This window comes from Comamonas fluminis (assembly GCF_019186805.1).
Taxonomy (GTDB): domain Bacteria; phylum Pseudomonadota; class Gammaproteobacteria; order Burkholderiales; family Burkholderiaceae_C; genus Comamonas; species Comamonas fluminis.
On the sequence record NZ_CP066783.1, the window covers coordinates 775,349 to 885,967 of the forward strand.

Annotated in this window: 115 protein-coding genes, 2 tRNA genes and 3 pseudogenes (1 of these 120 running past the window's edge); 84 read left to right on the forward strand and 36 right to left on the reverse strand. The window is 60.1% G+C overall.

The annotated features are described in order from the left end of the window. Positions 1-790, forward strand: partial view of a glutamate synthase subunit beta gene (locus JDW18_RS03830; protein ID WP_218242422.1) — the 3' portion only. Its footprint begins 686 nt before the window's first position; the window shows 790 of its 1,476 coding nt (coding positions 687-1,476); the start codon falls outside the window, past its left edge; it ends in the stop codon at positions 788-790. Between the two features lie 139 nt (positions 791-929). On the opposite strand, the gene JDW18_RS03835 is transcribed toward JDW18_RS03830, so the two are convergent. After that, the gene (locus JDW18_RS03835; RefSeq protein ID WP_218242423.1) at positions 930-1,370 is read right to left on the reverse strand and encodes a DUF3293 domain-containing protein; all 441 of its coding nucleotides are present in this window, start codon (positions 1,368-1,370) and stop codon (positions 930-932) included. Between the two features lie 177 nt (positions 1,371-1,547). On the opposite strand from JDW18_RS03835, the gene JDW18_RS03840 reads away from it, so the two are divergent. From JDW18_RS03840 to JDW18_RS03920, 17 genes are all read left to right on the forward strand, one after another. Beyond that, positions 1,548-2,357, forward strand: coding sequence for an amino acid ABC transporter substrate-binding protein (locus tag JDW18_RS03840; RefSeq protein WP_218242424.1), 810 nt, complete (start codon positions 1,548-1,550; stop codon positions 2,355-2,357). A 198-nt stretch (positions 2,358-2,555) separates the two neighbouring features. Continuing rightward, positions 2,556-3,209 carry an amino acid ABC transporter permease gene (locus JDW18_RS03845; RefSeq protein WP_218242425.1) on the forward strand — a complete coding sequence of 218 codons (654 nt, stop codon included), beginning with the start codon at positions 2,556-2,558 and terminating at the stop codon, positions 3,207-3,209. Between the two features lie 117 nt (positions 3,210-3,326). Beyond that, entirely contained in the window at positions 3,327-4,079 is a 753-nt protein-coding gene (locus tag JDW18_RS03850) for an amino acid ABC transporter ATP-binding protein (RefSeq protein WP_218242426.1), read from the forward strand. A gap of 226 nt (positions 4,080-4,305) precedes the next feature. Next, on the forward strand, positions 4,306-5,130 hold the full coding sequence (locus JDW18_RS03855) for an ABC transporter ATP-binding protein (RefSeq protein WP_218242427.1): 825 nt from the start codon (positions 4,306-4,308) through the stop codon (positions 5,128-5,130). After that, positions 5,127-5,909, forward strand: coding sequence for a lipid asymmetry maintenance ABC transporter permease subunit MlaE (gene mlaE / locus JDW18_RS03860; protein ID WP_218242428.1), 783 nt, complete (start codon positions 5,127-5,129; stop codon positions 5,907-5,909). Before JDW18_RS03855 ends, mlaE begins: the two co-directional genes overlap by 4 nt. Before the next feature lie 30 nt (positions 5,910-5,939). Next, complete coding sequence (gene mlaD, locus JDW18_RS03865; RefSeq protein ID WP_218242429.1) at positions 5,940-6,443, forward strand: outer membrane lipid asymmetry maintenance protein MlaD; 504 nt, start codon at positions 5,940-5,942, stop codon at positions 6,441-6,443. Beyond that, the gene (locus JDW18_RS03870; protein WP_218242430.1) at positions 6,443-7,216 is read left to right on the forward strand and encodes an MlaA family lipoprotein; all 774 of its coding nucleotides are present in this window, start codon (positions 6,443-6,445) and stop codon (positions 7,214-7,216) included. Before mlaD ends, JDW18_RS03870 begins: the two co-directional genes overlap by 1 nt. Positions 7,217-7,305: 89 nt before the next feature. Further along, positions 7,306-7,941, forward strand: coding sequence for an MlaC/ttg2D family ABC transporter substrate-binding protein (locus JDW18_RS03875; RefSeq protein ID WP_218242431.1), 636 nt, complete (start codon positions 7,306-7,308; stop codon positions 7,939-7,941). A gap of 46 nt (positions 7,942-7,987) precedes the next feature. Next, complete coding sequence (locus JDW18_RS03880; protein ID WP_218242432.1) at positions 7,988-8,311, forward strand: STAS domain-containing protein; 324 nt, start codon at positions 7,988-7,990, stop codon at positions 8,309-8,311. An 80-nt stretch (positions 8,312-8,391) separates the two neighbouring features. Next, on the forward strand, positions 8,392-9,318 hold the full coding sequence (locus JDW18_RS03885; RefSeq protein WP_218242433.1) for an ABC transporter ATP-binding protein: 927 nt from the start codon (positions 8,392-8,394) through the stop codon (positions 9,316-9,318). Then, entirely contained in the window at positions 9,315-10,070 is a 756-nt protein-coding gene (locus tag JDW18_RS03890) for an ABC transporter permease (RefSeq protein WP_218242434.1), read from the forward strand. Before JDW18_RS03885 ends, JDW18_RS03890 begins: the two co-directional genes overlap by 4 nt. 74 nt (positions 10,071-10,144) lie before the next feature. Further along, positions 10,145-10,387 (forward strand): BolA family protein, encoded by a 243-nt coding sequence (locus JDW18_RS03895; protein WP_218242435.1) that lies wholly within the window; start codon positions 10,145-10,147, stop codon positions 10,385-10,387. A 105-nt stretch (positions 10,388-10,492) separates the two neighbouring features. Beyond that, entirely contained in the window at positions 10,493-11,764 is a 1,272-nt protein-coding gene (gene murA / locus JDW18_RS03900) for a UDP-N-acetylglucosamine 1-carboxyvinyltransferase (protein ID WP_218242436.1), read from the forward strand. After that, the gene (hisG, locus tag JDW18_RS03905; RefSeq protein ID WP_218242437.1) at positions 11,761-12,426 is read left to right on the forward strand and encodes an ATP phosphoribosyltransferase; all 666 of its coding nucleotides are present in this window, start codon (positions 11,761-11,763) and stop codon (positions 12,424-12,426) included. The genes murA and hisG overlap by 4 nt, the downstream gene beginning before the upstream one ends. A 29-nt stretch (positions 12,427-12,455) precedes the next feature. Then, the gene (gene hisD, locus JDW18_RS03910; protein WP_218242438.1) at positions 12,456-13,775 is read left to right on the forward strand and encodes a histidinol dehydrogenase; all 1,320 of its coding nucleotides are present in this window, start codon (positions 12,456-12,458) and stop codon (positions 13,773-13,775) included. A 403-nt stretch (positions 13,776-14,178) separates the two neighbouring features. After that, on the forward strand, positions 14,179-16,629 hold the full coding sequence (locus JDW18_RS03915) for a membrane-bound PQQ-dependent dehydrogenase, glucose/quinate/shikimate family (RefSeq protein ID WP_218242439.1): 2,451 nt from the start codon (positions 14,179-14,181) through the stop codon (positions 16,627-16,629). A gap of 224 nt (positions 16,630-16,853) precedes the next feature. Beyond that, complete coding sequence (locus JDW18_RS03920; RefSeq protein ID WP_218242440.1) at positions 16,854-17,762, forward strand: hypothetical protein; 909 nt, start codon at positions 16,854-16,856, stop codon at positions 17,760-17,762. 49 nt (positions 17,763-17,811) lie between these two features. On the opposite strand, the gene JDW18_RS03925 is transcribed toward JDW18_RS03920, so the two are convergent. Beyond that, positions 17,812-18,141 carry a DUF2917 domain-containing protein gene (locus tag JDW18_RS03925; protein WP_218242441.1) on the reverse strand — a complete coding sequence of 110 codons (330 nt, stop codon included), beginning with the start codon at positions 18,139-18,141 and terminating at the stop codon, positions 17,812-17,814. A 153-nt stretch (positions 18,142-18,294) separates the two neighbouring features. On the opposite strand from JDW18_RS03925, the gene JDW18_RS03930 reads away from it, so the two are divergent. From JDW18_RS03930 to tatC, 17 genes are all read left to right on the forward strand, one after another. Beyond that, positions 18,295-19,728 (forward strand): aminotransferase-like domain-containing protein, encoded by a 1,434-nt coding sequence (locus tag JDW18_RS03930; protein ID WP_218242442.1) that lies wholly within the window; start codon positions 18,295-18,297, stop codon positions 19,726-19,728. A 52-nt stretch (positions 19,729-19,780) separates the two neighbouring features. Next, positions 19,781-20,056 (forward strand): hypothetical protein, encoded by a 276-nt coding sequence (locus tag JDW18_RS03935; protein ID WP_218242443.1) that lies wholly within the window; start codon positions 19,781-19,783, stop codon positions 20,054-20,056. Next, entirely contained in the window at positions 20,053-20,502 is a 450-nt protein-coding gene (locus JDW18_RS03940) for a PIN domain-containing protein (protein ID WP_246610269.1), read from the forward strand. The genes JDW18_RS03935 and JDW18_RS03940 overlap by 4 nt, the downstream gene beginning before the upstream one ends. Positions 20,503-20,565: 63 nt before the next feature. Then, positions 20,566-21,684, forward strand: coding sequence for a histidinol-phosphate transaminase (gene hisC / locus JDW18_RS03945; RefSeq protein ID WP_218242444.1), 1,119 nt, complete (start codon positions 20,566-20,568; stop codon positions 21,682-21,684). Next, entirely contained in the window at positions 21,681-22,304 is a 624-nt protein-coding gene (gene hisB / locus JDW18_RS03950) for an imidazoleglycerol-phosphate dehydratase HisB (RefSeq protein ID WP_218242445.1), read from the forward strand. The genes hisC and hisB overlap by 4 nt, the downstream gene beginning before the upstream one ends. A gap of 57 nt (positions 22,305-22,361) precedes the next feature. Further along, positions 22,362-23,030 (forward strand): imidazole glycerol phosphate synthase subunit HisH, encoded by a 669-nt coding sequence (hisH, locus tag JDW18_RS03955; RefSeq protein WP_218242446.1) that lies wholly within the window; start codon positions 22,362-22,364, stop codon positions 23,028-23,030. Positions 23,031-23,087: 57 nt separating this feature from the next. Next, positions 23,088-23,831: a 1-(5-phosphoribosyl)-5-[(5-phosphoribosylamino)methylideneamino]imidazole-4-carboxamide isomerase gene (hisA, locus tag JDW18_RS03960; RefSeq protein WP_218242447.1), complete on the forward strand. Its 744-nt coding sequence runs from the start codon at positions 23,088-23,090 to the stop codon at positions 23,829-23,831. Beyond that, positions 23,824-24,693: a D-hexose-6-phosphate mutarotase gene (locus tag JDW18_RS03965; protein ID WP_218242448.1), complete on the forward strand. Its 870-nt coding sequence runs from the start codon at positions 23,824-23,826 to the stop codon at positions 24,691-24,693. Before hisA ends, JDW18_RS03965 begins: the two co-directional genes overlap by 8 nt. A gap of 39 nt (positions 24,694-24,732) precedes the next feature. Continuing rightward, a complete protein-coding gene (gene hisF, locus JDW18_RS03970; protein WP_218242449.1) occupies positions 24,733-25,533 on the forward strand; it encodes an imidazole glycerol phosphate synthase subunit HisF in 801 nt (266 codons plus the stop codon). Positions 25,534-25,643: 110 nt separating this feature from the next. Further along, on the forward strand, positions 25,644-26,033 hold the full coding sequence (gene hisI / locus JDW18_RS03975) for a phosphoribosyl-AMP cyclohydrolase (protein WP_218242450.1): 390 nt from the start codon (positions 25,644-25,646) through the stop codon (positions 26,031-26,033). 4 nt (positions 26,034-26,037) lie between these two features. Then, a complete protein-coding gene (locus tag JDW18_RS03980) occupies positions 26,038-26,433 on the forward strand; it encodes a phosphoribosyl-ATP diphosphatase (RefSeq protein WP_218242451.1) in 396 nt (131 codons plus the stop codon). Positions 26,434-26,451: 18 nt separating this feature from the next. Continuing rightward, positions 26,452-26,850: a DUF4870 family protein gene (locus JDW18_RS03985; RefSeq protein WP_218242452.1), complete on the forward strand. Its 399-nt coding sequence runs from the start codon at positions 26,452-26,454 to the stop codon at positions 26,848-26,850. A gap of 174 nt (positions 26,851-27,024) precedes the next feature. Then, positions 27,025-28,074 carry a patatin-like phospholipase family protein gene (locus JDW18_RS03990; protein WP_218242453.1) on the forward strand — a complete coding sequence of 350 codons (1,050 nt, stop codon included), beginning with the start codon at positions 27,025-27,027 and terminating at the stop codon, positions 28,072-28,074. Positions 28,075-28,226: 152 nt separating this feature from the next. Next, a complete protein-coding gene (locus JDW18_RS03995) occupies positions 28,227-28,595 on the forward strand; it encodes a histidine triad nucleotide-binding protein (protein ID WP_218242454.1) in 369 nt (122 codons plus the stop codon). A gap of 123 nt (positions 28,596-28,718) precedes the next feature. Next, entirely contained in the window at positions 28,719-28,955 is a 237-nt protein-coding gene (gene tatA / locus JDW18_RS04000; protein ID WP_218242455.1) for a Sec-independent protein translocase subunit TatA, read from the forward strand. Positions 28,956-28,977: 22 nt separating this feature from the next. Continuing rightward, complete coding sequence (gene tatB, locus JDW18_RS04005) at positions 28,978-29,508, forward strand: Sec-independent protein translocase protein TatB (protein ID WP_218242456.1); 531 nt, start codon at positions 28,978-28,980, stop codon at positions 29,506-29,508. A gap of 144 nt (positions 29,509-29,652) precedes the next feature. Next, entirely contained in the window at positions 29,653-30,462 is an 810-nt protein-coding gene (gene tatC / locus JDW18_RS04010) for a twin-arginine translocase subunit TatC (RefSeq protein WP_218242457.1), read from the forward strand. A 171-nt stretch (positions 30,463-30,633) separates the two neighbouring features. Here tatC and JDW18_RS04015 read toward each other — a convergent pair whose 3' ends face one another. Beyond that, on the reverse strand, positions 30,634-31,794 hold the full coding sequence (locus JDW18_RS04015; RefSeq protein ID WP_218242458.1) for a S1C family serine protease: 1,161 nt from the start codon (positions 31,792-31,794) through the stop codon (positions 30,634-30,636). A 363-nt stretch (positions 31,795-32,157) separates the two neighbouring features. Between JDW18_RS04015 and JDW18_RS04020 the strand changes: the two genes are divergently transcribed. From JDW18_RS04020 to pdxA, 3 genes are all read left to right on the forward strand, one after another. Beyond that, complete coding sequence (locus JDW18_RS04020; protein WP_218242459.1) at positions 32,158-33,486, forward strand: MFS transporter; 1,329 nt, start codon at positions 32,158-32,160, stop codon at positions 33,484-33,486. A gap of 97 nt (positions 33,487-33,583) precedes the next feature. Next, positions 33,584-34,336 (forward strand): Nif3-like dinuclear metal center hexameric protein, encoded by a 753-nt coding sequence (locus JDW18_RS04025; RefSeq protein ID WP_218242460.1) that lies wholly within the window; start codon positions 33,584-33,586, stop codon positions 34,334-34,336. A gap of 58 nt (positions 34,337-34,394) precedes the next feature. Continuing rightward, complete coding sequence (gene pdxA / locus JDW18_RS04030; protein WP_218242461.1) at positions 34,395-35,489, forward strand: 4-hydroxythreonine-4-phosphate dehydrogenase PdxA; 1,095 nt, start codon at positions 34,395-34,397, stop codon at positions 35,487-35,489. 172 nt (positions 35,490-35,661) lie between these two features. Here the strand turns inward: pdxA and mscL are convergent, their stop codons facing one another. Continuing rightward, positions 35,662-36,096 (reverse strand): large conductance mechanosensitive channel protein MscL, encoded by a 435-nt coding sequence (gene mscL, locus JDW18_RS04035; RefSeq protein WP_218242462.1) that lies wholly within the window; start codon positions 36,094-36,096, stop codon positions 35,662-35,664. Positions 36,097-36,245: 149 nt separating this feature from the next. On the opposite strand from mscL, the gene petA reads away from it, so the two are divergent. The 6 genes from petA (at position 36,246) to JDW18_RS04065 (ending at position 40,543) form a co-directional block, all read left to right on the forward strand. Next, the gene (petA, locus tag JDW18_RS04040) at positions 36,246-36,848 is read left to right on the forward strand and encodes a ubiquinol-cytochrome c reductase iron-sulfur subunit (RefSeq protein WP_218242463.1); all 603 of its coding nucleotides are present in this window, start codon (positions 36,246-36,248) and stop codon (positions 36,846-36,848) included. Positions 36,849-36,862: 14 nt separating this feature from the next. Next, positions 36,863-38,278, forward strand: coding sequence for a cytochrome b (locus JDW18_RS04045; RefSeq protein ID WP_218242464.1), 1,416 nt, complete (start codon positions 36,863-36,865; stop codon positions 38,276-38,278). Positions 38,279-38,295: 17 nt separating this feature from the next. Then, positions 38,296-39,051 carry a cytochrome c1 gene (locus tag JDW18_RS04050; RefSeq protein WP_218242465.1) on the forward strand — a complete coding sequence of 252 codons (756 nt, stop codon included), beginning with the start codon at positions 38,296-38,298 and terminating at the stop codon, positions 39,049-39,051. A 99-nt stretch (positions 39,052-39,150) separates the two neighbouring features. Further along, the gene (locus JDW18_RS04055) at positions 39,151-39,762 is read left to right on the forward strand and encodes a glutathione S-transferase N-terminal domain-containing protein (RefSeq protein ID WP_218242466.1); all 612 of its coding nucleotides are present in this window, start codon (positions 39,151-39,153) and stop codon (positions 39,760-39,762) included. 99 nt (positions 39,763-39,861) lie between these two features. Further along, the gene (locus tag JDW18_RS04060) at positions 39,862-40,380 is read left to right on the forward strand and encodes a ClpXP protease specificity-enhancing factor (RefSeq protein WP_218242467.1); all 519 of its coding nucleotides are present in this window, start codon (positions 39,862-39,864) and stop codon (positions 40,378-40,380) included. An 87-nt stretch (positions 40,381-40,467) separates the two neighbouring features. Next, positions 40,468-40,543, forward strand: a tRNA-Thr gene (locus JDW18_RS04065). A 79-nt stretch (positions 40,544-40,622) separates the two neighbouring features. Here JDW18_RS04065 and JDW18_RS04070 read toward each other — a convergent pair. Beyond that, positions 40,623-40,928: a hypothetical protein gene (locus JDW18_RS04070; protein WP_218242468.1), complete on the reverse strand. Its 306-nt coding sequence runs from the start codon at positions 40,926-40,928 to the stop codon at positions 40,623-40,625. Positions 40,929-41,230: 302 nt separating this feature from the next. On the opposite strand from JDW18_RS04070, the gene secA reads away from it, so the two are divergent. From secA to JDW18_RS04090, 4 genes are all read left to right on the forward strand, one after another. Then, a complete protein-coding gene (gene secA / locus JDW18_RS04075; RefSeq protein ID WP_218242469.1) occupies positions 41,231-43,990 on the forward strand; it encodes a preprotein translocase subunit SecA in 2,760 nt (919 codons plus the stop codon). A 373-nt stretch (positions 43,991-44,363) separates the two neighbouring features. After that, complete coding sequence (argJ, locus tag JDW18_RS04080; RefSeq protein WP_218242470.1) at positions 44,364-45,593, forward strand: bifunctional glutamate N-acetyltransferase/amino-acid acetyltransferase ArgJ; 1,230 nt, start codon at positions 44,364-44,366, stop codon at positions 45,591-45,593. A gap of 266 nt (positions 45,594-45,859) precedes the next feature. Beyond that, on the forward strand, positions 45,860-46,795 hold the full coding sequence (locus tag JDW18_RS04085) for an ATP-binding protein (RefSeq protein ID WP_218242471.1): 936 nt from the start codon (positions 45,860-45,862) through the stop codon (positions 46,793-46,795). Between the two features lie 16 nt (positions 46,796-46,811). Beyond that, entirely contained in the window at positions 46,812-47,279 is a 468-nt protein-coding gene (locus JDW18_RS04090; protein ID WP_218242472.1) for an NUDIX domain-containing protein, read from the forward strand. 123 nt (positions 47,280-47,402) lie between these two features. On the opposite strand, the gene JDW18_RS04095 is transcribed toward JDW18_RS04090, so the two are convergent. The 6 genes from JDW18_RS04095 to pilB form a co-directional block, all read right to left on the reverse strand. Further along, the gene (locus JDW18_RS04095; RefSeq protein WP_218242473.1) at positions 47,403-47,612 is read right to left on the reverse strand and encodes a DNA gyrase inhibitor YacG; all 210 of its coding nucleotides are present in this window, start codon (positions 47,610-47,612) and stop codon (positions 47,403-47,405) included. Between the two features lie 68 nt (positions 47,613-47,680). Continuing rightward, on the reverse strand, positions 47,681-48,436 hold the full coding sequence (zapD, locus tag JDW18_RS04100; protein WP_218242474.1) for a cell division protein ZapD: 756 nt from the start codon (positions 48,434-48,436) through the stop codon (positions 47,681-47,683). Positions 48,437-48,521: 85 nt separating this feature from the next. Next, positions 48,522-49,145, reverse strand: a complete 624-nt coding sequence (gene coaE / locus JDW18_RS04105) for a dephospho-CoA kinase (RefSeq protein WP_218242475.1) — start codon at positions 49,143-49,145, stop codon at positions 48,522-48,524. A 9-nt stretch (positions 49,146-49,154) separates the two neighbouring features. Beyond that, positions 49,155-50,024 carry a prepilin peptidase gene (locus tag JDW18_RS04110; protein ID WP_218242476.1) on the reverse strand — a complete coding sequence of 290 codons (870 nt, stop codon included), beginning with the start codon at positions 50,022-50,024 and terminating at the stop codon, positions 49,155-49,157. After that, on the reverse strand, positions 50,024-51,241 hold the full coding sequence (locus tag JDW18_RS04115) for a type II secretion system F family protein (protein ID WP_218242477.1): 1,218 nt from the start codon (positions 51,239-51,241) through the stop codon (positions 50,024-50,026). Before JDW18_RS04115 ends, JDW18_RS04110 begins: the two co-directional genes overlap by 1 nt. A 25-nt stretch (positions 51,242-51,266) precedes the next feature. Then, positions 51,267-53,009 carry a type IV-A pilus assembly ATPase PilB gene (pilB, locus tag JDW18_RS04120; RefSeq protein ID WP_218242478.1) on the reverse strand — a complete coding sequence of 581 codons (1,743 nt, stop codon included), beginning with the start codon at positions 53,007-53,009 and terminating at the stop codon, positions 51,267-51,269. 252 nt (positions 53,010-53,261) lie between these two features. On the opposite strand from pilB, the gene JDW18_RS04125 reads away from it, so the two are divergent. The 8 genes from JDW18_RS04125 to JDW18_RS04160 all read left to right on the forward strand — a co-directional run bounded on the left by JDW18_RS04125 (position 53,262) and on the right by JDW18_RS04160 (position 64,865). After that, positions 53,262-54,353, forward strand: coding sequence for a site-specific integrase (locus JDW18_RS04125; protein ID WP_013721479.1), 1,092 nt, complete (start codon positions 53,262-53,264; stop codon positions 54,351-54,353). A gap of 167 nt (positions 54,354-54,520) precedes the next feature. Next, positions 54,521-55,504 carry an IS5 family transposase gene (locus JDW18_RS04130; RefSeq protein ID WP_218242479.1) on the forward strand — a complete coding sequence of 328 codons (984 nt, stop codon included), beginning with the start codon at positions 54,521-54,523 and terminating at the stop codon, positions 55,502-55,504. A 346-nt stretch (positions 55,505-55,850) separates the two neighbouring features. Then, positions 55,851-56,342 carry a helix-turn-helix domain-containing protein gene (locus tag JDW18_RS04135; RefSeq protein WP_013721480.1) on the forward strand — a complete coding sequence of 164 codons (492 nt, stop codon included), beginning with the start codon at positions 55,851-55,853 and terminating at the stop codon, positions 56,340-56,342. Beyond that, complete coding sequence (locus JDW18_RS04140; protein WP_013721481.1) at positions 56,339-56,995, forward strand: nucleotidyl transferase AbiEii/AbiGii toxin family protein; 657 nt, start codon at positions 56,339-56,341, stop codon at positions 56,993-56,995. Before JDW18_RS04135 ends, JDW18_RS04140 begins: the two co-directional genes overlap by 4 nt. 143 nt (positions 56,996-57,138) lie before the next feature. After that, a complete protein-coding gene (locus tag JDW18_RS04145) occupies positions 57,139-57,837 on the forward strand; it encodes a helix-turn-helix transcriptional regulator (RefSeq protein WP_218242480.1) in 699 nt (232 codons plus the stop codon). Then, positions 57,834-58,367 carry a DUF6036 family nucleotidyltransferase gene (locus JDW18_RS04150; protein WP_059401739.1) on the forward strand — a complete coding sequence of 178 codons (534 nt, stop codon included), beginning with the start codon at positions 57,834-57,836 and terminating at the stop codon, positions 58,365-58,367. Before JDW18_RS04145 ends, JDW18_RS04150 begins: the two co-directional genes overlap by 4 nt. A gap of 83 nt (positions 58,368-58,450) precedes the next feature. Further along, positions 58,451-63,313, forward strand: a complete 4,863-nt coding sequence (locus JDW18_RS04155; RefSeq protein ID WP_218242481.1) for an AAA domain-containing protein — start codon at positions 58,451-58,453, stop codon at positions 63,311-63,313. Next, positions 63,306-64,865 carry a hypothetical protein gene (locus tag JDW18_RS04160; protein ID WP_059401741.1) on the forward strand — a complete coding sequence of 520 codons (1,560 nt, stop codon included), beginning with the start codon at positions 63,306-63,308 and terminating at the stop codon, positions 64,863-64,865. Before JDW18_RS04155 ends, JDW18_RS04160 begins: the two co-directional genes overlap by 8 nt. A gap of 57 nt (positions 64,866-64,922) precedes the next feature. On the opposite strand, the gene JDW18_RS04165 is transcribed toward JDW18_RS04160, so the two are convergent. The 3 genes from JDW18_RS04165 to JDW18_RS04175 are packed head-to-tail and all read right to left on the reverse strand — an operon-like array spanning position 64,923 to position 66,735. Beyond that, on the reverse strand, positions 64,923-65,462 hold the full coding sequence (locus JDW18_RS04165; RefSeq protein WP_059401742.1) for a hypothetical protein: 540 nt from the start codon (positions 65,460-65,462) through the stop codon (positions 64,923-64,925). Further along, positions 65,459-65,749 carry a hypothetical protein gene (locus JDW18_RS04170; RefSeq protein ID WP_059401743.1) on the reverse strand — a complete coding sequence of 97 codons (291 nt, stop codon included), beginning with the start codon at positions 65,747-65,749 and terminating at the stop codon, positions 65,459-65,461. The genes JDW18_RS04165 and JDW18_RS04170 overlap by 4 nt, the downstream gene beginning before the upstream one ends. Beyond that, a complete protein-coding gene (locus JDW18_RS04175) occupies positions 65,746-66,735 on the reverse strand; it encodes a hypothetical protein (protein WP_059401744.1) in 990 nt (329 codons plus the stop codon). Before JDW18_RS04175 ends, JDW18_RS04170 begins: the two co-directional genes overlap by 4 nt. A gap of 99 nt (positions 66,736-66,834) precedes the next feature. On the opposite strand from JDW18_RS04175, the gene JDW18_RS22525 reads away from it, so the two are divergent. The 3 genes from JDW18_RS22525 (at position 66,835) to JDW18_RS04190 (ending at position 68,636) form a co-directional block, all read left to right on the forward strand. Next, positions 66,835-67,233: a hypothetical protein gene (locus tag JDW18_RS22525; RefSeq protein WP_246610271.1), complete on the forward strand. Its 399-nt coding sequence runs from the start codon at positions 66,835-66,837 to the stop codon at positions 67,231-67,233. Beyond that, a complete protein-coding gene (locus JDW18_RS04185; protein WP_218242482.1) occupies positions 67,230-67,940 on the forward strand; it encodes a metallophosphoesterase family protein in 711 nt (236 codons plus the stop codon). The genes JDW18_RS22525 and JDW18_RS04185 overlap by 4 nt, the downstream gene beginning before the upstream one ends. Before the next feature lie 138 nt (positions 67,941-68,078). Beyond that, positions 68,079-68,636 carry an HAD domain-containing protein gene (locus tag JDW18_RS04190; protein ID WP_218242483.1) on the forward strand — a complete coding sequence of 186 codons (558 nt, stop codon included), beginning with the start codon at positions 68,079-68,081 and terminating at the stop codon, positions 68,634-68,636. 25 nt (positions 68,637-68,661) lie between these two features. Here the strand turns inward: JDW18_RS04190 and JDW18_RS04195 are convergent, their stop codons facing one another. Continuing rightward, positions 68,662-69,969 (reverse strand): HipA domain-containing protein, encoded by a 1,308-nt coding sequence (locus tag JDW18_RS04195; protein WP_218242484.1) that lies wholly within the window; start codon positions 69,967-69,969, stop codon positions 68,662-68,664. Then, a complete protein-coding gene (locus tag JDW18_RS04200; RefSeq protein WP_218242485.1) occupies positions 69,966-70,238 on the reverse strand; it encodes a helix-turn-helix domain-containing protein in 273 nt (90 codons plus the stop codon). The genes JDW18_RS04195 and JDW18_RS04200 overlap by 4 nt, the downstream gene beginning before the upstream one ends. 871 nt (positions 70,239-71,109) lie before the next feature. On the opposite strand from JDW18_RS04200, the gene mads1 reads away from it, so the two are divergent. The 13 genes from mads1 to JDW18_RS04265 all read left to right on the forward strand — a co-directional run bounded on the left by mads1 (position 71,110) and on the right by JDW18_RS04265 (position 82,910). Then, positions 71,110-71,325, forward strand: a complete 216-nt coding sequence (mads1, locus tag JDW18_RS04205) for a methylation-associated defense system helix-turn-helix domain-containing protein MAD1 (protein ID WP_054254674.1) — start codon at positions 71,110-71,112, stop codon at positions 71,323-71,325. Positions 71,326-71,353: 28 nt separating this feature from the next. Beyond that, positions 71,354-73,438, forward strand: coding sequence for a protein adenylyltransferase SelO family protein (locus JDW18_RS04210; protein ID WP_218242486.1), 2,085 nt, complete (start codon positions 71,354-71,356; stop codon positions 73,436-73,438). A 567-nt stretch (positions 73,439-74,005) separates the two neighbouring features. After that, positions 74,006-74,446 carry a peptide-methionine (R)-S-oxide reductase MsrB gene (gene msrB, locus JDW18_RS04215; RefSeq protein ID WP_034054008.1) on the forward strand — a complete coding sequence of 147 codons (441 nt, stop codon included), beginning with the start codon at positions 74,006-74,008 and terminating at the stop codon, positions 74,444-74,446. Beyond that, positions 74,443-75,663: a bifunctional alpha/beta hydrolase/OsmC family protein gene (locus JDW18_RS04220; protein ID WP_008647313.1), complete on the forward strand. Its 1,221-nt coding sequence runs from the start codon at positions 74,443-74,445 to the stop codon at positions 75,661-75,663. The genes msrB (JDW18_RS04215) and JDW18_RS04220 overlap by 4 nt, the downstream gene beginning before the upstream one ends. A 32-nt stretch (positions 75,664-75,695) precedes the next feature. After that, positions 75,696-75,977, forward strand: a complete 282-nt coding sequence (locus JDW18_RS04225) for a DUF427 domain-containing protein (RefSeq protein ID WP_034053981.1) — start codon at positions 75,696-75,698, stop codon at positions 75,975-75,977. Then, positions 75,974-77,383 carry a mercuric reductase gene (locus JDW18_RS04230; protein ID WP_008647310.1) on the forward strand — a complete coding sequence of 470 codons (1,410 nt, stop codon included), beginning with the start codon at positions 75,974-75,976 and terminating at the stop codon, positions 77,381-77,383. Before JDW18_RS04225 ends, JDW18_RS04230 begins: the two co-directional genes overlap by 4 nt. A gap of 17 nt (positions 77,384-77,400) precedes the next feature. Then, positions 77,401-78,009 (forward strand): sulfite oxidase-like oxidoreductase, encoded by a 609-nt coding sequence (locus tag JDW18_RS04235; protein ID WP_008647302.1) that lies wholly within the window; start codon positions 77,401-77,403, stop codon positions 78,007-78,009. Further along, the gene (locus JDW18_RS04240; RefSeq protein WP_042797684.1) at positions 78,002-78,763 is read left to right on the forward strand and encodes an FAD-binding oxidoreductase; all 762 of its coding nucleotides are present in this window, start codon (positions 78,002-78,004) and stop codon (positions 78,761-78,763) included. The genes JDW18_RS04235 and JDW18_RS04240 overlap by 8 nt, the downstream gene beginning before the upstream one ends. Positions 78,764-78,784: 21 nt before the next feature. Further along, on the forward strand, positions 78,785-79,978 hold the full coding sequence (egtB, locus tag JDW18_RS04245; protein WP_218242487.1) for an ergothioneine biosynthesis protein EgtB: 1,194 nt from the start codon (positions 78,785-78,787) through the stop codon (positions 79,976-79,978). After that, the gene (gene egtD / locus JDW18_RS04250) at positions 79,975-80,952 is read left to right on the forward strand and encodes an L-histidine N(alpha)-methyltransferase (RefSeq protein ID WP_034053995.1); all 978 of its coding nucleotides are present in this window, start codon (positions 79,975-79,977) and stop codon (positions 80,950-80,952) included. The genes egtB and egtD overlap by 4 nt, the downstream gene beginning before the upstream one ends. Before the next feature lie 13 nt (positions 80,953-80,965). Further along, positions 80,966-81,412, forward strand: a complete 447-nt coding sequence (locus JDW18_RS04255; RefSeq protein ID WP_218242488.1) for a hypothetical protein — start codon at positions 80,966-80,968, stop codon at positions 81,410-81,412. Positions 81,413-81,435: 23 nt separating this feature from the next. Beyond that, entirely contained in the window at positions 81,436-81,972 is a 537-nt protein-coding gene (locus JDW18_RS04260) for an MOSC domain-containing protein (RefSeq protein WP_034054001.1), read from the forward strand. A 5-nt stretch (positions 81,973-81,977) separates the two neighbouring features. Beyond that, entirely contained in the window at positions 81,978-82,910 is a 933-nt protein-coding gene (locus JDW18_RS04265) for a CorA family divalent cation transporter (protein WP_042797683.1), read from the forward strand. Between the two features lie 156 nt (positions 82,911-83,066). Here the strand turns inward: JDW18_RS04265 and JDW18_RS04270 are convergent. Both JDW18_RS04270 and JDW18_RS04275 read right to left on the reverse strand, forming a co-directional pair. Next, positions 83,067-83,351: pseudogene (locus JDW18_RS04270) on the reverse strand (ATP-binding protein); the annotation flags it as partial. 76 nt (positions 83,352-83,427) lie between these two features. After that, complete coding sequence (locus JDW18_RS04275) at positions 83,428-84,642, reverse strand: hypothetical protein (RefSeq protein WP_218242489.1); 1,215 nt, start codon at positions 84,640-84,642, stop codon at positions 83,428-83,430. 128 nt (positions 84,643-84,770) lie between these two features. On the opposite strand from JDW18_RS04275, the gene JDW18_RS04280 reads away from it, so the two are divergent. Next, complete coding sequence (locus JDW18_RS04280; RefSeq protein WP_218242490.1) at positions 84,771-85,766, forward strand: hypothetical protein; 996 nt, start codon at positions 84,771-84,773, stop codon at positions 85,764-85,766. A 112-nt stretch (positions 85,767-85,878) separates the two neighbouring features. Here JDW18_RS04280 and tnpA read toward each other — a convergent pair whose 3' ends face one another. Together tnpA and JDW18_RS04290 are read right to left on the reverse strand one after the other, a co-directional pair. After that, positions 85,879-86,274 carry an IS66-like element accessory protein TnpA gene (gene tnpA / locus JDW18_RS04285; protein ID WP_006217728.1) on the reverse strand — a complete coding sequence of 132 codons (396 nt, stop codon included), beginning with the start codon at positions 86,272-86,274 and terminating at the stop codon, positions 85,879-85,881. A 54-nt stretch (positions 86,275-86,328) separates the two neighbouring features. Further along, positions 86,329-86,739, reverse strand: coding sequence for a hypothetical protein (locus JDW18_RS04290; protein ID WP_218242491.1), 411 nt, complete (start codon positions 86,737-86,739; stop codon positions 86,329-86,331). 187 nt (positions 86,740-86,926) lie between these two features. Here JDW18_RS04290 and JDW18_RS04295 point away from each other — a divergent pair, with 187 nt between their 5' ends. Beyond that, positions 86,927-87,460 (forward strand): MFS transporter, encoded by a 534-nt coding sequence (locus JDW18_RS04295; protein WP_246610273.1) that lies wholly within the window; start codon positions 86,927-86,929, stop codon positions 87,458-87,460. Between the two features lie 24 nt (positions 87,461-87,484). On the opposite strand, the gene JDW18_RS04300 is transcribed toward JDW18_RS04295, so the two are convergent. The 7 genes from JDW18_RS04300 to JDW18_RS04330 form a co-directional block, all read right to left on the reverse strand. Further along, on the reverse strand, positions 87,485-88,024 hold the full coding sequence (locus tag JDW18_RS04300) for a hypothetical protein (protein WP_224767369.1): 540 nt from the start codon (positions 88,022-88,024) through the stop codon (positions 87,485-87,487). Then, positions 88,021-88,581 (reverse strand): hypothetical protein, encoded by a 561-nt coding sequence (locus JDW18_RS04305; RefSeq protein ID WP_224767370.1) that lies wholly within the window; start codon positions 88,579-88,581, stop codon positions 88,021-88,023. The genes JDW18_RS04300 and JDW18_RS04305 overlap by 4 nt, the downstream gene beginning before the upstream one ends. 103 nt (positions 88,582-88,684) lie before the next feature. Further along, the gene (locus tag JDW18_RS04310) at positions 88,685-89,653 is read right to left on the reverse strand and encodes a magnesium and cobalt transport protein CorA (RefSeq protein ID WP_218242493.1); all 969 of its coding nucleotides are present in this window, start codon (positions 89,651-89,653) and stop codon (positions 88,685-88,687) included. After that, complete coding sequence (locus JDW18_RS04315) at positions 89,650-90,354, reverse strand: glutathione S-transferase N-terminal domain-containing protein (RefSeq protein ID WP_049246564.1); 705 nt, start codon at positions 90,352-90,354, stop codon at positions 89,650-89,652. The genes JDW18_RS04310 and JDW18_RS04315 overlap by 4 nt, the downstream gene beginning before the upstream one ends. A gap of 136 nt (positions 90,355-90,490) precedes the next feature. Next, positions 90,491-91,030, reverse strand: a complete 540-nt coding sequence (gene msrA, locus JDW18_RS04320; RefSeq protein WP_049246563.1) for a peptide-methionine (S)-S-oxide reductase MsrA — start codon at positions 91,028-91,030, stop codon at positions 90,491-90,493. Position 91,031: 1 nt separating this feature from the next. Beyond that, positions 91,032-91,475 (reverse strand): peptide-methionine (R)-S-oxide reductase MsrB, encoded by a 444-nt coding sequence (msrB, locus tag JDW18_RS04325; protein WP_037520575.1) that lies wholly within the window; start codon positions 91,473-91,475, stop codon positions 91,032-91,034. A 150-nt stretch (positions 91,476-91,625) separates the two neighbouring features. Beyond that, entirely contained in the window at positions 91,626-92,501 is an 876-nt protein-coding gene (locus JDW18_RS04330; RefSeq protein WP_049246562.1) for a LysR family transcriptional regulator, read from the reverse strand. Between the two features lie 501 nt (positions 92,502-93,002). Here JDW18_RS04330 and JDW18_RS22530 point away from each other — a divergent pair. Beyond that, a pseudogene (locus JDW18_RS22530) lies at positions 93,003-93,143 on the forward strand (integrase); the annotation flags it as partial. A 15-nt stretch (positions 93,144-93,158) separates the two neighbouring features. On the opposite strand, the pseudogene JDW18_RS04335 reads toward JDW18_RS22530, so the two are convergent. Both JDW18_RS04335 and JDW18_RS04340 read right to left on the reverse strand, forming a co-directional pair. Beyond that, positions 93,159-93,653: pseudogene (locus JDW18_RS04335) on the reverse strand (tyrosine-type recombinase/integrase); the annotation flags it as partial. 554 nt (positions 93,654-94,207) lie between these two features. Continuing rightward, a complete protein-coding gene (locus tag JDW18_RS04340; RefSeq protein WP_197970338.1) occupies positions 94,208-96,067 on the reverse strand; it encodes a glutamine--tRNA ligase/YqeY domain fusion protein in 1,860 nt (619 codons plus the stop codon). 141 nt (positions 96,068-96,208) lie between these two features. Here JDW18_RS04340 and JDW18_RS04345 point away from each other — a divergent pair, with 141 nt between their 5' ends. The 3 genes from JDW18_RS04345 to JDW18_RS04355 are packed head-to-tail and all read left to right on the forward strand — an operon-like array spanning position 96,209 to position 98,159. Beyond that, on the forward strand, positions 96,209-96,988 hold the full coding sequence (locus tag JDW18_RS04345; protein ID WP_069106706.1) for an AraC family transcriptional regulator: 780 nt from the start codon (positions 96,209-96,211) through the stop codon (positions 96,986-96,988). Positions 96,989-97,038: 50 nt separating this feature from the next. Next, positions 97,039-98,001 carry an HsdM family class I SAM-dependent methyltransferase gene (locus JDW18_RS04350; RefSeq protein ID WP_218242494.1) on the forward strand — a complete coding sequence of 321 codons (963 nt, stop codon included), beginning with the start codon at positions 97,039-97,041 and terminating at the stop codon, positions 97,999-98,001. Further along, a complete protein-coding gene (locus JDW18_RS04355) occupies positions 97,998-98,159 on the forward strand; it encodes a hypothetical protein (protein ID WP_218242495.1) in 162 nt (53 codons plus the stop codon). The genes JDW18_RS04350 and JDW18_RS04355 overlap by 4 nt, the downstream gene beginning before the upstream one ends. 133 nt (positions 98,160-98,292) lie before the next feature. Here the strand turns inward: JDW18_RS04355 and JDW18_RS04360 are convergent, their stop codons facing one another. The 5 genes from JDW18_RS04360 to JDW18_RS04380 all read right to left on the reverse strand — a co-directional run bounded on the left by JDW18_RS04360 (position 98,293) and on the right by JDW18_RS04380 (position 102,404). Continuing rightward, positions 98,293-99,342, reverse strand: coding sequence for a site-specific integrase (locus JDW18_RS04360; RefSeq protein ID WP_218242496.1), 1,050 nt, complete (start codon positions 99,340-99,342; stop codon positions 98,293-98,295). After that, complete coding sequence (locus JDW18_RS04365; RefSeq protein ID WP_074930052.1) at positions 99,339-100,265, reverse strand: replication protein RepA; 927 nt, start codon at positions 100,263-100,265, stop codon at positions 99,339-99,341. The genes JDW18_RS04360 and JDW18_RS04365 overlap by 4 nt, the downstream gene beginning before the upstream one ends. After that, a complete protein-coding gene (locus tag JDW18_RS04370; protein WP_199445233.1) occupies positions 100,262-100,723 on the reverse strand; it encodes a hypothetical protein in 462 nt (153 codons plus the stop codon). The genes JDW18_RS04365 and JDW18_RS04370 overlap by 4 nt, the downstream gene beginning before the upstream one ends. A 636-nt stretch (positions 100,724-101,359) precedes the next feature. Further along, a tRNA-Pro gene (locus JDW18_RS04375) sits at positions 101,360-101,436 on the reverse strand. A gap of 38 nt (positions 101,437-101,474) precedes the next feature. Then, entirely contained in the window at positions 101,475-102,404 is a 930-nt protein-coding gene (locus JDW18_RS04380; RefSeq protein ID WP_218242497.1) for a polyprenyl synthetase family protein, read from the reverse strand. A gap of 231 nt (positions 102,405-102,635) precedes the next feature. Here JDW18_RS04380 and rplU point away from each other — a divergent pair, with 231 nt between their 5' ends. From rplU to proB, 4 genes are all read left to right on the forward strand, one after another. Next, positions 102,636-102,947 carry a 50S ribosomal protein L21 gene (rplU, locus tag JDW18_RS04385; RefSeq protein WP_003058536.1) on the forward strand — a complete coding sequence of 104 codons (312 nt, stop codon included), beginning with the start codon at positions 102,636-102,638 and terminating at the stop codon, positions 102,945-102,947. Positions 102,948-102,963: 16 nt separating this feature from the next. Then, positions 102,964-103,221 (forward strand): 50S ribosomal protein L27, encoded by a 258-nt coding sequence (gene rpmA / locus JDW18_RS04390; RefSeq protein ID WP_218242498.1) that lies wholly within the window; start codon positions 102,964-102,966, stop codon positions 103,219-103,221. Positions 103,222-103,376: 155 nt separating this feature from the next. Then, entirely contained in the window at positions 103,377-104,492 is a 1,116-nt protein-coding gene (gene cgtA, locus JDW18_RS04395) for an Obg family GTPase CgtA (RefSeq protein ID WP_218242499.1), read from the forward strand. A 109-nt stretch (positions 104,493-104,601) separates the two neighbouring features. Continuing rightward, entirely contained in the window at positions 104,602-105,741 is a 1,140-nt protein-coding gene (gene proB / locus JDW18_RS04400; RefSeq protein WP_218242500.1) for a glutamate 5-kinase, read from the forward strand. 51 nt (positions 105,742-105,792) lie between these two features. On the opposite strand, the gene JDW18_RS04405 is transcribed toward proB, so the two are convergent. Next, positions 105,793-106,494 (reverse strand): RNA pyrophosphohydrolase, encoded by a 702-nt coding sequence (locus JDW18_RS04405; RefSeq protein WP_218242501.1) that lies wholly within the window; start codon positions 106,492-106,494, stop codon positions 105,793-105,795. Between the two features lie 94 nt (positions 106,495-106,588). Here JDW18_RS04405 and JDW18_RS04410 point away from each other — a divergent pair, with 94 nt between their 5' ends. Both JDW18_RS04410 and JDW18_RS04415 read left to right on the forward strand, forming a co-directional pair. Then, positions 106,589-108,331, forward strand: a complete 1,743-nt coding sequence (locus tag JDW18_RS04410) for a proline--tRNA ligase (protein ID WP_218242502.1) — start codon at positions 106,589-106,591, stop codon at positions 108,329-108,331. 11 nt (positions 108,332-108,342) lie between these two features. Beyond that, positions 108,343-108,990, forward strand: a complete 648-nt coding sequence (locus JDW18_RS04415) for a lytic transglycosylase domain-containing protein (protein ID WP_218242503.1) — start codon at positions 108,343-108,345, stop codon at positions 108,988-108,990. Between the two features lie 179 nt (positions 108,991-109,169). On the opposite strand, the gene paeA is transcribed toward JDW18_RS04415, so the two are convergent. Further along, the gene (gene paeA, locus JDW18_RS04420) at positions 109,170-110,564 is read right to left on the reverse strand and encodes a polyamine export protein PaeA (RefSeq protein ID WP_246610275.1); all 1,395 of its coding nucleotides are present in this window, start codon (positions 110,562-110,564) and stop codon (positions 109,170-109,172) included. Positions 110,565-110,619: the final 55 nt, after the last annotated feature.

A 110,619-nucleotide genomic window follows, 5' to 3' on the forward strand; every position in this document is an offset into this window, starting at 1 on the left:
CAACTGGGCCAAGGAAACCATTTCGCCCGAGCAGCTCAAGGCCGAATTTGATGCCGTGCTGCTGACCGGCGGGTCCGAGCACTCGCGCGATCTGCCCGTGCCCGGTCGTGAGCTCGATGGCGTGCACTACGCCATGGAGTTCCTGCCCCAGCAAAACAAGATCAACGCCGGCGACAAGCTCAAAGGCCAGATCCGCGCCGATGGCAAGCATGTCATCGTCATCGGTGGCGGCGATACCGGCTCCGACTGCGTGGGCACCTCCAACCGCCACGGCGCCAAGAGCGTGACCCAGTTTGAAGTCATGCCCATGCCGCCCGAGCAGGAGAACAAGCCGCTGGTCTGGCCTTACTGGCCGATCAAGCTGCGCACTTCGTCCAGCCACGATGAAGGCGTGGTCCGCGAGTTCGCCATCTCCACCAAGGAATTCACCGGCGACAAGGGCAAGGTCAAGAGCCTGACCACGGTGCAGGTCGAGTTCAAGGACGGCAAGCTGACTGAAGTGCCTGGCACCGAAAAAGTCTGGCCCGCCGACCTGGTGCTGCTGGCCATGGGCTTTGTGCACCCCGTCGCCACCGTGCTGGATGCCTTTGGTGTGGACAAGGACGCACGCGGCAATGCCAAGGCAACGACCGAGTTCCACGGCGGCTACGCCACCAATGTGGACAAAGTCTTTGCCGCAGGCGACATCCGCCGTGGTCAATCCTTGGTCGTCTGGGCTATCCGTGAAGGCCGTCAGGCAGCACGTGCTGTGGATGAGTTCCTGATGGGCGAGAGCGAGCTGCCTCGTTAATCACGGGCGCGCGTCAAGCAAAAAGGCATTCTCAGGAATGCCTTTTTTCATAGCATCTAGCGCTTGTATTGACTGGTTTCAAATGCTGTTTGATAGATATTTTGAGAAATAGCTTGCGCAAGCAGCTATCAAAATGAAATCAACGCAGCCATAACAGCTGGGGTGTGGCATCAGCACCCATCCACAGCACAGCGTTCTGCTCCCACTGTTGACCCCATTGCAAAGCGGCAGTTGCATTCATATTCCAGATCAGCACACTGTCTTCGCCGGGCCACTGGCCGTTCGGGTCCTCGCCGCTGCCGTTGCTGTACAGCAGCCCTTCGCGGCTCAGGCTTTGGCGCAGTGCGCTCATGCGGGCTGAGTTTTCTGCGGCGCTCAGCAACTGCCCCCAGGGGTTGCAGGCGGTGAGAAAGCAGGCCCCTTGCGGCGCCCTGTCTTTCAGCTGCAGGGCCAGCCAGTCGCTGTACTGGCCCACTCTCAAAGTCTGGGTGGTGCCATGATTCGCCTGCACCAGGTAATGCGCGGCGCGGTAGGCGTCTTGCAGTGCCAGGGGCAGCAAGGTGGTCTGTGGTGCACTCATGGGCGGATTTTTGAAGCGTATGCATGGTTTTGCGGCCAGCGGGTGACGTGGTGGCCCGTCTGCGCGACAATAGCGGATTCGGCGCTGGCGGCAGCCCGGCTCCGAGGCTGCTGTGGTGGCCTCGGGCGGGAGACAAAGCCTCCTGCCTCCGCTTTTTCCACTTCAAACTTTGACGCCATGAAAAAACGTACCCTGCTGGCCTCGGTGGCCCTGACTGCAATTTTGGCTGCCTGCGGCAAGAACGAGCCTGCTGCCACGCCCGCTGCAGCTCCCGCACCGGCTCCTGTGGCTGCTGCTACCAAGCTGGTGGTGGGTCTGGACGACAACTTCCCGCCCATGGGTTTCCGTGACGAGAAGAACGAGCTGGTCGGTTTTGACATCGACATGGCCCGTGAAGTGGCCAAGCGCGCCAACATCGAAGTGGAATTCAAGCCTATCGACTGGAACGCCAAGGAAGCCGAGCTGCTGGGCAAGCGCGTGGACGCACTGTGGAACGGCCTGACCATTCTGGAAGAGCGCAAGGAAAAGATTCTGTTCTCCGACCCCTACATGGTGAACAAGCAGATCATCATCGTGAAGGCTGGCTCGGACATCAAGTCCAAGGCTGACATGGCTGGCAAGATCGTTGGCGCCCAGGAAGGCTCCAGCGCCGTGACCGCCATGGCCAAGGACAAGGAACTGTCGGACAAGTTCAAGGAAACTAAGCTGTTCGGTGACAACATCGCCGCCATGATGGACCTGGAAGCTGGCCGTCTGGACGTGGTGGTGGTGGACGAAGTGGTGGGTCGCTACTACGTCACCAAGAAGCCTGACAACTACACCGTGCTGGCCGATGACTTCGGCACTGAAGACTACGGCGTGGGCTTCCGCAAGGACGACGAAGCCACTCGCAACAAGGTCAACGACGTGCTGACCGAGATGAAGAAGGATGGCAAGGCTGCTGAAATCGCTCAGAAGTGGTTTGGCGCTGACGTTATCAAGCATTAATTTGACTACCCCCTGTGGCGCTGGGCCTAAGCGGCCCCGCGCCTTCCCCCTGAAAGGGGGAAGGCGCCTGCGCTGCGGGGCGGCCCTTGCTGGGTGCCCTGGGTTGGGGCAAGTCAGTTGAGGGATGGGCGGTGCTTGCACCGCCTTGTTTTTTGTTTCGCCGTGGTGGCCCTGTGTCATTCCCGGTGCAGGCCTACCATGGACTATGTAATTTCGCTTTTGGGGCCCATGTCGGCTGGTGCCCTTGTCACTCTCAAGCTGTTCTTCATCACGCTGGCGTTGTCCATACCTCTGGGTCTGGCGCTGGCGCTGATGCGCATCTCCAGCATCAAGCCATTGAGCAGCGCCGTGGGCGCCTATATCTGGCTGATGCGCGGCACGCCGCTGATGTTGCAGCTGCTGTTTGTCTATTTCGCGCTGCCCTTTGTGCCCTACATCGGTGTGCGCCTGCCCGACTTTCCTGCTGCCGTGGTGGCCTTTGCGCTGAACTACGCGGCTTACTTTGCAGAAATTTTCCGTGCTGGCATCAAGTCTGTGGACCGTGGCCAGTACGAAGGCGCCAAGGTGCTGGGCATGACTTATGCACAGACCATGCGCCGCATCGTGCTGCCCCAGATGTGGGCGCGCATTCTGCCGCCTGTCAGCAACGAGACCATTACGCTGGTCAAGGACACCTCGCTGATCTATGTGCTGGCCCTCAACGACTTGCTGCGCGTGGCGCGTGGTGTGGTGCAGCGTGACTTCAGCTTCACGCCCTTTATCGTGGCTGCGGCCTTCTATCTGATCATGACCCTGGTGCTGACCTGGGGCTTCCAGTATCTCGAAAAGCGCTATGCAAAGTATGAAGCGTGACCCCTTGTACGGCTGCGCCGCGAGGCGGCTCTTGCTTGGCGTCTCGCAGATGGAGTTGAGTCAGTTTTGGGCGCTGTGCGCTGTGGAGAGTTTGTAATGGTGTCAGCATCTGACGTAATGATTTCTGCGAAAGGCATCCACAAGGCCTTTGGCGGCAACGAAGTGCTGCGTGGTGTATCGCTGGATTTGATGCGCGGCGAAGTGGTGGCCGTGATTGGCCCTTCTGGCTCGGGTAAGAGCACGTTTTTGCGCTGCCTGAACCACCTGGAAACCATCGACCGCGGCACCATCACCGTCGAAGGCGAGGTGCTGGCCAAGTCCGAAGGGGAGGCCAGGGCTCAGTACGTCAGCGACGCCGAAATTCGCAAGATCGGCCGCAAGATGGGCATGGTGTTTCAGTCCTTCAATCTGTTTCCCCATCTGACGGTGCTGGAAAACATCATTGAAGCGCCCATCATCGTCAAGGGCATGAAGCGCGAAGACATCATTCCCAAGGCCGAAGCCCTGCTGGGCAAGGTGGGTCTGGCGGCCAAGCGCGATGCTTACCCCAACCACCTCTCTGGCGGTCAGAAGCAGCGCGTGGCCATTGCCCGTGCCCTGGCCATGGAGCCGGACATCCTGCTGTTCGACGAACCCACCTCGGCGCTGGACCCTGAACTCACCGGCGAAGTGCTGCGCACCATGCGCGAGCTGGCCGAAGAGCATATGACCATGCTGGTGGTGACCCACGAAATGGGCTTTGCCCGCGAAGTGGCCAACCGCGTGATCTTCATGGACGGCGGTCACATCGTGGAACAAGGGCCCGCCGAGACCTTTTTTGCGGCGCCGCAACAGGATCGCACCAAGGCGTTTTTGCACAACATGCTGTAAGCAGGCGGTGAGTGTCACCGCTTGTAATTTCGGGTGAAAGTGCCTGAACGCGCAATCAGTCATGCGGTTCTAGCTCCTGATTCAGGAGTGATTTTTGCAGGCTTTGATGGCATAATTCAAAGAAACATTCATGAATGTATGTTTCTTTACGTGCTTGTCCCTGCAAATTAGGTGGTGACTCGGCACAATACGCGTTCAATCTCTACTTCGCCTCATCCTCCACCGCATGTCTTCCAACGCTTCCTTTGTGGAATTGCGCAACGTCACCTTTGGCTATGGTGACCGCGTCATCCTGCGCGACCTGTCTTTGCAGGTGCCACGCGGCAAGGTCACGGCTCTGATGGGGGCTTCCGGTGGCGGCAAAACCACAGTGCTGCGCCTGATCGGCGGCCAGAATCGTGCCCAGAAGGGTGAAGTGCTGTTTGATGGTCAGGACGTCACGCAGATGGACACGCAGCAGCTTTATGCCGCGCGTCGCCGCATGGGCATGCTGTTTCAGTTCGGTGCCTTGTTCACCGACATGAGCGTGCTCGACAACGTGGCCTTCCCATTGCGTGAGCACACCGACCTGCCCGAAGCGCTGATTCGCGACATCGTGCTCATGAAGTTGCATGCCGTGGGCCTGCGCGGTGCGCGCAAGCTCATGCCCAGCGAAATCTCGGGCGGCATGGCGCGGCGTGTGGCACTGGCCCGCGCCATTGCGCTGGACCCTGAACTCATCATGTATGACGAGCCCTTTGCCGGTCTGGACCCGATTTCTCTGGGTACGGCCGCGCAGCTGATTCGCCAGCTCAACGACGCCATGGGCCTGACTTCCATTCTGGTGTCGCACGATGTGGAAGAGACCTTCAACGTGGCCGATCATGTGGTGATTCTGGGCAACGGCGGCGTGGCTGCGCAGGGAACGCCTGATGAAGTGCGTGCCAATGCGGATCCGCTGGTGCAGCAGTTCATTCACGCCCGCGCTACCGGCCCCGTGCCATTTCACTATCCAGGCGTCAGTGCCGAAGAGGACTTCGGTGTTTCGGCCGAAAGCCGGAGGCGCGCATGAACGCTTTGCATCCCGCGCGCATAGGTGCTGCCGTGCGCAAGCAATTGAGCAATATGGGCATGGGTGCCCGCCTGCTGTGGCAGCTTATCTGCCTGATGGGGCCCGCACTCAGGCGCCCCCGCCTGATTGGCGACCAGATTCACTTTCTGGGCAACTATTCCCTGGCCATCATTGGCGTCTCTGGCCTGTTTGTGGGCTTTGTGCTGGGTCTGCAGGGCTATTACATCCTGCAGCGCTACGGCTCGGCCGAGGCACTGGGCATGATGGTGGCGCTGAGCCTGCTGCGCGAACTGGGCCCTGTGGTCACGGCGCTGCTGTTTGCCGGTCGTGCTGGCACGGCGTTGACCGCTGAAATCGGCCTGATGAAGGCGGGTGAACAGCTGTCTGCTATGGAAATGATGGCAGTTGACCCTGTCAAGCGCATTCTGGCGCCGCGCTTCTGGGCAGGCCTGATCACCATGCCTTTGCTGGCGGCAGTCTTCAGTGCCGTCGGCATCATGGGCGGCTGGCTGGTCGGTGTGGTGATGATTGGTGTGGACAGCGGCGCCTTCTGGGGTCAGATGCAGTCCGGTGTGGACTGGTGGGCTGATCTGGGCAACGGCGTCATGAAGAGCTTTGTTTTCGGTCTGGCCGTGACTTTCGTGGCCCTGCTGGAAGGCTATACGGCCAAGCCCACGCCAGAAGGTGTTTCCCGGGCCACCACACGTACCGTGGTGGTGGCATCGCTCACGGTGCTGGGGCTCGACTTTCTGATGACGGCCACCATGTTCAGCATTTGAGGCTGGCAGCAGATAAAAGGTAAAAAAATCATGCAACAGAACAAAAGTGATGTGTGGGTTGGCATGTTCGTGCTGATCGGTGTGCTGGCTCTGGTGTTTCTGGCCCTGCAGTCGGCCAATTTGCTGAGCCTGAACTTTGAAAAGACCTATGCGGTCACCGCCCGCTTTGACAATATCGGCGGGCTCAAGCCCAAGGCCGCCGTCAAGAGCGCCGGTGTGGTGGTGGGCCGTGTGGAGAACATTACCTTCAACGACCAGACCTTCCAGGCCGATGTGCTGCTGAAGATGCAAAACCGCTATGCCTTCCCCAAGGACAGCTCGCTGAAAATTCTCACAAGCGGTCTGCTGGGCGACCAGTACATTGGCATTGAGCCCGGTGCCAGCGAAGAAAACCTCAAGGCTGGTGACCGTCTCACTTCGACCCAGTCGGCAGTGGTGCTGGAAAACCTGATTGGTCAGTTCCTCTATGGCCGCGCCGAACAAGGCGGTGGTGACTCTGCGGATTCTGCGAACAATGCCGGAGCGAATAAATGATGAAAAATCAGCAAAATCAAGCTCAACCCGTTAAACGTATTGCGCTGGCAGCTACTGTTTCCGTAGCAGCTTTGCTCACGGGCTGTGCCACGACAACGGGCCCCGCCAACCCGGCTGACCCGTTGGAATCCATGAACCGCAGCATCTACTCCTTCAATGACAAGGTGGATACAGCGGTGCTCAAGCCCGTTGCCACGGCCTACCAGACGGTGACTCCGCGCCTGGCCCGTTCCGGCGTGACCAACTTCTTTGACAACCTGGGCGATGCCTGGTCGTTTGTGAACAATGTGCTGCAGGGGCAGGGCGAGGGCGCCTACAACTCCATGGTGCGTTTCAGCGTCAACACCGTCTTTGGTATTGGCGGTCTGTTCGACGTGGCCAGCGAGGCCGGCATTCAGCGCGCCAAGCAGGACTTCGGTCAGACGCTGGGCCGCTGGGGCGTGCCTACGGGCCCTTACCTGGTGTTGCCGTTCTTTGGCCCTTCCACTGTGCGTGACACGGCGGGCATGGTGGTCGATGCCTACGGCTACCCCGCTAACTCTGTGGATGATGTGCGCTGGCGCAACAGCCTCTACGGGCTACGCGTAGTGAACCGCCGTGCCGACCTGCTCAAGGCCGGCGACATGCTGGACTCCGTAGCGCTGGACAAGTACAGCCTGATGCGCGATGTATATCTGCGCTCACGCATCGGCGGCGCCGCGTCTGGCGGCGATGGTCGTCTCGAAAACTATGATGACGACAACGCTGGCAAGCTGCCACCAGAAGGCCAGTAAGCGTTGACTGGCGGCATAAGCAGCTGGTTACAAAGATGATGTACAGGCCGCGCCAGTGCGATGACACTAGCGGGCCAGGAGAAAATGCAATGAAACTGTCTCGTCGTATGCTGGGCATGACCGCTGGTGCCATGCTGGTTCTGAATCTGGGTCTGCCTGCGCAGGCTGCCGATGAAACGCCTGATCTGCTGGTCAAGCGCGTTTCTGCCGATGTGCTGGAAACCATCAAGAAAGATGCGTCCCTGCGCAATGGCGACTCGACCAAGATCAACGCACTGGTCAATGACAAAGTCATGCCTTATGTGGACTTCCGCCGCATGACTTCGGCTGCCGTGGGCCCCGCATGGCGCCAGGCCACGCCCGACCAGCGTCAGCGTCTGCAGGATGAATTCAAGGCGCTGCTGATTCGTACCTACTCGGGTGCACTGTCCCAGGTGGGCGATCAGACCATTACCGTCAAGCCCCTGCGCATGGCCGCTGGTGACACCGACGTGCTGGTGCGCACCCAGGTCAATGGCCGTGGCGACCCTGTGCAGCTGGACTTCCGTCTGGAAAAGCAGGCCACAGGCTGGAAGATCTACAACCTGAACGTGCTGGGCGTGTGGCTGGTGGAAACCTACCGCAATCAGTTTGCGCAGGAAATCAATGCCAACGGCATCGACAGCCTGATCAAGACCCTGGCTTCGCGCAGCTCCATGCCCGCCAATGTGAGCAAGGCTCAGTAACAGGCGGATGGGCGCCACCGGCGCCTGTTAGCCTGCACATGCAGACATGGCAAACAACTCTTCCCAAACGCTGCAGCTGCCTCGGGAGCTGACCTACCGCCAGGCGCGTGAATGCCTGCTGAGCCTGCGCCCGCAGGTCACGGCATTTGCTGCGCCTCAGGTGCCTGTGGACGCCAGCGCGGTCAAGGTGTTCGACTCCTCGGCGCTGGCCGTGCTGCTGGCCTGCCGCCGTGCGGCGCTGGAAGCGGGCAAGCAACTGGTGGTCAGCGGGCTGCCCAAGGGCCTCAAGTCCATGGCCGTGCTCTATGGGGTTGATGGCCTGCTGCTGCCCCCGGCAGAGGCCGATGCCACAGCGGCGCAGCAGCGCTGATTGGCAGCCTGTTACCCGGAAACCGCCCGGATTCCCCGCGGCGGCACAAACGGCGGCGAAGTCCTAGAATCATGGGCTCCATGTCCGCAGTCTCATTCCAATCCGTCTCCAAGTCCTACCAAACCCCCAAGGGGGAATTCCAGGCGCTCAAATCGGTGAGCCTGGATATTGAGGAAGGCGAATTCTTCGGTCTGCTTGGCCCTAACGGCGCAGGCAAGACCACGCTCATCAGCATTCTGGCGGGCCTGTCCAGGGCGACCGGCGGGCGCGTGCTGGTGCAGGGCAGCGATGTGCAGGCGAATTACGCCGATGCACGCCGCAAGCTCGGCATCGTGCCGCAGGAGTTGGTGTTCGACCCCTTCTTCACCGTGCGCGAGGCGCTCAAGTTCCAGTCCGGCTATTTCGGCGTCAAGAACAATGACGACTGGATTGACGAGCTGCTGCACAGTCTGGGCCTGACCGACAAGGCGCACAACAATATGCGCCAGCTCTCGGGCGGCATGAAGCGACGCGTGCTGGTGGCGCAGGCGCTGGTGCACAAGCCGCCCATCATCGTGCTGGACGAGCCCACGGCCGGTGTGGACGTGGAGCTGCGCCAGATGCTGTGGCACTTCATTGCCAAGCTTAACAAGCAGGGCCACACGGTGCTGCTGACGACGCACTATCTGGAAGAGGCCGAGGCGCTGTGCAGCCGCGTGGCCATGCTCAAGCACGGCGAGATCATCAAGCTCTCGACCATGAGCGATCTGCTCAAGTCTGCCTCCAGCAATGTGCTGCAGTTCAAAACAGATAGCGCACTGCCCAAGCCCCTGGCTGACCGTGCCCGCATTACAGGCCGGATTGTGCAGATTCCTGCCGCCAATGCTGCGGATGTGGAGCAACTGCTGGCCGCGCTGCGCGAGGGCGGCGTAACGCCCGAAGATGTGGAAATTCGCCGTGCGGATCTGGAAGACGTGTTTATCCACGTCATGAATCAAGAAGGCCAGCAGGCCGGAGGTGCGGCATGAACGGCTGGCAAACCCTGCTCAAGAAGGAAGTGCTGCGCTTCTGGAAGGTGAGCTTTCAGACCATCGCCGCGCCTGTGCTGACGGCAGTGCTGTATCTGCTGGTCTTTGGCCATGTGCTGGAAGGCCGCGTCAAGGTCTATGACACCATTCCCTACACCGCGTTTCTGATTCCCGGTCTGGTGATGATGAGCATGCTGCAAAACGCCTTTGCCAACAGCTCGTCCAGCCTGGTGCAAAGCAAGATCATGGGCAACATGATTTTTGTGCTGCTCACGCCGCTGTCGCACTGGGCCTGGTTCAGTGCCTATGTGGGGGCCGCCATTTTGCGTGGCCTGCTGGTGGGGCTGGGCGTTTTTATCGTCACGCTGTTCTTTGCCATTCCCGACTTTTCCGCGCCGCTGTGGATTCTGGTCTTTGGCTTTCTGGGCTGCGCGCTGATGGGCACGCTGGGCCTGATCGCTGGTCTGTGGGCTGAGAAGTTCGACCAGATGGCTGCGTTCCAGAACTTTTTGATCATGCCGCTGACGTTCTTGTCCGGCGTGTTCTATTCCGTGCATTCGCTGCCCAGTTTTTGGCAAACCGTCAGCCATATCAACCCGTTCTTCTACATGATTGACGGCTTTCGCTATGGCTTCTTTGGCCAAAGCGATGTCTCTCCGTGGCTGAGCTTTGCCATTGTGGGTGCAGCCTGGCTGGCTGTGAGCGCGCTGGCGGTGCACCTGCTGCGCATCGGCTACAAGATTCGTAACTGATTTTTAGGATTCAGGCGCCACAGCTTGCGAGACAATGACCGGTTTCGTGCGCTGTGCGCCAAAAGGCTTTTTTCATGACTGCAGACCAACTCAAAGACCTGATCGCCGCCGGCCTGCCCTGCGAACATATTGCGCTGGAGGGCGATGGCCGACATTGGTTTGCCACCATCGTCTCCGCCCAGTTTGAAGGCCAGCGTTTGCTGGGTCGTCAGCGTCTGGTCTATGGAACGCTGGGCAACCGCATGGCCACCGATGAGGTGCATGCGCTGTCCATGAAGACCTATACGCCTGCTGAGTGGACGGCCGCTCAGGCCTGAGCTTCGCAATAACAGCCAGAAACCCCCTGATTTGATAGCTCGCAGCGCTTTATAGATAAGCGATTGACGGTATTTTTATCCCTTATTGATTCAAGGCCTGACGCCATGGACAAACTCAAGATTCGCGGTGGTCGTTCGCTGCAAGGCGAAGTCATCATCTCCGGAGCCAAGAACGCCGCTCTGCCCGAAATGTGCGCCGCGCTGCTCACCAACGAGCCCGTGCATCTGCACAACGTGCCCCGTCTGCATGACGTGGCCACCATGCGCAAGCTGCTGGCCAATATGGGTGTGCAGACCGAAACCCACGGCGAGCGCGGCGGCATGAGCTTTGTCGCCCCCGACAGCCTGACGCCCGAAGCCCCTTACGAGCTGGTCAAGACCATGCGCGCCTCCGTGCTTGCCCTGGGCCCGCTGCTGGCCCGCTTTGGCAAGGCCAAGGTGTCGCTGCCTGGCGGCTGCGCGATTGGCTCGCGCCCGGTGGACCAGCACATCAAGGGCCTGCAGGCCATGGGTGCCATCATCACCGTGGAAAACGGCTATATGCACGCCAGCCTGCCCGAGGGCTGGACCAAGCTCAAGGGTGCGCGCATCACCACCGATATGGTGACCGTGACCGGTACCGAGAACTTCCTGATGGCCGCCGCCCTGGCCGACGGTGAGACCGTGCTGGAAAACGCCGCCATGGAGCCCGAAATCCCTGATCTGGCCGAAATGCTGATCAAGATGGGTGCCAAGATCACCGGCCACGGCACCAGCCGCATCGTGATTCAGGGCGTGGACAAGCTGCACGGCTGCACCCACGACGTGGTGGCCGACCGCATTGAAGCCGGCACCTTCCTGTGCGCCGTGGCGGCCACGGGTGGCGCAGCCCTGCTGCACCACGCCCGTGCCGAGCACCTGGGTGCCGTGATCGACAAGCTCAAAGACGCTGGCGTGACGGTGGAATCCGTGGCGCAGGGCCTGAAGGTGTCGTCCAACGGCAAGCTCAAGGCCCAGAGCTTCCGCACCACCGAATACCCGGGCTTTCCCACCGACATGCAGGCCCAGTTCATGGCCCTGAACCTGGTGGCCGAAGGCAATAGCGTGGTGACCGAGACGATTTTTGAAAACCGTTTTATGCACGTCAACGAGATGGTGCGCCTGGGCGCAGCCATCACCACCGATGGCCGCGTGGCACACATCGAAGGCGGCAAGCGCCTGTCGGGCGCCACCGTGATGGCCACCGACCTGCGTGCCTCCGCCAGCCTGGTGATCGCCGGCCTGGTGGCTGAAGGCGAGACCGTGGTGGACCGCATTTACCACCTGGACCGTGGCTACGACCGCATGGAAGACAAGCTGCGCGCCCTGGGTGCCGATATCGAGAGAATTTCGCAATGACCACCGTCACCACCCCTGTGACCATCGCCCTGTCCAAGGGCCGCATCTTTGAAGAAACCGTGCCCCTGCTGGCTGCTGCCGGCATTGAGGTGACGGAAGACGTGGAAAAGTCGCGCAAGCTGATTTTTGACACCAACCAGCCCAACGTACGCGTGGTGCTGGTGCGCGCCTCTGACGTGCCGGTGTACGTGCAGTACGGCGGTGCCGACCTGGGCGTGTCGGGCCTGGATTCGCTGATCGAACATGGCGGCCAGGGCCTGTACCAGCCGCTGGATCTGCAGATTGCCAAGTGCCGCGTCAGCGTGGCCGTGCGCAATGGCTTTGACTATGCCCACGCCGTCAAGCAAGGCGCGCGCCTGCGCATTGCCACCAAGTACCCCGAAATTGCCCGCCACTTCTTTGCCAAGAAGGGCGTGCACGTGGACATGGTCAAGCTGTACGGCTCCATGGAGCTGGCACCGCTGACCGGCATGGCCGATGCCATCGTCGACCTGGTGTCCACCGGCAACACGCTCAAGGCCAATGATCTGGTCGAGGTCGAGCCCATCATGGACATCAGCTCGCGTCTGGTGGTCAATCAGGCCTCGCTCAAGCTCAAGCAAGCGCCGCTGCGCCACATCATCGATTCGTTTGCGGCCGCTGTGGCCGCAAAGAACAACTGAGTTTCTTTTCTAGCCCACTGGTAAATACTATGGAATTCGTAGCTGCTCCCGCCCGTCTATCAACCGCTGATGCCACTTTTGAGCATGATTTTGCTCAGCGTCTGCATTGGTCGGCGGACACGGATGCGGCCATCGAACAGCGCGTGGCCGACATCCTGGCCGATGTGCAAAAGCGTGGCGACGCCGCCGTGCTGGAGTACACGGCCCGCTTTGATGGCCTGCAAGCGGAATCCATGGCGGCGCTGGAGCTGACCCAGGCCGAGCTGAAAGCCGCCTTCGACAGCCTGCCCACGGCCGAGCGCGAAGCGTTGGAATCCGCCGCCCGTCGCGTACGCAGCTACCACGAGGCGCAAAAGAAGGCCAACGGCGAAAGCTGGAGCTACCGCGACGAAGACGGCACCTTGCTGGGCCAAAAGGTCACGCCGCTAGACCGCGTGGGCATCTATGTGCCCGGCGGCAAGGCGGCGTACCCCAGCAGTGTGCTGATGAACGCCATCCCCGCCCAGGTGGCCGGTGTGGGCGACATCATCATGGTCGTTCCAACCCCGCAAGGCGCCAAGAACCCGCTGGTGCTGGCCGCCGCCTATGTGGCCGGTGTGCACCGCGCTTTCACTATTGGTGGCGCGCAAGCCGTGGCTGCGCTGGCCTACGGCACGGCCACCATCCCCAAGGTGGATAAGATCACCGGCCCCGGCAACGCCTACGTGGCCAGCGCCAAAAAGCGCGTGTTCGGCATGGTGGGCATCGACATGATTGCCGGCCCGTCTGAAATTCTGGTGCTGGCCGACGGTACCACGCCCCCTGAATGGGTGGCGATGGATTTGTTCAGTCAGGCTGAGCACGACGAACTGGCCCAGTCCATCTTGCTGTGCCCGGACGCTGCCTACATCGACGCGGTTCAGGCCGAGATCAACCGCCTGCTGCCCGAAATGCCCCGCAAGGCCATCATCGCCAAGAGCCTCTCTGACCGTGGCGCACTGATCCTGACCAAGGACATGGAAGAGGCCTGCGCCATCAGCAACCGCATTGCGCCCGAGCACTTGGAAGTCTCCAGCCGCGATCCGCACAAGTGGGAACCCCTGCTCAAGCACGCCGGCGCTATCTTCCTGGGTGCCTATACGTCGGAGAGCCTGGGCGACTACTGCGCCGGCCCCAACCACGTGCTGCCCACCAGCGGCACGGCGCGCTTCAGCTCGCCGCTGGGCGTGTACGACTTCCAGAAGCGCAGCTCCATCATCGAAGTCAGCGAAGCCGGTGCGCAGATCCTGGGCAAGACGGCGGCCGTGTTGGCTTACGGCGAAGGCTTGCAGGGCCACGCCCGAGCAGCGGAGATGCGTTTGAAGTCTTGATGCGCGAGGGGCAGTGCGGGCCGCAAGCCTGCTAGCCAACTTGCCAGCCAGCCATGGCTGAAGATGCTGACCGGGGCAATGCCCCGGTTTTTTTATGCCTGCGCCTATCTGGCTGTTTGCGGGTTCTTGAAGCTTGGGCTCAGTTGCTGCTTGTTGCAGGCTTTAGCAGGCTCTTGTTGTTTTATGCCCGGCCCCTGTGTTGAGAGGGTTTATGGGGTAAACCCTTAATAAAAACTTAATCAAGTTTAAAATTTTTGGTTCCTTAGTGCATGGATTTTAAAAGGTAAACCATGGGTATATTTTTCGCCCGTGCATATGAATGACTGTGGGATGAATGGATTATCTATTCAAGTCATCTATATGACCTATGCACTTTTTTCATCAACCAACGAAATATATAACAATGACTGACGCTGAGCATCCTCAAAAGGGATCTGTTTCAATCAGAAATACCGTTCGGATCGTCTTCTCTCTGCTGGTTTTACTGGTTTCCCTGGGCTTGATCTATGGGGGCTTTCAACTGGCAGGATTAGGTGGATCTAAATATTATTTGATCGCTGGCCTGGCTTATCTGGTATTGGCCGGGCTATTTGTGGCACGCAAGCGTATTGCGCTGCCATTTTCGGTTGTCATATTCGTGGCAACCTTGATCTGGGCTTTGTGTGACGTTGTCCATTTCAGCTATTGGGAATTGCTGCCCCGTCTGGTGGTGCCTGCCCTGATTCTGATGGTAGGTCTGTGGGTGGGCGCTGCAATGCCCGGCACTGCAGCGGCTCCGCGCCGTGCTGCCAATGGCTTTGGTGGCGCCATCTTCCTGGCACTGCTGGCCACGCTGGTGGCGGCTTTCTTTCCCCACGGCACCACGTTGAACCCCGTGGCCGCAGCCAAGGACATCAAGGATGCCGTGGCTTCGTCCAACGACGAAAAAGCACCTGAAAACTGGGAGTTCTATGGCCGCAGCGCCTCGGGCACCCGGTTTGCGCCTTACTCGGACATCACGCCTGAGAATGTGAAGGACCTGCAAGTCGCCTGGACTTATCACACCGGCCGCCGCACGACCGGCAGCGCTTTTGGTGTGGATGAGAACACGCCCCTGCAGATCGGCAATGTGCTCTACACCTGCACGCCTGAGAACGTGGTCGCCGCCGTGGATGGCGACTCGGGCAAGGAGCTGTGGAAGTTTGACCCCCATGCCAAGAGCGAAGAGCACGTGACTTGCCGTGGCGTGGGCTACCACGATATGGACAAGGACAACAGCCTGAGCGCTGTGACCAAGGCCGCTTACGCCACCGTGCAGCAATGCCGCCAGCGTATTCTGGTCTCGACCATCGACGCCCGCATGTTTGCTCTGGACGCCCATACCGGCGTGCCTTGCGAAGACTTTGGCGAGCATGGCTTTATTGACCTGAAAAAGGGCATGGGCCCCACCGAGGTCAGCAAGCGTTACCACCCCACCGCTGTGCCTGTGGTGATGAACCACCTGGCTGTGGTGGGCGGCTGGGTGCGCGACATCGTGGCTGGCGAGCCTTCGGGCGCCGTGCGCGCCTTTGACGTGCTGACCGGCAAGATCGCCTGGGCCTGGGACATTGGCGCACCCGAAGGTGCCGACGTGTCTGCCCCCGACCACCAGTTCACGCTGGAAACGCCCAATGTCTGGACGGTGCCTACCTTTGACAAAGACCTGAACCTGGTCTACCTGCCCACCGGCAATGGCCCCCCTGACTACTGGGCCGGCGACCGCAGCAAGATCAAGGAAAAGTACGGCTCTGCCATCGTGGCCGTGGACGCCTCGACCGGTAAGGAAAAGTGGACGTTCCAGACCGTGCACCACGACGTGTGGGACTTTGACGTTCCCTCGCAGCCTGTGCTGTACAGCATGAAGAACGACAAGGGTGAAAAGACCCCTGTGCTGATCCAGACCACCAAGACCGGCCACATCTTTGTGCTGGACCGCCGTGATGGCACGCCTTTCACCAAGGTGGAAGAGCGCCCTGTGGTGACGTCGCCCGCTGCCGAAGGCGAGCATCTGTCGCCCACACAGCCTTACTCGGTGGGCATGCCTACCATTGGTGTCGAGCCTCTGAGCGAAAGCGCCATGTGGGGTGTTTCCATGTTTGACCAGCTGTACTGCCGTATCAAGTTCAAGGACTCGGTGTACGTTGGCCCCTTCACACCTCCTACCGAAAAGCCTTACATCGAATGGCCTAGCCTGCTGGGCGGCATGAACTGGGGTGGTATCTCGATCGACGAGAACACCGGCATGATGTTCGTCAATGACATGCGCATGCCGCTGCGCATGTCGCTGGTGACGCAGGAAAACGCCAAGAAGTTCAAGGTCACCACCGATGAAGTCCCTGGCTTCATGGGCACCATCCGTCCTCAAATCGCCGGTATCTACGGCGGCGTGAAGATCGACATCATGCAATCGCCCCTGGGTGTGCCTTGCAACACGCCTCCCTTTGGCAGCATGAGCGGTATTGACCTGAATACCCAAAAGCTGGTCTGGCAAGTGCCTCTGGGCACCGTGCAGGACACCGGCCCCATGGGTACCAAGACCCATATGCAAATCCCTCTGGGCATGCCTACGCTGGGTGGTCCTACCTCCACCGCTTCGGGCCTGGTGTTCTTCGCTGGTACTCAGGATTACTACCTGCGCGCCATGGATTCGAAGACCGGCAAGGAAGTGTGGAAGGCCCGTATGCCTGTGGGCGCTGTGGCCGCTCCGCTGATCTACAAGTCGCCCAAGACGGGCAAGCAGTACGTGGTGATCTCGGCCGGCGGCGCAAGCCACTCGCCTGACCTGGGTGACTACGTGATTGCCTACGCGCTGCCTGATAGCGCAGACAAGAAGTAATTCATCCACAGATGAAAGGTGCTGGGCTGGCGTGTAAACGCTGGCTCTGGCCCGCATCACCCCAAGCCGCACATTCTCTGCGCGGCTTTTTTTTATGGGCGCAGAGACTGCGAATTTCAGCTGCAGTTTGCGCTTGTATGAATTGCTCTCAAGATGTTTTAGTGCTCGTGCTTTGGGGCAAATTTCGCCACACTGGCGGCCACCAACAATAGAAGGAGCGGTCTATGCATCAATCGGTGGCGAGCTGGCGCATGCGCTGGTGGCAGTCAATCTGGGGCGCTTTGCTGGTGGCCGTGCTGGCGGGCTGCAGCACGCAAGCACCCTCCAGCAAAACAGAGGTCATGAGCGAAGTGGCGCCCGCACCACCTGCGCCCGCGCCAATGGCTTCAGTCACGGCGGATGCCAGGATGGCGGCTCCACGGGCTGCCAAGGCCGAATCGACACTGGGCACCCAATGGGGCGAGGGGCGCGAGTCCGTCACCAAGGTGGTTCAGGCGTCGCGCCTGACGCCCGATACCCCGCGTGCCGTGGGGCAGCTGCGTTATTCGGACGAAGAAAGCATTCGCCGTGTGCTGGGCAAGTATGCTGAGCGCCAGCTCAACGTTCTGTTGGCCGATGGCGATGTGGAGCTGGCCATTGGCGCGGGGGAGGGCAGTCCTGTTTACCGCGTTTACGCCACACGTGGCGCGAAGGACTATCACGTGGCAGGCCGCAAGGGTGACCGCTATGAGCTGATTTATATCAACCGCAGCAACCGCTACTACGAAGTGGTGGCGACGGTGGATGGTCTGGATGTGCTCAGTGGCAAGCCCGGAAGCATCGAGAGCGATGGCTATCTGCTGCGTCCTGGCGAGCGGCTGGTGATTGATGGCTTTCGCAAGAACGACCGTGAAGTGGCGGCTTTTCGCTTCTCTGGCAAAGACCGGGCCTATGCCAACAACACACCGGCGGGCGATGCGCGCAATGTGGGGGTGATTGGCACGGCCTTGTTTGAAGTGCGCCTGAACGAGCGCGACCCCGATCTGCCCCGCCGCCGTGCGCCGGAGGTGGAGCTGCGCGACCCGCGCGCTTTCCCGGCAGATGGTGACAGATACGCACCGCCGCCTGTGCCTTCGCCGCGCTACAGCCGCTGAAGGCTATCCACAAAGCAGTGAATGCAGGCCCGGTTTATCCGGGCCTTTTTCATGCACGCCGCAGGGCGGCTGGCGCCACGAAGGTTGGGGTGAGCTTCGTGGTCGAAATATCTGCCCAGCGCAGCTGTGCTGTTTGGGTATCTGCAGCGCCCACATGCAGTCTTGCAGGCCCGCAGAACTGCATGCGCTGTGAGGGCTGCAGAATGATGTCGTCCGGCAGGCCTTCCTGGGTCAGCCAGACGCGGCCGGTTTGCACGGCCAGCTCCAGTGTCTGGCCCTTGCGAAGATTCAGGGTGTGTATGGCTGCACCGGGTTGCAGTGCCAGCCTTTGCCAGCGGGTCTGGGGTGAGGGTGGGGGAGTGGTCTGCAGTGATTTCATGACCCTTACTGTGCGCAAGCGCGAGTCATCCGGCCAGCTACAGAGGAAGGCCATCTGAAGCAGCACAGAGCGGGCGGGCAGTCTGTCTGTGCTGTACGGGTTGGGCGCAATCTGTACTGATGCTTTTGATGGCATGCAGTACAGAATGGCGGGATGGAATTTGCTGAATCGACCCCGCTGTATCTGCAGATTGCTGGGCAAATGAGCCTGGCAATACGGCAGGGAACGCTGGCACGCGGGGAAAAATTGCCGTCGGTGCGCGAAACCGCTCGTCAGTACGGCGTAGCCCAGACCACGGTGGTGCAGGCCTATCACTGGCTGGAGGATGCCCGGCTGATTACTGCCAGGCCGCGCTCGGGCTTTTATGTCGCCAGCCGACTGGTAGAGCTGCCCGAGCCGCAGATCTCCCGGCCCATGAAGCGCCCCCGTGCGGTGTCGCTGGACTGGCTGGGCCAGCGTGTCATGGGGCGAAAGCAGATGGAGGGCATGGTTTCCTTCAGCAGCGGAACGCCGGGGCTGGATTTGCTCAATGCAGATCGTGTTCGCCGTGCGGTTGCGCGCTCTGTACAGCAGCACCGGCAACTGCTGTGCACCTATCCCGGCTCAGACGGTCATGAAGATGCGCGCAAAGCGCTGGCTCGCTATGCCGTGGGGCTGGGCTGCAGTCTGGACCCGGAGCGCATCATCATCACCGGCGGCTGTATGGATAGCGTGGCCCTGTGCCTGCGCACCGTGACCCTGCCCGGAGATGTGGTGGCGCTGGAGTCCCCCACGCATTTTTCATTTCTGGAGGTCCTGCAGGCGCTGCAGCTGCGTGCGCTGGAAATTCCCACGCACCCGCGCCATGGCCTGTCTCTGGATGCCCTGCAGCTGGCGCTGAACACCCAGCCTATCAAGGCCTTGTTGCTGGTGCCCACGCTCAGCAACCCGCTGGGCTGCTGCATGCCCCAGACCGAACGCAAGCGCCTGGTGCAGATGGCGCAGCAGCACAACCTGCCGGTGATTGAAGACGCGATCTATGCCGATCTGGCAGAGGGCGATGCCATGCGCCGCACGCTCAAGTCCTATGACAGCTCTGGCCAGGTGATGCTTTGCCATTCATTTTCCAAAACGCTGGCGCCGGGGCTGCGCCTGGGCTGGCTGGAGGCCGGGCGCTGGACGGATGCGCTGCGGCAGATCAAGGAGATGCAGGCCGGTGGCCAGTCTGCCGTGCTGGAACTGGCGCTGGCCGACCTGATCACGCAGGCGGGGCATGCCGCTGCCATGCGCCAGTTGAGGGCGGGTATTGCGGTGCGGGTAGAGCAGGCGCGGCAGGTCATCGCCCGGTCTTTTCCGCAGGGCACGCGTGTCAGCGATCCGCCGGGCGGCCTGCTGCTGTGGCTGGAACTGCCAGCCAGACTTGATGCCATGGCCTTGCATGAGGCCTGCCTGCAGGAGCAGATATTGATAGCGCCTGGCACCGTGTTTGCCACGGCTGGACGCTTTCGGCATGGGGTGCGCATCGGTCTGGGTGGTGACTGGACGCAGGCGCACTGGCATGCTTTGCAGCGGGTGGGCGAGATGGCCTGCCAGATGCTTTCCTCGTGAGAGTTAGGCACACGAATTTCGTGTGACACTAATTTCGTGTACTATGCGAAGCATGAAGAACGTCACCATCACCGTGGAAGACAGCGTGCTTGAATGGGCACGCGTGGAAGCCGCCCGTCGCGGTACCAGTGTTTCGCGCATGCTGGGTGACTTCATGGCGGAAATGCAGCGCCGCGAAGACTCGTACGAGCGCGCCTATCTGGCCTGGCGCACCGATGAGCGCAGCTGGCAGGGCAGTGCCGCAGAAAATTCAAAAACCATAGCGCGCAGCGCAAACCCCAGGCGCGCTGGGCTGCCAAAAGACTCCAAGACAGGAGCCGCAGCATGAGCGTGATGACAACCGTGTTTGTCGATACCTCGGTGCTGATCGCCGCAGAAGACGTGGCAAGCCGCGAGCTCTACGCTGCCACCCTGGCCTGGCTGGATGTGCTGTGGCGCGACCGCACGGGCCGCACCGGTAATCAGGCCCTGGTCGAGTTTTATGACCAGGTGACCACCGCCGCCACGCCCATGCCGCAAGGCGATGCGCGTGCCGCCATCCGCCGCTACCAGACCTGGACGCCGTGGAAGACGGACGCTGCCACGCTGGAAACCGCCTGGGCCGTGCAAGCCCGCCACGCGCTGGATTTTGGCGACTGCTTGGCCGTGGCCTGCGCCCAGCACAGCGGCTGCAGCCATATGCTGAGCCTGCATCTGCCCCACGGGGCCGAGTTTGGCGGCGTGACGGTGCTGCACCCCTTGCAAGAGGCGGCGCCCCAAGATCAAACGCTGTGAGTGCCCGAGGTAAATACACCATCAAAGGCCAACTCCAGCGCGGTGAGTGAAAGAGTGAAACCCATGACTGTTCAAGACATCCAGACCCAAGCCCTGCAACGCATTCGCGCCGATGTGCGCGCCATGCAGGGCTACCACGTGCAGGCCTCGCAAGGCCTGCTCAAGATGGACACGATGGAGAACCCGTACCGCCTGAGCGCCGATCTGCAAAAGCAACTGGGCGAGCGACTGGGCGCACTCGAAATCAACCGCTACCCCGGCGAGCGCCTGGAAGTGCTGAAAAAAATGCTGGCCGACTACGCTGGCGCCCCCGCAGGCAGCGCCGTGCTGCTGGGCAATGGCTCGGACGAAATCATCACCTTGCTGGCGCTGGCCACCGCGCAGCCGACCGAAGGCGCACGCGCCAAGATGCTGGCGCCCATGCCCGGCTTTGTGATGTACCCGCTGAGCGCCAAGCTGCAGGGGCTGGATTTTGTGGGTGTCAACCTGACCGCCGACTTTGACCTGGACGTGCCCGCCATGCAGGCCGCGATAGCGGAGCACAAGCCCGCCATCACCTACATTGCCTACCCCAACAACCCCACGGCCACGCTGTGGGCTGAAGACAAGGTGCAAGCCGTCATCGACGCCGTCGCGCACATTGGCGGCCTGGTGGTGATGGATGAGGCCTACCAGCCCTTCGCCAGCCGCAGCTGGGTCACCCGCATGAAGGCCGAGCCAGCGCGCAATGCCCATGTGCTGCTGATGCGCACGCTGAGCAAATTTGGCCTCGCCGGTGCGCGTCTGGGCTATCTGATTGGCCCCGGTTCAATAGTCAACGAGCTGGACAAGGTGCGCCCGCCCTACAACATCAGCGTGCTGAACTGCGAAACCGCCATTTTTGCGCTGGAGCACGAATCGCTCTACGCCGAGCAGGCCGCCGCCATCCGCGCCGAACGCCAGCCGCTGATGGATGCGCTGGCTGCCATTAACGGCGTGGAAAAAATCTGGCCCTCCGAAGCCAATATGGTGCTGCTGCGCGTGGCAGACGCGGGCAAAGCCCAAGCCGAGATGAAAGCGCGCGGCGTGCTGGTCAAAAACGTATCGGCCATGCACCCGCTGCTCAATAACTGCCTGCGCCTGACCGTAGGTACCCGCGAAGAAAACGCCCAGATGCTGGCGGCCCTCAAGGAGTCTTTATGAACAATTTGGTGACCACGGCGGCTGCGCCTCTGGCTCGTACTGCAGAAGTAACCCGCAACACGGCGGAAACCCGCGTGGCCGTGCGCATCAACCTTGATGGCACGGGCAAAGCCAGCCTCAATTCCGGCATCGGTTTTCTGGACCACATGCTGGACCAGATCGCCCGTCACGGCCTGATCGACATGGACATCGAATGCGCAGGCGACCTGCACATCGACGGCCACCACACGGTGGAAGACATTGGCATCACCCTGGGCCAGGCCTTTGCCAAGGCCATTGGCGACAAAAAAGGCATCCGCCGGTACGGCCACGCCTATGTGCCGCTGGACGAGGCGCTCTCCCGCGTGGTCATCGACTTCTCGGGCCGCCCCAGCCTGCACATGGACGTGAAGTTCACCGCTGGCAGCATTGGCCAGCTGGATACGCAACTGGTGTACGAGTTCTTCCAGGGCTTTGTGAACCACGCGGGCGTGACCTTGCACATCGACAACCTCAAAGGCTTCAACGCCCACCACCAGTGCGAAACCATCTTCAAGGCCTTCGCCCGTGCTGTGCGTTTTGCGCTGGAGCATGATGAGCGCATGGCGGGCGTCATCCCTTCGACCAAGGGTGCGCTTTAAGCTCCCCACTTCTGGTCTTTTATGCCTCTAACCCAACTTCGATAAGCGGTAGCTGCTATGAGTTTGAAGAACAACACCGTGGCCGTGGTCGATTACGGCATGGGCAATTTGCGCTCGGTCTCGCAGGCCGTGCGCACGGCCGCTGCGGATACGGGCTGGGATGTGATCGTCACGGCAGACCCTGAGGTGGTGCTTGCCGCCAACCGCGTGGTTTTGCCCGGCCAGGGCGCCATGCCCGACTGCATGCGCGAGCTGCGCGAATCCGGCCTGCAAGAGGCGGTGCTGCATGCTGCTGCCAACAAGCCGCTGTTTGGCGTGTGCGTGGGCATGCAGATGTTGCTGGACCACAGCGACGAAGGCGATGTGCCGGGCCTGGGCCTGATTCCCGGCGATGTGCGCAAGTTCGATCTGGCAGGCAAGACGCAGGCGGATGGCAGCCGCTTCAAAGTGCCGCAGATGGGCTGGAACCGTGTGCACCAGACACAGCATGGCGGCAAGCCCCATGCGCTGTGGGCGGGCATTCCCGACGGCAGCTTCTACTACTTTGTGCACAGCTTTTATGCGCTGGTGCAACAAAGCGCGCATTGCGCCGCCGAGACGGATTACGGCGGCCGCTTTGCATGTGCGGTTGCACGCGATAATATTTTTGCCACCCAGTTCCACCCCGAGAAAAGCTCGGACCAGGGGCTGGCGCTGTTCCGTAACTTCCTCGGCTGGAAGCCCTGAAGTTCCTTTTGTGTAATGGCCATTTCTGACGGCCACTTTTGCTAGCAGATCACCATCATGTTGCTCATCCCCGCTATCGACCTCAAGGACGGCCACTGCGTACGCCTCATTCAGGGTGATATGGACCAGTCCACGACTTTCGGTGAAGACCCCGCGGCCATGGCCGCCAAGTGGCTGGACGCCGGTGCGCGCCGCCTGCACCTGGTGGACTTGAACGGCGCGTTCGCGGGCCAGCCCAAGAACCTGGGCGCCATCAAAAGCATCCTCAAGGAAGTCGATGGCGAGATCCCCGTGCAGCTGGGCGGCGGCATCCGTGATCTGGACACCATCGAGCGCTATATCGATCTGGGCATCGAATACCTGATCATCGGCACCGCTGCCGTGAAGAACCCCGGCTTTCTGCAAGACGCCTGCAGCGCCTTCCCCGGCCACATCATCGTGGGCCTGGACGCCAAGGACGGCAAGGTTGCCATCGACGGCTGGAGCAAGCTGACCGGCCAGGACGTGATCGAAACCGCCAAGCGCTTTGAAGACTGGGGCGTGGAATCCATCATCTACACCGACATTGGCCGCGACGGCATGCTGACTGGCATCAATGTGGATGCCACCGTCAAGCTGGCCCAGTCGCTGAAGATTCCTGTCATCGCATCGGGCGGTCTGGCTGGCATGGCCGACATCGAAGCCCTGTGCAAGGTGCAGGACGAAGGCGTGCAAGGTGTGATCTGCGGTCGCGCCATCTATACCGGCGATCTGGACTTCGCTGCGGGCCAGGAACGTGCGGACGAACTGACCGGTGAATGATTCGACATTTCAAGCCCAAGCCATTGACTGGCAAGGGCTGCCTGCTATCGCTTTAAAGCTGAAGCAAGGTGATGGTCAGGGCGACTCAGCCCTGATCTGCCTGCAAGGCGCGCAGGTGCTGTCCTGGGTCAGCCAGGGGCAGGAGCGATTGTTCCTCAGCCCGCTGGCTGCGCATGATGGCAAGACCGCCATTCGCGGCGGCATTCCGGTCTGCTTTCCCCAGTTCAACCAACGCGGCCCGCTGGTCAAGCACGGCTTTGCGCGTGTCATGCCCTGGGTGGCTGATGCGCCCCAGGCGCTGGGCAGCGACGGCGTGCAACTCACGCTGCGCCTGCAAGATACCGAGGCCACGCGCGCCGTCTGGCCCCACGCCTTTGAAGCTGTGCTGACAGTGCAACTCACGCCCGGACAGCTGAGCGTGCAGCTGGATGTGCACAACCGTGGCACACAAGACCTGCCGTTCACCGCCGCACTGCACAGCTATCTGCGTGTGCCCGATGTGCAGCAGGCACAGCTGCAAGGTCTGCAGGATTTGACGTACTGGGACGCGGTGGCCGACACCCATCCTCAGCAGCAAGGCGCAGTGCGCTTTGGTGTGGAAACCGACCGCGTCTATCCACGCGCTGCGCAGCCGCTGCAACTGCTGTGCGGCAAGCAGCCCTGGCTGCAGATTGCACAAGACGCGGCGTGGACCGAGTCGGTGGTCTGGAACCCCGGCCCCGCTTTGTGCGCCACGCTCAATGACATGGCTGCTGACAGCTGGCAGCACATGCTGTGTGTGGAAGCTGCGGCCATTGATGCCCCGGTCACCGTGGCGCCCGGCCAGCACTGGCTGGCGGCCCAGCATCTGACGGCGCGTTGATCTGCGCAGTCCTGTTTTTCATCGTTCAGAGAGTTCCTCATGCTTGCCAAACGCATCATTCCCTGCCTTGACGTGACCGGTGGCCGCGTGGTCAAGGGCGTCAACTTTCTGGAGCTGCGCGATGCGGGCGACCCGGTGGAAATTGCCGCGCGCTACAACGCGCAGGGTGCGGACGAGCTGACTTTTCTGGACATCACCGCCACCAGCGATGGCCGTGATCTGATCCTGCCCATCATCGAAGCCGTGGCCTCGCAGGTCTTTATCCCGCTGACGGTGGGTGGTGGTGTGCGCACGGTGGACGATGTGCGCCGTTTGCTCAACGCAGGGGCTGACAAGACCAGTTTCAACTCCGCTGCGATCTCCAACCCCGACACCATCAACGCCTGCAGCGACAAGTACGGCGCGCAGTGCATTGTTGTCGCCATCGACGCCAAGCGCCGCACGCCTGAAGACGAGCAGCGCATCGGCCCCGGCGGCACGCCCATGGGCCCAGGCTGGGATGTGTACAGCCACGGTGGCCGCAAGAATGTGGGGCTGGATGTGGTGCGCTGGGCTGCCGAAATGGCGCAGCGCGGCGCGGGCGAGATTTTGCTGACCAGCATGGACAAGGATGGCACCAAGAGCGGCTTCGACCTGAAGCTGACCCGTGCCGTGGCCGATGCCGTGGGTGTGCCCGTCATTGCCTCGGGCGGCGTGGGCAATCTGGACGATCTGGCCGATGGCGTGACCATTGGCGGTGCGGACGCGGTGCTGGCCGCCAGCATCTTCCACTACGGTGAGTACACGGTGCAGCAGGCCAAGGAATGCATGCGCGCACGCGGTATTCCTGTGCGTCTTTAAATCATTATTTTGAGAGCTGCTTGCGCAGGTTAGACGTAGCTTTCAATATGTTTTGTGTCTGAAACTGGCGGCTGGCCTGCGCTGGCAGCTATACAAAACAAAGGTCTGCCATGAGCTGGCTCGATCAAGTCAAATGGGATGCGCAGGGCCTGGTGCCCGTGATTGCGCAGGAGCAAAGCAGCGGCGATGTGGTCATGTTCGCCTGGATGAACCGCGAGGCGCTGGAAAAAACCGCTGAGCTGAGTCGCGCCGTGTACTTCAGCCGCTCGCGCAACAAGCTGTGGTTCAAGGGCGAGGAATCCGGCCATGTGCAGACCGTGCACGAGATTCGCATCGACTGCGACAACGACGTGGTTTTGCTCAAAATTACGCAAGAGGGGCATGATCCCGGCATTGCCTGCCACACCGGGCGCCACTCGTGCTTTTACAGCGTTTTCAAGGACGGACAGTGGATTGCTGTCGATCCGGTCTTGAAAGATCCTGCTTCCATCTATAAATAAAGCCATGTCTGAACAAAACACTGCGTCGGTTGAAGGCGCACTGGCCCGTCTGGCCGCCGTGATCGAAAGCCGCAAGGTCATCAACGGTGGCGACCCCGAAAAAAGCTATGTCGCCCGTCTGCTGCACAAAGGCCCCGATGCCTTTCTGAAGAAGATTGGTGAGGAAGCCACCGAGGTGGTGATGGCGGCCAAGGACGTTGATTACGGCGGCGATAAGGGAAAAATCCTTTATGAAGTGGCGGACTTGTGGTTTCACTCCATGATCGCGCTGTCGCACTATGGGCTGACACCTGCAGAAGTCGTGGCCGAGCTGGAGCGCCGTGAAGGCACCAGCGGCCTGGAAGAAAAAGCCTTGCGCAAAGCCAAGGAACGCGCAGCCCAGGAAGGGGCTGGCCAATAGAGAGAAAGGAACCCCCGCATGAATGATGACCGCAACATCATCGATGTTCACAGCAGCAGCTCTGCCGAGATTCAAGGCCTCAAGGCCTGGGGCTGGGTCAGCTATCTGCTGCACCTGATCGTGGCGGTGGCGGCCGTGCTGCCGGGTGCGCAGGTCAGCGTGTTTCTGCTGATCATTGCCGTCATCATTGACGTGGTCAAACGCGACGATGCACGCGGCACCTGGCAGGAGAGCCATTTCTCCTGGCGTCTGCGCAGCGTGCTGTGGGCCATCGTGCTCTACGCCGTCACCTTCCCGTTCTTCCTGCTGGGCCTGCTGATCTTCAACCCTGCCTGGGTGCTGATCTCCATCTGGTTCCTCTACCGCATCGTGCGCGGCATGGTGGCGATGAACAAGGATCAGGCCATTCAGTCCTGAGGGTCGAAAAAACATTGAAAGCCTCTGCACTAACCTGCAGGGGCTTTTTTGTTTCCAACTCATGCTGCAGTGCAGCAGAACAACGCTGACAGCGCCATGCGCCATTCGTGGCTGGGCGAAAGTCGGGCAAGCGGCTAACCTGTGCCGTTATCTCTACGAATCACAGGATGGCGCATGGCTTCAGCAACACCGCACACAATCAATCTAGCCTTGCAGGGCGGGGGATCGCATGGCGCCCTGACCTGGGGTGTGCTGGATGCGCTGCTGGAAGACGATGGTCTGATCTTTGAAGGCATCAGCGGCACCAGCGCCGGGGCCATGAATGCCGTGGTGCTGGCCCATGGCTTTGCGCAGGCCGCAGCGCAGGAGAAAAACGCCGAAGATGCCCGCCATCTGGGCCGCGAACTGGCCCGCAAGGCCCTGCGCGAGCTGTGGGAAGGCGTGGGAACCATGGGCAGCGTGGGCAGCCTGCTCTGGGGCGTGCCGCTGGCCGGTGCGGCAAGTCTGCCCATCATGGGCGTGCTCAACCAGTTTCTGTCGCCCTACCAGACCAATCCGCTCAATATCAACCCGCTGCGCCAGTTGCTAACGCGGGTGGTGGACTTTGACACGTTGGTGCATCCGGAAAATGCGGCAGTGGTGCCCAAGCTCTTTGTTTGTGCCACCAATGTGCGCACTGGGCGCGGCAAGATTTTTACCGGGGAGCAGGTGACGGCAGACGCCATCATGGCCTCGGCCTGCCTGCCGCAGATGTTCAAGGCCGTGGAAATTGAGGGCGAGCATTACTGGGATGGCGGCTTCTCGGGCAACCCTGCGCTGTACCCGCTGCTGTACGAAACCAAAAGCCGCGACATTCTGCTGGTGCAGATCAACCCCAAGGAATCCGACAACCTGCCCGATAACGCCAGCGAAATCATGGACCGCATGAACGAGGTGACCTTCAACGCAGGCCTGCTGGCCGAGCTGCGCGCCATTGAGTTCGTGGTGCGGCTGCTGGAGCAAAAGCGTCTGGATGCCGGGCGCTACAAACATGTGCTGATGCACCGCATTGATGGTGGCGAAGTGCTCAAGCCCTTTGGCGCCTCCAGCAAGGCCCGGGCCGATATGACGCTGGTGCGCGACCTGTTCGAGCTCGGGCGCGAGCGTGCTCAGCAGTGGCTCAAGCAAAACCGCCAGCACCTGGGTGTCAAACAGACCTTGCGATTCAACGAGAATATGGCCTAAGCCCCTGAGGCGCTGCACGCCTTCCCCAAGGGGGCGACGATGGCCTTTGCTGGGGCAGCCCTTGCTGGGGTAGCCCTAGCTGGCCGTCTCTGGCTTGGATCACGCCAAGCTCACAAGGGTGAGTGGCGCAACCATTGAATTGATAAGCACCCATGCACAACCACGATTACGACGCCAACTGCCTTTTTTGCCGCATTGCCAAGGGTGAGATTCCTTCCCGCAAGGTCTATGAAGACGAGGAAGTCTTTGCCTTTCATGACATCAACCCCGCGGCCCCTGTGCACTTTCTGATGGTTCCCAAGAAGCACATTGCCTCCATGGCACAGGTGCAGGCCGAAGATGCCCCCCTGCTGGGCCGCATGATGGCGCTGGCACCCCGCCTGGCGCTGGAGCAGGGCTGCAACCCTTATCCAGATGGCGGTTTCCGTATCGTGGTGAACACCGGCGCTGAAGGTGGCCAGGAAGTGCATCACCTGCACCTTCATGTCATGGGCGGCCCTCGTCCCTGGCTCAAAGGCTGAGCAAGCACGGGCCTGACCGACGATATGCAGCGATAGATAGCGGTAGTGCAGGCTTTTTGGGTCATTGCTGCGTATCTGTCACAAGCCCCGTCTAAAATGGTTTGCAATTTCTAGGAGATTCTCATGGGCTCGTTTTCTATTTGGCACTGGGCAATCGTGCTGCTCATCGTGGTTCTGGTGTTCGGCACCAAGAAGCTCAAGAACATCGGCTCTGACCTGGGCGGTGCCGTCAAGGGCTTCAAGGACGGCATGAAGGACGGCGCGACAGACGCCGAATCCGGCGCTGCTGCTGGCCAGGTGGCCAACCAGCAGGTGGCTGACAAGGCCACTATCGACGTGGAAGCCAAGCAAAAGAGCTGATAGCGGCAGGACTGATATTTAGATGTTTGATATTGGTCTGTCCAAAATGGCGCTGATCGGCGCGGTGGCCCTGGTGGTCATCGGCCCCGAGAAGCTGCCACGCGTAGCCAGAATGGTTGGCACCCTGCTTGGCAGGGCGCAGCGCTATGTGGCCGACGTCAAGTCGGAAGTCAACCGCTCCATGGAGCTCGATGAGCTGCGCAAGATGAAGGACACGGTCGAGACTGCGGCCCGGGACGTGCAGTCCAGTGTTCGCAATCAGGCTACGGACCTTGAAAAGGACTGGAACGATGCGACCAAGGACTTGCGCGACGATGCGCAGATGACCTCTGCCTCGTCCTTTGAGTCCTATGGCTCGGATGGTGGCTACGGCAGCTATGGCGAGTCTGACACGCACAGCGCCGTGGTGCCCAGCTACAGCCATCCTCGCAAGAACTGGCGCCTCAAGCGCGGTGCCGTGCCCCAGTGGTACAAAGCCCGTGCCGGTGTTCGCACCAAGGTTCAGTCCGGCGCGGCACGCGTGGCGCGTTTTCGGCCCAAGAAGTTCCATTGAGCATGCGTGACCTCGGCATGCAGGCCCTGAGGGTGCTCGCTGAGGTCGCTGGTGTTTGTCCGGCAGTTTGCCGTTTGCCCGTGTCTGCGGGCGTTGTTGTTTCAAGCGTGCGAAGCCTTTACGGCTTCAACGCGGTTTTGCACCATGTCCGAACCCTCTAAAGAAGACGAACTGGCCGGCTCCGAGCAGCCATTTGTGCAGCACCTGATGGAGCTGCGCGATCGCCTGCTGTACTGCACCTACGGCATTGGCGTGGCGCTGGCCATTCTGTTTTTCTGGCCCGGCCCGGATGGCCTGATCGATTTCATCGCTCACCCCATCAAGGAACATATGCCGCCCGGCGCCAAGCTGATTGCGGTGGGCGTGTTCTCGCCGTTCTTTGTGCCGCTCAAGGTGCTGATGATGGTGGCCGTGCTGCTGGCGCTGCCCTGGCTGATGTACCAGATCTGGGCTTTTGTAGCCCCGGGCCTGTACAGCCACGAGAAGAAGTTTGCGCTGCCGCTGATTCTGTTCGGCAGCCTGCTGGCCTATGCCGGTATTGCCTTTGTACAGTTCTTTGTGCTGGGCAATATGTTCAAGTTCATCCAGCACTTCACGCCCGCCAGCGTGGCGGCAACGCCGGATATTGCCTCCTATGTAGAAGCCATTCTGTCGCTGTACATCGCCTTTGCTGCAGCCTTCCAGGTGCCCATCGTGGTCATGCTGCTGGTGCGCTTTGGACTGGTGGAGATCGACAAGCTCAAGTCCTTCCGCGGCTACTTTGTGGTGCTGGCCTTTGTGATTGCAGCGGTCATCACGCCGCCGGATGTGATCTCTCAGCTGGCGCTGGCCATTCCCATGTGTCTGCTGTATGAGATTGGCATCATTGGTGCTCGCTGGTTCAACAAGGCGTCCCGCCCCGAAGGCGAGGCCGCCGAGGGCACCGAAGTGGACAAGCCCGCAGACCAAAGCTGATATCAGCCAGTCATTGAATACAAAAGCCCTTGAAGTGATTCAAGGGCTTTTGTTTTTATGAATGTGATAGCTGGCAGCGCTTTATCTATCAGGGCTTGAGGCTGATTTTGCACATAAAAAAGCCAGCGCAGAACGCTGGCTTGGTCATGGCAAGGGCGGCTGCCCGTCAGATTAGCGGCGGCGGTTGCCGTTTTGCTGCAAGGTGCTGGCCGCAGGGCGAATGCCGGGGGTCACGTCCAGCATGACCTCGCTGTCGCCACGGCGCACATCAAACTTGGAAGCTTCGCCGGGCTTGAGGGCTGCCACGGCAGTCAGCAGTTGCGAGACATTCTGGATAGCGGTTTCACCCACCTTCACGATCACGTCGCCAGGGCGCATGCCCGCCTGGGCCGCAGGGCCAGCTTGCAGCACGCCAGTGATGATGACGCCTGCATCGGCCTTCACGCCAAAGGTTTCGGCCAGCTCGGGCGAGAGTTCATTGGGCTCCACACCAATCCAGCCGCGTGTGACCTTGCCGTCTTTCACAATGCCGTCCAGCACCATCTTGGCGGTGGAGACGGGAATGGCAAAACCAATGCCCATGCTGCCGCCAGAGCGTGAATAGATGGCAGTGTTGATGCCCAGCAGGCTGCCATTGGCATCCACCAGCGCGCCGCCGGAGTTGCCGGGGTTGATGGCCGCATCGGTCTGGATGAAGTTCTCGAAGGTGTTGATGCCCAGCTGGCTGCGACCCAGCGCGCTGATGATGCCGCTGGTGACCGTCTGGCCCACGCCGAAGGGGTTGCCAATGGCCAGCACGCGGTCGCCCACGGCGACCTGGTCGGAATTGCCCAGCACGATGACGGGCAGCTTGTCCAGTTCAATTTTGAGAATGGCCAGATCGGTCTCGGGATCGGTGCCGATGACCTTGGCCTTGGCCTGACGGCTGTCCGTCAGTGTGACCTCGATATCGTCTGCGCCCTCGACCACATGGTTGTTGGTCAGGATGTAGCCATCTTGACTGATGATGACGCCGCTACCCAAACCAGATTGCTCCTGCGTTCCCTGATCGCCAAAGAAGAACTGGAACCAGGGGTCGTTGGCGCGTGGATGGCGCACCGCCTTGCTGGTGTTGATGCTGACCACAGCGGGCGCGGCCTTGCGGGCGGCAGGCGCAAAGCTGCCGGGCGCGACTTCTCCTGCCGGAGTGGGCGGCGCCTGCAGCAGCGAGACGCCAGCACCGCTGCGAACATTTCCGCGCTGAAGCCAAGTGGGCTGTAGGGTAGCCACTACAAAATAGATAGCCACCAGCACGGTGACGACCTGCGAAAACAGCAACCAGGTGCGTTTCATGTAATGCGTATAGGAAGTAAGGGGAACAAGCCCACATTGTGAAGCATGGCCCGCGCCGCTGTGGGTGCGAACATTTGCTTGCAGGGATTTGCATAACGCAAAGCTTTGTCGCCTGCACGCGCATTGGCTATAGGACTGCAGCCATCTAAAGTTTTCCGCAAGCGGCAAGTATGGGTGTAAACCCTAGAATGATTTTTCGACTGCGCTTACGTCGCCGTTTGCTGAAGTGATTGCCCACAAGGTGTTCATGTTCGGCCTGGCTTGGCTTTGTACCTGAAGCTGCCTCAATCGGTCTGTCACTGCACGTTGACCCGTGACAGCGGCCTTATCCGCGCTGTCTTGCTGTTCGATCTAGGAAACATCATGACTACGCCTGACCACGCTGCACCGGCTACCGCGCCGGCTGCTGCGACAAATCGTCCCCTGAACCGGGAGGACTACAAGACCCTGGGCCTATCGGCTCTGGGCGGAACGCTGGAGTTTTATGACTTCGTGGTGTTCGTCTTTTTTGCCAATGTCATTGGCCAGCTGTTCTTTCCGGCCGAGATGCCTGAATGGATGCGCCAGCTGCAGACGCTGGGCATCTTTGCGGCCGGCTATCTGGCCCGCCCCATTGGCGGCATCTTGATTGCCCACTTCGGCGACATTCTGGGTCGCAAGAAGATGTTCACCCTGTCGGTGTTCCTGATGGCCGTGCCTACGCTGGTCATTGGCCTGTTGCCCACCTATGCCTCGATTGGTATTGCCGCCCCTATCTTGCTGCTGCTGATGCGCGTGCTGCAAGGCGCTGCCATTGGCGGTGAAATGCCCGGCGCCTGGGTGTTTGTGGCCGAGCACGCCCCTGAAAAGCGCTATGGCTTTGCGATTGGTGCGCTGACTTCCGGCATCACCGGCGGTATTTTCCTGGGCTCCATCATTGGCGTGTGGCTCAACAGCAGCTATAGCAAGAGCGAAATCAGCGACTGGGCATGGCGCATCCCCTTCATCCTGGGTGGCGTGTTTGGTCTGGTGTCGGTGTATCTGCGCAGGTTTCTGCATGAAACCCCCATCTTCCAGGAACTGCAGGCCCGCAAGGCTGCCGACCGCGAGTTGCCCATCAAGACTATCTTGCGTGACCACCGCGAAGCCAGCGTGATCGTGGCGCTGATGACCTGGATTCTGTCCACCGCCGTGGTGGTGGTGGTGGTGCTGATGACCCCCGGCTATCTGCAAAAAGTTTTCCACATCGTTGCAGCTGATGCTCTCAAGGCCAATGCAGTAGCCACGGTGACGCTGACCATTGGCTGCGTGTTCTGGGGTTGGCTATCCGATAAATTCGGCACCAAACTTGCCATGATCCTCGGCTGGGGCGGTATGGCAGTGACGGCGTATATGTTCTATCTGAACCTGCCCGGCACCAACGCATCGCTGATCTGCACCTATGCCACCGTGGGCTTCTTCGTCGGCTCGATCTCGCTGCTACCCGTGGTGGGCGTGCGCGCCTTCCCGCCTGAAGTGCGCTTTACCGGCCTGTCCTTCTCGTACAACATGGCCTACGCCGTATTTGGCGGCCTTACCCCCATCATCATCTCGGTCTGGCAGCAGGCAGACGTGATGGCGCCTGCCCACTATGTGGCCGCCATGGGTGTGCTGGGTGTGGTGATGGCTTTCTGGCCTCTGGCCTGCAAGGGGTGGCAGGCCAAGAAGGCTTGAGCCTGACTTGAGTCCCATTCAAAAGAGCAGTTTCGGCTGCTCTTTTTTGTTGTGCAGTGCCGTGATGGCTTTTGTGGGCTTGGGCACAATGCGGGGCATGAGCATTGAGCGAAACAACCTCCTTTCCGTCTTCAACGGGCTGCTGCAGCCCGAACGATTCAAGGACTACGGCCCCAATGGCCTGCAAGTGGAAGGCAAAAGCGAGATACGCCGCATCGTCAGCGGCGTCACGGCCAGCCGTGCACTGATTGAGGCTGCGATTGATGCCCGGGCTGACGCCATCTTTGTGCATCACGGCCTGTTCTGGCGCGGTATGGATGGGCGCATTACCGGCTGGCTCAAGGAACGCATACGCTTGCTGCTGGCACATGACATCAATCTGTTTGCCTACCATCTGCCGCTGGATGCCCATGCTGAACTGGGCAACAACGCGCAACTGGGCTTCAAGCTGGGTGTGAAGGGGCAGGCTGCGTTTGGCGATCAGAACCTGGGCTGGCTGGCCGACGCCGACTTTGCCAGTGCCGATGCCCTCAACAGCCATGTGCAGACTGTTCTGGGTCGCAGCACTACTTTGGTCAATGCCGATGCGGCACGCCCTGTTCGTAAGCTGGCCTGGTGCACAGGCGGTGCGCAAGGCTTTTTCGAGGCTGCGATTGCTGCCGGGGCGGATGCTTTCATCACTGGCGAGATCTCCGAGCCTCAGGCCCATCTGGCCCGTGAAACCGGCGTGAGCTTTATCGCCGCTGGCCATCATGCAACCGAGCGCTATGGTGCCCCTGCGGTGACCGACTATGTGGCGCGCGAGTGCGGCATAGAGCACCAGTGGATTGAGATCGATAATCCAGCCTGATTTAAATTTGATAGCTGCTAGCGCATGACTGTATTGCGCTAGAGGCTTATTTCTTGATATGTCTGCAACTGAAAACCAAGCCCGCCCGCCTGCTGCTGGACTGCCTAGCTCTGGACTGCCGATCGCCATCACCCAGGGAGATTGCGCAGGCATAGGCCCTGAAATCATTGCCAAGGCTTTTCGCTCTGCTCCGCAGGCGCTGCGTGGCTGCTTTGTTGTGGGCGAGTTGCAGACATTGCGCCGTGCAACCGCGCTGGCCGCCAGAGTGGCCGAAGGTGAGCAGGGTATTGCCCAGCCGATTGCAGTGATTTCCAGTCCTGATGAGGCATGGGCGGTGCCCGAAGGCGCGATTGCCTTGCTGGAGCTGCCGGGGCTGCCCGGCCCTCAGCCCTACGGTCAAATTTCAGCCGCAGCGGGGGACGCCGCAGCCCAATGTGTGGTCTGGGCTGCACAGGCGGCGCTGCGCCAGGAAATTGCGGCGCTGGTCACCGCACCGCTGCACAAGGAAGCCTTGCACCTGGCGGGTGTCAGCTTCCCTGGTCATACCGAGCTGCTGCAGGCCGAAGCAGCCCGACATGCCGGCGTCTCCATCGCGCAAATGCCGGTGCGCATGATGCTGGCCAATGACGAGTTGCGCACCGTGCTGGTCAGTATCCATGTGTCTTTGCGTGATGCGATTGCTGCCGTGACCCAGCCGCAGATTCTGCAAACCCTGCGCATCACGCATGAGGCGCTGAGCAAAAGCCTGGGCCGTGCCCCGCGCATTGCGGTGGCTGGCCTGAACCCGCACGCAGGCGAGGGCGGTATCTTCGGGCGTGAGGAAATCGAGATCATTGCCCCGGCGATTGCCGCTGCACAGGCGCAAGGCATCGATGCCTGCGGGCCTTTTGCGCCCGATACCGTGTTCATGCGTGCTCGTAATACAAGAGCGCACCCAGGGGAATTTGACGCAGTGTTGGCGATGTACCACGACCAAGGGTTGATCCCTGTCAAATATTTGGGTGTTGAGAATGGCGTCAATGTGACGCTGGGCCTGCCCCTGGTGCGCACCAGTCCGGACCACGGAACGGCCTTCGATATCGCCGGGCAGGGCATCGCTGATGAGGCCAGTCTGCTGCAGGCCGTGCACATGGCGCGCAGTTTGGCGCGCTGATTTGCGCAGGTATTTCTGCGTAAATTTGTCAGTAATGGAGCCTTAATGCGACAGGCATCGAATCAGGCCAATGGGTTTGATTCAGGCATCGCAGTGGGTCGCGTCACTCTCTCGATCCCCATGAAAAAAGCCTGCCGGGGTGGCAGGCTTTCAGGCTTTTGAGCATCTGGGCTCAGGCTTTGCGGTTCAGACTGTCGCGGATTTCGCGCAGCAGCTGAATGTCTTCAGGCGTAGCGGGCGCTTCTTCTGGAGCGGCCGGTGCTTCACGCTTGAGGCGGTTGATCTGCTTGACCATCATGAAGATGATGAAGGCCAGAATCAGGAAGTTCACAGCCACGGTGATGAAGCTGCCGTAGGCAAAAACAGGAACGCCGGCCTTCTTCAAGGCATCCAGAGTACGCGGTATTCCGTCGGGGATGGTGCCCAGCACCACGAACAGGTTGGAGAAGTCCAGCTTGCCGAAAATCAGGCCCACCAAAGGCATGATCAGATCGCTGACCACAGAGTCAACAATCTTGCCAAACGCGCCACCAATGATCACGCCCACCGCGAGATCCATCACGTTTCCCTTGATTGCGAATTCGCGGAATTCTTGCATCATGCCCATAAGCAGTTCCAGTCACTGAGAGTTTGAGATAGCGCAGTATTGCGTGACTTTGGCGCTTGTCAACGTCAGACAGAGGCTGGAATAACCATAACCCCGCCGCTAGAATTTGCAGTTGACCCCAAATCAAGCGATGTACTTCGAGGAAATCCATGAGTGACTCTCCAGTCGACTCCAGCAAGCGCACGTGGATCATCACGTCTGCCTGTGCTGGTGCCGTGGGCGGTGTGGCAACGGCCGTCCCTTTTGTGAGCTCCTTTCAGCCTTCTGAAAAAGCCAAAGCGGCAGGTGCTGCAGTCGAGGTGGATATTTCCAGCCTCAAGGACGGTGAGAAACTCACCGTGGAATGGCGCGGCAAGCCTGTGTGGATCATCAAACGCACTGCCGAGCAACTCAAGGATCTGCCTGGACTGGACGGTGAACTCGCCGACCCCAAGTCCCTGCGCCATCCCGACGAGTTCACGCCGGCCTACGCCCAGAACGAGGGACGCTCCATCAAGCCGGAAATCCTTGTGGTCGTCGGCATCTGCACCCACCTGGGCTGCTCGCCAACCGACAAGTTCCACTCCGGTCCGCAGCCATCGCTGCCCAACGACTGGAAGGGCGGTTTCCTGTGCCCTTGCCACGGCTCGACCTTTGACATGGCAGGCCGCGTATTCAAGAACAAGCCTGCGCCGGATAACCTTCAGGTGCCTCCGCACATGTATCTGTCTGACACCAGGATTCTGATTGGTGAAGACAAGAAGACCGCCTGAGGGAGACGATAACAATGGCCCACGAATTCAAGCAAATTGACCCGAACTCCACCACTGGAGCGAAGGCCATGAACTGGATGGAGAACCGTTTTCCGACAGCGTTTGACGCCTACCGCGTCCACATGTCGGAGTACTACGCTCCCAAGAATTTCAACTTCTGGTACATCTTCGGCTCGCTGGCGCTGCTGGTGCTGGTGATCCAGATCGTCACCGGCATCTTCCTGGTGATGCACTACAAGCCTGATGCAGACAAGGCGTTTGCCTCGGTTGAATACATCATGCGTGATGTGCCCTGGGGATGGCTGATCCGCTACATGCACTCCACAGGTGCCTCTGCGTTCTTCGTTGTCGTCTATCTGCACATGTTCCGCGGCCTGCTTTACGGTTCCTACCGCAAGCCACGTGAGCTGGTCTGGATCTTTGGTTGCGCCATCTTCCTGGTGCTGATGGCCGAAGCCTTCATGGGCTATCTGCTGCCATGGGGCCAGATGTCGTACTGGGGCGCGCAGGTGATCGTGAACCTGTTTGCAGCGATTCCTTTCGTCGGTCCTGACCTGGCGCTGCTGATTCGCGGCGACTATGTGGTGGGTGATGCGACACTGAACCGCTTCTTCAGCTTCCACGTGATTGCCGTGCCTCTGGTGCTGCTGGGTCTGGTGGTTGCGCACTTGCTGGCGCTGCACGATGTGGGCTCCAACAACCCCGATGGCATTGAAATCAAGGGTCCGAACGCGCCAAAGGATGCCAAGGGCAATCCGCTCGATGGCATTCCGTTCCATCCCTACTACACGGTGCACGACATCTTCGGCGTGACAGTGTTCCTGTTCCTGTTCTCGGCGGTGGTGTTCTTTGCGCCTGAGTTCGGCGGCTACTTCTTGGAGTACAACAACTTCATCCCGGCCGATCCGCTCAAGACGCCCAACCACATCGCTCCCGTCTGGTACTTCACGCCCTTCTATTCGATGCTGCGTGCCATCACTGGCGAGATGATGTATGTGCTGATTGCCTGCGTGGTGCTCGGTGCTGGCTACGGCATTCTGAAGTCGCGCCTGCCTGGTATTGCCAAGGGCGCAGTGGCGGTGGTGGCACTGGCCGCGATTGCCATGATGCTGTCCATCGACGCCAAGTTCTGGGGTGTGGTGGTCATGGGTGGTGCGGTCATCATCCTGTTTGCCCTGCCATGGCTCGATTGCAGCCCGGTCAAGTCGATTCGCTACCGTCCAAGCTGGCACAAGTATGTGTATGCCGTGTTCGTGGTGAACTTTGTCATCCTGGGTTATCTGGGTGTGCAGCCTCCATCGCCCATTGGTGAGAAGGTGTCGCAGGTCGGAACGCTGTTCTACTTCGGCTTCTTCCTGCTCATGCCCTGGTGGAGCCGCTTGGGTGAAACCAAGCCTGTGCCAGAGCGCGTGACCTTCAAGCCTCACTGAACCGGGAGATAACAAGAATGAAGAAACTGATTCTGACCCTGGTTGCAGCCCTGGGTATCGTAGGCGGTGCGCATGCGTCCGAAGGTGGTATGCACTGGGACAAGGCGCCGGTCAACACCAGCGACACCGCATCCCTGCAAAACGGCGCAAAGATCTTTGTCAACTACTGCCTGAGCTGTCACTCTGCTGCTTTCATGCGCTTCAACCGCCTGAAAGACATTGGCCTGACAGACCAGGACATCAAGGACAATCTGCTCTTCACCACCGACAAGGTGGGCGAAACCATGAAGGCAGCCATCAACCCGAAGGAAGCCAAGGAATGGTTTGGTGCCAATCCTCCGGATCTGACCGTGATAGCACGCTCGCGTGCGGGCTCGGGCGGCAGCGGTGCGGATTACCTCTATACCTTCTTGCGTACTTTCTACCGGGATGACACAAAAGCCACAGGCTGGAATAATCTGGCCTTTCCCAGCGTAGGCATGCCGCATGCGCTGTGGGAGCTGCAAGGCGAGCGCCGTGCCATCTTTGAAGAACACGACGATCACGGCACTAAGACCCAGGTCTTCAAGGGTTGGGAGCAGATCTCTCCTGGCAAGATGACCGCAGTGCAGTACGATCAGGCGGTTGGCGATCTGGTGAATTACCTGCAGTGGATGGGAGAGCCTGCCCAAAATACCCGTACCCGGGTTGGCGTGGGCGTGCTGATTTTCCTGGCTTTCTTCATCTTTGTAGCCTGGCGCCTGAACGCTGCGTTCTGGAAAGACGTCAAGTAAGCTTGTTGCTGTGCAGATGCTGTCTGCAGCCAAACCGTGTTAGTGCAGAGTGGGGCGCCGTGGGCGACCCACTCTTTTTGATTTTTAGGAGCCTCCACCATGATGGTGCTTTATTCGGGAACGACCTGCCCCTTCTCACACCGCTGCCGCTTTGTGCTGTTTGAAAAAGGCATGGATTTCGAAATCCGCGATGTGGACTTGTTCAGCAAGCCCGAAGAAATCAGCGTGATGAATCCCTATGGTCAGGTGCCTATCCTGGTTGAGCGTGATCTGATCCTGTATGAGTCGAACATCATCAATGAGTACATCGATGAGCGTTTCCCTCACCCCCAGCTTATGCCCGGCGATCCCGTGGATCGTGCACGCGTGCGCCTGTTCCTGCTGAACTTCGAGAAGGAACTGTTCGTGCACGTGAGCGCTCTGGAAGAGCGCAACGTCAAGGGCAACGAAAAGGCTCTGGAAAAGGCTCGCGCCCATATCCGTGACCGCCTGACCCAGATGGCCCCCATCTTCCTGAAGAACAAGTACATCATGGGCGAGAACTTCTCCATGCTGGACGTGGCCATCGCTCCCCTGCTGTGGCGCCTGGACTACTACGGCATCGAGCTGTCCAAGAACGCTGCACCTCTGCTCAAGTACGCAGAACGCATCTTCTCGCGTCCTGCATACATTGAAGCGCTGACACCTTCCGAAAAGGTCATGCGCAAGTAATTGCACATGAGCGCCTAGCGGGCATGCTGAAGGGGACTACCTTCACTGCCCGCTTTTTTGTCTTTGCAAATCTCCGGATTTGATTGGTCAGGAAACGATATGACTGCCCCTGAAGCAACATCGACCCGTCCCTATATGCTGCGCGCTCTGATGGAGTGGTGCACCGATAACGGCTTTACTCCCCATATTGCCGTGCGCGTGGATCGAAACACCCAGGTGCCCATGGAATTTGTGCGTGATGGCCAGATCGTGCTCAACATCAGCTACGACGCAACAAGCGGCCTGCTGATCGGCAACGACTATGTGCAGTTCACGGCTCGCTTTGGCGGCAAGCCCCGCGAAATCATGGTGCCTGTCGCCAATGTCATGGCCATCTACGCCCGTGAGACGGGCCAGGGCATGGCCTTCCCGCCTGAGGATGAGGATCTGGACGAAGGCATTGAAGAGGAATCGGGAGACTCCGCAGCCCAGGCAGATGCAGAAGCCAGCGATGCAGATGAGCCCGCAGACCGTGTGGTGCAACTGGTCACCGCCAAGGCCGATGATGGCGCGGATGACGACAAGCCTCGTACACCGCCGCCTGCTGGCGGGCGCCCGGCGCTCAAGCGGGTCAAGTGAGGGGTGATGCTCCAAAACGCAGGAATCTGCAAAGAAATTGCAGCTTTCGATTTTGAGAGCAAATTTCTCCGTTAGAATTCAGACTTCGCCGGTTTAGCTCAGTTGGTAGAGCACCCGCCTTGTAAGCGGTAGGTCGTCAGTTCGAATCCGACAACCGGCACCAAACAAATAGGTCTCCTCGGAGGCCTTTTTTGTTTTCTGCCTCAGCAAATGCAGATCGCCAGAGCAGTGTCAGGCCAAGCTCAGGCCTGTACTTTGAGGCGAATGCTCGCCACATTCCAGCCCTTGCTGCGCAAATGCGCCGCCATGGCCGGCAGCAGCTGGCGCACTTTGGCGGCGGCGGCATTGTTTTTGACCAACAGACACCAGCAATCGCCTTCAATGGGGCCCGCTTGCACACTGGCGCGCAGCATGGGCGGTATCAGTACCTGCACGGTCTTGAGGCGCTGGCTCGAATCCTGGGTCAACGCAGCCAGCTTGGCCAGCGTGGGGGATGTTTCCACCGCGGTGATGGCTGTAATGGAGTGATTGCGTCGAACAAAGCTCATGGACTGTGGTTGCGTTGGGAGGGCAGAGCCAAGCTTATCCCAGTCAGGATGGCCTGCTCACCTACAGTGCAAGAGAGGTCACTCTGTCCAGACGCAAGAACAGCGAAAAACCTGAGAGTGCTTGCGCGGTTAGAATCATTTTTTGGTCCGTGTTTCAGTTTTTGGCAACTCAGACTGGCTTTGCTGTGCAGAGCTGCTCTTGATTGCCGCTGGGACGGCCCCATTTGAATACCAACAATCAAGGGATTCTGGGCATCGTGCTCTGCGCCTGTGGCGCATGAGGGCAGGGTGCCTTTGTACGCATGGCCACCAATTTCCTCACCAAACTGTTCGGCAGCCGCAATGATCGGTTGCTCAAGCAATACCGCAAGACAGTCGCTCGCATCAATGCGATGGAGCCTGAGTACGAAAAGCTCAGCGATGAGGCATTACGCGCCAAGACACAGGAATTCAAGGACCGCGTCGCCAAGGGCGAGTCGCTGAACGCCTTGCTGCCCGAGGCTTTTGCCGTAGTGCGCGAAGGCTCCAAGCGCGTCATGAAGATGCGTCACTTCGATGTGCAGATGCTGGGCGCGATGGCCCTGCATGACGGCAAGATTGCCGAAATGCGCACCGGTGAAGGCAAGACGCTGACTGCTACGCTGCCGGTGTACCTGAACGCACTGTCTGGCGACGGCGTGCATGTGGTGACCGTGAACGATTACCTAGCCAGCCGCGATGCCAAGACCATGGCGCGCCTGTACAACTTCCTGGGCCTGACAGTCGGTATCAACCTGCCCAACCTCTCGCGTGAGGAAAAGCAGGCTGCCTACAACTCCGACATCACCTACGGTACGAACAACGAGTACGGCTTCGACTATCTGCGTGACAACATGGTCTACGAGCCTGTGGACCGCGTGCAGCGTGTGCTGAACTACGCCATCGTTGACGAGGTGGACTCCATCCTGATCGACGAGGCCCGCACGCCGCTGATTATTTCCGGTCCGGCCGAAGATCACACGGCTACCTATGTGGCCATGAACCAGATCGTGCCGAACCTGGTGCGTCAGGAAGGGGAAGCTGACCCCCGCACAGGCGAAGGCGTGACCAGGCCCGGTGACTTCACGGTGGATGAAAAGTCGCATCAGGTTTATCTGACCGATCAAGGCTATGAGGCTGCAGAGCGCCTGCTGGCCCATGCGGGTCTGATTACCGAAGGCTCCTCGCTGTATGACCCCTCGAACATTTCGCTGGTGCACCATCTGTACGCCGCGCTGCGTGCCAATCAGCTGTATTTCCGCGACCAGCACTATGTGGTTCAGGAAGGTGAAATCGTTATCGTTGACGAGTTCACAGGCCGCCTGATGGCGGGCCGCCGCTGGAGCGATGGTCTGCACCAGGCTGTGGAAGCCAAGGAAGGCGTGCAGATTCAGGCCGAGAACCAGACCATGGCCTCGATCACCTTCCAGAACTACTTCCGTCTGTACCGCAAGCTGTCGGGTATGACGGGTACAGCGGATACCGAAGCCTACGAATTCCAGGAAATCTACGGTCTGGAAACCGTGGTTGTTCCACCCAACAAGCCCAGCAAGCGCCAGGACCAGCTGGACCGTGTGTACAAGACCACCAAGGAAAAGTACGACGCGGCCATCAAGGACATCCGCGAATGCTACGAGCGCGGCCAGCCCGTGCTGGTGGGTACAACGTCCATCGAAAACTCGGAAATCATCGATGAGCTGCTGACCCGCGAAGCGTTGCCGCACCAGGTGCTGAACGCCAAGCAGCATGACCGCGAGGCGGACATCATTGCCCAGGCGGGCAGCGAAGGCATGATCACCATCGCCACCAATATGGCTGGCCGTGGTACCGACATCGTGCTGGGCGGCAATATCGACAAGGAAATCTCTGCCATTGAGGCAGACGAGGCCCTGAGTCCCGAGCAACGTCAGCAAAAGATTGAGGAGCTGCGCGCCGACTGGCGTGTGGCGCACGACAAGATCGTTGCACTGGGTGGCCTGCGCATTATTGCGACAGAGCGCCATGAGTCGCGCCGTATCGACAACCAGCTGCGTGGTCGTTCGGGCCGTCAGGGTGACCCCGGTTCTTCGCGCTTCTATCTGAGCCTGGACGACCAGCTGATGCGTATCTTCGCAGGCGACCGCGTCAAGGCCATCATGGATCGCCTGAAGATGCCTGAGGGCGAAGCCATCGAGGCAGGCATTGTGACCCGCTCCATCGAGTCGGCCCAGCGCAAGGTGGAAGCGCGTAACTTCGACATGCGCAAGCAGCTGCTGGAGTATGACGACGTCGCCAACGACCAGCGCAAGGTTATCTATCAGCAGCGCAACGACATTCTGGATTCCAGCGATCTGGCCGGCATGCTGGCTGCGATGCGCGATGATGTGATTACTGGTCTGGTGCACCAGCACGTGCCTGCCGAGTCCATGGAGGAGCAGTGGGACATTCCGGGTCTGGAAAAGGCGCTGGCTAGCGAGTGGCAGGTGGACCTGCCTTTGCAGCAGGAAGTGGCGGCTTCGGAATCCATCACCGACGAAGACATTCTGGAGAAGGTGCTCAAGGCTTCGCACGAGATGTTCGATGCCAAGGTGGCCCTGATCGGCCAGGAGAACTTCACCCAGTTCCAGCGCGCTGTGCTGCTGCAGAGCTTTGACTCCAACTGGCGCGACCATCTGGCTGCGCTGGACTATCTGCGCCAGGGCATTCACCTGCGTGGCTATGCCCAGAAGCAGCCCAAGCAGGAATACAAGCGCGAAGCGTTTGAGCTCTTCCGTCAGCTGATCGACCAGGTCAAGTCCGAAGTTACGCGTGTGCTGATGACGGTGCAGGTGCGCTCTCGTGAAGAAATGGACGAAGCCGCCGTAGCCATGAACGAGCGCGGTGCGCAAAGTCTGGAGCACATGAGCTATGCCTCTCCTTCAGATACCGAAGGCATGAGCATCGAAGACGACGTGGCGGTGGCTGAGCCTCTGGCCCTGCCTGAAGGTGTGCATGTGGGGCGTAACGACCCTTGCCCATGCGGCAGCGGCAAGAAGTTCAAGCTCTGCCACGGCAAATTGTCCTGACACCCCTGAGCGGCTTTGCCGCTTCCCCTCTCTCTTCGGGAGGGGACGACGCCATCGCCGCGAGGCGGCTCTTGCTTGGCGTCCCTGACTTGGGTCAGCTGTTTGGCAAAGTAATCACAACACGGGCTTAGGCCCGTGTTTGCGTTTGTGCGGTGGCTTTTTACTCGGGCAATGGCAATAAAGCTCGGCGCAGCTTTGATTGTTCCGATAATGGCGAACGCTTTAACTTTTACCCTCTAGGCCTCTTGCAAAGGGCGCGTGCTTTGCCGGTGCAAGACATCGAGCAAGAGCCGCCTTGCGGCGAAGATGTCGTCCCCCTTGGGGGAAGCCGCGTAGCGGCACAGGGGGTCACTTAATCTCAAGGATATTTGCAATGCCCGTGAATCTTTCCGCTCCTGTTGCTGCTGATCTGCTGGCGATCAACGGCGTTCGCATCGGCATCACCGAAGCTGGTGTACGCAAGGCCAATCGCAAGGATTTGACCGTGTTCCTGCTGGACGAAGGCGCTGCGGTGGCGGGCGTGTTCACGCAAAACCGCTTTTGCGCGGCGCCTGTGCAGGTTTGCCGTGAGCATCTGGCGGCGGGTACAGGCATTCGCGCCATGGTGGTGAACACGGGCAATGCTAATGCGGGCACAGGTGCTGACGGTCTGGCGCGCACGCGCGCTACCTGCGATGCGCTGGCCAAGGAGCTGAATCTGGCGGCTGCTCAAATTCTGCCCTTCTCCACCGGCGTGATCATGGAAGAGCTGCCTGTGGACCGTATCGTGGCGGGTATGCCCAAGGCGATTGCTGCTGCCAAGCAGGACAACTGGGCTGTGGCTGCCGAAGGCATCATGACTACCGACACCCTGCCCAAGGCCTTCAGCCGCAGCGTGAGCATTGGTGGCAAGGCTGTTTCCATCACCGGCATCAGCAAGGGCGCGGGCATGATTCGCCCTAATATGGCCACCATGCTGGGCTTTCTGGCCACCGATGCCGTGATTGCTGCCGAGCTGCTGCAGCCTCTGGTCAAGGAACTGGCTGACGGTTCTTTCAACCGCGTGACGATTGATGGCGATACCTCGACCAATGACTCCTTTGTGCTGATTGCCACGAACAAGGCGGGCAATGCACAGATCACGTCGCTGAGCAGCGCAGAGGGCGAACAGCTCAAGGCTGCGCTGCTGGAAGTGGCGCAAAAACTGGCTCAAGCCATTGTGCGTGATGGGGAGGGTGCTACGAAATTTATTACCGTCAAGGTCGAAGGCGGCAAGACGGAAGAAGAGTGCCGGCTGGCCGCTTACTCCATCGCTCACTCGCCTCTGGTCAAGACAGCATTCTTCGCCTCTGACCCCAACCTGGGCCGCATTCTGGCGGCTGTAGGCTATGCCGGCATTGCCGACCTGGATCAGACCAAGATTGATCTGTTCCTGGACGATGTGCACGTGGTGGTCGATGGTGGCCGCAACCCTTCGTACAAGGAAGAAGACGGCCAGCGCGTGATGAAGCAGCAGGAAATTCTGGTGCGCGTGGGTCTGGGCCGTGGCAATGCCGCGCAGACTGTGTGGACCTGTGACCTCAGTCACGAGTATGTGACTATCAACGCTGACTATCGTTCGTAAACGAGTCACCCCCTGAGCGGCTGCGCCGCTTCCCCCTCTCTGCTTCGCGGAGGGGGACGACAGCCTCGCTGCGCGGCGGCGCTTGCTCGCTGTCTCTGGCTTGGGGCCCGCCAGTTTTAAGCTGTGCGCTGATGGTCGGTACTACAAATTTAGAAGCTGCTAGCGCTTGTTTCTATTCGGTTTTATCTAGTTTCTGTGGTGAAACCAATTAGTAGCAAGCGCTGACAGCTATAAAAACAGATGGAGATTGGCTTGTGCAAGATGTGATGAACCCTTTGGAACGCTTGGTCGAGCGTGCCGAGCAACTGATGCAGCGCATCGAATCGGTGTTGCCTCAGCCCTTGCAGGCGCCTGCGGACTGGAATGCGGCGATTGCCTGGCGTTATCGCAAGCGTGCCAACGGCTGTGGCGTACTGGAGGCGGTGCGCCATGTGGGGGCCATGCAGCTGTCGGATCTGCAGAATATCGACGTGCAAAAGGAAAAGATTGCACGCAATACCGAGCAGTTTGTCGGCGGCCGCACGGCCAATAACGTGCTGCTGACGGGCGCACGCGGCACGGGCAAGTCTTCGCTGATTCGTGCCTGCCTGCACAGCTATGCGCCACAAGGTCTGCGTTTGATTGAGGTGGATAAGGCTGATCTGACCGAGCTGCCCGACATTGTTGATGTGGTGGCTGGCCGACCCGAGAAGTTCATCATCTATTGCGACGATCTGAGCTTTGAAGAGGGCGAGCCCGGCTACAAGGCCATGAAGTCCATGCTGGATGGCTCGGTCTCTGCAGCCACGCCCAATGTGCTGGTCTATGCCACCAGCAACCGCCGCCACCTGTTGCCCGAGTACATGACGGACAACCTGGCGCAGCAAAAAAGCGAGAACGGCGAGATTCACCCCGGCGAGGTGGTGGAAGAGAAGATTTCCCTGTCCGAGCGCTTTGGCCTGTGGGTGAGTTTCTACCCCTTCAGCCAGGACGAATACCTGCGCGTGGTGGCGCAGTGGCTGTCTGCGCTGGGCATGGATGAAGCCACGATCGAGGCGGCAAGGCCAGAGGCGCTGGTCTGGGCGCTGGAGCGCGGCTCGCGCAGCGGTCGTGTCGCTCACCAGTTTGCGCGTGACTATGCAGGCCGCAGCGAGCGCCCTGCCAGCAGCAACAAGCGTATTGAAGATGTACACGGTCTGGCTGAGGAAGCCGATCTGGATTGAGTGAAAGAGAAGTCAAGTGACTGCTGAAAACACCGCACAAGCGCCGCGCAAGCACACCGAAGTAGCGGTGGGCGTGCTGCTGCGCGAATCCGATGGAGCGCTGCTGATTACCAGCCGCCCTGCGGGCAAGCCTTACGCGGGCTTCTGGGAGTTTCCCGGTGGCAAGCTGGAAGCGGGCGAGACCGTGGAGCAAGCCCTGCGCCGCGAGCTGATTGAGGAGCTGGGCGTGACCATTGGCACGGCCCACCCCTGGAAGGTGACTGAGCATGACTACCCGCATGCGCTGGTGCGCTTGCACTGGTGCAAGGTGACTGAGTGGACGGGCGAGTTTGAAATGCGCGAAAGCCAGCAAATGGCCTGGCAGCAGTTGCCGCTGGATGTGCACCCGGTGCTGCCCGGCTCCTACCCAGTGCTGCAGTGGCTGAGCGAAGAGCGTGACCTGCCTTTTGATGCCCAGTATTACGAGGAACGCCAGCCAGCTTGATTCGCTGAGTGCTTCAAAATAAAGAGCGCCTTGCGCTTGTCAGATAAGGACTTCAGTATGAAAAATACTAAAATCTATTAGCTGGCAAGCGCAAGGCGCTTTGTTTTTTGCAGGCTGACGGGCTCAGGACTCGGTCTTGGGGTCGCCGAACGGCGCATCCTCAGGCGGAGTTTGCGCAGGCACCCGGAACTCTTCATTGCCCCAGGCACCCAGGTCGATATTGCGGCAACGCTCGCTGCAGAAGGGGCGGAACTTGTTGGTAGGCAGAAAAACGCTGGGGCCGCCGCAGGTGGGGCATTGCACCATGGTGGGCGATGGATTGTCAGTGCTCATGGTCTAGATGTATCACAGGCCGAATATGCACGTGCAGCGTGGACTTATGCCATGCGCTGCAGCGTGAATCAGGCGCAGAGCGTGAGCTCGAAAGAAGCGTCTTCGGTGCAGGGCTGGGGCTTGCAGCCATGTTCCTGTTTGAGCAGGCGTATGGACACCAGCAGACGGTTGCCGCTGATCTCGGGAATCAGGTTCAGTTGTGGGTCCATGCGCAGGCGCAGCAGCTGGAAGGTGCGGCCTGCGGGCATGGCTTGCTGGAAGATGCCTTGTTCGGCAGCCACGCGCTGGGGAATGCCGGTTTCGCGCAGCAGCTGCAAAATCAGCTCCAGCGACTGGCCCAGTGGCATCAGCCCGGTTGCCCATTCATCCAGATCGCGCTGGCGGTAGCGTGGGTCCAGATTCAGCCAGGCGTGATAGGAGGGCAGGTCAAAGCCGCAGGTGCCGCCCGGAATGCCCACGCGGCTGCGAATGGACATCAGCCATTCGTTTTCGGTCAGTGCCTGGCCGGTGCGGCCATTTTGTTCGTTGATGAGCTTGAAGCAATGCTCCACCTGGCGTGCCACCTGGTGCAGCATGTGCTGAGAGATGTCGGGGTTGTCGCGCAGGACTTCGAGCAGGCTCTTCTGGCGTTCCAGATCCTTGAGAACGTCGGTCTTGAGATCGCTGCGCGATGCCACTTCCATGATCTCGAAGATGGTGATCAGGGTGAAATGGTGATCAACGGGATGCGCGCGCGTCAGCAGTTCGCTCAGACGGCGATACAACTGCTCCAGACGCAGATAGGTTCTCAGACGCTCGTTAAATGGATATTCGTACAGGATCACGCTTGCTGGGCTCCTAGGTGCACACAGGAACAGCGGTTAACGTGCACATGCGGCGATCACACGCACAGGCCAAGCCATATACGCATCATAGCCCGAACCATGCAGTGATTTGATCGGTATATGCGTTGAGAGCTTCGATCGTGACGCCTTCATCGTTGTAGATGACCCAGTCAGCGGCAGCCAGGCGCTGCTGGCGGCTGGCCTGGGCGGCGATGATGGATTGAACCGCTTGCGCAGTCAGGCCGCTGCGGGCCATGACGCGTGCTACCTGGGTGCTTTCTCTGCAGTCCACCACCAGGATGGCATCGAGCTCTCTTTGGCGGTGGCCGGATTCCACAAGCAGCGGAATATCGTGCACGACCAGCTTGCAGCCTGCAGTCACCGCAGCGGTGTATTGCTGCAGGGATAGCTGAGCAATCAGCGGGTGAAGAATCGCCTCCAGTTGCTGGCGGGTCTGGGCATTGGCAAAGACCAGTTCGCGCATGCGGGCGCGGTTGAGAGCGCCGCTGGCATCAAGCAGATCATCGCCAAACTGCTGAGCGATGGCGGGCAAGGCTGCGCCGCCGGCAGCCGTCAGGCTGCGAGAGATGGCATCCGCATCAATCACCGTGGCGCCACGCTCGGCCAGCCGCTGGGCAACTGTGCTTTTGCCGCTGCCGATACCGCCCGTCAGGCCCAGGCGAAATGGTGTGTTTGATGCTTTGCTCATCGAAGTGTCTTAAAGGCCCACCCAGCCCAGCACTGCCTGCGGCCCCCAGATCAGGGCAACAAAGCCACCGCCAGCAAGGAATGGGCCAAAGGGCACATACCCACCTTCGCGCAGCTTGCTATTGATTTTGAGGGCAATGCCGATGATGGCGCCTACCACTGAGGCCATGAGGATGATGGGCACCAGTGCCTGCCAGCCAAACCAAGCGCCAAGCGCGGCGAACAGCTTGAAGTCGCCATAGCCCATGCCTTCCTTGCCTGTGGCAAGTTTGAAGGCCCAGAAAATCAGCCACAGCGACATATAGCCTGCCACTGCGCCCCACAATGATTGCGAAAGTGGCACCGCAGTCCATTGCAGCGCAGAGGCAATCAGGCCTGCCCAAAGCAGGGGCAGCGTCATGGAGTCTGGCAAAAACGTGGTGTCCCAGTCGATAAGGGCCAGAGCCAGCAGCGCTGCACTGAAGCCGCACCAGGCAAAGCCTGTGGGCGTGAGTCCATCACGGCTGAGGCAGAAGGCAAACAGCGCAGCACAAACCAGTTCCACCATGGGGTAGCGCAGGCTGATGGGTTTTTTGCACTCTGCGCAGCGTCCGCGCAAAAAGAGATAGCTCAGAACAGGAATGTTTTCGTACCAGGCAATCTGGTGGCCGCAGTGCGGGCAGCGAGAGCGAGGCTTGCTGAGAGTGATGGGCTCAGCCGCAGGCGGTAGCTGAATCTTGGCGCCTTTCTCGACTTGCTCTTCAACCCATTGCGCGCCTTCGGCATTCCACTCCTGCTCCATCATGCGAGGCAAGCGGTGGATGACTACATTGAGAAAACTGCCAATCAGCAGTCCGAACACGCCACCGATGGCGGCATTGCTTGCAACTTCGGAAATCATCAGACGACTTGACCCAGTTTGAAGATAGGCAGATACATGGACACCACAATGCCACCAATCAAAGTGCCCAGGAACACGATGATGATGGGCTCCATCAGGCTGGATAGACCCGCCACCATGTCGTCCACTTCTTCTTCGTAAAAGTCGGCTGCCTTGCCTAGCATGTGGTCAATGGAGCCAGATTCTTCGCCAATGGCACACATCTGAATCACCATGGAGGGGAAAATATTGGCGTTGACCATGGCCACCGTCAGGCTGGTGCCGGTGGAGACTTCCTGCTGGATTTTCTCTGTAGCGTTTTTATAGAGATAGTTGCCAGCAGCTCCACCCACGGAGTCCAGTGCTTCCACCAGGGGGACACCCGCTGCAAACATGGTGGACAAGGTGCGCGTCCAGCGAGCAACGCAGGATTTTTCAATCAATACGCCAAATACTGGCATCTTGAGCGTGGTGCGGTCCATGAATTGCTGGACGCGCTCATTGCGTTTCCATGCCTGCATGAAAAAGTAGATGCCACCACCCAGAACGCCGAAGATCAACCACCAGTACTGCACAAAATAATCGCTGATGCCCATCACGAACAGTGTGGGTGCAGGAAGATCCGCTCCGAAGGATGTGAACACCTCCTTGAAGGCTGGAATCACGAAGATCATGATGACCGTCACCACGACAAAGGCCACGATCACCACGGAAATGGGGTACATCAGGGCTGATTTGATCTTGGACTTGATGTTCTCCGTCTTTTCCATATAGGTGGCCAGACGGTCCAGCAGGGACTCCAGAATACCGGCGGCTTCACCTGCTTCGACAAGATTGCAGTACAGGCTGTTGAAGTACAGCGGGAACTTGCGAAAGGCGGCGCTCAGGGATGTGCCCGTTTCCACGTCCGAGCGAATGTCATTGAGCAGCTTGGTAACGCTGGGGTTGTTGTTGCCGCGGCCCACGATGTCGAAGGCCTGCAGCAGAGGAACGCCCGCCTTCATCATGGTTGCCAGCTGGCGGGTGAACAGCGCAATATCCTTGGGCTTGATCTTCTTGCCGCTGCGGGTTCTGCGCTTTTTGATCTTGGAGGGGGTGACGCCCTGGCGGCGCAGCATGGCTTGAATCTGGTTTTCGCCACCGGCACGGGTTTCGCCGCGCACGATCTTGCCGTGTCTGTCCTTGCCTTCCCACTCGAAGACAAATTCTTTCACACTGCTGGACGCTGCTGTCGCCATGGCATTCCCTCACTGATTCTCTGTTTTACTCGTTGGTCACGGCCAGCACTTCTTCAAGCGAGGTCAGGCCCAGCTTTACTTTGTGCAGGCCAGACCCACGCAAGGAGCGCACGCCTTCCAGCTTGGCCTGTGCAGCAATATCCATTGCGCTGCCATCGCGCAAGATGATGCGCTGAATTTCCTCGCTGATAGGCATGACCTGGTAGATGCCGACTCGCCCTTTATAGCCATTGTTGCAGGCAGCGCAGCCCACGGGCTTGTAGCTGACCCAGCTGCCATCGACTTCCTCTTCGCTGTATCCGGCATCCAGCAAGGCCTCATGCGGAATGTCGGCAGGCTGCTTGCACTGCGCACACAGGCGGCGTGCCAGGCGCTGGGCGGTAATCAAAATCACGCTGGAGGCAATATTGAAGGGGGCGATGCCCATATTGCGCATCCGGGTCAGCGTGGTGGGTGCATCGTTGGTGTGCAGTGTTGATAGCACCAAGTGACCAGTCTGCGCGGCCTTGATGGAGATGTCGGCCGTTTCCAGGTCGCGAATTTCACCAACCATGATGATGTCCGGATCCTGGCGCAGAAAGGATTTGAGTGCCGCGGCAAAAGTCAGACCTGCCTTCTCGTTCACATTGACCTGGTTAACGCCAGGCATGTTGATTTCGGAGGGGTCTTCTGCGGTGGCAATGTTCACGCCTGGCTGATTGAGCAGATTCAGACAGGTATAGAGCGACACGGTCTTGCCCGACCCTGTGGGGCCGGTGACCAGAATCATGCCGTAGGGGCGCTTGATGGCGGAGAGGAGGCGCTCTTTTTCCTCGGGCTCGTAGCCCAGCGCATCAATGCCCATCTTGGCGGAGCTGGGATCCAGAATACGGATCACGATCTTTTCGCCAAACAGCGTGGGCAAGGTGCTGACACGGAAGTCGATGACGCGATCTGGTCCCACCTTGAGCTTCATGCGTCCGTCTTGGGGAATGCGTTTTTCCGAAATATCCAGGCGCGAGATCACCTTGATGCGCGAAGCCAGCTTGTCCTTGATGGCAATGGGTGGCGAGGCAATTTCACGCAATTCGCCGTCGATACGAAAGCGGACTCGGTAATTGTGTTCGTACGGCTCGAAGTGCAAGTCCGAAGCACGCATATTGAATGCATCAAGCAGCATCTTGTGCAGAAACTTGACGACGGGAGCGTCTTCAACCTCGGCACCAATGGCGTTGTCTTTTTCGTCAGGTGCATCTTCAATCTTGACATCGTCAAAGTCGAAGTCGCCCGAGCTGGAGTAAGTCTCCAGAGACTCGCTGACACTTTTGCCGGTGTGCTCAAGTAGCTTGTGAAGCTTGTCGGCCTCAACAACCACCCAGTCCACAAACATCTGCGTCGTGAACTTGATTTGTTCGGCGACTTCCTGCTGGGTGGGGTCGGCAGTGGCAACAGTGATGCGATTGCCCCGTTTGCTCAGGGCCAGAACACGGTAGGTGCTGCTGATCTTGGGGTCCAGCAGCTCGCGGGGGAGCTGCGTGGTGTCAACCGCATTGAGGTCCAGCAGCGGTGTGCTGAACATGGTGGAGATTGTCTCGGCAATCTCCAATGCGCTGATTTCGCCGGACTGGCTCAGTTCCGAGATGAAAGGGGTTTTGCTGCCTGCTGCTTTTTTGGCAGCAGCCTCCGCTGCCTGCTGAGAGACCTTGCCAGCCGAGATCAGCGCACGTCCCAGGCCGGGAATAGCGATAGGAGCTGGAGGGTTTTTGGGCAGCGAATCGGCAGCAGCCATTGATCAATCTTCGTAAGAAAAGAAGGTTGATCCTACCATTCCTTACATGTCAATCACATGCGTGCAAGGCCTATGACTGGCATCAATGCAACGCTCTTGCATTGGCTCAATAAACTGGGGAATCCCGACATGGTCGGGGTGAGAGGATTCGAACCTCCGGCCTCTACGTCCCGAACGCCTATTTATTGCCAATAAAATCAATGTGTTGTACGATGAAACCCATTATTTGGGACACTTCGGGGACACGGGCCGGTGGGCACTATTACAAAACGCGGAGAGCTGCAGTGGCAGGCCAAGGTCAGACGCCGTGGCTTCCCTGCGCAGTCACGAACCTTCTCCTACAAAGAGGACGCCGAACGCTGGGTTCGGGCGATGGAGCGCGAGCTGGAGACGACCGGTTTCATCGACCGCCGGGAGGCCGAGCGCAACACCTTGGCCGACATCCTTTTACGGTATGAGAAGGAAGTCACGCCGCAGAAGAAATCCGCAGTGATGGAGTCCACCAAGATCAAGCTCTTGCTCAGGGATGCCGCCCTTACCCAGATCAAGACTTCAGCCTTGAGCAGTTCGATTGTCGCCGCCTGGCGTGACCGCCGCCTCAAGCAGGTCAGCGGGGCAACGGTCAACCGTGAGATCGACATTCTGTCGGCGGCGATCAACCACGCGCGGCGTGAGTGGGGCATTCATATCGAAAACCCCATCCCCTTGGTGCGGCGACCGGAGAAGGCCAAAGCCAGGGACAGGCGCTTCTCGGATGAAGAGATGGTGTACCTGCTCGCCGCTTTGACGGGCGGTGAGCGTCTGTCCGATGGTACGTTCAGCAAGGGGGCTCGCAACCCGTGGCTGCAGCCTCTGGTGGAGCTGGCCGTGGAGACGGCCATGCGCCGAGGGGAGCTGTTGTCATTGCGTTGGGAGTGTGTGAATCTGGACAGGCAGACGGCCTTCCTGCCCGACACCAAGAATGGCGATTCGCGTATGGTGCCCTTGTCGCGCAAGGCTGTGGCGATCCTGCAGGAGTTACAGGGCTTGGCTGGTGCAAACAATGCCCATGAGGGGCCGGTGTTCCAGACGACAGCAATGGCGCTGCGCAAAGGATTCAAGCGCGCCCTGGAACGTGCCCAGCAGCAGTACAAGGAAGACTGCCGAGCAGCCAGTAAACGCCCTGTTCGTGGCTTTCTGGAGGATGTCCATTTCCATGACACCCGCCACGAAGCTGCATCGCGCTTGTCGGAAAAGCTGAGCAACGTCCTGGAGCTGTCCGCCGTGACCGGTCACAAGGACTTGCGCATGCTCAAGCGTTACTACCACCCCCGTGCCGAAGACCTCGCGAAAAAGCTGGGGTAGATAGGCCGCCTGGACTGTGGACAAGGCTGTGTTCTGCACGGGTTGTCCTCGTTACATCGCCCCTTGATGGCTCGATACATCGCCCCTGATTGGGTTCTGGGGCAGGGTTCGTTAGGGAAGGTCTGCACAACCTCGGCCGTGCTGGCGCGATGTGAGACATTGACGACATGAAGCAAATGAGCCTGGGTGGGAGCGGATTCGAGCGCAAGACCAAGAGGACTCGCAAGCGCGAGTTCCTGGACGAGATGAACCTGGTGGTGCCCTGGGCGGAGCTGGTGTCGCTGATCGCGCCACACGCACCCACTCCTGGCGCCAAGGGCGGACGCCCACCGTTTGCCGTGGAGACCATGCTGCGCATTCACTTCCTGCAGCAGTGGTTCAACCTCTCGGACCCGGCCATGGAAGAGGCGCTGTACGACATGGCGCTGTTCCGTGAGTTCGTGGGGCTGGATGCCGGGGAAGACAACCTGCCCGACGAGAGCACCATTCTTCGGTTTCGCCACCTGCTCGAAGCTCACAACCTGAGCTCGCAGATCCTGGCCACCGTCAACGCCACGCTGGCAGCCAAGGGTCTGCTCTTGAAGAGCGGCACGGTGGTCGATGCCACGCTGATCGCCGCACCGAGTTCGACCAAGAACAGCAGCGGCGAACGCGACCCCGAGATGCACCAGACCAAGAAGGGCAACCAGTGGCATTTCGGCATGAAGGCGCACATTGGTGTCGATGCCGACTCGGGTCTGGTGCACACCGTGGTGGGCACGGCGGCCAACGTCAACGACGTGACGCAGGCCCATGCGTTGGTGCACGGAGCGGAAACCGACGTCTTTGCCGACGCGGGCTACCAGGGCGTGGGCAAGCGCGATGAAACGCAAGAGATCAACGTCAACTGGCACGTGGCCATGCGGCCGGGCAAGCGCAAGGTGCTGGACAAGAGCACGCCGATGGGTGCGATCCTGGATCAGCTGGAGCGGGCCAAGGCGAGCATCCGGGCCAAGGTTGAACACCCGTTCCGGGTGATCAAGCGCCAGTTTGGGCATGTGAAGGTGCGTTACCGCGGACTGGCCAAGAACACGGCGCAATTGCACACGCTGTTTGCGCTGTCCAACCTGTGGATGGTGCGGCGCACGTTGCTGCAGGAGATGCGGGGATGAGTGCGTCCAAATGCGGCCAGAGAGCCGTGAATCGGGGCGAAATCGGCCTTCAAACCGACCATGCAAGCCTGAAATCGTCGCCATCCGAAATCGAGTGCATCAACTCACGCTGCGGCGGGTGTTATGCAGATCTTCCTTAGATCGCCCCTTGTTGGTTCGATAGATCACCCCTTGTCTATACCTATAGGGTGTTCCTATAGATTTCCTATAGTTTTTGCTGGTAGCGCTTGCAGTTTCGGTGGAAAAGTCTGCGGGTTGGCTGGGGCAGGTCAGGCTCAATTGTCCGCAAGCGTGCCACGGTCTAATATGTAAAATATTTCAGACATTCTCAAATTCACCGCCAACCATGAACCTGATCGAAATTGGCCATGTCGTGGGCGCCCGACGCGCCGAGTTGGGACTGACCCAGGCGCAACTGGCACACCTAAGCGGCCTGTCGCGCCAGACCTTGGTTGGGCTGGAAAACGGCACCTTGAGTGATTTGGGTGTCAATCGTGTTGGACAGGTCATGGCGGTGCTGGGGCTGGATAGCGCCCAGCCGGATACCCAGGCGCGGCGCAAAAAGCGCGGCTTGTGGATGGCGGCCAAGACGGCCAGTGTCAGCTATGCGGATGAACTTGCCCCCGAGGTGCTGGAGCAAGTCCTGGCCGGTGGCGATGTACCGCCTTCGTTCGCACCACACCTGACCCATCTGCTCGATGAGGCACCGGTGCCCACCGTTGTGATGGCGGTGGAAGAGGCCGCAGCGCATGCGCACCTGCCGCCTCGGCAGGTCTGGCGCAACGTCGCAAAACTCGCGCAGTCGCTATCTGTTCACCGTCGGGCGCTGTGGGCATGAAAGTCGATTCGCTGCCCAGCGGGGCTTGGCAGAGCCTGTTTCCGCGTGCGTTGGCGTTGATCGACGACATCAGCAGGTACGGCGGCATAGCGAACCCGTTCTGGACCTTGGGCGGTGGAACCGTGTTGATGTTCCGCTACCGCCACCGGCTCAGCAAGGACATCGACATTTTTGTGCCTGATCCGCAGTACCTGGGCTTTGTCACCCCACGGCTGAGCGATACGGCGGCGGATATGACCGAGGACTACACGGAACAGCCGGGCATGTTCGTCAAGCTCCAGTTCGAAGAGGGTGAGGTGGACTTCGTATCCGCCCCCAATCTGCTCGATGACGCCTGGGATACCTGGGACATCGGAGGCCGCGCCGTCAAAGTGGAAACGGCTGCAGAGATCATTGCCAAGAAGATGTATCACCGTGGCGACCGTGCCACTGCACGTGACCTGTTTGATTTGGCGTTGGTGATCGAGCGAGAGCCGCAGCAGCTTTTGGTGGCAAAGCCATTCTTGTTGCGCCATCGGAGTGCCTTCCTGACTCAGATTCGGCAGCCGCATGCCAGTCTGCAGGCTGCGTTTGGCGCTATCGCTACGCTGGATTACACACCCAGCTTCGACCACTGCGTGGCCGTGGCGGGTGGATTCCTGGACAGCCTGTAGCGGTTCAGGTGGCGCAGCCAAACCAAGCCGACCTTGCCGACAGTGGGATGGGGATGCAGGGTTGTTGTAGAGGTTCGTGAAGCGTATAAAAAAATGATCAATAATTTGACCAAAAAATGGAAATTGGTTAAATTAATGATCAAATGAGTTCTCATGAATCGCATGTCCTCCTTGAACGCCAACTGCTTCTGCAGCTTGGCGACCGTCTCAAGCGCCTGCGCAAGACCCAGCGCCTGGGCACGGTAGAGCTTGCGGCGCGCGCAGGCATGACGCGCAACACCCTGCGCGCGGTCGAGTCGGGCGACCCCGCACCATCCATCGGCACCTACCTGCGCGTCATGTCCATTTTGGGCGTTGGTGGCGATCTGGCGTTGCTGGCAGGCGATGTCTTGCAACCGGCGCCTGCGGGCTCCGCCGCCGCACGTTCCCGGCATCCCGCGCCCGTGGTGCATGTGCGCGTGCGCGCCGACCCAACCAGGCACCAGCTGCAGGACTTGCAAAGCCTGGCCCTGCATGAAGAAGCCGTGCGGCTGGCCAAGGCCGACCCTGCTCAGGTTCAGCAGGCAAAGGACACGCTCCAGCGCTGGCTGGCTACTGGAGATGTTCGCTCTGCAGCCTTGTGGCGTGAGTGGGAGGACATCCTGAAGGCGGGCGCCTGGCGCAAGGTGTTGGCCCGCACCCGCCGCGCGCAGCAGCTGCGCCAGGCATCACCGCTGGTCACGATCCTGCCGCCCGAGACCCGTCAGGCCATCCTGCGGCAGGTGGGCGAACTCCGGAAGGGTGTCGAGATGGGCGACGAGATGGGAGACGAGATGGGAGATGCACCCGAGGATCAGCTATGACCCGAGAGGAGTTGGAGCACATCATCCGTGCCAGCGGTGACATCACCGACCAGTACGAATTTGTCATCGTCGGCAGCCAATCCATCCTGGGCGCGGTGCCCCGGCCCGAGGATGTGTTCACGGTGTCCATGGAGGCCGATATCTATCCCTTGCTGACGCCGGAGCTGGCCGACAAGATCGACGGGGCCATCGGCGAAGGCTCGCAGTTCCACGAAACCTACGGCTACTACGCGCAAGGCGTCGGGCCGGAGACGGCTTGCTTGCCCGCAGACTGGATGCAACGGGTGCATCGCATCCAGAACCGCAATACTCAGGATCGCATTGGGTACTGTCTGGATGTTCTCGACCTCTTCCTCGCCAAGGCTGTGGCTGCGCGGGAGAAGGATCGGGAGTTCTGCATTGCGCTGCTGCAGTACGGCTACGTGAGCCTGGAAGCCGCCTTGGTGCTCGTGGGCCACATGCCCCTGAATGCCAAGGCGCAGCAGACGTTGCGGGCGACGATGCGTCGGTGGGCAAAGAGTGCCACCTGAATCGCTCCACAGGCGAAGTTCAAATTCCATCTCGCGTAGTTGTTGCCTCTATAGTTGCACGATTGGAAAGGGAGTCAAGAAGAGTGCGAATTCACTATCTGAGCGCCCAGGGCGTTCTTGAAGTAGAGCAAGGCGCGTTGCGCGAGTTGGAGCGCAGTCTCCCCCGCGACTGGATGGGTTTCGCAGCGTTTAGGCTGCTCGCCAGAGGATCGAAGCTCCCTTTGGATGTGGATCTCTTGATCCTTACTTACAACCGCATTCTTGTCGTCGAGTTGAAGAACTGGGCCGGCGACATCGAATACTCGGCAGGACAGTGGATTCACAAGGGAACGCCAAAGAAGTCGCCAGTAGAAGTCAACGACAACAAGGCACGCGTTCTCAAGGGGTTTATCAAGGACAAGAACTCCGCATTGACGGTGCCCTTCATCGAGAATGTCGTTGTTCTGTGCCACCCGCAATGTCGGCTCGTGCGTTTTCCGGATGAGGAGAGGCGCTTTGTCATGACGCTGGCCGACTTCTGCCACGCGGCCTCAGACCCTGTCCGCTACAAGGCGAAATTTCCCGATACCCCTGTGGGACAGCCATATCGGTCGAAAGATCCATTGCCCGATCGCCAGAAGTACGAGCGAATCTTCTCCAACCAGAGCGAGGGTATTCTTGAGCGCCGCATGGTTCTGCACGGCTTCGAGCAGGCGGACACAACCGCAGACTACGACCACCCGAAGAAAATCTGGACTGAATTCCGTGCTGAGCACCGAGAAAATCGTGGTTCCAAAGCACTGCTGCGCAAGTGGAACTTCCAGGAGTTGGCTGGCGGTGGCACCACGTCCGTGGAGCGACAAACCATCGGGCTGCGCGAACTGCGCTTGAACGAAATGCTGCGCGTGCAGGCGCCAGAACTGCATGCGGACTTGCTGGAGCCAGTGGCGCCCGCCACTGTCGATGATGTCACCACCAATTTCGTCGAGGCATACCGATTACCCGGAAGCATCGAGCGGCTTGCGGAGCATCTCTCGCGTCAACCGAACATGGCGCTTGAGGAGCGGCGTGCGCTGGCACTGAGCATCCTGGCCCGATTCGCAAAACTACACACGCTGGGCATCGCCCACCGGGACATCACGAAGAAAACCCTGTGGGTCATGGAACCGGCTCGCGTGATCCTTTCGACATTCGCTGCCGCTCGCGTCCCCGAGACCTTGACTGTCGGCGTACATCGGTTCGAGTTGGAGACTGGCTCCATCGACCTCCCTGAAGACGACGGTGCTGATGAGCGGAAGTCGTCCAGCGATCCATTCGCCCGCGATGTTTTCCTGCTCGGCGTGCTGGTGTACGAGATGCTGGAACGCAAGGAGTTAGAGCGGGTCAATCGCGTTCCGCTCTACGACGCCAAGCTGCCGCTTCAATTACCAGCCCTCGCCCAATGGTACGAGCGTGCAATGGACTGGGAGCCATCGGCGCGGTTCCGGTCGGCCGTCGAGGCGTTGGATGCCCTAAATGACTGCTTTGCGGTCGAGAGTGGTCCCACAGTATCCGAGTCCGATTTCGATGCGTACCGCACCGAGGCTAGTCCGTTCACTTTGCCGATGAAGGAACAAATCTCGTCGGGCTGCGGCAAGATGGTTTACCTGTCCGAGCGCGACGGAGTCAAGGTCTTGGTGAAGTGCTGGACGAATCTGAAGTACGACCCCAAGTACGGAGCCCGCAACTTGCGGCTCCTTGGATTCCTACAACAAGCGAGATCGTTGCGTCAATCTGGTTTCGATGCCGCTCCGGATGTCCTGGATTTTGGCATGGGGCAGTTCGGCCTGATCTTGGTCACCCGTTGGGTAGAGGGCAGCACCCTGGCGACATGGTTGGGGACAGAGCCCAGCGCACGTCGGCGCGCGGTCGTAGCCTTGTCCCTCTTTAACGCAGTATGCCGATTGCACGCGTTGGGCTTGAGCCATGGGGACTTGAAGGCCGACAACATTGTCATTGCCATGGCTAGCGAAAGTGAGGACGAACGCGCCATCCTGCTCGACGTACCGGACCTTAGCGCCGACGGCGACGAGGGGCTGACAGTCGGCAGTGTGCCACCCGTTTTGGAATCAGCCTCGCCGCAGCATCGCGACCTCTATGCCGTTACGCAAATTGGTCTCGATCTGCTCACGGACGAATTTCCGAACACCCGTAGAGATGCCGAACGTGCGTTCGAGCTTGGAGACGCATTGCCTCCGGTCGAACTCTTGGCCGAGACGCTGAAGGGTGAACTATCACCCCGGATCGATACGGCACCAACGTATTTGGTCTTACTTAGACGTCGTGGCCGCGATGTTTCGCCACCTCTGGACTTGGACAGCAATAACGGCGAGTTCTCAATCGGTGTCGTTCGCGATGAGTATGCAGGCGAGCAACGGTTCATCGTGACAGGTGTAAGGCAGCAGCTATTCATCAAGTTCGATTTGACAAGAAAAATTGCTGTGCATGCGACATTGAAGGAGATTGGCCATCAGGAGTTCGTGAGCGCGTACAAGCGTCGTAGCTTTGTATTGCGCGCGAAAATTCACGTCGCATGGCACGACACAGCCGATGCCACGGCGTTGGGCGAAGACTTGTATGAGCTGTACATCGACAGCCTGCCAGAAAGTGGCGTCCAAGACGCCGGGTGGCGCCGACCGACTATCGATCCCTATGCCCAAGGTGCAACGCGTACAGATGACTCCAGGAGCATCACTACAGGTGAACTCTGGAGCGCTTTGGCCAGCACCGACGACATGAACGGCGCATCCATTACTGTTCGAGCTGGTGCGCGGCAAGTTCCAGAAGGAAGCGGCAGCTGGCTCATTCCCTTCGACCTCGATGGCGGTGTTCTTGACTTCTCCGAGGACGAGCGCATCGAACTGCTCGAACGCGGCCACGACCCGATTGACGGCGGCGATCGCTGGTACACAGTTGGTATCGTCGCGCCAGACATTGGCAAGGATGTCATTCGTGTTCAGCAGACGAGTCTTCGCTTTGGTCCCAAGGAAGGTATATCGCTGTTTCTGCGCGGCGCATTGGAGCGATCGGCATCGGAGCGCCGAGTGGCCGCCATGAACCGGGTTCTGGCGGGTGGCGCACTCATTCCCCGAATCGTTGATTACTTTGATCCCGGCACGGAACTGATGCCATACCGAGCGGAGGTCGCAGACTTGGGAGATTTGTCCAAGTACGAGTTGAATGACCAGCAGGCCGAGGCGCTGCGCACTGCCATCTCGTTCGGTCCGGTGTCACTGCTCCAGGGGCCACCGGGCACTGGCAAGACGAAATTCATAGCGTCCTTCGTGAATCTCGTTCTTTCGCGCGGCTTGGCCAGCAACGTTTTGTTGGTCAGCCAGTCGCACGAAGCCGTCAACAACGCGATGGAGAAGGTGGTTGATCTAAGCATCAAAAGCGGTATGAACGACACGATGGTCCGCATTGGGTTGCCGTCGATGGTTTCACCGCAGCTGAGGCACATTCAAGAGGATGCGCTTCGACAACGCTACCGCGAGGCCTTCGACGCTGAGTTGAAGCAGCGCGTGCGCACCGTGGGCTACGCGATGGGCCTGCCGCAAGAGTACGTCCGAGCCGCAGTCGAGATGCACACGAGCCTCGGGACTCTGCTAGAGCGCATTTGCTACATTGAGCGAGCGCAAAACAACAATGAGGATGGTTCGGAGGCATCTTCGACCCACATACAGCGCCTGCGCGAAGTGTTCGTTGAGATTGCCTCGGCACGATTCGGCATTGAACTCGCATCGACCGATGATCTGGGGGCCGTCCTAGAAGCCGAGTTGGCCGATTTGGCCACTCTGCATGATTCGCCGAGTCCTGCAAAGTGCTTACGGCTCGGTCAGATTGCAAGGCTATCCACCGAATTCTCCCAAGTCCTACGTAATCCGCGTTCGAATTTCACTGCTTTCCTGACACGTAGCGCCAGCGTGGTTGCCGGTACGTGCGTCGGGGTTGGCAAGCACGCGCTGGGCATTGTGGATCTGGCCTATGACTGGGTCATCGTGGACGAGGCTGCACGGGCGTCTCCTATGGAACTCGTCGTCGCGATGCAGGCTGGAAAGCGAGTGCTCATGGTTGGAGATCATCTGCAATTGCCACCAACTTATCCCGTTGCGGTGGAAGAGAACGCTGCGCAGATGCTGGGTATTTCGCGCGGGGAGTTCCGCCGGATGAACAACTTTCAGAGGGCGTTCTCGTCGAACTATGGTAAGGCAGTTGGCCGCACGCTCTTGCGTCAATACCGCATGGCTTCTGCAATCAATCAAGTCGTATCGCACTGCTTCTACAAGAATGCTCTGGAGGTCGGCAGAGACGCGCCCGGCCCCGAGTACGATGAACTGCCTGGCTATCTGGCTAAGCAGGTCGTTTGGGTGGACACCAGCGATCAGGCGCGCAGCGCCTTCCACCGCAGTGCGGGAACGCATGAAGGCGCACTGGAGAACGAAGCCGAAGCCGTGGCAGTCGTTGACATCGTTAGGAGCATTGCCAAGTCAGGCGACTTCCTCCGGCGTGTTCGTGAATTGGATGGAGATACGCACCCACCAATCGGGATCATTGCCATGTATGCCGCGCAGCGAGACCTTGTTCGACGTAAGCTGGAGCAGGCTGACTGGGCTGCAGACATCCGCGACCTGTACAGCGTGGGCACGGTTGATAGCTATCAAGGCAAGGAAAATCGAATCATCATCTTGTCCGTGGTACGCAACGACACTTCAAGGACAATCGGCTTCCTCTCTGACCCCGAGCGTATCAACGTCGCAATGTCAAGAGCGAAGGATCGACTCATCGTGGTCAGTTCATCGGCGATGTGGCAGTCGCATCCAAGGTCACCCATGCACAGCGTGCTAGAGGAAATTAGGAAACTCGCTGCCAGCGACAACGCGGCTTTCGTACCTTCGCAAGATTTAAAGCGGAGCGTTGCCCATGCGTGAGCGCTTCAACACCGTTGCGGTCGCCATTCCGGCGCAGCAGTTTCACGTGCGTTGCCATGTCTCGATCGAACGACAGGTTCCCATAATGACGGACTTCGCCGTTCGGCTACTGCATCTCACTGGGCCGCTTGAAATCAATGCCATGCAGGAGTACTTCGGTCTCAGTAGCAACCAGACCATCGACCTCATCGACCTGCTGCGCAGCGAGGGCCTCGTCGAAGAGTCTGGCGGTCGGTACTCCCTCACATCCTATGCTGAGGGCCGCTTTGTTGGTTCTAGCGATGACCTGCCGAGGTTCACCAGGATCGTTGAACGCCAGAGCAGGCCGGTCTTCGAGCTTCTCTCGTACACGCCCATCCCGAAGGCGCTATCTGGAACGTATTGGGACAACGCACTCGAACTCGAATGGGCATCGAACGACGAGGCGCATGGTCAAACCGTCGAGCGCGCGGAGGCAGCCTTCCATCAGCACTTTCTCGACATCGAGCGTTTTCAGCAAGACGAAGAATGGCGGCGGGCGTTCTCCTGCTACAAGGTGGATAACGTCACGTCCGGGCGGCCTTTCAATGTCCCGCTCCCGGTTCACTTCGAGGTGGATCTCGATGGGAACGTTGAGTTCGATGTTGACACGCAACTTGATCTCCTTCCTGACGAACTGCGTTCGCGGGTTCGGCGACTCACGGCAGATCGTATCGGTAGCCTCAAGGCGCACAGCGACTACTTCAAGGGGTTCGTGGACTTCTTCGAGGACGCGCTCCTGTTGCGATACCTGCCTGTTAGCAGAGCCGACGGGAAGTCGGCGAGCTCTGTCATTCAATCCGGGCACAAGCTGGTCTTGCGCAAGCCTCTGGACTTCGACTTCCAGCGCTATGTACGAGAGGTCCATGGTGGAGCGGACGGTGAGGTCTATGACGATAAGCAGAGTCGCGCTCTGCTCGGCGCCCTCTATATGCCGAAGAACCAGGATCGTTTGGTCGAGGCTCTCTCCGCCGCAGCCGACCACTTCAAGAGGGCAGCCACTGCCGACACGAGCTACCCGCTTGAAATGCTCTGGGTGATTCCCGAAACGGACTTGTGGGGGCGTACTGAGCTTGTGCGCCGATTCATCGAGAGGCTGAGCGCTACCATTGCCAAGGTATGGGGCGAGCCAGTTGAGGTTGTGGGAATTGCCCCTGCGCCTCAAGACGAACCGGTCGAACGCATACGCAAAAGAGGCAATCTTCTCTTGGATGCTGGCTTTAGTAAAGTTTACCTCGGACCGTCGATTGCGAGGTTCGAGCGATTCGAGACGATGGTTTTGCCTGGTGTGTACGGCGCGGCGATGTACCAATGGAAGGTGCCTTCGATGGATGTGCTGAGCGTACCAATAGGATTTGGTACGCACTCTCCGAAGGCACTTCATCGCCTTTCGAAACTTGCGCGCAACGCTGGAGCGAACGCGCTTCATCGCGTCTGGCGTGGCTCAGGCAAGGACGGCGAAGACAGGAAACTGAAATACACGGCGGCATTAGCTTCGGATTTTTTATACCTTGACGACTTTGTGGTGGATTAAGTGATGGTTTCTGCGTTTTGATGCAGCGATTGACAGCCATCCCCGTTTCCCAGGCGATCAACGCGCCGCGCGCTGACAAGTCACCGCTGACCGGTACTTGATGCTGTCGTTACCCACAAACACTTCGGATGCCGCACCAACCAGTAAAGTGTTTTTCTTGCTGGGCTGCTTGAAGTAGGACGGCTCGTCGGTGTCCGCCTGTTCGTCGATCTGGCTGACGCCCAGCCGTTTCGCCATCTGCTTGCCCGTCTGGCGTTTCAGATAGACGGTCGCTTTTTTCTCGCCTTCTGCGGCAGTCACCAGCGCGGCCACCACTTCGTCCCCAAACAGCGATGGTCGAGGGCTTTTTCGTGGGGGTACAAAAAAGCCATCGGCCCCTTTGACCAGCCCGATAGCGCGAAGCCCGGATTCCACTTCATCGGTCTTCAATACCGTTCCGGCTTTGCATTGCAGCAAGGCTTCGAGCTGCTGCACAGTGGCGGGTGCGATAGCGGCGTCGAGCAGCGGCACTGGCATTTGTGCCCACGCCAGGCCAATGCCAAGCACAGCCAGGCCGCCAGCAATCCAGCGACGCAGAGCGCGCAGGTTCTGAATCATGACGAGTTCCTTTCTGAACGACGTTGCAACCTCCACTGCTGGCGTTCCAGCAGGGCTTGAAAATGGGTTTCACCGGGCGCATTCCACTGCGGCCACTCCGGCGGCAGATCGCGCTCGGGGCGCGGCGTCACACGCAAGGCCAGCAATTCCAGCCGCCCCGGAAAATGCCTCAACAGATCAGCGGCCAGGGACTTCTCCTGCCCCACGATGACATTGACGCACAGCAGCAGGTCTTGTGCGGCCTTGCGCAGCTCGGCCGCCAGCTCGGCGGCTTCGGTGGTGTTCATGGATTGCCCCCCTCGGTATCAGGTAACTGCATCCGCAGCCCGGCATATACGACAGCCCGTTCCTCGGGGGCGAAGGCGATGAGTTCTCCGCCATCCCACAGCGGGAAGGTGCAGACCGTTTTCCCCATGCGCAGGAATTCCTGCCGCACGTACTGCGCCAGGGCTTGCAGGTCATGCAGCGCAATGTTTTCTGGTGGCTCAGCCGCAGAGATCACCAGATCGGTGGGCGCCACATGCACCAGCTCCAGGCCCACGCGCTGAAATGCCAGAGCCAGCAGCGAGCGTGACGGCTCCTGGTCAAGGTAGTTCGGCAGGGCAGCAAGCGTTTCTTCATAGTGCAGCGGCTTGCGCTTGGCCATGATGAACTCGCGCAACCGTGCAAACACATCGTCGAGTGCCTGCAGGCCTTTGGTGCTGATCTTTGTGCCGATGTCCCTGTCCTGGTTCAGCTCGCCGTAGGCGTCGCTGGTCAGCCAGGCATGGCGCGCCACCGTGTCCACCACGCAATGCAGGATGTTCTGAGCCAGGCCGTCGGTGCGCTCGACCAGGCCGAACTCGATGGCATCCAGCCCGTTGAGGGTGACCGTGGCCCACAGGCCATTGTGCTCGTCTCCATGCAGGCACTGCGTGGCCATGCCCTGTAGCGGAATGATGAAACCCAACTCCTCCAGCTTGCCCAGCAGCAGCTCGACTGTGGCATTGATGGAGGTCGTTGGCGGGGTGGGCGCAGCGGTGTCCGGGGGCGGTTCGGGCTGTGCTAGTGGCAACCGCCCGCCAAACCGCGCTTCGTACCAGTCACCCAGGATGTCCGTGGCGAGCTCAGACTCGCGCAGGCCTCGGGCCTTGGCTTCGTGGCGGATCGCATCCGCCAGGCGCACGTCCAGCATCCAGTTGGTTTGCGCCATGGCGCCCTGGGCCTTCTTGCGCTCGCGGTAGCGGCGTTGGTATTCGGCGGAGGTCTGCCTGCCGGTTCGTGGACGTGACATGCTTGTTTAATTAACAACACTAGTTAAACTAACTATCCATGAAATTGCCGTTCCACGCAAGCCCATGCTTGTGACAACAATCCTTTTCGGGAGATGAACATGACAGCCAACGATGCCCAGCCCATGAGCCAGAAGCAGGCGGACGCTCTACGTCGGGAATGGGCGTTGCTGCTCAAGATGGGCTACGCCAGCCAATGGACACCAGCGCAAAAGATGGCCCGACAGGTTGAAATCGCCACCCTGCTGCTGCAAGCGGGTCAGGCCTTGCCACGGGGATTGACTCGGCAGGAATTGCTCGCCAGCGTGCCCATCCGCAACGCGGAAGGCGGGCGCTTCTACGTCGATCTGGCAGACATCCCGCAGCCATGGCGGGAGGAATTCTGGGTGGCGCTTCATGGCTCCGGGCGTCCCATCGTCGAGGGGGTGGAACGTGCTGCCTACGCTTGGGACTGGGAGGGTTGGGTGGAGCGCAAATTGCGGACGGGGAGGGCGCCATGATTTACTTCTTTGGCGACACCCACGGCCACTTCCGGCATGTGCTGGAGGTCGTCTCCAGGGATCGACCCGCAGCCATCGTCTTTCTGGGCGATTTGCAGGCGCAGCGACCGCTGGACGTGGAGCTGGAATCCATCCTGGGGCTGACCGAAGTGTGGTTCATCCACGGCAATCACGACACGGACTCGGATGCCGACTATGACCACCTGTTTGGTTCGGCACTGGCAGACAGAAATCTGCATGGCCGCGTCGCCGTGGTCGATGGCGTGCGCATAGCCGGGCTCGGTGGCGTATTCCGGGGGCAGGTGTGGACGCCGCCCGTGGACTGGCTCTACGAGTCATCCAAGGAATTCACCGCGCGCTGCGGCAGGGGCAATCGCTGGCGCGACGGCCTGCCGCGCAAGCACCGCAGCTCGATCTTTCCGGAGGACTACTTTCGCCTAGTCTCGCAACGTGCCGATATTCTGGTGACGCACGAGGCGCCCAGCGCGCACCCGCATGGCTTTGATGCGATTGATGAACTGGCGCGCAGCCTGCGTGTGGGCAAGGCGTTCCATGGCCACCACCATGACTGCCTGGACTACGGCCGCGATCAGGTGCGACTGGGGTTTGCGGCCTTTGGTGTGGGGTTTTGCGGGGTGACCGACATGAACGGCGGTTGCATTCAGCCGGGGAAGTTTGACCATGTGCGGGCAGGGCGCCTGCGGTAAAGGAATGGATGACTTGCCCTACGCCGACAAGGTCGAAATCACGGTGATGGGTGACTTCTGCACTGCGTGCGGTGACAACACACGAAGATGGCTCCGGCATGCAGGTGCAATCCGAAGAACATTTCTTGAAAGATCAAGGTGATTCTGTTCCTGGATTTTGATGGAGTCTTGCACCCTGATGAGGCGTACTTGGTCAAGGGTCGTCCAGTGCTGCGCGCAGAAGGTGCTCTGTTCATGTGGGCACCGCTGCTGGTGGACACGCTGAAAAATTCCCCTGACGTGCAGATCGTCCTCAGCACGAGCTGGGCGCGGGAATTGAGGTTCACGAAGGCACGCAGCTTCCTGCCGCCTGAACTGCAACAGCGCGTCATCGGTGCAACATGGCACAGCCGCATGGCATCCAATGACTATGGCGATTTCCGCACCCGAAACAGAAATACATGGTGGGATCGAGCGACCCGCTATCAACAAATTCGGCGCTACGTGGATAGGGCGCAACTGGAGAACTGGCTTGCCATTGATGATGCCCCTGAGGGGTGGGCAGAAGCTGACCATGGTCGGCTGATCCAGACCGATCCGCAACAAGGGTTGGGCGATCCTGCGGCACTGGCTCGTTTGCAGGGACTTTTGGAATCTGCAACGAGGCAAACACAGCCTCGGCGGATGAACGCGCCAGGCCAGGGCGGTGAAAAATAAGGGCGCATTGCGACTCGTACAACCGTCATTGAATCTGCCGGGCCATCTCCTTGATGACGGTATGCGGAATGGCCCTGACACAGCGGGACTCACCCGCCATCGTGGCTGCCAGCTCAGGGCGTGCATGGGCGATCCTGGCGTTCTCGGCCTCGACCTCGGCATACAACGCTTCAGCCTCGGAAACGATGCGGCTGCGCAAATTCTCCAGCAGGCGCTCGGCCGTGCCTTTGACCAGATTCAGCGCCACACCGGCCTCTAGCAACAGGCCCCGGCGGATGTCCGAGAAGTGCCGCACGCCCAGGATCGGCCAAGCCAATTGGGTTTGCGCAGGCCAGCCGCTTTTGTCGAAGGCCGGTGAGTCATACGTGGCGACGCTCAGCAGGTCGTAGAACGGCGCCAGCTGAACGCCCTCGTGCGACACCAGAAAGCTGAGGTTTTTTAGGTGTGCGTCGCTGTTGCCGACGAGCACGTTGAATACCAGCCAGCCAAACAGTCGCGAGCGCGCCACCGCCGGGCTGCGGCAGGCATTGGCCAGCGCGGCCAGGCTGTCCATGCTGCCTTGGGTGTATTTGAAACTGCGATCCAGCCCCAGCAGCTGGCAGGCGTCGATCGCATGGCGGCGCTGCCAGCCTTGCGCACCGGCAACCCGGTCAAAGCGATCGATCAGGTACACCGGTGACGGCACGTAGCGCCGATGCACCTCAGGCACATCCAGGCCCAGCCGCCTGGCCAGGCGCATCACAAACCATTCGTTGATCACGGAATGCGGGTAGTCCGCGTCCGGGTGATCTGGCTTGAGGATGTGGGTGGAGGGCGTAGCGCCCGCCGGTTCAAACAGTGCGCCATCTTCCAGAACAACAGCCAGCTTGTGCTGCGCACCGGCCAGCGACATGCGCTTGATGGCAGCATGCGTCAGCGGTGACTTGGGCAACTGGCGGATGCGCGCCTGCAGCGCATCGTCCGGCAAGGGGCGCAAGAGCTCGATGGTTTGCGGCGCGGCCTCTGGCGGCAGCAAGGTCACCGACCCGGCGGATTCCGCACCGTACCAGGCCAGCAGGCCAAAGGCGTCCGCTGCATCCAGCCGGGCATCCTTGGCCAGCAGCACCCGCTGATCTTCTTCCGGCAGCAGGTTGTCAAAGTACCACTGCACCGGGCGCTGGCTGGCGCCATCCAGCAAAGGTTGCGCAGACAAGGGAATGTGCGGGCTGAGCGCAAAGCCCTTGGGGTTGGCCAGCCAGTCCGGGGTGTACTGAAAACTCCACAGCCCTGCCACTTCCTGCAAACTGCCAACTTCCTGCTGATTGATCGATGCGCGCAAAGAGCGGCCACTCATGGCTTGCCCTTGTCCTTGTGATTGGCCGGGTCGTTCAGATAAGCCGCCACGCTCTCGGGCACGTCCACCATGACCCGGATGCCCAGGCCCTCCAGCACCTGAAACAGCTTGCCCCACTGCACCGTCTCGCCGCCGTGCTCGATCTTGCCCAGGAAGTTTTCGCTCACGCCGATGCTGCCTGCGGCGTCGTCCTGGCGGATCTTCTGCACCTTGCGGCTGGCGCGCACCACCTGACCGATGGCGGCGGCGTTGGGGATGGGTATGTGCATGGTTAATCCTCGCGTTTGAGAGGATTTTCTATCATGCTGGAGCGTTTGACAACGAATCCTTACGATTGTGTGGATTCTTGGGAATCCGACGCTATGGAAGGATAAATCCTGACAATCTGAGGGATTCGCAATTCTGCATGGCTTGGCTGGTGCCAGGGTAACGCCATCGTTTCAGGCCACAAGACCGCGTGTGGCGGCAACGCGGCAAGTGGCCGCAAATGAAGCGATCACCTTGGACGCAGGAGAGAGCGGTTTTGTCCCCAGGATGCCGCCGTGCCCGATTTCTCCCGAAATCTGACCCAGCGGCCCCATTCTTTGTGCTTCATCGACCAGCACAAAGAATGGGGGCGATTGGCGCTGGGGACAGGTGTTCTTTGTGGCTTTTGCGTCCAGGTGCGGTGCTACAAAGGTGCCACATAGGCGCTGCCAGCGTGCCGCAGTGGTGTTGGGAGAGAGCCTCCATGGTGCTGGAGTGCAGAAAGCGAGGCCTGTCTCTGGCAGCGTGTCGTCAAGGAGCCATGACGGAGCCGTATGTGTGCTCGTTGGGTGCTCTCGTGGTGCTGCCGTGCCCCGTGCCATTTGCGACTTGTGTGTCGTCACGGTGCCGTGAGCGTGCCGTGTGGGTGCCACCAAGGGGGCGAGTTGGTTCATCGCGGTGTCAATTGCGTGCTGCGAAGGAGCAGTTTGGTGTCACCATGGTGCTGGAGTGGTCAGTCAACCAAGTCGATGATGATTCCACCGCAGGTTCAAACGGTCTCATTCGGCTCAAACCTGGTCAAACCGGCTTCAGCCTCGTCAGGCTGGCTTACACTGTGTTCAACTGTCGCCGTTGTCACGGTACGTTTCCGTTCACATGTGCATGGATATTGATATGGACGACCGCTGGCTTTCCGTGGATGAAATCGCTGACTATCTTGGCGTTGCCAGGGACACCATTTACTCCTGGGTCACCTCCAAAGGCATGCCGGGGCACAAGGTCGGGCGCTTCTGGAAGTTCAAGAAAGAAGACGTGGACGCCTGGGTGCGGGAAGGCGGTGCCGCCTCTGGCAGCGACGACTTTGACGACAAGGAGCCGCGCAATGCCTAAGCAGCGCCCCACACAGGACAACAGCGATATGAGTGACCTCGATCTAGAAGCCCAAGCGCCCGAGAGTGCGCTCGAAGAGGGTAAGGTCTTTGACTACATCACTGGCAAGCAAGTCAAAGAAACCGACAAGGAGCGGGTGCGTCAACGCATTGCCCGCGCCATCATTCATGAATACGGCATTGCCGCCGAAGACATGGAGCCGGACTTCAAGGTCAAGCTGCACGGCAAGAACCGCAAGATTGATATTGCCATCTTCAAGCCAGGGCAACCTCACACCGAAGACAACCTCTACCGCGCCGTTGTGGTCGAGAAAGAGCCCAAGATCGGCACCAAGGGCGCTTACCGCATGCGTGACCCGGAAGAGGCGCGCAAAGAGTTTGAGCTGCTCGAAACCGTGATGGCCGAAGTCGATAGCTGCGACTACGGCCTGTGGACTAATGGCCTGGAATTTTTCTTCTTCAAGAAGGAAGTCACCCGCTTCGACACCAAGTTCAAGCCCATCGGTGACTGGCCCCTGGGTGATGACACCTTCAGCGTCGAAGGCCGTTCCATGGGGCGCTTGCGCCGTGCCGAGCCGGAAATGCTGCGCATCGCCTTCCGGCGCTGCCACAACTACATCCACGGCAATGAAGGCATGCCCAAGGACGCTGCGTTCTGGCAGTTTCTGTATCTCATCTTCTGCAAGATGTATGACGAACAGCAGCCCAACGAAGCGCGGCAGTTCTGGGTAGGCGCGTTCGAGCCCTTTGACCCTGCTGGCCGTGAACAAATCCGCAAGCGCATCAAGCCGCTTTTCGAGGCGGTCAAGAAGAAGTACCACGGCCTGTTCAAGGGTAACGAAGAAATCACCCTGTCCGACCGGGCGCTCGCCTTCATCGTTTCCGAGCTGGCACGCTATGACTTTGGCCGCACCGATGTCGATGCCAAGGGCACGGCCTACCAGGAAATCGTGGGCACCAACCTGCGTGGGGATCGTGGCCAATACTTCACCCCCCGTGGCGCCATTCGCCTCGTAGTGCAAATGCTCGCCCCCAAGGAACACGAGCGCGTGCTGGATTCATCGTGCGGCACGGGCGGCTTCCTGGTTGAAACCCTGATCCGGACCGGTGAGCGGGTGAACCGCGAGGGCTCGCCCCCCGGGGCGATCTTGGTGCGCGTGGCGGCCAGCCACTTGCGGGTGGGCACTTTTGAGTTCTTCGCGGCGCGGGAGGAGGAGGTGATGCTTCGGCGGCTGCTCGACTATGCCGTGGCGCGGCATGACCCCGCCCTCGCCAAGCTTTCCGACAAGCCCATTCCGATGCTGGAGGCCGTCTGTGAGCGGCAGGCGCAGCTGATTGCACGCTGGATGGGCGTGGGCTTCATCCACGGGGTGATGAACACCGACAACATGAGCATTTCGGGCGAGACCATCGACTATGGTCCGTGTGCGTTCATGGAGGGTTTCGATCCGGCCACGGTGTTCAGCTCGATCGACCGTCAGGGGCGATATGCCTACGGCCAGCAGCCGGCCATGGCGCAATGGAACCTGGCCCGTCTGGCCGAAGCGTTGCTGCCGGTTCTGGACGCCCGCGATATCGACGTCGTGGAACGGGTGGAACAGGTGGTGGCCGGGTTTGCCGTGCGCTTTGACCGGCATTGGACCGGGCAGCTGCGCGCCAAGCTGGGCTTGGCCGCTGAAGAGCCGGACGACCGCGCCCTGGCGGACGACTTCCTGCAGCTGCTGCAGCGGGAAAAGGTGGACTTCACGCTGGCGTTCCGCCTCCTGTCCGACGCCATCACGGGGCCGGATGCCGCACTGCACGACCTGTTCGGACGGGAGCGCCCGGCGCTCTCGGACTGGCTGGCGCGCTGGCGCCAGCGCATGGCCCGGGAGGGAAGGACCTTGCAGGACTGCGCCGCAACGGCGTGGTCGGTCAATCCCTTCGTGATCCCGCGCAATCACCAGGTGGAGGCGGCGCTGTCGAGTGCCGTGGACGAGGCCGACCTCGGTCCGTTCGAGCGCCTGCTGGCGGTGCTGGGGCGGCCGTACGAGACGGTGGAGTCCGCGCGGCCATTCACGCTGCCGGCCTCGCCCGAAGTGGCCGCAGCCCACCGCACCTTCTGCGGCACCTGATTGGGGTACCCAACGATTTCTGAAAGGAGACTTCGCATGACCACAACGAAACAGGAACCCGGTGTCCTTGGCGAAGCGGCCGCTCCCCTGGGTGTGACCCGGTGGGTGGACGCGTCGGGCCAGGCGCTGGAACACTTCGACCTGGACCGCATGCCCGGCCGGTTCAAGCTCATCTTCTGTTTTCAGGACGCCTGCCCGGGGTGCCATGCGACCGGCTTTCCGGCGCTTGCCCGGGTGGTCGACGCGTTTCGGGGGAGCGACTTCGTCGGGTTCGCCGCAGTCCAGACCGTGTTCGAGGACTTCGGTTCGAACACCTGGGAGCGCATGCTGGCCAATCACTCCCGCTACGCGCTGGGCATTCCCTTCGGGCACGACGCCGGTGACGAACAGGACGGCGCGGGTTCGGAGCTGATGCGCCGCTACCGCAACGGCGGCACACCCTGGTTCATCCTGATCGATCCCGATGGCAGAGTGGTCTACAACCATTTCCGAATCGACGCCGACAAGCTCGTCACCTTTCTCAAGCGGCTGGAAAACGAACCGGCGGCACCGGAGCCTGGGCCCGACATGTTGACTTGGAAAGGAGTGATTCAACTGGTGGAAACGGGCAACCCGACGCCACCGCGCCGAGTTGAGCGCAGCGAAGCCGAGTGGGCCCAACAGCTGACGCCCGAGCAGTTCCGAATCACGCGGCTCAAGGGCACCGAACGGGCGCACAGCTCCTCGATGTGTACGCTGTTTTCGCCCGGGATCTACCGGTGCGTGTGCTGCGGCACTGAACTATTCGATGCGTCGACCAAATATGACAGCCGCAGCGGCTGGCCCAGCTTCACGCAGGCCATTGCCCCGGGTCTGGTGGGCTATCACGGAGACAACAGCCACGGCATGGTGCGGGTGGAGACGACGTGCAACGTCTGCGACGCCCACCTGGGTCACGTGTTTCCCGACGGACCCAAGCCCAGCGGTCTGCGCTACTGCATCAACGCCCTGGCACTGGAGAAAGCATGAGCAGCGAAAAGGTAGGCTTCGCTGGCAGCAGCCAGGGTCTGCTGGTGGGTGTCTTGGAACGCCCGGACCATGCACCGTTACAAGCCCTGGCGGTGTTTGCCCACTGCTTTACCTGCGGAAAGAACTCTCTCGCCGCGACCCGCATCAGCCGGGCGCTGGCTCAGCAGGGCATCGCCACGCTGCGCTTTGATTTCACCGGTCTGGGCGAGAGCGAAGGCGACTTCGGGCGCGGTGGCTTTTCGTCCAGCGTGGCGGACATTGTGGCGGCGGTGCACTGGATGCAGAGCACGATCGGCATGCCTGCACTGTTGGTCGGACACAGCCTGGGGGGGACGGCGGCCATCGCGGCGGCTGCCCGCCTCGACGGCATACGGGCGGTTTGCACGCTGGGCGCACCCGCGACGGCCGACCATGTGCTTCGTCACTTCGGTCCGACCAAGTCCGAAGAGGATGGGCAGATCCAGGTCGACCTGGGCGGCCGGGCGTTCAGGATCGCGCCGGCCTTCATTGAAGAGCTCCAGGCCCAAGCCCACGAGAACCCGGTCAAGGGGCTTCGCGCGGCCTTGCTGGTTATGCACGCGCCAAGTGACGCGGTGGTGGACATCGGCGAGGCACAGGACCTGTTCAAGGCGGCCAGACATCCTAAGAGTTTCATCAGCCTGGACGATGCGGACCATCTGCTCACGCGCCCGGCCGATGCGCAGTATGCGGCTGACCTGATTGGCGCCTGGGCCTCGCGGTTTCTGCCGATGCGAGCCGAGCGAAACGATGCGCCGTCGGACCTTCGTGCGGGCGAGGTGTGGGTGGGGGAGCACGATCACGCCTTCTGGCGATCGATGCGAGCAGGTCCGCACCACCTCGACGCCGATGAGCCCAAGGAAGTGGGTGGTGGCGAACGCGGGCCCGATCCTTATGAACTTCTGCTGATGTCGCTGGGCGCCTGCACGTCCATGACATTGCGCCAGTACGCCAAGCGAAAAGGCTATGCGCTCAAGGATGTCCAGGTCAGGTTGCGTCATGAGCGCGCGCACGCGACCGATTGCCAGGAGTGCGGGGATCGCTCGGGACAGGTTGACCACGTCACGCGGCAGCTCCTGCTGAGCGGACCGTTGAGTGAAAGCCAGCGACAGGACCTGTTGCGCATCGCCGATCGTTGCCCCGTGCATCGAACGCTGGAGAACCATCCGGTGATCACCACCACACTGATTCGGGACTGATCCCAACCACACACAAACGAAGGAGACGGAGCATGAGAGCCATCTGGAAAGGCACCACCATCGCTGAGAGCGATGACATCGTGGAAGTTGAAGGCAACGCCTATTTCCCACACGACGCGTTGCGCCCGGAACATTTCAAACCAAGCGATACGCACACCACCTGTCCATGGAAGGGGCGGGCCAGCTACTACGACGTGGTGGTCGGCGAAGACGTGAACGCTGACGCGGCGTGGTACTACCCGTCGCCCAAGGCTGGTGCGGAGGCGGTGACCGGCAGGGTGGCGTTCTGGCGCGGTGTCGAGGTGCGGCCATGAGCGGGGAACAGAGGTTCGACGCGATCGTGATCGGAGCCGGTCAGGCCGGTCCCTTTCTGGGCGCGACACTCGTTGCCCGGGGTATGAAGGTGGCGCTCATCGAGGAGCGTGACCTGGGTGGTACCTGTGTCAATCGGGGCTGCACCCCAACCAAGACCCTACGCAAGTCGGCTCGTGTGGCTCACATGGCGCGCCGGGCCAGCGAATTCGGTGTGCAAACCGGGTCGGTCCAGGTCAACTTCAGGGCAGCGATGGAGCGCATGCAACGCCGGGTGGAGGAGGCTCGCTCTGGCCTGCAGGCCTGGCTGGGCCAGTTGGAAGGACTCACCATCATCAAGGCGCGCGGTCGCCTGGCGGGCCGTGACGGCGAACAGTTCGTGGTGCTGGCCGGCGAGCATCAGCTGGTGGCGCCCAAGGTGGTGCTGAACACCGGCACACGTCCCTTTGTTCCGCCGGTGCCTGGGCTGGACGAGCTGCCGTTCCTGGACAACGAACGGCTGTTGGCGCTGCGTGAATTACCGTCCAGGCTGGTGATCATCGGCGGTGGATACATCAGCCTGGAGATGGCTCAGATCTTTCGGCGGCTGGGAAGTGAGGTTGCCATTCTGGAAACAGGGCCCCGCCTCACGGCCCGCGAGGACGAGGACATTGCAGCCGCTGTGACCGGAATGCTGACAGCGGAAGGCATCGAAGTGAACACCGGCGTGCGCATTGAGCGGGTCGGCAAGGCGGACAACGACGCTGGCGTGCGGGTGCAGTTGGCTGGTGGCCGCAGCGTGGATGGCAGCCACCTGCTGGTGGCCACCGGGCGAATACCGAACACCGACTGTCTGGGCCTGGAAACGGTGGGCCTGGAGGTCAGTGCGCGAGGCTACCTGGTCACCAACGACCGGCTCGAAACCGCGGTTCCCGGCATCTGGGCGCTGGGTGACATCAATCAGCGCGGGGCCTTTACCCACACCAGCTACCACGATCAGGACATCGTGGCGGAGAACCTGGCCGGAGGGCAACGCAGCGCCGCCGCGCGCGTCGGCATTTATGCCATGTTTACCGATCCTCCGCTGGCCCACGTCGGTCTTTATGAGGCCGACGCGCGAAAACTCGTGACCGAAGGGCGACGCATTTCCCAGGCGGTTCACGCCATGAAGGACGTCAGTCGCGCGAAGGAAGAAGGCGAAACCGTGGGCAAGATCAAGCTCCTCATCGATGAGGACAGTGGTCATTTCCTCGGAGCGACCATGCTCGGGATCCAGTCGGACGAGATCATCCAGGCGATCGGTCTGGTGATGGCCAGTGGCGGCACCTGGAAGGTGGTCCGGGATGCATTGCCCGTTCACCCGACGGTCACCGAGTTCCTGCCCACCATCATTGATCGACGCAAGCCCTTGACCGCAAGTCCTGGGTGAGCCGGAGGACCCACACCATGCCCATCAACCGCTCATTCAGCGGCCGCAATCGCGATGTCCACAACCACGGCGGTCGACTTCCGCCAGGACAGTCCCTGACGGAAGGTTTTCCCGTGCTGACTGCGGGCCCCACCCCAAAAGCCTTGGCGCTTGGCGATTGGCGCTTGACCTTGAAGGTCGGTGTGCGGCCGGTTCGCGTTTGGACCTGGAGCGAATTCCAGGCCCTGCCCCAGACCGAGCAGGTGGTCGATATCCATTGCGTTACCACCTGGTCGAAATTCGACACCCGCTGGCGCGGTGTGACGTTGGACACCTTGTTGCAGGCGGCCGGACTGGAAGCGCCCACGCCTTGGGTGTTGGCGCATTCTCAGGACGGCTACTCCACCAACGTGCCGTTGGCCGATCTGACACAAGGGCGCGCAATGATCGCAACGCACTACGACGACCGACCGCTCGCGCCCGAGCACGGGGGACCGGCACGCCTGTTGGTGCCGCATCTCTACTTCTGGAAGTCGGCCAAGTGGGTCAATGCGCTGCAGTTCAACGAGCGCGACGAGGCCGGGTTCTGGGAACTGCGGGGCTATCACATGCGAGGCGACCCTTTCAAGGAAGAGCGCTATGGATGAGGCTGTTGGTCAACACCGGCTGAGCTGGCAGACCGCACGCATCGATGCGTTGCAGGCACTGACTCCACGCGTCATGCGGGTGGTGCTGCGTCCTGACAGATGGGTTCGCCCGAGGCCGGGCCAGCATTTGGATGTCCGACTGACAGCGGAAGACGGCTATCAGGCACAACGGAGCTATTCACTCCTCTCACCTCCTCAACGTACCGGGCTCTATGAGCTTGGCATTGAGCGTTTGGACGATGGCGAAGTATCCACCTGGTTTCACGACAAGGCCCAGCACGGCGAAACGATTGAAGTCCTCGGACCGGTTGGAGGTCATTTTGTGCTTGACGAGTCGAACACACGACCAGCCTTGCTGATTGGGGGAGGATCTGGCGTCGTTCCCCTTTTGTCCATGGCAGCGCAACGCGTGGGTGCATACAGCCAAGCGCATACAACGCTGTTGGTTGCCGCACGCCATCTTGACGAAGTGTTGCTCTGGCCCACCCTGCAGCGATGGGAAGCGTTTACGCCGCGGTTTCGCAGCCGACTGGCGCTCTCGCGGGATACCTGTGCCCCGCGCGCACAGGACCACGTTGGCCGCATTGATGGAGCCGATGTTGCTTGGGCATTGCAGCAATTGGGTGATGTGGCGACCGAATCTGCGCAGGTTTTCATCTGCGGGCGTAATGACTTTGTCGAGTCCATCGTTCATATGGTCACCGGGCTAAATGTGCCCGAGGTCTCCATCCGCACCGAGCGCTTCGGAAGTTGACTCTCTTTTTTCTCATCTGCCGTGACCCTAACCCGATACGTCTCTGTCCGTTCGCGCAGCGAACGTCTGTGTGCCCCTCTGAGTGCCGAGGACCATGTTCCCCAACCGGTTTCCGACGTCAGTCCGCCGAAGTGGCACTTGGCCCACACCACGTGGTTCTTCGAGACTTTTGTCCTCGCGAAACAACAGCCGGACTATCGACTGTTCCATCCTCTGTATGGCTACCTGTTCAACAGCTACTACGAATCGGAGGGCGCTCACCTGGCACGCCCGCAGCGAGGGAGCTTGAGTCGCCCGACGGTGGCTGAGGTGATGGCGTATCGCGCGCATGTGGACGAGTCCATGCGCCGTATGCTGAAGGAACCACTGGAGCCCGCGGTCGCGGCCTTGGTAGAGCTGGGCATGCAGCATGAACAACAGCATCAGGAGTTGCTGATCACAGACATCAAGTACATCCTGGGCCACAACCCATTGCATCCGGCGTATGACCCTCTGGGCATCGGTCCCCAAGATGTGACGGCCGAACATGATGGAACCTGCCCACCACTGGACGATTGGCTTAGCGTCGAAGGGCAGACGATTCGCATGGGCCACCAGGGGCCAGGGTTCGCCTTCGACAACGAGTCGCCATCGCATTTGGCGCTCATTCAAGGAGTAGACATCCGTGTGGCGCTAGTCACCAATGATGAATACCTTCAGTTCATGCGCGACGGAGGATATCAGCGCCATTCGCTCTGGCATGCGGAAGGCTGGGACTGGGTGCAAACGCTTAAATTCCGTGCGCCGATGTACTGGCAGCCCGACCCTAACCAGCCTGACGGATGGGGTCATTACACGCTCCAGGGGGTGATGCCGCTGACCAGTCAGGCACCAGTCACGCATGTCAGTTACTACGAGGCACACGCTTTCTGCGATTGGGCGGGGTGGCGATTGCCCACCGAGTTCGAGTGGGAAGCAGCGGCAAGCCGGTTCGACTGGGGGCGTCGATGGGAATGGACGCGCAGTGCCTATCAGCCCTATCCCGGTTTTGCCCGCAGCGAGGGCGCAGTGGGCGAATACAACGGGAAGTTCATGGTGAACCAGCAGGTCTTGCGCGGAGCGTCCTGGGCCACATCGCCGGGCCACGCCCGTTTGACATACCGGAACTTCTTTCACGCTCCGTTGCGTTGGCAGTTCACGGGCATCCGTCCTGTTCGCTCGCGGGAGTCCGCATGACTGATCGGGACAGACTGACGGAGCATGTTCTGCAAGGGTTGACGCGACCACAGAAGGCGCTCTCATCCGCTTGGTTCTACGACGATGAGGGCTCGCGCCTGTTTCAGCAGATCATGGCGCTGCCCGAGTACTACCTCACACGCCTTGAGCACGAGCTGCTGCGCTCACGCGCGGATGAGCTTTCCCGGTGGATAGATCCTCGGTGCAGCCCGATCGATCTGATTGAACTGGGCAGCGGCGACGGGGCCAAAACGCTGTCGCTGTGCCAGGCACTGGCGCAACGTGAAGTGGATTGCATCTACAGGCCTATGGATGTGTCCGCACACGCCCTAGCGGATCTGAGCCGCCGCTTTGACACGTACCTCCCCCGCATGGCCATCGAACCGGTGCTGGGAGACTATTTCGAGCATTGGCCTCAGATTGCCGAAGGGCGACGCCAGGTTGCAATGTTGCTGGGCAGCAATCTGGGCAACCTCGACGAACACGGTGCCGTCAAGCTGCTGCAGCGGGTGCATTCGCATTTGCGCCCGGGTGACCTTGTGCTGCTTGGTCTGGATCTGGTCAAGGACCCGGCCATGTTGCGCGCAGCATACGACGATTCACAGGGCGTGACCGCTGCGTTCAATTTGAATCTGCTGACGCGGTTGAATCGCGAGTTGGGCATGGACTTCGATCTGACGAAATTTCGGCACTACGCCAGCTACTGTCCGCTGGAACACGTGGCCAGAAGCTTTCTGGTGAGCCAAGTTGACCAGGTGGTCCACAGCAGAACCCTTGACCGAGGGTTTGTATTCCATGCCGGGGAGACCATCTATACAGAGCAATCCCAGAAATACTCCCTGGCTTCAATCGAACACCTCGCACGCCGAAGCGGGTTTGACAACACCTGCACCCTGACCGACCCCCGAGGCTGGTACGCCATCACCGTCTGGCACCGGCTACCGTTCACCCCAACGCAACAAACGTCGACCTGAAAAAGGAGTCCTAATGAGCAACAAGACCCATCTGCGCCAGACCATGCTGGACCTTGCCGAAGGGCGCCTGCGGTTTGCTGAACAGACCTATGCGCAATACCTGGTCGGTGCGGCGGGCCGCGGAGATGAACCCAGTGAAAGCGATGCGGCGTCGCGGGCCGTCAACAATGCCGCTCTGGCGCAGGCGTTCGAATGCCCCATTCACGATCATCAGGAGGCCCTGGAAGTCTTACGTCAGATCGATTTCGGTCCCCGGGATTCGGTGGAGACAGGCGCCGTGGTTCGCATCGACGGGCGTTGGTTCGTGATTGCGGTTGCTAGCGATGCCTTCCAGTGCGACGGCAACACCTACATGGGAATTTCCACCCAGGCGCCCATCTACGCAGCGATCGCAAATGCCCGAGCCGGTGATGTTGTCAGCTTCCGGCAACGCGAACTGCACATAGAGGAAGTCTTGTGATGCACCTCATTCGAGTCTGAACGATGGGCGGCACGCTGCGCGACTTGGTCCGGCGCTTTCATGGCACAGGTCGACTTGGTGCCATCGTTCTGCGCCCGGATCGCCTCAAGGACGCTGTGTCCGTGCAGGAGGCCAGGGCCGAACCGGGTCTCGGGCTGATTGGCGATCACCGCTCCCTGCGGCTTCGTCAGTCGGATGCGCAACGCCATCGCGAGCTGAGTCTGATCCAGGCTGAGCACCTCAGCTTGCTCGGGGTCTGGACGGGGCAAGCCCCAATTGCCCCGGAGCGTTTGCGGCGCAACCTCGTGATCTCGGGGATCAACATCGCCGCGATGCATTCACCTTTCCGGGAAGAGCGCTTTGTCTGGCGAATTGGCGGTTCGGTCCGCATTGAAATCACGGGGCCATGTCCTCCTTGTTCACGCATGGAGGACGAGCTCGGTGAAGGCGGTTACGCCGCGCTGCGTGGTCACGGGGGCGCCACGGCACGGATCGTCGTAGGTGGCGTGCTACGGGTTGGAGATACCGTTAACCTTGACGTTGAATCCACCGTGGGCTGAGAGCCATGATCGAAGCAGAGCGTACGCCTGGGTTCCTCCATCTTCTCCAGATGACCGGCGGTGCGTCGTGGTTGCACATGTGCATCCACCACCGCGAGACGGAAGGTTTTCTCTCGAGCGCGACCGGCCTGGACAAGCTGATCGCCGCAGCGATGGTCTCTGAAGATACCCGGTCGCGGTTGCGCGTCCACGGGCAGGGTGTGATGGTTCTGCTCAAAGCGATGCATCTGAGAGCTGATGGAGTGGGGCATCCAGAGGACATGGTGTCCATGCGAATCTGGATTGATGAGCGTCGGGTTATCACGACCCGCGAGGAGGATGTGGATCCCATCCTCGAACTTGCAGAAGACATCTCTCAGGGGCGCGGCCCTGCAACGCCAGGTGACTTCCTTTGCGATCTCATCGAAGAGCACCTCGCGGAAGTTTCCGAGCAGGTCGAGATGCTGGAGGATGGGGTGGATCTGATCGGCGGCCTTCTGGTTCAGCACCAGACGGAAGCGGCATGCCCGAGCATGGCCAATACCCAGACCGCGATCTCTGGCTTTCTTCGTCATCTTGGCCCCCAGCGAGCCGTTCTTCAAACGTTGACAACTCTCGTCGTCCCGCCGCTGAATATAAATCACCGAGGCCGACTGGAGGAGCACCTGAACCAGCTGTTGCGGTTGCTCGAAACGCTGGAGAATTTGCGTGACCGTATCGATATCCTCAGTGACCAGGCAAACCGCATTCAGGAGCGACAGCTGAATCAAAGCTCTTATGTTTTTGCCGTGGTATCCACAATCTTCTTGCCCTTGAACTTTGTCACTGGCCTGTTTGGCGCCAATCTTCTGGGACTGCCGTTCGCAGATGCCACCAATGGCTTCTGGGTGTTGGTAGGTCTTTGCTTACTAATGAGTGTTGGGTTGGTAGCGGTCTTTCGCTGGTTCAAATGGCTTTAGTAGACGGTTTGTGGACTGTTTGAGATGTATCTTCGGAGCCGTCCATCAAGGACGGGTGCGCTGTTAGGAAAAACGATACGTGCCTGTTGATTCATCAGCACAACTGAGCCAGTGATCACGTCGAATACTGAGCCACTGGGTTGATGGATGTTCTGGCTACTCGGTTGTGGATAAGTCTATCGGGTCTGCTGCTTTTCGATCTCCTTTCTGAGCTTTTGCACGTGGCTTGGACGGTGCCGCGCCAGCGGCACTGGAGTGCTTGAATCGCCAGCTCTCATTGCCTGTCTCCACGATGTGGCAGTGGTGCGTGAGGCGGTCGAGCAAGGCGGTTGTCATCTTGGCGTCGCCGAAGACGCTGCTCCATTCCGAGAAGGTGAGGTTGGTGGTGATCACCACGCTCGTTCGCTCGTAGAGCTTGGAGAGCAGGTGGAACACCGCAGCGATTTCTGCGGGCACTTTGGTGCCGCGTGGCACAAAGAGGTGGCGCTGTTTGAGTTCCTTCAACCGCGGGCAAAGATCAAAACTGCGCATTCCACTGATGGCGGACAGTGATTCCATTTCCATCGCGGACAGCGTTCCAGGCGATGGCGGACACGTTGCGCGGGTGAGTGTTTCGCCGGTGCAGCCCATACGCGCCCCAGATCTTGAGGCCGGCGACACCCATGATCACACCCACCATCAGGATGATCGGCGACAGGATGACGTAGATGTAGAGCAGGGCGTTCATGGCGTGCGACATGAAGGCGCTGAACACGCTGGCTTCCCCGGCCGCGTTCACGGCGCCCCGAGCAATCGCTTCGGAAGAGCTGTAGGTGGCTTGGTTGCACTCCGATGAATTTCGTGTGCCACAGGCGGCCATGACCCGCGAAAACACGGCGTTCGCCATGGTGTTGGCGGCCGTAACAGCTGTTTGGTTTTCGAACGCGCGGGCCATCTGGGCAGGGTTCCCGTTTGCGCCGGTCATGATGGTTTCGAGATCTTGCTCGGTTTTCGCTGTGCTCGTTGACGAGCTTGCTCCAGTCAACTCCAGCAACTGGCTCACGACCCCGTCCAGCTCTTTCTGAATCTGCTTGGCCCGCTCAGTGGCACCTTTGTTGATGCCCATTGCTTCGCCCATGCCACTGCTCGTGACAATGGATCTGGCCATCGGAGAAGACATCGTGGCAGCTTCGTTGACGACGAATGCCTGCATCTGAGCAAAGACCGTGCGCAGCGCGGTCGCGCAGGGCACATCAAAGTTCTTGTAGCCATCGGCCGTCTTGACCTTGATCCGTACACTGCCAGAGACGCCTGGTCCTTGGTCGAGCATGTTCAGCGCGCCGTTGAGACCACCTTCGTTCACCATGGCCATGCGTCCCTCAATGCCATCGCATGTGGAGATCGTGCGGATGTTCTGGAGGATGACTGGGGGAAGTGCGAGCTTCTGCACCCGCAGCATGGTCTTGAGCGGCGAGAAGTAGCCCTCCAGGCCTTTTTCCGCGAAGCCGCCGTCGTCGGCCGAGCCACCTGGCGTGGTTGACCAGGTGTCGTAGCGCATGGTCAGCTCCTTGAAAACGAAGGAGGTGATGCCGAGCGGGTAGGCGATGCCAACAGGTACTCGCTGGTGCGAGGTGATGGTTGGCTGGTTCCCTACAAACGCGAACTCGTGCTCAAGGAAGGGGTGCAGAAACTCATGTTTGATGTCCACAAGGATGAGCGTGGCATCGCACAGGTGCGGTGCATCGTGGAGCATCCAGGCGGCGGTTTGACCCCTTCCATCGCCGCAGTGAGCGCCGTCTTGAGCTATGAGCCTGGCGAAAAGAACCTGCACTTGTGCTCGATCGACCAGCTGCGTTCGCTGTGATCCCCCGAACCCCAACCATGCTCGTCAACGCACTGCTCATCGTCTGTCGGTCGAACTTGCTGCCAGGCCAGGCTCAATACCTGGGCTCGCGCGCAGCTGCCTATGAAAAGCTCTGCCAGCAGGCTTTTGGCCCGCTGTGGACGCAGATCTACGCGATTGCAGCCAAGTCCGCCTCGGCGCAGTCCACACAGGACACGCTGGAGCTGACCCTGCAGATCAAGCGGCTCGTCGAAGCCGCGGCCGTCGGCAAGCTACCGCAACCGTCGGACGGCGAACCCAACGGGGAAGCTGGAGAGCCCGAGTCTGCCCAAAGCGAAAACCAAGGGGCGGGGATGGGCAAAGGCAAAGCCAAAGGTAAAGCCAAAGCGAAGGGCAAAGGTGAGGCCGAATCTGCCGAAGAGCAGGGTGGTGATGGGGATGGCGCCGGCGATGGTCAGACCGAAGACCAAGGCAAAGGCAAAGGCAAGGGCAAGGGCAGCAAACCCAGCAAAGGCCGCGGCGCCGGCGCTGGAAGCGCTGACGGAGAGCAGATCCAGTCAGCCGCTCGAAAGCTCCTGGAGCAGTCGAACGATGCAATGCCAGTGGTGGAAATCACGGAAGCGGCCTCGCAAGAGATGAACGATTCCAAGCACACCCGCAAGGCTGTCAGCAATCCGACTTGCGGTGAATGGCAAACATTGGTCGATGCCCAGCCAGCAACCTTGGCCCTCGCGAATCGAATCGCAAGTCGTTCGGAAGACATCATCGACGTGCTCAAAACCATGACCCACGCTGGTCGCCATGTTGGACTGGTGGGCAAGCGACTGAGCAGCCGGCACTTGAATCGCGTTCCCACTTGCGACTTGCGGGTGTTGACCAACAAGTCGCATGCGCGAGGCATCGACACCGGCGTGGTGCTGATGTGCGACTTCTCTACGTCCATGAGTGATCCGATCTCACGCCAGGATCCAACCTCGCGGGCAACTGCGGCGAATGGACTCTACGTCGGATTGGCTGATCTGCTGGACGAGTAGGCGTGGTGTGGGCGCGCTGCGCCAAAGACAGCCACTACCCGGGCGAGCGCCGTCTCGGTGCCTGCTCGCATGTCCAGCGGCTCGGTGGAGAGCCACAGCGCATCAATGCGGATCATCGGAGCCAGTCGCGCAGCCACGCTGCACATGACGCTGCATCTTCCAGGGGCCAGTTCACGGTGACTACGCTGGCGCTGCGCCGAACATCAACGCGAATCGCACGCGACACGGGCGGCGAGCTGGTCTCGGTTGCTGGGAGCTGTTCAACTGGTGGAGGCAGATTCAGCGCAACGAACTCATTCCGGGGCGCTGGCAACAGGGAGTCTGCTTGCTCGCGCATCCAGCGATGAACGATGTTGGCGTTGATTCCGTGTGCAAGCGCTACGCCGGCCACTGACGCGCCGGAGACCTGGCATTCGGCCACGATCTGGCCTTTAAGTTCCGGGGAGTAGTAGTGCCGCTTGGGGCGCTGGGCGATCGTGTCGTTCGCCATAGTGTGCGTGATGTTCATCGTGCACACGATGCCTCGACACTGGGTCTATCTCAAGATGGGATTGCCGGACGCTTACGTCTCAGCGTCCAACGGCGCGGTTGAAGGTCCGGGGCCGCCCAGCGCCAAGCTGAAAGGGGCCACGACCCACTCACGTCTGGCGGTTGATTCGGGGTCCTTCACAGCGAGCTTAGAACCCTTCAGGCGAAAGGTCACCGCGCGGTACCCCGTCGCGAGCAGTCGGTTGGCTTTTCTGAGGATGAAGTCCTTGGTTTCTTGATCTCCTTCGGGGTGTTCCGGCAAGCTCCAGGTCCCAAGCCCATTGAACGATCCCACTCCATGGTTCGTGACGACCCGATAGGTGCTGGTGCACACGTCGATGAGGCGAAAGTAGACGTAGTAGCGCTGTTTGGTGAAGGTATTGCCAGCACCTGCTTGGTCGGTAACGTAGAGGTAGATGGCGTCGATGATCCAGGAACGGTACATGGTCTGATCTCCAGTTGGGCGCGGTGGCGCCGGTTGAACATGAGAGGAGATCGCGCCAAAAGGAAAGCCACCAATGCATTGCGCACTGGTGGCTTTGGGGGGATCAGGGAACGCAGAGCTGACTGGCCCTGCAGCGATCCGGCTCGAAGGCCTTCGGGTGGTACTCCAGCACTTCCAGCACGGAGACATGAAGCCACCCGCGGTTCTCGCAGGAACGCTTGTGTTGCAATGGCCACTCGGTTGGCTCTCCGACCGGGTGTCCAGGAACCTGGTCATCGCAGGAGCGGCGCTGGCATCCGCCATGGCAGCCATCGGCGTGTCGGTGGCGGCAGACGCCCCTTTGCCCGTCCTTCTTGCGGCGGGAGCGCTCTTCGGCGGTTTTGGCATCCCGATCTACTCGCTGTGTCTCGCCGCCGCGAACGACGACCTTCCTCCAGGGCGGCTGCTCGGCACCGCGCGAGGGCTTCTGCTGCTCAACGGGATCGGAACGGCGGCCGGACCACTTGTCGGGGGAGTGGTGATGGATCGTGTCGGGCCCGGTGGGCTGTTCGTCTATGCTGCTGTCCTGCTGACCATGCTAGCGGTGTTAGCGGGCCTACGCGGTCGAACTCGCTCCGCAATCGAGGTAAAGGCGACACGTTGTCCGAACACGCCGATGATCACCGCCTCTCTCGATGCGATGATACGAACCAAGGACGAGCCGCAGAGCGTTCGGAACTAGCGCTGCGGCCCCGGCGACCGTTTGCTATGAGACAGCTTCGACCTTCAGCTCTCGGCCGTTGAATTGAACGGTCTCGCCGGCCTGAGCCCCGTCGATTACCTCGAAGATCGGCGCCATCGTCGATATGCCCATAAGCTCGCGCCCATGGCAGACGAACTTGTCGGTTGACACCGCGACGACGAAGTAGCGGCCCGACAACTTGATGACCGCCCCTTCTGTAACCGCCGTCTTCGGTCCGAAGTCGATTGTTCTCAGCTTGTCGAGCTTGTCGGCGTAATCGTCCAGCGTATCGTCGAGCGCCTCGGCGAAGTCGCTCGCGATCTCGGCTTGTGCCTGTTCGTCGTTCTCGATCGGCTCGCTCCGATCCAAGCGAGCGGTGGAAACATAATCGAGATACTTGTCGCGAGCGCTCTGCAGAGCAGCGGTCTCCAACGACAGCATCGTTTCCCGGATGTGGTCCTTATTCCAATCCATCTGCACCTCGTCGCGTTGCAATTTGAAATGATAAGCCGATCGATCGCAGCAAGCCGTTGAAAGGCCGCGTTCCGCAGCCGGCGCCGTCATTCGTCGATGATGACGTGTTCGCCCTGGTAGGGGATCCTGATCAGCCGAGGATCCCGAATGATGCTGGTCACGAGCCAGACATACGTCTGTTCTGCGGTATCGAAGCCGAGAATGCTGAATGCGCCGCCGAACGGGCATGCCGGAAAGTCGGGGAAGCCTTCTCGAAGAACGTAACGCTCGGGTTCGCGATCGAATTCGGCCTTGTAGACCTTCCGCAGCCCATGCTTGCTCGGAACGTCTTCGTCGCCCGCAGGCGCTGTTTCACGATGTTCCAGGAGGCGCTCGGAAAGATCACGTTGGCAGATCTCGTCGAACACGTCGAAGGCATCAATCAGCAAACCTTTTCGCTCGGTCGCGGGATCGGTGATCGCGTAGATGTTCGAAGCATCTTCGGCACCGTCCCCGCTTTCGAGACGCAGCGCTGCGTCGACGCGAATGGAGCATGGATCGAGCATCGATCCCAGTTCGAGATCGACCAGGTTGCCGTCCTTGACGCGGTACTCGCGGTCATAGCCCTTCGCGACGAAGGACTGCACTGCTTCTAGAACGTCGGTCACTTGGGCTGTCATTGATGCACCTCGAGTTCACGTTGGGACGGAAGAGCGGCCGTGGACGGCGCGCGGCAGGCTGCTGGGTCTAGTCGCGGCTCGCGCGTAGCGATCACAGCCACTTGGCCTTCTTGAACCGCACGAACAGTAAGAGGCAGAACATCAGCATGACACCAAGCACGACGAAGTAGCCGTAAGGCGTGTCGAGTTCCGGCATGTTCTTGAAGTTCATGCCGTATATGCCTGCAATCGCTGTCGGCACTGCGAGGATCGCGGCCCATGCCGCAAGTTGGCGGGTGACGACCCCGATTCTCTGCGCTTCGAGAAGGCTGCTGAACTCGAATACAGTGGATAGCACCTGCAGGAGGCCATCGACCATGGACTGGACACGATCAACATGGTCGGCAACGTCGTTGAAGTAGGGCCGCACCTCAGCGCTGATGCAGGGAAAGTGTCCGCGCACGAGCTTGCGCACCAGCTCGGCCGTAGCGCCAAGGGTGCGCTGAAAGCGCGTAAGCTCGCATCTCAGGCCGAAGATGCGAGCAACGTCGTCTCGCCCAAGGAAGTCGTCGAGCGATCGCCTTTCCATCGCAAGTACGTCATCCTCGATCATTTCGAAGATGGGCAGATACTGATCCACGATCCGGTGAAGGATCGCGTGGAGGACGTAATCGACGCCTTTTCCAAACTGGGCGGGCGAACGCTCGAGTTGCTCTCGAAGGTTGCCCAATGCACCAGCGTTGCCGTGGCGAACGGTGATAAGATGATTATGGCCAGTAAATATCGCCGTCTTGCCGTAACGTATTCGGTCCCCGACCAGCTCAGCCGTCTGGGCGACGACGTAAAGCTCGCCATTATAAACTTCGAGCTTGGGTGGGCATATCGGGTGCATCGCGTTGTCGATCGCTAAAGGATGCAGATTGTAGGTCGCCTGAAGCGCCCTCAGTTCGTTGACGGAGGGCTCGCTGAGCCCAATCCAGCAAAAGCCCGAACGGTTCTTGTCGAGTTCGACGCGCTCGTCGATAGCTACTTCCCGGATACGCCGACCCTCGTTGTAGTAATATGCGGCGATGACACTCATGCTGACCTCGCCGGAATGAGCAGCCCACGTTGGACTGCTGGGCGCGCGAGGCCGCGATCCAGCCACGCTTGGACATTCGAATGATTGCTAAGCCGCAGTAGGTCGCCGGCGTCGTAGGTGCCAACCAAGGCGTTGACCCAGCCGAGGGTCGCAATGTCAGCGATAGAATAGTCATCGACGATCCAGTCGCGCCCGTCCAGTTGGCGGTCTAAGACTCCCAGGAGGCGTTTGGATTCATCAGCGAAACGCTTCTGAGGACGCTTTTCCTCATAGTCCTTGCCGCCCCCGCGCAGGAAAAAGCCGAGTTGACCGAACATCGGGCCAATCGCCGACATCTGGAAGAATACCCAGCTTAGCGCCTCGTAGCGCTTGGCTGATACTCTCGGGACGAGCTGGTCGGCCTTCTCCGCCAAATAAACGAGGATCGCGCCGGATTCCCAAACGCCGATCGGCTTACCGTCTGGGCCCATTGGGTCGATGATCGCAGGTATGCGGCCATTCGGGTTTAGCGAAACGAAGGCCGGATCTTTGCTTTCGTTCTTAGAGATGTCGATAAAGTGCGGCTCGTACGGCAGGCCGATCTCCTCGAGCATGATCGAGACCTTGACGCCGTTGGGCGTGGGCGCGGCGTAGAGCTGCAGGAGGTCGGGGTTGGATGCCGGCCAGCGTTGTGCGATCGGAAACGACGAAAGGTCTGGCATGATGTGGCGATCCTAACAACTCGATGGCTGAGGAGCGGTATGACCGCTTGATTAGCTGGGTTTCGGACCCGCACCATCAGTGGATGCGGGTCCGATGGTGCGACCCAGGGGGGCTCAGCCGCAATTGTCGCTGCAGCTATTCCGCCGCCGCGCCGGCCTCAGCCTGGGTGTCGCCAGCGTCTTTACGCTTCGGGAGCACCCACTTAGCGCGCGGGAAATGGCAGGTATATCCGCCCGGCCTCTTCTCCAGATAATCCTGGTGCTCCGGCTCTGCTTCCCAGAAGTCACCCACGGGCTCGACTTCGGTGACGACCTTGCCGTCCCACAGTCCGGACGCGTCGACGTCGGCTATCGTATCTTCGGCGATGCGCTTCTGCTCCTCGTCGACGTAATAGATGCCAGATCGATAGGAGAGGCCGCGGTCGTTGCCCTGGCGGTTCTTTGTCGTCGGATCATGGATCTGGAAGAAGTATTCCAGGATATTACGGTAGCTCGTCACTGTTGGGTCGAAGGTGATCTCGATCCCCTCCGCATGAGTGCCATGGTTGCGATAGGTGGCGTTCGGCACGTCGCCGCCGGTGTAGCCGACGCGGGTCGAAACGATGCCGGGCTGCTTGCGGATCAGATCCTGCATTCCCCAAAAGCATCCGCCAGCGAGAACAGCGCGCTGATGCATGTTAAGCCTCCTCTACTTGGTCGAGATACTCGCCATAGCCCGCGGCTTCCATCTCATCGCGCGGGATGAATCGAAGCGATGCCGAGTTGATGCAGTAGCGCAGGCCGCCGCGGTCGGACGGCCCGTCCGGAAACACGTGGCCAAGATGGCTGTCGCCGTGCACCGAGCGAACCTCCGTCCGGACCATGCCATGCGAGCTGTCTCGCACTTCGTTCACGTGAGCCGCGACGATCGGCTTGGTAAAGCTCGGCCAGCCAGTGCCGGACTCGAACTTGTCCGTCGACGCGAACAACGGCTCGCCGGATACGACGTCAACGTAGATGCCCGCCTCCTTGTTGTCGTTATACTCGCCGGTAAAGGGTCTCTCGGTGCCGTCCTGCTGGGTGATCCGGCGTTGTTCCGGGGTCAGGCGTTCGATTGCTGCCTGCGACTTTTCAAACTTCATGGTGAGTCTCCATTACTTAGTTAGAGGGCCAGGCACACTACGTTCAACTTATCACGTCGATACTCACATCAACTATCGCAGTGGCTCCAACATTAATCCAATACGTCGTGCGTATAGTTTCTATACCGCACATGCCTCTTGCTTGGCGGGTCAACTCCAATCGTAACGGGCTGCAAGCTGAGCGACTTTTCGTATCTCGACCGGTGCCGTAGATCCGGACACGGTGGCGATCACGATCTCACGCTCCAACGCGAAGCCCTCGATCGGCCTTGTGATCAGGCCGTGGGTGGTGGCCGCGCGTTCGGGCAAAATGCATATCCCCCGCCCTTCGGCGACGACGCGCTGCACCCAGTCGTCTCGATCTGAGCGGAAGCGAGGGCGCATGCGCACCTCTCGACGCGCGAAGTGCTCGAAGATTTGATCGCGGCACTCGCATTTTAGTCGATCGACGAACGGGAAAGCAAGCAGGTCTTCACCACGAACGACTTCGCACGCCGCCAAGGGGTGATCTGCAGCGCAGCCGAGCACGAAGCGCTCCCGGAAGAGAGGACGCACATCAAGTTTACGATCCGGCCTTGATTCGCGAGGCAGGATGCACGCGTGATATTTGCCTGAGAGCACCTCCGACGTGTCCTCACCCGATTGGAGCGAGTGCAGTTTGATCTCGATGGACGGCACCTCTTCCAGCGCGCTGTCGAAAAAGGCTGTGAAGACCCTCGGGCCGACGCTGGAGGCGACAGCAATGTCGAGAACGCGATGCCGCCCCATTGCCCAGTTTTCCGAGTGGTGTCTTACGCTCTTCATCGCGACCAGCATTCGGCGGAATTCCAACTCGACGTCCTGACCCAGGCTCGTCAGCCGGCTGTTCTTCCCGTCACGATAGATGAGCGGTCCACCGAGTTCCTCCTCCAGGCGGCGGATCGCTCGTGTCAGGCTTGGTTGTGAGACACCACTGAGACGAGCAGCCGCAGTGAAATTCAGCGTCTCGGCCAAGTTGATGAAATAGCTGACCTGGTTGAGTTCCATAGCCCTTTGGCCTGCGACCTGACGAGTGCCACCCCAGAGGACCGATCCGACTACAGCCTCAGAAGTATGCGCGACGCATATAATCACGGTTTAGGGGCTTGTCTATATGCGCCGCGCATATAGAAAGAATGTCTTGGGCTGCTAGTTCGGGTCGATGGTGCTCCTGCTAAGCCGCCGTTGGAGGCTCGACGCATATGGCAGGAACGCGGTTCACGTTTGCCGGGGGAGGGGGGTCTGAACTAACCGGGCACCTGGAGGCGCCAGAAGGCACTCCTCGCGGCTGGGCAATTTTCGCCCATTGTTTCACTTGCGGGAAGGACAGCCGCGCCGCCGTGTACATCGCACGCGCGCTCTCGCGGGCCGGTATCGGCGTCTTGCGGTTCGACTTCGCCGGCACAGGGATCGCGAGTCCCGCGGAAGAAGCGGTAAGCTTCGCTTCTGACGTCGACGATCTGAGGGCAGCCGCGGAGGCCATGGCGGCCGCCGGTATGCCACCCGCCCCTGACGGCACACAAGACCGTGGCGATGTTCATGCGCTATGTCCACACCGAGGACAAGCCGGTGCGGGAAGCAGCCGAGTTGGTGGCGAACCGGCGCAGGACCATCACCGGAGCAAGACAGGCCGAGGGAGTAGTGGCATGACCCCGCGCAAAACGCCAGGGGCGCCGTCTGCAGCACCATCAGCGCCATACCGACCTTGACCGGGATGCCCGAGTTGGCAATGTCGGTCGCCGAGCGGTGGCGAATGCCATGCGTACCTACATGGGTAACGCCTGCACGCTTGAGGATGCGGGTCCAACCGCTGTAGTACTCGCCCGTGGTCATGTGCTGCCCCGGGTGGTTTGGCGAGGGGAACACATGCGTACAACCGTCTTGGCGAGACGCGGTGGATAGCAGTCGGTGGGCTTCTTCGCTCAAAGGCTTGGACATGCCGCCGGTCTTGCTGTCGGGCCAGACCACGCGCCGGTTCTCCAGATCCACCCAATCCCACTGGAGCGTGATGATCTCAGAGCGGCGACCAGCGAACTCGAACTGCAGCCGAATGGCCAGAGGAAGGATCGCATGATCCAAACCCAGGCCATCGGTTTCTAGGAAGTCGAGGTAGCGGAACAGTTTGCCCATCTCGTCATCGCTGATGAGGTGAGTGGCCTTGGGCATCAGAAAGATGGCCTCGGCAGTGTGCAATTGCTGGAACCGTAGACCCCGTTGGATTTGGCTCATTATGGCCATCCTAGTCGCCGAAGTTGGTGGCGGGTACTTCAGTCGGTATCGTGCGTATGGGCAATCTCGCCCAGACACCGCATCAACTTGTCGTAAAGCGTGCGCCCTGTTGTCGGGGGAGGTATGCCACACACCCATGTACTTCCTGCCGTTTTTGCGATTTGGTAGAGCGCCTCACTTTTCGACCATAACCAGCGCATGCACAGATTCGTCGGTGTCGAAAAACGGCTCACGTTGCTTGCGTGGTTGCTTTAGGCAGCGCGTTCGAATCTCCTCGGGACGATTCAAGACAGGTTTACCGGGCAAACGCTCCGCAACTCCTATGTGGCCGTGTCAACCGCGCGTTGTTCCGGATCTGTTCACCTACTCGCCAAAACGGAGTAGATAGCTACCCCCAGATTCTGAGAGTGAAGTGGTGCAAGGCGATGTCTTCAACAAAGACGATTTGTACGAGGCATTAAGCAAGCACAGAGTGGGAATAGCGATCAATTCCAACGATCCTTCAACCCCGTCACCCGGTTGAACACCACTTTCCCGCCCACCCCGTGGTCCGCACGGTCGGCCACGAAGTAGCCGTGGCGCTCAAACTGGAATTTCTGGTCTGGCTTCGCTGCAGCCAGTGAAGGCTCCACAACCGCCGTCACCACCTTCAGGCTGTCGGGGTTCAGCGCGTCCAGGAAGTTCTTGCCGCCCGCGTCGGGTTGCGGGTCGGTGAACAGGCGGTCGTACAGGCGCACTTCGGCGCTCACCCCGTCGGCGTTGCCCACCCAGGTGATGGCGGCTTTGGCCTTGACGCTGTCGGCGCCGGGGGTGCCGCTCTTGGTGCCGGGGATGACCTTGGCGTGCACTTCGGTCACTTTGCCTTCGGCGTCTTTGGCGCAACCCGTGCATTCGATGACGTAGCCGCCTTTGAGGCGCACCACGTTGCCTGGGAACAGGCGCTTGTAGCCCTTGGGCGGCACTTCTTCAAAGTCTTCGCGTTCGATCCACACGTCCTTGCCGATCTTGAAGACGCGGTCAGGCGGCGGCGTCTGGCCTTCGGCAATGGTGCTGTGGGGCAGGGCGGGCTGGGTGCAGTCTTCGGTGTAGCCGTCAGAGCCGAACACTTCGGCCCAGTTGGTGAGCACCAGCTTGACGGGGTCAAGCACGGCCATGCCGCGGTGGGCCTTGTTTTCCAGGTCTTCGCGCAGGCAGCCGTCGAGCGTGCTGTAGTCGATCCAGGAGTCGCTCTTGGTCACGCCGATGCGTTCGGCAAACAGCTGGATGGCCTCGGGCGTGTAGCCGCGGCGGCGCAGGCCGACGATGGTGGGCATGCGCGGGTCGTCCCAGCCGCTGACTTTCTTCTCGTTCACCAGCTGCGCCAGCTTGCGCTTGCTGGTGATCACGTAGGTCAGGTTCAGGCGCGCAAATTCGTACTGCCGCGGCGGTGGGGCCTTGAGCAGGCCGCCTTCGCACAAACGCTCCAGCAACCAGTCGTAGAACGGGCGCTGGTCTTCAAATTCCAGCGTGGCGATGCTGTGGGTGATCTGCTCCAGCGCGTCCTCGATGGGGTGCGCGAAGGTGTACATGGGGTAGATGCACCAGGCGTCGCCCGTGTTGTGGTGCGTGGCGCGGCGGATGCGGTAGATGGCCGGGTCGCGCAGGTTGATGTTGGGCGAGGCCATGTCGATCTTGGCGCGCAGCACGGCGGCGCCGTCGGCCAGTTTGCCGTCGCGCATCTCGCGGAAGCGGGCCAGGTTCTCTTCCGGGCTGCGGCTGCGGAAGGGGCTGTCCACGCCGGGCTTGCCGAAGTCGCCGCGGTTGATGCGCATGTCTTCGGCTGTCTGCTCGTCCACATAGGCGTGGCCGGCGGTGATAAGGTATTCGGCCGCGCGGTACATGAAGTCGAAGTAGTTCGACGCGTAGTACAGGTGGCTTTCCTGCTTGCCGTTGAAGTTGGATTCCCAGTTGAAACCCAGCCACTGCACCGCGTCGAGGATGGAGTCCACGTACTCCTTTTCTTCCTTCTCGGGGTTGGTGTCGTCAAAGCGCATGTGGCAGACGCCGCCGTAGTCGCGCGCCAGGCCGAAGTTCAGGCAGATGCTCTTGGCGTGGCCCACGTGCAGGTAGCCGTTGGGTTCGGGCGGGAAGCGGGTGCGGATCTTGGCCGGGTCGGGCTGGCCGGCGTCGTGGAAGGCGGCATCACCCGGGCCGCCGCCCCATTGGCGCTGGGCGTAGGTGCCGGTGGCGAGGTCTTTTTCAATGACCTGGCGCAGGAAGTTTGACGTCCTGAGCGCCTGGCCCTCAATTTCTGCGGGAGCTTGGTGGTGTCGAGAGATGCTGGACGAAAGGGACGGGGGGGGCATGCAGTCATTCTAAGGAGAGGCGGAAGCTCCAAGATAATCAAGGTCTAACCCACAACAGGTGTCACGCGCTTGAACCAAAGCACTCCCTTGCCGAACGCCTCTCTGCTGAACCAGCTGTTACGGTTCACCCCCACGGCGCGCATGTTTTTCTCGGGAAATCTCTGTACCCTGACGCAGGGATCCGAGGCTGACGGCCTCAAGCAGGGGACGATGCACCTGCTGAGTCGCGGCGAGCTGCAACTGACGCGCAAGGGCTTTGCGCCGCTGAACGTGCGGGCGCCCAGCGTGCTGTTGCTTCCCCGCGCGTTGGAGCACTGGGTTCAGGGCTCAGGGCCGCAGGGGGTGGACCTGATGTGCGCCACCCTCAGTGAATTGGCGCCGCCGCTGGACATGATCTTGCCGGACGTCACGGTGATTGACTTGACCGCCACGTCATCGCTGCAGCGACCGGTAGAGCTGCTGTTCGAGGAGGCCGAGGCACGTGCTTTTGGTTATCGGGCAGCGATCGACCGCCTGCTGCAATACACCTTCGTGGTGCTTGTGCGTCACCTGATTGATCGGCAACTGCTGTCCGGCGGTGTGCTGGAGGCCATGGTCGACAGCCGTCTGGGTGTGGTGCTGTCCATGCTGCACGAATCGCCAGAGCACGACTGGACGCTTGACAGCATGGCGGAGCTGGCGCACCTGTCCCGGTCTGCCTTTGCCCTGCGCTTTGTCCAGGTGGTGGGCATACCGCCGTTGACCTACTTGACCCACTGGCGCATGGCGGTTGCCCGCAACCTACTCGCGCAAGGGCAGGCAGTGAAGGCGGTGGCCTCTCAGGTGGGCTACGGTAATGCCACCGCATTCGCGCGAGCGTTTCAACGGGCCTCGGGGCAATCGCCCAGCGCTTGGCAGATGGAGCATCTGAGTCAGCCGTAGGTCCATCGCGCCCTGGTTCTGGACGATCGGTGGCGTGATGCGGACGCCGAATGCCGTTGTGCTGTGCCGAACGGAACTACCTCAACAAGCAGTTCCAGGAAGAGAAACGCGTCAAGGCCGGCGAAGAGAACACCGATGAATTTCTGTCCATTCGCGAGCGGCTGGCCAGCTACACCGCCAATAAGCTCTTCGGCGCTGATTTTGACCCCTTCCTGGTACGTGCCGCGCAGATGAACGTGATGATGGCCAGCAACTCGCTGGGCCACCTCTATCACATGAACTCGCTGGAGTTTCCACGCGGCGATCTACCGGGCGTTCAGCCCGCCAGAGACCACATGCCACTTGGCTCCATCGATGTGCTGATGACCAACCCGCCGTTTGGCTCCGACATCCCGGTCACCGAAAAGACCATTCTGGAGCAGTACGAGCTGGCCCGCCGCTGGGAGCGGCAAGGCGACGGTTTTGTGATGGGCAACGCCATCAAGCCTGCGGTATCACCCGAAGTGTTGTTCATTGAGCGCTGCGTCAAGTGGCTCAAGCCCGGTGGCCGCATGGGCATCGTCCTGCCCGATGGCATCCTCGGCAACCCCGGTGACGAATTCATCCGCTACTGGATTCTGCGCCACTGCTGGGTGCTGGCCAGCATCGACTTACCGGTGGAGTCCTTCATCGTCGAAGCCAACGTCAACATCCTCACCAGCCTGCTTTTCCTCAAGCGCAAGCCCGAGGAGGTCATCCAGGCCGAAGATTTGGGGCAAAAGCAGGACTACCCCGTCTTCATGGCCGTGGCGGAGAAGGTGGGTTTCGACCGCCGTGGCAACACCCTCTACAAGCGCCACCCCGATGGCGAGGAAATCCTCATCGATGTCACGGTAGAAGAAAAGGTGCGCAGGGGAGGCAAGCTTGAAACCCGCATCTTGCATCGCAAGGAGCGCATTCTTGACGACGACCTGCCCGAAATCGCCAAGGCTTACGCCGAGTTTCGCGCCAATAACCTGGAGCCAGGCCCATGATCACCCGGCTGGAAGCCACCCGCTACCGCTGTTTCGAGCGCCTGGGCATCGATGTCGGCGACTTCAGGGTCTTGGTCGGGGCCAATGGCTCGGGCAAGACCACCTTGCTCGACTTAACTCAGCACGGCGGCGCTACGCGGGTGGCAGTCAAGGATTGAAGGAAACTTTGGCGAGGCGAGTGATTCTGTGTGCTCAGCCCCTCGGTCCGCTATTACGGTGACTATGCTTCATACGGCGATGTGGTGTCGGACTGTCGTGGATAAGTGAGCATGACAATCCGACACACAGGTTTTATGACGCTGGCTCGATACGCCACTTCGTGCATGGCCCACGACTGCGAGGCTTCACAGGGCGTTCGACTTCAACCCGCAGAGGACGAAGGCGGTGCCCTTTGCTGGCCTGGCCGGCGGTGCCATACAAGCGCCGGGTTTCGGCGCTGATGTGCCCCAGTCCACGGCTTGTGGCTTCGTCATCGCCGTTGGCCTTCAGATCGGCGGCAAACTGGTGGCGGAAGCAGTAGGCCGTGATCGGTTGCTTGTGCTTGGGCCACAAGCTGCGTGCTAGGCGGCGTATCTCCACTGTCAAATTGACGGCGCTTCTGACCTGCGCGAACACCCGCGGCTCCGACTGGGTATCCAGCAACTCGTTGACGACAACGACTAAGGGGTGGGGGTCATTGGTGTCATAGGAGATCGTGCGAAGCGGTTGGCCTTGCGAGTCTTTAACCTTTGCGCCCCGGATGCGGAGATGGATCAGCAATTTGCCTGTGACTTCGTCTTTCCCGCGCCAGATGTCAATGCCATGCACCAGCTCACTCGGGCGGCACCCGGTCAGGGCCAGCACAATGAGCGAGAACAGGTACCGGCCACCTACAGCGCGCTTGCACAGGTCAATGCGCCAATTGGCCGTTAGCCCGGCCAGTGACTGACGCTTGCTGCGGCGTTTGGCACGCTCACCTGTCATGCCTTGCTGCCGCAGGCGTTGTAGCGCTTGCAGGTGTTTCAGTTGCAGAAAAAATCGCAGGTGAAGAATTTCTGCGGCTTGTACTGCTGGAGCGTTCAACTGTCGCGTCAGTTGCTCCTGCTGTGAGAAAAGGAAGTGTTCCAGTGCTATCAGGCGTTTTCGAAATGTGGTCACACACCTTGTTGATTGAACGACCGCAAACAAGCCACCTTCAACGTGTCGCGCACGTTGAAGAAGTTGCTGCGCTTGTCGCTCGTATTCAATCTTCGTCTTGTGCGAGGTGCTGCGCTGTTCTTGAACATCTGGGGATCGCATGGCATCCAGGATTGCCTGGCAGCGGTTTGCCAACTCCTGAATTCTGAGGGTTAGTTCGTTCATGCCGCCTCCCGATTGACTGATGCGCTGTGTGCAGCTTGCAGTGGTGCGTTGACCGAAAACCAGGTTCTGGGTGGCACGGGCGGAGCTGATTGACGCAACTCGATTCCACCGCGTTGGACGGCCACCCGCGCTGCTGGGTAAACGATCAATACCTTCTTCAAGGCGAGCTTGAAACTGGTACTGAAGTCCCCGTGTCCGTGCGTGCCTCGATATTCTTGGCCGAACTGGCATTTGAGCGTCCGCCAAGGAAGCCACAGTGGCCAGTGGTTGATGCGGTGAAGGCGATGCGCGAGCCAGACGTAAACATCCAGTGCCAGCGCTGATCCGCGAAGCGCGTGCAAGGCACGAGCGTCGAGAGGGACTGAGTGTTGGACCAGCTCATCAAAAAAACTGGGATCCAACATGAGCGTTCCAGGCCAAGTTGTGCGTCGTGTGTGATCGGCCGGAAGCCATGCGTCAATGCGCTTGATGGCGGTCTCGTTGACGGTGCGCCCGCAATAACCCATCTGTAGTCGGGACGCGGCTAACGCATGCAGCTGGTCTCGCAACGTGGAATACCAGTGTCCCTGTCCGTCATACCCCAGCATCTGGAGGAACTCCGAGGCGCTGCGGCCAATGAAAATTTCAGGGTGGCGTGAGCGTCTGGCAAGAGTCGATATCCAGATCAACGCGAGGCGCGGTACAGCGCCGTGAGGAACAGGCTGAAGAATGGGGCCATTGCCAAGGTCAATGGCTCCAGCTTGAACATACAACCATCCCTCGCCTGATTGCCGCATAAATTCTCGGGCCACAGTAGGGCGTCGCGGAAGGCCAAGCGAGCACAAGAGTGAATGGTGAAAGGCCAGGTCGTCACCGGCAGGCGCGGTAGCACGGATCAGTTCACCATCCGCCAACAGCTTATCGAGCAACTTCTGGGACTTCATTTTTTGCCCCCTGCGCGCTGCTGGACTGTTGGGTTTTGCCCGTCCCGGCGCGCGTACGCAGGCCGCTCTGCCTTAGTGAGCCGTTCTTGCGGTCGTGCGGGCGGATGCGGCTCGGCGGGCTCTGCCGTCCGTCTCTGGTGTTGGATGGAAGCATTCAGCTCCTGCCAGCGAGCGCGGGCAAGCTGCTCCACTTTGGTGGGCCGTCCTCGCGGGCGTTTGGGCGGTGGCGGCTCGGCCGGGCGAGTCGAGTTGATCCAAGCCAGCACGTCGTGCTCGTACCAGCACAGGCGACGGCTGTTAGGCAACTTGAAAGGACGGGGGATCAGGTGCTGATATTTTTTGTTGGTCGCGCAGGTGCGAATCGTGTTCGCTGTTTTCCCGATTTGCTCGGATAGCTGCTCTACAAATAGGATGCAATGCGACTGGTTTTCTGCAGCCGTGTGAGATTTTTTGGTCATTGGTCACCATTCACTGAACATCAGCGGCTTTGCCGCCGAACACCGCGCGTTGCGCGCGGCACGTGGGAACTCAGTGAAGGTGATGCCGAGGAGGTGGAGTGTCGTTGCTCGGCTTGTAATCGGTGAGGCTGCCTGCAGGTGGCAGCGGGAGAAAGAACTCAACGCACGAGATGATGCGACGCACGAGCCACGGGAACGCGCAAAAAGGTGACCCCACGAACGTTAGCAGCGCGCAGATCAACGCAACTGTCAACAACTTCCCAGCGACTGGATTGAGCCAAGATAGTGCTTGGATGTGCTCAGCCGCAAAAGCAACGAAAAGACTCAACAAACCAACCACACAGGCCATCCCGACCAACCGAAATCCGGCGGCCTCAATGATGCGCGGCTGTTTGAGGTGTAGTTTCACGTGGATGCTGCTATCAGCGACTATGAATGACAGTACGGTAAGGGCACACTCGCTGCCCGTCAAGTGCCTCCGACCGCTGAAAAACGACCTTCGTAGTCACAAACATACAGAGTTTTGGGACAAATTTGGGACAACGACGGGACAAATTTACTCTCAATCGGCATGAATGACGATTCAAAGCAAAAAGCCCAAGTGGTTGATTCACTTGGGCTTTTTCTGTGGTGTCCTGGTCGGGGTGAGAGGATTCGAACCTCCGGCCTCTACGTCCCGAACGTAGCGCTCTACCAGGCTAAGCTACACCCCGTAGCTTTTGTTGCAGAACGCCTTTTTCCGCCTGTCGATTCAGGTGCGGCGCTCCAAAAGCTGAGAGGCCAATTGTAGCAAGCCTGACGTGTATTCGTTGTCTGGCAAGGCTTGTAAGACACTGATGGCACGTCGGGCTTCATCATGTGCAGCAGCTCTGGCAACTTCCAGGGCGCCAGTGCTGCGCACGATTTCCACTACAGCGTCCAGCTGTTCGGTGGAGCCTTGTTCAATCGCCTGGCGCACAACTGCGGCTTGTTCGGCGGTACCGCGCTGCATTGCGGCAATCAGTGGCAAAGTGCATTTGCCTTCGCGCAGATCATCGCCCAGGTTCTTTCCCATTTCCTGGGTGTCGCCCGTGTAGTCCAGGACATCGTCGATGATCTGGAATGCGGTGCCCAAGGCTTGGCCATAGGTGGCGCAGGCTTGTTCCACTTCTGGTGAAGCCTGTGCCAGCACTGCTGCAAGCTGTGCGCTGGCTTCGAAGAGCTGGGCAGTCTTGGAGCGAATGACATGCAGATACCCGGCTTCATCCAGCGAAGCGTCGTGGGTATTGATCAACTGCTGAACTTCACCTTCTGCGATGACGTTGGTGGCGTCCGAGAGGATTTTCAGAACACGCATGCTGCCCACTTCCACCATCATCTGGAAGGAGCGTGTGTGCAGAAAGTCACCGACCAGCACACTGGCGGGGTTGCCAAATGTCTCGTTGGCCGTGGGGCGGCCGCGGCGCAGGGTGGATTCGTCTACCACGTCGTCGTGCAGCAAGGTGGCGGTGTGGATCAGCTCCACCACGGCAGCCAGAATGTATTTGTTCTGACCTTTGTGGCCCAGGGCTCCGCTGATCATGAGCAGCAAGGCAGGGCGCAGGCGCTTGCCCCCGGCTGCAATGATGTACTGGGAGATCTGGGCAATCAGGGGGACGCTGGTTGTCAGTCGCTGTGCAATGACACGATCCACTTCACGCATGTCGTCTGCGATCAGGGCAAGCGGATTGGATGTGGAAATTTCTGTAGTCAAGGTGATGAACCGCCAAGTGGACTCATGATTATAGGAAGATGCAGTCACCTTTCTGGCGGCTCAGTGACGGCAAATGTTAGGGACTGCTTTGTGGGATTGAGAGCGAAATTTTTTCATGCGTGCTAGAATCTATGGCTCTGTGGAAATCATTTCGCAGAACTCTCAACTTTAGAGGTTTTCATGTACGCAGTCATAAAAACCGGCGGCAAGCAGTATCGCGTTGCAGCTGGCGAAAAGATCAAGGTAGAACAGATTGCTGCGGACGTAGGCCAGGAAATTGTGATCGACCAAGTTTTGGCAGTCGGCAACGGCGCTGAAATCAAGGTTGGTGCTCCCCTGGTGTCCGGCGCATCTGTGAAGGCAACTGTGGTTGCCCACGGTAAGCACGACAAGGTGCACATCTTCAAGATGCGTCGCCGTAAGCACTATCAAAAGCGCCAAGGCCATCGTCAGCAGTTCACTGAACTGCAAATCGTGGCAATCGCTGCTTAATTTTTAGGAGCTAGACATGGCACAGAAAAAAGGCGGCGGCTCTACGCGTAACGGACGTGATTCCAAGCCAAAAATGCTGGGCGTGAAGGCCTTTGGTGGCGAGCTGGTGACAGCTGGTTCCATCATCGTGCGTCAGCGCGGCACTCAGTTCCACCCCGGTGAGAACGTTGGCGTGGGCAAGGATCACACCCTGTTTGCACTGGTTGACGGCCACGTGTCGTTCGGTGTGAAGGGCGCTCTGTCCAAGAAAACAGTCAACATCACGGCTGCCTAAGTCGTCTTTGACTCAAACAAAGCCCCGACTTGTCGGGGCTTTGTTGTTTGAAAAGGCTCCAGGCAGCAGATTTCTGGCGGATGGGGCAGTTATAGACCACGTAAAAGTGTGGCCCGGGCTTCTGGTGCGCACTGATTTTGTAGACTGGATGCCTCATGAAGTTTGTTGACGAAGCTTTTATCGACATTGCAGCCGGTGACGGTGGCAATGGTTGCGTGTCTTTCCGGCACGAAAAATACAAGGAATTTGGCGGCCCTGACGGTGGCGACGGTGGCCGTGGTGGTCACGTTTTTGCCGTGGCCGATGTCAATCTGAACACGCTGGTGGATTACCGCTACTCGCGTCGCCATGAGGCCAAGCGTGGCCAGCACGGCATGGGCTCGGACATGTTCGGCTGCGCTGGTGATGACATCACCCTGAACATGCCTGTGGGCACCATCATCAGCGATGCCGATACCGGTGAGGTGCTATTTGAGCTGCTGGAGCCAGGCCAGGTCATCACCATTGCCAAGGGTGGCGACGGAGGCTTCGGCAATCTGCGCTTCAAGAGCGCGATCAACCGTGCTCCACGCCAGAAGACGCCCGGTTTTCCCGGTGAGCGTCGCAACCTGAAGCTGGAGTTGAAGGTGCTGGCCGACGTGGGTCTGCTGGGCATGCCCAATGCCGGCAAGTCCACTTTCATCACGGCCGTGTCCAACGCACGTCCCAAGATTGCCGATTACCCCTTTACGACGCTGCACCCCAATCTGGGCGTGGTGCGCGTGGCTGCAGAGCAAAGCTTTGTGGTGGCCGACATTCCCGGTCTGATCGAAGGCGCGTCTGAAGGCGCGGGCCTGGGTCACCAGTTCCTGCGTCACCTGCAGCGCACGCGTCTGCTGCTGCATATTGTGGACATCGCACCGTTTGATGAGGGGGTGGACCCTGTTGAGCAGGCCAAGGCCATTGTGGGTGAGCTCAAGAAGTACGACTCCGAGCTCTACAGCAAGCCGCGCTGGCTGGTGCTCAACAAGCTGGACATGGTTCCCGTGGAAGAGCGTGCGGCCAAGGTCAAGGATTTCGTCAAGCGCTTCAAGTGGAAGGGCCCGGTCTATGAGATCTCGGCGCTGACCCGCGAAGGTTGCGAGCCGCTGATCCGCAAGATCTACGAACATGTGCACAACCAGCAACTGGCAGAGCAGGCGCCCAAGGAAGTGGACCCTCGTTTTGCCGGAGGCGAGGATTCTGGTCTGGATATGACCGATCCCCGTTTCGCGCCCCAGGATCCGGAATAAGCTTGAGGCTATACCCAGCAGCGCACTTGGTGCGCTGTTTTGCTTTGAATTTCATAGCTGATAGCGCTTGATACATAAGCACTAGAGGCTAAAAACACTGTAAATCCTCATGTCTTCCAATGTGTTGCGTGATGCCCATCGCATCGTCGTCAAAGTCGGCTCCAGCCTGGTGACCAATGAAGGTCGTGGGCTGGATGAGGCCGCCATTCAGGAGTGGAGCCGCCAGCTGGCCGCTCTGGTGCATGGCGAAGATGGCACCAAGCGCGAAGTCATCATGGTCTCCAGCGGTGCGATTGCCGAAGGCATGAAACGCCTGGGCTGGGCTACGCGCCCGACCGAAGTGCATGAGCTGCAGGCCGCTGCCGCTGTGGGACAGATGGGCCTGGCCCAGATGTACGAGACCAAGCTGCGCGAGGAAAACGTGCCCAGCGCCCAGGTGTTGCTGACCCACGCTGACCTGGCTGACCGCGAACGCTATCTGAATGCCCGCACGACCCTGCTGACCCTGCTGCGGCTGGGGGTGGTGCCCGTCATCAACGAAAACGACACCGTGGTGGTGGATGAAATTCGTTTTGGTGACAACGACACGCTGGGTGCTCTGGTGGCAAATCTGGTGGAAGCCGACGCCCTGGTCATCCTCACCGATCAGCGCGGCCTCTACAGTGCAGACCCTCGCAAGAACCCCGATGCAAAGTTCATCGACGTGGCCGAAGCCGGTGATCCTGCACTGGAAGCCATGGCGGGTGGTGCAGGTCTGTCCATTGGCACGGGCGGCATGATTACCAAGATTCTGGCGGCCAAGCGCGCAGCGGGCTCCGGTGCCTCCACCGTGATCGCCTGGGGGCGCGAAAAAGACGTGCTGCTGCGCCTGACGCGTGGTGAGTCCATCGGAACGCTGCTGGTGGCCGATACGCACAAGACGCAGGCGCGCAAGCAATGGATTGCGGATCACCTCAAGCTGCGTGGATCGGTCACAGTGGATGCGGGCGCCGTGGCCAAGCTGCGGGATGAGGGCAAGAGTCTGCTGCCGATCGGCATGGTTGCCGTGGACGGCGATTTCTCACGCGGAGAAGTGATTGCCGTGCGCGATGAGCAGGGTGTGGAAATTGCACGCGGCCTGGCCAGCTACGCTGGTGCAGAGGCTCGCTTGCTGTGCCGCAAGAGTTCATCGGAGATTGAAGGCCTGCTGGGCTACTCTGCGGGCCCTGAAATGGTGCACCGCGACAATATGGTGGTTGCAGGGCACTGAGGCGGCAACCCATGAAAAAAGCCGTAATGCTTAAGGGCATTACGGCTTTTTTCATTGCAAGGGCTTGCTGTCCTGAGAATCGCCAAAACCACTTTGTGGATCTGGGTCAAAACTCGCACCAGGCGGTAATTCCATTCCCGGGTTGATGCGAAAGCTGCCTGTGCGGGCAGGATGCAAAGCGGGCATGTGGTGGCTGGTATGCGCTACCGGCCCTGCGTTGCCTGCTTCCTGTTCGCGTGGCCGCATGCCACTGCGCAGATAGCGATTGCGTTGCTGCTCGCTGCGTGGCACAAAACGCGCCAGCTCGGTCAGCGCCATTTCATACACGCCGCGTTTGAACTCTACGACTACATCGAGTGGAACCCAGTAGTCGTTCCAGCGCCAGGCATCGAACTCGGGGTGATCGGTGGCACGCAGGTTCAAATCCCAGTCGTGACCTACCAACTGAAGCAGAAACCATATCTGCTTCTGACCCTTGTAATGCCCGCGCGCATCGCGGCGGATATACCGGTCTGGCACCTCGTAGCGCAACCAGTCCCTAGTGCGGGCAACCACGCGAACGTGGTTGGGCTTCAGCCCCACTTCTTCGTGCAGTTCGCGGAACATGGCTTGCTCGGGTGTCTCCCCCCGGTCAATGCCACCTTGCGGAAACTGCCAGCTGTGGGTGCGAATGCGTTTTCCCCAGAACACCTGGTTTCTTTGGTTGAGCAGGATGATGCCGACGTTCGGGCGAAATCCGTCCCGGTCAAGCATAATCAAACCCCAAATTTTTGAATTGTGTTCATTATGCATGGCCCCTTGTGATCGACAAGCGGGCCATGCCTATTTCCACTGAATTGCCAGTTCCATGAAAGCCTCCCAATTTCTCATCTCCACCCTCAAAGAAGCTCCGGCAGACGCCGAAGTGGTCAGCCACAAGCTCATGACACGGGCTGGCATGATCAAAAAGCTGGGTGCCGGCATCTATAACTACATGCCCATGGGCTTGCGCGTGATCCGCAAGGTCGAGGCCATCGTGCGCGAAGAAATGAACCGCGCCGGTGCCATTGAAACCACCATGCCCGTGGTGCAGCCTGCGGAGCTGTGGCAAGAAACCGGCCGCTTCGAGAAGATGGGCCCCGAGCTGCTGCGCATCCAGGACCGCCATGGCCGCGACTTTGTGATCCAGCCCACTTCCGAAGAAGTGGTGACCGATATTGCGCGCCAGGAGTTCAAGAGCTACAAGCAGCTGCCCAAGAACCTGTACCAGATTCAGACCAAGTTCCGTGACGAGCGCCGTCCCCGCTTTGGCCTGATGCGTGGCCGCGAATTCATCATGAAGGACGCCTACTCCTTCGACAAAGACCGCGATGCTGCCCAGATCAGCTACCAGACCATGCGCGAAGCCTACAAGCGCATCTTCGACCGCTTTGGCCTGCAGTACCGCGCCGTGCGTGCTGACTCCGGCGCCATCGGTGGCGATCTGAGTGAAGAATTCCAGGTGATTGCCTCCACCGGCGAAGACGCCATCGTCTATTGCCCGAACAGCGACTACGCCGCCAACATTGAAAAGGCTGAGGCGCTGGCACCCACCGCGACTCGTCCTGCTGCTGGCAAGGCCATGGAAAAGGTCGCCACGCCCGGCAATGCCACCTGCGAAGCCGTGGCCGAGCAACTGGGCCTGCCGCTGGCACAAACCGTCAAATCGCTGGTGCTGGCCACCGACGAGCTGGACGACAAGGGCATCATCGTTAAGACCCAAGTGTGGCTGCTGCTGCTGCGCGGCGACCATGAGATGAACGAGATCAAGGTCGGCAAGGTCGACGGCCTGGCGGGCTTCCGTTTTGCCTCTGTGCCCGAGATCGAAGACCACTTCGGTTGCAAGCCCGGCTACCTGGGCCCCATCAACCTGAAGAAGCCCGTGAACATCGTGGTAGACCGCGATGTGGCCGTGATGGCCGACTGGGTGTGCGGCGCCAACGAGGAAGACTTCCACATTACCGGCGTGAACTTTGGCCGTGACCTGCCAGAACCCGCTGTGGTGGCCGACCTGCGCAATGTGGTGGCTGGCGACAAGTCGCCCGACGGCGCGGGTGAGCTGGCCATTGAGCGCGGTATCGAAATTGGCCACGTGTTCTACCTGGGCACCAAGTATTCCAAAGCCATGGACGCCACCTTCCTGGGCGACAACGGCAAGCCCCAGCACTTTGAAATGGGCTGCTACGGCATTGGCGTGACCCGCCTGCCAGCTGCTGCCGTGGAGCAAAACCACGACGAGCGCGGCATGATCTGGCCCGACGCGATTGCGCCGTTCACCGTGGTGATCTGTCCCATCGGCATGGGCCGCAGCGAAGCGGTGAAGGAAGAAGCCTTCAAGCTGTATGACGCGCTGCTGGCCCTGGGTGTGGACGTGATTCTGGACGACCGTGATGAGCGCCCCGGCGCCATGCTGGCCGACTGGGAGCTGATCGGCGTGCCCCACCGCGTGGTGCTGGGCGACCGCGGTTTGAAGGAAGGCGTGGTGGAGTACCAGCAACGCCGTGACACAGAAGCTACAAAGCTGGCGACGAATGAGGTGCTGAACCACCTCAAGAGCCGCCTTGGCTTGTAAGCTTCTGTGGCATGTCCATCAATAGACGTTCCTGTTTAACGGCTGCGGCTTCACTGATCGTTCCATCGGTCGGTGGGCTGCTGCCTAAAGCTGCGTGGGCGGGTGGGCAGCTGGAAGAGCCGCTGGCTGATTCCGTGCGTACGGCACTTAGCGCTGCCGTGGCGGGGTCGGGCGCTCCGCCAGAGCTGGAGTTTGCCTCCACAGATGCGCGCATGAGCTATCTGCGCTGGCTGGTTCACTGCAGTGACAAGCTGGTCAAGCGCAAGCCCGATCCGCAGGCAAGACGTGAGTTTTTGCAGACTGTCTGGTACGAAGCCAAGCGCTCGGGTCTGGATGTGTCCATGGTCATGGGGCTGATTCAGGTGGAGAGCGGCTTTCGCAAGTACGCCATCTCCAGCGTGGGCGCGCGCGGCTATATGCAGATCATGCCGTTCTGGATGCGCCTGATTGGGGATGGTGATTCAGGCAAGCTGTTTCACATGCAGACCAATCTGCGCTTTGGCTGCGTGATTCTGCGCCACTATCTGGACCGCGAAAAAGGCGATGCGTACATGGCACTGGGCCGCTACAACGGCAGCCGGGGCAAGGATGCCTATCCCAATCTGGTGTTTGGCGCACAGCGCCAGTGGCAGCTGCCGCCGGAAGTGCAGAAGATTTAGCGCAAGCCGCCACCTTGGCGGCTTTTCTTTTTTAGGCCTGCGGATATGGCGCTGTGCTTGCGCGCAGTAATCAGCAAGGGAAGGAGAAAAATAAGAGCGCCTAGCGCTTTATTTGCATGCTTTCAGGAATAAATTGCCTGAAAACCGTTTTGCATCAAGCGCTGGCAGCTATGAATTTTTCAGGATACAGGTTTATCTGCGGGCGGCGCAGGCAGCTTCACCGCAGGTTCCGTGGCAGCGACGGCAGCCGCTGCTGACAAGGCCGCCGCAGGGTGGCCTGAGTCGATCACAAGCCGGGTGACCAGCACCTGATCGATGCGGTAGCTGTCCACGTCCATCACCTCAAAGCGGTAGCCGCCCCAGTCCACGCTGTCGGTGCGGCGTGGCACGCGGCGCAGCATGACCATCAGAAAGCCCGCCAGCGTCTCGTACTCATCATCATTGGGCATGTCGTCCAGGTGCAGCACGCGCATCACGTCTTCGATGGGGGCAATGCCGTCAATCAGCCAGGAATGCTCGTCGCGGCGAATGATCTGCTCTTCGTCGGTCGGGCCAACCAGATCGCCCATCACCGTGCTCATCACGTCGTTGAGTGTCACCACGCCCACGACCAGGCTGTATTCGTTGACGATGACGGCAAAGTCTTCGTGCACCTGGCGAAACTGCTCCAGCACCTCGGCCAGCGTCAGGCGGTCTGGCACGATCAGCACCTTGCGAATCAGGCTGCTGCCATCGCTCAGGGACAGCGGCTGATTGTTCAGGGCGCGCTGGAACAGGTCCTTGGCGTCCACATAGCCAATGACGTGGTCAATATCGCCTTCGCAGACGGGGTAGGTGGAAAAAGGCTCCTCCGCAATGCGGGCGCGAATGATGGCGTCGCTGTCGTCGCGGTAGAAGAAGGCCACGCTGTCGCGCTGGGTCATGGCCGAAGCTACGGTGCGCGAGTCCAGCTCGAACACATTGGCAATCACCTGCTGCTCGCGCACGGCCAGCACGCCGGCCTTGGTGCCTGCTTCGGTCATGGCCAGAATGTCGTCCGAGGTGATGCGCTCATCGCGTGTCATGGGCAGGCCCAGCAGCTTGAACAGGGCCTCGGTGGCGTGGTTGTAGAACCAGGTAATGGGTTTGAAGATCAGCACGCACCAGTGCATGGGGGTCAGCACGCGCACGATGTAGCGCTCGGGCTCATTCATGCTCAGGCGGCGGGGCAGCAGGTCGGCCAGCAGAATGAAGGCGGAGGTGACTATGAAAAACGAGAGCAGAAAGCCCAGTGTTCCAGCCATGCTGGGCGATACCCAGAGGCTGAACATCTCGGTCAGCGAGGGGCTGAACGCGCCTTCGCCAACAATACCGCCGAGGATGGCGACAGCGTTCTGACCCACTTGCACCACGGTGAAATACTCGCCTGGCTGCTCCTGCACACGCAGGGCGCGCTCTGCTCGGCTATCACCGTCATCGGCCATCTGACGCAGGCGCAGGCGTCGCGATGCGGCCAATGCGATCTCGGCGACCGAGAAGAAGGCGCTGAGCAAAATCAGCAAAAAAATCACCAGAAGGCTTTGGGTCACACTCATAGGCAAGGCTGCTGCGGCACGAGTGGGTGCCTGCAACCGGTTGTAGAACAGCCCC

Bases quoted from the DNA above. Each gene is read 5' to 3' on its own strand.
- JDW18_RS03835 (WP_218242423.1), bottom strand. From the start codon at position 1,370: ATGAGTGCACCACAGACCACCTTGCTGCCCCTGGCACTGCAAGACGCC.
- JDW18_RS03840 (WP_218242424.1), top strand. From the start codon at position 1,548: ATGAAAAAACGTACCCTGCTGGCCTCGGTGGCCCTGACTGCAATTTTG.
- JDW18_RS03845 (WP_218242425.1), top strand. From the start codon at position 2,556: ATGGACTATGTAATTTCGCTTTTGGGGCCCATGTCGGCTGGTGCCCTT.
- JDW18_RS03850 (WP_218242426.1), top strand. From the start codon at position 3,327: ATGATTTCTGCGAAAGGCATCCACAAGGCCTTTGGCGGCAACGAAGTG.
- JDW18_RS03855 (WP_218242427.1), top strand. From the start codon at position 4,306: ATGTCTTCCAACGCTTCCTTTGTGGAATTGCGCAACGTCACCTTTGGC.
- mlaE (WP_218242428.1), top strand. From the start codon at position 5,127: ATGAACGCTTTGCATCCCGCGCGCATAGGTGCTGCCGTGCGCAAGCAA.
- mlaD (WP_218242429.1), top strand. From the start codon at position 5,940: ATGCAACAGAACAAAAGTGATGTGTGGGTTGGCATGTTCGTGCTGATC.
- JDW18_RS03870 (WP_218242430.1), top strand. From the start codon at position 6,443: ATGAAAAATCAGCAAAATCAAGCTCAACCCGTTAAACGTATTGCGCTG.
- JDW18_RS03875 (WP_218242431.1), top strand. From the start codon at position 7,306: ATGAAACTGTCTCGTCGTATGCTGGGCATGACCGCTGGTGCCATGCTG.
- JDW18_RS03880 (WP_218242432.1), top strand. From the start codon at position 7,988: ATGGCAAACAACTCTTCCCAAACGCTGCAGCTGCCTCGGGAGCTGACC.
- JDW18_RS03885 (WP_218242433.1), top strand. From the start codon at position 8,392: ATGTCCGCAGTCTCATTCCAATCCGTCTCCAAGTCCTACCAAACCCCC.
- JDW18_RS03890 (WP_218242434.1), top strand. From the start codon at position 9,315: ATGAACGGCTGGCAAACCCTGCTCAAGAAGGAAGTGCTGCGCTTCTGG.
- JDW18_RS03895 (WP_218242435.1), top strand. From the start codon at position 10,145: ATGACTGCAGACCAACTCAAAGACCTGATCGCCGCCGGCCTGCCCTGC.
- murA (WP_218242436.1), top strand. From the start codon at position 10,493: ATGGACAAACTCAAGATTCGCGGTGGTCGTTCGCTGCAAGGCGAAGTC.
- hisG (WP_218242437.1), top strand. From the start codon at position 11,761: ATGACCACCGTCACCACCCCTGTGACCATCGCCCTGTCCAAGGGCCGC.
- hisD (WP_218242438.1), top strand. From the start codon at position 12,456: ATGGAATTCGTAGCTGCTCCCGCCCGTCTATCAACCGCTGATGCCACT.
- JDW18_RS03915 (WP_218242439.1), top strand. From the start codon at position 14,179: ATGACTGACGCTGAGCATCCTCAAAAGGGATCTGTTTCAATCAGAAAT.
- JDW18_RS03920 (WP_218242440.1), top strand. From the start codon at position 16,854: ATGCATCAATCGGTGGCGAGCTGGCGCATGCGCTGGTGGCAGTCAATC.
- JDW18_RS03925 (WP_218242441.1), bottom strand. From the start codon at position 18,141: ATGAAATCACTGCAGACCACTCCCCCACCCTCACCCCAGACCCGCTGG.
- JDW18_RS03930 (WP_218242442.1), top strand. From the start codon at position 18,295: ATGGAATTTGCTGAATCGACCCCGCTGTATCTGCAGATTGCTGGGCAA.
- JDW18_RS03935 (WP_218242443.1), top strand. From the start codon at position 19,781: ATGAAGAACGTCACCATCACCGTGGAAGACAGCGTGCTTGAATGGGCA.
- JDW18_RS03940 (WP_246610269.1), top strand. From the start codon at position 20,053: ATGAGCGTGATGACAACCGTGTTTGTCGATACCTCGGTGCTGATCGCC.
- hisC (WP_218242444.1), top strand. From the start codon at position 20,566: ATGACTGTTCAAGACATCCAGACCCAAGCCCTGCAACGCATTCGCGCC.
- hisB (WP_218242445.1), top strand. From the start codon at position 21,681: ATGAACAATTTGGTGACCACGGCGGCTGCGCCTCTGGCTCGTACTGCA.
- hisH (WP_218242446.1), top strand. From the start codon at position 22,362: ATGAGTTTGAAGAACAACACCGTGGCCGTGGTCGATTACGGCATGGGC.
- hisA (WP_218242447.1), top strand. From the start codon at position 23,088: ATGTTGCTCATCCCCGCTATCGACCTCAAGGACGGCCACTGCGTACGC.
- hisF (WP_218242449.1), top strand. From the start codon at position 24,733: ATGCTTGCCAAACGCATCATTCCCTGCCTTGACGTGACCGGTGGCCGC.
- hisI (WP_218242450.1), top strand. From the start codon at position 25,644: ATGAGCTGGCTCGATCAAGTCAAATGGGATGCGCAGGGCCTGGTGCCC.
- JDW18_RS03980 (WP_218242451.1), top strand. From the start codon at position 26,038: ATGTCTGAACAAAACACTGCGTCGGTTGAAGGCGCACTGGCCCGTCTG.
- JDW18_RS03985 (WP_218242452.1), top strand. From the start codon at position 26,452: ATGAATGATGACCGCAACATCATCGATGTTCACAGCAGCAGCTCTGCC.
- JDW18_RS03990 (WP_218242453.1), top strand. From the start codon at position 27,025: ATGGCTTCAGCAACACCGCACACAATCAATCTAGCCTTGCAGGGCGGG.
- JDW18_RS03995 (WP_218242454.1), top strand. From the start codon at position 28,227: ATGCACAACCACGATTACGACGCCAACTGCCTTTTTTGCCGCATTGCC.
- tatA (WP_218242455.1), top strand. From the start codon at position 28,719: ATGGGCTCGTTTTCTATTTGGCACTGGGCAATCGTGCTGCTCATCGTG.
- tatB (WP_218242456.1), top strand. From the start codon at position 28,978: ATGTTTGATATTGGTCTGTCCAAAATGGCGCTGATCGGCGCGGTGGCC.
- tatC (WP_218242457.1), top strand. From the start codon at position 29,653: ATGTCCGAACCCTCTAAAGAAGACGAACTGGCCGGCTCCGAGCAGCCA.
- JDW18_RS04015 (WP_218242458.1), bottom strand. From the start codon at position 31,794: ATGAAACGCACCTGGTTGCTGTTTTCGCAGGTCGTCACCGTGCTGGTG.
- JDW18_RS04020 (WP_218242459.1), top strand. From the start codon at position 32,158: ATGACTACGCCTGACCACGCTGCACCGGCTACCGCGCCGGCTGCTGCG.
- JDW18_RS04025 (WP_218242460.1), top strand. From the start codon at position 33,584: ATGAGCATTGAGCGAAACAACCTCCTTTCCGTCTTCAACGGGCTGCTG.
- pdxA (WP_218242461.1), top strand. From the start codon at position 34,395: ATGTCTGCAACTGAAAACCAAGCCCGCCCGCCTGCTGCTGGACTGCCT.
- mscL (WP_218242462.1), bottom strand. From the start codon at position 36,096: ATGGGCATGATGCAAGAATTCCGCGAATTCGCAATCAAGGGAAACGTG.
- petA (WP_218242463.1), top strand. From the start codon at position 36,246: ATGAGTGACTCTCCAGTCGACTCCAGCAAGCGCACGTGGATCATCACG.
- JDW18_RS04045 (WP_218242464.1), top strand. From the start codon at position 36,863: ATGGCCCACGAATTCAAGCAAATTGACCCGAACTCCACCACTGGAGCG.
- JDW18_RS04050 (WP_218242465.1), top strand. From the start codon at position 38,296: ATGAAGAAACTGATTCTGACCCTGGTTGCAGCCCTGGGTATCGTAGGC.
- JDW18_RS04055 (WP_218242466.1), top strand. From the start codon at position 39,151: ATGATGGTGCTTTATTCGGGAACGACCTGCCCCTTCTCACACCGCTGC.
- JDW18_RS04060 (WP_218242467.1), top strand. From the start codon at position 39,862: ATGACTGCCCCTGAAGCAACATCGACCCGTCCCTATATGCTGCGCGCT.
- JDW18_RS04070 (WP_218242468.1), bottom strand. From the start codon at position 40,928: ATGAGCTTTGTTCGACGCAATCACTCCATTACAGCCATCACCGCGGTG.
- secA (WP_218242469.1), top strand. From the start codon at position 41,231: ATGGCCACCAATTTCCTCACCAAACTGTTCGGCAGCCGCAATGATCGG.
- argJ (WP_218242470.1), top strand. From the start codon at position 44,364: ATGCCCGTGAATCTTTCCGCTCCTGTTGCTGCTGATCTGCTGGCGATC.
- JDW18_RS04085 (WP_218242471.1), top strand. From the start codon at position 45,860: ATGAACCCTTTGGAACGCTTGGTCGAGCGTGCCGAGCAACTGATGCAG.
- JDW18_RS04095 (WP_218242473.1), bottom strand. From the start codon at position 47,612: ATGAGCACTGACAATCCATCGCCCACCATGGTGCAATGCCCCACCTGC.
- coaE (WP_218242475.1), bottom strand. From the start codon at position 49,145: ATGAGCAAAGCATCAAACACACCATTTCGCCTGGGCCTGACGGGCGGT.
- JDW18_RS04110 (WP_218242476.1), bottom strand. From the start codon at position 50,024: ATGATTTCCGAAGTTGCAAGCAATGCCGCCATCGGTGGCGTGTTCGGA.
- JDW18_RS04115 (WP_218242477.1), bottom strand. From the start codon at position 51,241: ATGGCGACAGCAGCGTCCAGCAGTGTGAAAGAATTTGTCTTCGAGTGG.
- pilB (WP_218242478.1), bottom strand. From the start codon at position 53,009: ATGGCTGCTGCCGATTCGCTGCCCAAAAACCCTCCAGCTCCTATCGCT.
- JDW18_RS04130 (WP_218242479.1), top strand. From the start codon at position 54,521: ATGAAGCAAATGAGCCTGGGTGGGAGCGGATTCGAGCGCAAGACCAAG.
- JDW18_RS04135 (WP_013721480.1), top strand. From the start codon at position 55,851: ATGAACCTGATCGAAATTGGCCATGTCGTGGGCGCCCGACGCGCCGAG.
- JDW18_RS04140 (WP_013721481.1), top strand. From the start codon at position 56,339: ATGAAAGTCGATTCGCTGCCCAGCGGGGCTTGGCAGAGCCTGTTTCCG.
- JDW18_RS04145 (WP_218242480.1), top strand. From the start codon at position 57,139: ATGAGTTCTCATGAATCGCATGTCCTCCTTGAACGCCAACTGCTTCTG.
- JDW18_RS04150 (WP_059401739.1), top strand. From the start codon at position 57,834: ATGACCCGAGAGGAGTTGGAGCACATCATCCGTGCCAGCGGTGACATC.
- JDW18_RS04160 (WP_059401741.1), top strand. From the start codon at position 63,306: ATGCGTGAGCGCTTCAACACCGTTGCGGTCGCCATTCCGGCGCAGCAG.
- JDW18_RS04165 (WP_059401742.1), bottom strand. From the start codon at position 65,462: ATGATTCAGAACCTGCGCGCTCTGCGTCGCTGGATTGCTGGCGGCCTG.
- JDW18_RS04170 (WP_059401743.1), bottom strand. From the start codon at position 65,749: ATGAACACCACCGAAGCCGCCGAGCTGGCGGCCGAGCTGCGCAAGGCC.
- JDW18_RS04175 (WP_059401744.1), bottom strand. From the start codon at position 66,735: ATGTCACGTCCACGAACCGGCAGGCAGACCTCCGCCGAATACCAACGC.
- JDW18_RS22525 (WP_246610271.1), top strand. From the start codon at position 66,835: ATGACAGCCAACGATGCCCAGCCCATGAGCCAGAAGCAGGCGGACGCT.
- JDW18_RS04185 (WP_218242482.1), top strand. From the start codon at position 67,230: ATGATTTACTTCTTTGGCGACACCCACGGCCACTTCCGGCATGTGCTG.
- JDW18_RS04195 (WP_218242484.1), bottom strand. From the start codon at position 69,969: ATGAGTGGCCGCTCTTTGCGCGCATCGATCAATCAGCAGGAAGTTGGC.
- JDW18_RS04200 (WP_218242485.1), bottom strand. From the start codon at position 70,238: ATGCACATACCCATCCCCAACGCCGCCGCCATCGGTCAGGTGGTGCGC.
- mads1 (WP_054254674.1), top strand. From the start codon at position 71,110: ATGGACGACCGCTGGCTTTCCGTGGATGAAATCGCTGACTATCTTGGC.
- JDW18_RS04210 (WP_218242486.1), top strand. From the start codon at position 71,354: ATGAGTGACCTCGATCTAGAAGCCCAAGCGCCCGAGAGTGCGCTCGAA.
- msrB (WP_034054008.1), top strand. From the start codon at position 74,006: ATGTTGACTTGGAAAGGAGTGATTCAACTGGTGGAAACGGGCAACCCG.
- JDW18_RS04220 (WP_008647313.1), top strand. From the start codon at position 74,443: ATGAGCAGCGAAAAGGTAGGCTTCGCTGGCAGCAGCCAGGGTCTGCTG.
- JDW18_RS04225 (WP_034053981.1), top strand. From the start codon at position 75,696: ATGAGAGCCATCTGGAAAGGCACCACCATCGCTGAGAGCGATGACATC.
- JDW18_RS04230 (WP_008647310.1), top strand. From the start codon at position 75,974: ATGAGCGGGGAACAGAGGTTCGACGCGATCGTGATCGGAGCCGGTCAG.
- JDW18_RS04235 (WP_008647302.1), top strand. From the start codon at position 77,401: ATGCCCATCAACCGCTCATTCAGCGGCCGCAATCGCGATGTCCACAAC.
- JDW18_RS04240 (WP_042797684.1), top strand. From the start codon at position 78,002: ATGGATGAGGCTGTTGGTCAACACCGGCTGAGCTGGCAGACCGCACGC.
- egtD (WP_034053995.1), top strand. From the start codon at position 79,975: ATGACTGATCGGGACAGACTGACGGAGCATGTTCTGCAAGGGTTGACG.
- JDW18_RS04255 (WP_218242488.1), top strand. From the start codon at position 80,966: ATGAGCAACAAGACCCATCTGCGCCAGACCATGCTGGACCTTGCCGAA.
- JDW18_RS04260 (WP_034054001.1), top strand. From the start codon at position 81,436: ATGGGCGGCACGCTGCGCGACTTGGTCCGGCGCTTTCATGGCACAGGT.
- JDW18_RS04265 (WP_042797683.1), top strand. From the start codon at position 81,978: ATGATCGAAGCAGAGCGTACGCCTGGGTTCCTCCATCTTCTCCAGATG.
- JDW18_RS04275 (WP_218242489.1), bottom strand. From the start codon at position 84,642: ATGCTCCACGATGCACCGCACCTGTGCGATGCCACGCTCATCCTTGTG.
- JDW18_RS04280 (WP_218242490.1), top strand. From the start codon at position 84,771: ATGCTCGTCAACGCACTGCTCATCGTCTGTCGGTCGAACTTGCTGCCA.
- tnpA (WP_006217728.1), bottom strand. From the start codon at position 86,274: ATGAACATCACGCACACTATGGCGAACGACACGATCGCCCAGCGCCCC.
- JDW18_RS04290 (WP_218242491.1), bottom strand. From the start codon at position 86,739: ATGTACCGTTCCTGGATCATCGACGCCATCTACCTCTACGTTACCGAC.
- JDW18_RS04295 (WP_246610273.1), top strand. From the start codon at position 86,927: ATGAAGCCACCCGCGGTTCTCGCAGGAACGCTTGTGTTGCAATGGCCA.
- JDW18_RS04300 (WP_224767369.1), bottom strand. From the start codon at position 88,024: ATGACGGCGCCGGCTGCGGAACGCGGCCTTTCAACGGCTTGCTGCGAT.
- JDW18_RS04310 (WP_218242493.1), bottom strand. From the start codon at position 89,653: ATGAGTGTCATCGCCGCATATTACTACAACGAGGGTCGGCGTATCCGG.
- JDW18_RS04315 (WP_049246564.1), bottom strand. From the start codon at position 90,354: ATGCCAGACCTTTCGTCGTTTCCGATCGCACAACGCTGGCCGGCATCC.
- msrA (WP_049246563.1), bottom strand. From the start codon at position 91,030: ATGCATCAGCGCGCTGTTCTCGCTGGCGGATGCTTTTGGGGAATGCAG.
- msrB (WP_037520575.1), bottom strand. From the start codon at position 91,475: ATGAAGTTTGAAAAGTCGCAGGCAGCAATCGAACGCCTGACCCCGGAA.
- JDW18_RS04330 (WP_049246562.1), bottom strand. From the start codon at position 92,501: ATGGAACTCAACCAGGTCAGCTATTTCATCAACTTGGCCGAGACGCTG.
- JDW18_RS04340 (WP_197970338.1), bottom strand. From the start codon at position 96,067: ATGCCCCCCCCGTCCCTTTCGTCCAGCATCTCTCGACACCACCAAGCT.
- JDW18_RS04345 (WP_069106706.1), top strand. From the start codon at position 96,209: ATGTTTTTCTCGGGAAATCTCTGTACCCTGACGCAGGGATCCGAGGCT.
- JDW18_RS04350 (WP_218242494.1), top strand. From the start codon at position 97,039: ATGCCGTTGTGCTGTGCCGAACGGAACTACCTCAACAAGCAGTTCCAG.
- JDW18_RS04355 (WP_218242495.1), top strand. From the start codon at position 97,998: ATGATCACCCGGCTGGAAGCCACCCGCTACCGCTGTTTCGAGCGCCTG.
- JDW18_RS04360 (WP_218242496.1), bottom strand. From the start codon at position 99,342: ATGAACGAACTAACCCTCAGAATTCAGGAGTTGGCAAACCGCTGCCAG.
- JDW18_RS04365 (WP_074930052.1), bottom strand. From the start codon at position 100,265: ATGAAGTCCCAGAAGTTGCTCGATAAGCTGTTGGCGGATGGTGAACTG.
- JDW18_RS04370 (WP_199445233.1), bottom strand. From the start codon at position 100,723: ATGACCAAAAAATCTCACACGGCTGCAGAAAACCAGTCGCATTGCATC.
- JDW18_RS04380 (WP_218242497.1), bottom strand. From the start codon at position 102,404: ATGCGTGAAGTGGATCGTGTCATTGCACAGCGACTGACAACCAGCGTC.
- rplU (WP_003058536.1), top strand. From the start codon at position 102,636: ATGTACGCAGTCATAAAAACCGGCGGCAAGCAGTATCGCGTTGCAGCT.
- rpmA (WP_218242498.1), top strand. From the start codon at position 102,964: ATGGCACAGAAAAAAGGCGGCGGCTCTACGCGTAACGGACGTGATTCC.
- cgtA (WP_218242499.1), top strand. From the start codon at position 103,377: ATGAAGTTTGTTGACGAAGCTTTTATCGACATTGCAGCCGGTGACGGT.
- proB (WP_218242500.1), top strand. From the start codon at position 104,602: ATGTCTTCCAATGTGTTGCGTGATGCCCATCGCATCGTCGTCAAAGTC.
- JDW18_RS04405 (WP_218242501.1), bottom strand. From the start codon at position 106,494: ATGCTTGACCGGGACGGATTTCGCCCGAACGTCGGCATCATCCTGCTC.
- JDW18_RS04410 (WP_218242502.1), top strand. From the start codon at position 106,589: ATGAAAGCCTCCCAATTTCTCATCTCCACCCTCAAAGAAGCTCCGGCA.
- JDW18_RS04415 (WP_218242503.1), top strand. From the start codon at position 108,343: ATGTCCATCAATAGACGTTCCTGTTTAACGGCTGCGGCTTCACTGATC.
- paeA (WP_246610275.1), bottom strand. From the start codon at position 110,564: ATGAGTGTGACCCAAAGCCTTCTGGTGATTTTTTTGCTGATTTTGCTC.